Here is a 115,343-nt window from a genome sequence, read left to right as displayed (position 1 = left end):
GAAATGAATGGAAACGGACGTATTCTTGTTCGCCCATCTGGAACAGAGCCTCTGGTTCGTGTGATGGCTGAAGCTCCAACTGAGGAATTATGTGAGCAATACGTAACCGAAATTGCCAATGTAGTAGAAAAAGAAATGGGATTAAATGAATAAGAAGTTCTAAATACATGCATAAGGGGTCCAATCGGACTTCTTATGCATATTTTATTAGAGGATTCTTTATCCAAATAGGTTTCGTTCTCAAGTATGTCGGGAACATAACAAGGAGGTAACAACTTCCTCAATTCGTTAAATTTCTATTGACGAAAGGAAACCTAAAAGTGTATGATGATTTTGTTTTCATTTTTCTAAAAAAATGGAAATACTACGTAATACGCCAGTCAAGAAGGAAAGGTGGATTGTATTATATTATATTTTTTATAAAGCGCCAGGACTAAGCAGCAACACAGCTTAGTTGACGAGGTGGAGGTTCTATCGACCGTTCGGCGGATGCCTCCCGGTTCTCGAAGTCACCGAGCCGAAAGTTTCTTTCTCAAAACATTGAGGTAACTTAATGGACAAAAGGAAGAAAAATGTGACCAAAGTAAATACTAATGACAATAGAGATGAGGGGGCAATCTGTCCCCAGTGAGAGACTTTGCCCCCTTTTCATTCAGGGAGGAAATTTATTTATGTGTGGAATTGTAGGATATATCGGAAACTCAGATACAAAGGAAATTCTTTTAAAAGGTCTTGAAAAGCTTGAATACCGTGGGTATGACTCAGCGGGGATAGCGGTTCAAAACAATGAAGGAATTCATGTATTCAAAGAAAAAGGCCGTATTGCTGACCTTCGTAGTGCTGTTGATGAGAGCGTTTCGAGTAACACTGGAATTGGTCACACTCGTTGGGCAACCCACGGTGTACCTAGCCAACTAAATGCTCACCCTCACCAAAGTACTTCAGGTCGTTTTACAATCGTTCATAACGGAGTAATCGAAAACTATTCTCAGCTTAAGCGTGAATATTTAACGGACGTATCTTTCAAAAGTGAAACCGATACTGAAGTAATCGTTCAACTAATTGAAAAGATTGTAGAAGAAGGAAATACGGTAGAGGAAGCATTCCGTCAAACTCTAATGCTTCTGAAAGGTTCATACGCTATTGCTCTTTTAGATGCTGAAAACGATGAAACCATCTTTGTAGCAAAAAATAAAAGTCCACTACTAGTCGGTCTTGGAGAAGACTTTAATGTTGTAGCAAGTGATGCTATGGCTATGATTCAAGTAACAGACCAATTTGTTGAACTGATGGATAAAGAAATGGTCATCGTGACAAAAGAAAAGGTCGAAATTCAAAACCTGATCGGTGAAGTAATGGAACGTGCTCCTTACACTGCTGAAATCGATGCAAGTGATATCGAAAAAGGAACGTACCCTCACTACATGCTAAAAGAAATCGATGAACAGCCACTTGTCATGCGTAAAATCATTCAAGCGTACCAAAACAATAATGACGAGCTTCACATTGACCAACCAATCGTTGGAGCAATGAACGAAGCGGACCGTATCTACATCATCGCATGTGGAACAAGTTATCACGCTGGTCTGGTTGGAAAGCAATTCATCGAAAAAAGTGTAAAAATCCCTGTTGAAGTGCATGTAGCAAGTGAATTCAGCTACAACATGCCTTTACTTTCTGAGAAGCCATTATTTATCTTTATTTCTCAAAGTGGTGAAACAGCAGACAGCCGTTCCGTACTTGTTCAAATCAAAGAGCTTGGACACAGAGCCTTAACGATTACGAATGTAGCGGGTTCTACCCTTTCTCGTGAAGCGGATTATACTCTCCTTCTTCATGCAGGACCTGAAATTGCCGTTGCTTCTACAAAAGCATACACAGCGCAACTGGCTGTATTAGCTATTCTAGCTCATGTAACAGGTCAAGCATGTGGACACATCGAAGACTTTGATCTCGTTCAAGAGCTTGGAATCGTTGCTACTGCTATGGAAGCACTTTGCGATACAAAAGAAGAATTTGAAGAAATCGCTCGTGAGTACCTGTCAACAACTCGTAACTGTTTCTTTATCGGTCGTTCCCTGGACTATTACGTAGGACTAGAAGGAGCACTAAAACTTAAAGAAATCTCTTACATCCAAGCAGAAGGATTTGCTGGAGGAGAGTTGAAGCACGGTACCATCGCCCTTATCGAAGAAGGGACACCAGTGGTTGCACTTGCAACACAAGAAGCTGTTAACCTAAGCATTAGAGGAAATGTAAAAGAGGTAGTTGCTCGTGGAGCAAACCCTTGCATCATTTCCATGAAAGGCTTAGAAGACGAAGAAGATCGCTTCGTCTTACAAGAGGTACATCCAATGTTAACACCTCTTATCTCTGTCATCCCATTACAATTAATCTCTTACTACGCTGCTCTACACCGCGACTGTGATGTAGATAAGCCGCGTAACTTGGCGAAGTCGGTTACGGTTGAGTAGGAGAATATAAAAAAAGCCTCTACTGCTACATAAGCGGTAGAGGCTTTTTGTAATTAAGTTGATTTTCAAATAATTTCCTAAAATCAAAAAAACCTATTGACATGTTCTTTATACAGAACTAAAATGAGAGAAGAATAGAATTTATGAAAAAAATTAGGTACTTCGTCTTGGGAAAGTAAAATAATTTTGAAACGGATTATTTTTTTTGAGAACATTGTTCGTTATATAGAATTTTAATTAAAAATCAAGCATTTCCTCCAAAAAATCAGTAAAGGTGGTCCCAATGAGCAGATCCAACCAACCCAATTACATTGTCAATAATGTCGCGAGAGAAATTAACTTAAAGGAATACTTTGATGTCATTAAAAAACGAATTTGGTTGATTGTCGTGATAACACTCATTACGACCATTGGAGGAGCTTATTATAGTTCATACACTCATACCAACTTATATGAATCTTCCAGGAGGATCATTGTTGGACCCGAGGCTGGGAACATGAGCACGCTGATGGTTATGGTGAAGGATCCGATCATTATGGAAAAGGTAAGAAGCGAATTGAATCTTTCCAGATCACCTGAAGGGATTGCTAATCAAATCTCTGTTGCTAGGATTGATGAGTCGCAGGTTATCAAAATATCAGCCGTTGATACAGATCCCATCGTAGCAAGAGATATTGTCAATTCAACTTCAAAGCTATTTAAAAGCGAGATTGCAGCAATCTTGGAATTCCAAGACGTACAGCTTTTATCTCCCGCCAAAGAAAATCCTTACCCCATTAATGAAAAAGGGAACCGAATGACGATTATTGCGTTTGTCTTAGGACTGATCACATCAATTGGATTAATCTTTTTATTAGATTCACTAGATCATACGATTAAAACAAACCAAGACATTGAAGATTATTTAGGGCTAACCGTACTAGGAAACATATCAAATATGAATAAGAAAAAATTTGTAAAGAAGAAAAGCGCACAACCTGAAGTAGAGTTAAGGGGTGAAACCGTTGGCCTTAAATAGGAAGAAACAATTAAGCACAATGAAGAAACGGCAGTTGATTACGTATTCTCATCCAGAATCACTCATTTCTGAACAATTTCGAGAAATTAGAACGAATATGAAATTCATAAACGATAGTAAGAACAAGGTTTTCTTGATAACTTCTCCTAAAGATGGAGAAGGTAAATCAACGACCATAGCTAACTTAGCCGTATCCATGACTCAGCAAAAAGAAAAGATACTGATCATTGACGCTAATTTACGGGAACCCGTTATCCATTCTATTTTCAAAATTCCTAATGACGTTGGGTTAACCAATGTATTAACAGGAAAGGCCTCAATAGAAGATGCTATTTATAAAACAGAAATTAGTCGATTAGATGTGTTAACCAGTGGATCCACTTCCTTTAATCCTGCTGAACTATTAGAAACGAAGAGAATGAAAGACCTTTTGAAGTCGATTGCAGAATCCTACGATATTGTTTTGATAGACGCTCCAGCTGTTCTAAAGTCAACTGAAACGAGAGTACTTGCTAACCAATCTGATGGAGTCGTACTAATCATGAATCGAGGAAAGACAGAGATTGAAAAAGCCATTGAAACGAAAAAAGTGTTAGAGCTCGCTCATGCAAAAATTGTAGGTGCGATTTTGAATGAAGGATAAGGTTTTATTTTTTTAATCAATTGTTCGTTATTAAGAATTTAATGTGCGTTTTGGTGATGTCTCCTTACCATTATCCATGGAGGCACTCGGTCATGCTGTGGGTTGAAATAGACCTTAGACGCTCGTCGTCGATAGTGTGGTGTGAGGGTGGGTTAGATGCCCATATTTTTAATGTTTTTATGTAAAGCGTCTTAGTTCATTTAAGACCTTTACATAAACACTTTAAATTCAATAAGGAGATGGAGAAAATTGAGACGATCTGTAAATGAGTACTCCAAAGTGAGATATATGAGGGAAGATGATGTAAACGAATTAGTAGAAGAGCAAGTGAATGTAAAGCGCAGAAAAATACGAGTATTGCAACCGAGAAAAAGAAGAATCATGAAATAAGGAGAGGAGACGTCACATGACCTATCGCCAGAGATTATCTCTATTCATACTAGTGGATTCCATTATTGTCTTAACCGCCATTTTTGCCAGCAAAATGCTAATTAGTGCCACCATCCAAGTCATTACTCTCCCGGTTATTATCAGCTCTATTACAATGCTAGTGAGTCATCAGATTTTTTCTCTTAAGCTAAAGCTTTATAAAAAGGCATGGGAATATGCCAGTATCGGGGAATTATTAATTATTTTCAAGGTAGTTAGTTATTCTGTAATAACAGGTTTGATTATTCAGGAGGTCACCCTTCAGGAAATCCACTTTCGACTGCTTGCTGTGACTTGGCTGCTTCATATGTTATTGATAGGCGGCTCACGATTTGCATGGAGAATCTACCGTGATTCCTTTATGTCAAAGGTAGATAATCGAAAGCGAACATTAGTTGTAGGAGCAGGAGCCGCTGGAACTATGGTAGCCAGGCAGTTGCTGAATAATAATGAAGGCGATTTGGTTCCTGTTGCCTTTATTGATGATAATGTCAGAAAGCAAAAATTAGACATATTAGGAATTCCCGTTATGGGTGGTATTGATCGAATTGAAAAGGTGGTAGCAAAGCTAGATATAGAACAAATCATTATCGCAATTCCTTCTCTCAGTAAGAAGGAATTGAATCCAATTATACAAGAGTGTGTAAAAACCAAAGCCAAAACACAAACACTTCCAATGCTTGAAGATTTAGTAACAGGTAAAGTATCCGTCAACCAAGTCAGAGATGTTCAAGTCGAGGACTTACTCGGAAGAGACACAGTGGAAATTGATATGGGTACGATTTCAGAATACGTTACGAATAAAGTTGTGCTTGTTTCAGGTGCCGGTGGATCTATTGGCTCTGAAATATCAAGACAAATCATACAGTTTAAACCGAAGCAATTAATCTTACTAGGTCATGGAGAAAACAGCATTTATTCCATCGAAATGGAGCTGAAAGAAGCATTTGGTCACCTACCCATTGAGATTACCCCTGAAATAGCCGACTTGCAGGATGAGAAGAAGATGATTCAGGTGATGGATGAATACGCTCCTGATGTGGTTTACCATGCAGCGGCTCATAAACATGTTCCACTGATGGAACGAAATCCAGAAGAAGCCGTCAAAAATAACCTCATAGGAACAAAAAATATAGCTAATGCTGCCAGTTGGAGCAGAGTGAAAACCTTTGTCATGATTTCCTCGGATAAAGCAGTGAATCCAACCAGTGTCATGGGCGCAACGAAGAGACTGTCAGAAATGGTCATTCAAAGCATGGATCAAACCAGTTCAACGAAATTTGTCGCTGTTCGATTTGGAAATGTATTAGGAAGCAGAGGGAGTGTCATTCCTCTATTTAAAAGACAAATTGAAAAAGGTGGACCCGTAACCGTCACTCATCCAGAGATGATTCGGTATTTCATGACAATCCCAGAAGCATCCCGATTAGTCATCCAAGCGGGAGCATTGGCAAAGGGTGGAGAAATATTTGTCTTAGACATGGGAGAGCCTGTGAAAATTGTGGACTTGGCAAAGAATTTAATTAAGCTATCTGGTCATTCCATTGAAGAAATTGGTTTAGAATTTACCGGAATGAGACCAGGAGAGAAGCTATACGAAGAACTGTTAAAGGATGATGAGATTCATGAAGATCAAATCTACCCTAACATCTATATCGGCAAGACGGCGAATCTTTATTTAGATGAAATTGATGAAATCATTGATACCTTTACTTCCTTAGATAGAAGCACCTTAAGGGAAACATTAGTGAATTTAGCCAATACGAAAGAAGTGTTAAAACCAAAACCAGTCATGTCCATATCAAGCTAATAGGAGTGTTAATAGATGAAAGTAAGAAAAGCGATTATTCCTGCTGCTGGACTGGGAACAAGATTTCTTCCAGCGACAAAAGCCATGCCAAAGGAAATGCTGCCGATTGTAGACAAACCGACGATTCAATACATAGTGGAAGAGGCAATTGAGTCAGGCATTGAAGATATCATCATCGTAACAGGAAAAGGAAAGAGAGCAATCGAGGACCACTTCGATCATTCTTTTGAACTTGAACAAAATTTATTAGATAAAGGAAAGTTCGAACTGTTATCGGAAGTTCAAAAGTCTTCTAAACTAGTAGACATTCATTATATTCGTCAAAAGGAACCAAAAGGATTAGGTCATGCCATCTGGTGTGCTCGAAAATTTATTGGAGATGAACCATTTGCTGTTTTACTCGGAGATGATATCGTCAGTGCGGAAACGCCTTGTCTTAAACAAATGATCAACCAATACAATCGATATCAATCTTCTATTCTAGGAGTACAAACGGTGAAGGAAGACGAAGTATCACGCTACGGGATTGTTGATGGTAATCAAATTGGAGATCGCTTATTTGGTGTAAATAGTTTAGTGGAGAAACCGGATAAAGAAGAAGCACCTTCCAATCTAGCGATTATGGGACGGTATATCTTAAATCCAAGGATCTTTGATGTGCTGGAAAATCAATCACCAGGAGCAGGAGGAGAAATTCAGCTCACAGATGCCATAGCAGAATTGAACAAACATGAAGCAGTCTACGCCTATGATTTTGAAGGAACACGCTACGATGTAGGAGAGAAAATGGGCTTTATTCAAACCACCATTGAATTTGCTCTAAAAAGAGATGACCTGAAAGGAAATCTATTAGATTACCTTTCAAATGTAATGGAAAGAGAACTATCGAAGGAAAGAGAATAATCGAAGCAGGTGAAGAAGATGGCCAATTCAATTCTTTTTTGTGCCACCGTAGATTATCACTTCAAGGCATTTCACCTTCCATACATGAAATGGTTTAAGGAACAAGGCTGGGAGGTTCATGTTGCAGCAAGTGGAAACATGGAGCTTCCATTTGTAGATAGAAAATACACGATTCCTATACAGCGATCTCCGCTTTCAATGAAAAACATGGAAGCATACCGAGAATTAAAAGGAATCATTAATGAAAATCAATATAATATCATTCACTGTCACACACCAATGGGCGGAGTACTTGCACGTTTAGCAGCGCGTGAAGCAAGAAAAAAAGGAACAAAAGTGATTTATACTGCACATGGATTTCATTTTTGTAAGGGAGCACCTTTAAAAAATTGGATGCTCTATTATCCGATTGAAAAGAAGCTTGCTCATTATACGGACTGTCTGATTACGATAAATGAAGAAGACTACACTTTAGCTAAACAACGTTTTAACGTCCCTACCCTTGAACACGTTCATGGTGTCGGGGTTGATACAGAAATCTTCCAACCAATCTCAGAAAACGATAAAGCAGTACTCAGGAAGTCATTTGGATACAAACCAGATGACTTTTTATTATTTTATGCTGCTGAATTCAACGAAAACAAAAACCAACAGATGTTGATTAAAGCTTTAGCCCTAATAAAAGAAGAGGTTCCAAATGCAAAGCTATTGCTTGCAGGAGAAGGAGCTTTGCAAGATCAATGTAATGAACTAGCAAAAAGCTTAAACATCCCTCACATGATAGATTTTCTTGGGTTTCGAAAGGATATTCCAGAAATCCTTCCAATGTGTGATGTGGCCGTTGCCTCGAGTCTGCGTGAAGGACTTCCAGTGAATATTTTGGAAGCGATGGCTTGTGGGCTACCGGTAGTGGCGAGTGTGAATCGGGGACATCGGGAGTTGGTGATCGAACATAAAAATGGATGGATTGTTAAACCGACTAACATCGAAGGATTTTCTAACAAGCTTAAACTCCTTGCTGCTTCAGAAGATATAAGACGTCAGCTAGGAATGACTGGAAGAGAAATGATAGTAAATACATTTAGTGTCCAAAGAATATTAAATGAAAAAAGTCGAATTTATCAATCCAATATGAAAGAGAAGGAGGTGGCACAATGGGCAGTCCGTTAAGAGTTCTCCATGTAGTAGTGAATATGAACCGTGGTGGAGCCGAGACCCTCATCATGAACCTGTATCGAAACATTGATCGAACAAAGGTTCAATTTGATTTCTTAACCTGTAAAGAAGGTGTGTTTGACTCGGAAATTCTTGAAATGGGTGGGAAGATTCATTTGATTCCTTATGTTACGGAGGTTGGGCATTTTGGTTATGTGAAGGAGTTGGATAGGTTCTTTGAAGAACACTCTTACAAAATTGTACATTCTCATCTAGATAGGATGAGTGGACTAGTGTTAAGGGCTGCTAAAAAGGCGGGTGTTTCGGTTCGGATTGCGCATAGTCATAATACGCAAAGTGAGGGTGGTATTGGAGCGAAGACATATAAATGGTTAGTAGGACAATATATTAATTGGAATGCTACTCACATGTTTGCCTGCTCAAAGGCTGCCGCCCAATGGCTGTTTGGAAACCAAGCTCATAAAGCCTTCCTATTAAAAAACGGAATAGAATGCGATAAGTTTCAGTTTTCCTTCTACATACGAAATCAAGCTAGAGCTGAATTGCAGCTAAATGATGAAACATTCGTATTGGGGCATGTAGGGAGGTTCTGTCATCAAAAAAATCACATGTTTTTGCTTGAGACATTTGCAGAAATACAGAAAACCATTCCCAATGCTAAATTAATTTTGGTGGGGGACGGACCTTTAAGGAAAGAAATTACTGAAAAAATTAATAATCTAGAATTAGAACAACATGTGATGCTTTTAGGAGTAAGGGAAGACATCCCCTCCCTGTTACAGGCGTTTGATGTATTTGTTTTTCCTTCTTTCCACGAAGGCCTCCCAGTAACCCTAATTGAAGCTCAAGGGGCGGGGTTACCATGTCTAATCTCTGATCGTGTTACGAAGGAAGTAGATATGGAAAGTCAGTTAGCTCACTTTTTACCAATTGAAAACCAAGGAATTTGGGTGAAACAAATTTTGAAAAAAAGAACCGTTCCTTTAAATAGAAAACGATCTGAAGGAACTCTTGCTCTAAAAGGCTATGACATTCGAAAAACAGCAGAGGATACGGAAAAATCATATCTTACGTTAGGGGGGAATGTTCTTTGAAGCAACTAACGGTATTTACACCAACCTATAATCGAGCATATTGCCTCCACCAATGTTATGAAAGCTTAAAGATGCAGACAAATAAGAATTTCATCTGGCTTATCATCGATGATGGGTCGACAGATAATACCAAGGAACTTGTATCCAAATGGATGAAAGAAGAATCTATCCACATCATTTATCATTGGCAAGAAAATCAAGGTATGCATGGAGCTCATAATACAGCCTATCAATTAATAGATACAGAGCTTAATGTTTGTATAGATTCCGATGATTATATGCCTGAAGATGCTATAGAGAAAATTTTAACCTTTTGGGCTGAACACGGAAGTTCTAAAGTGAGTGGAATCATAGGGTTGGACGCCAATACTAAAGGAGATACCATTGGTTCAAGACTACCTGATAATATTGGAGCTTCTACACTATTTGATCTCTACAATAAATATGGAGTAACTGGAGATAAAAAGTTAGTCTACCGTACAGAGCTGACCAAAAAATATCCCTACCCAATATTTAAGGAGGAAAAGTATGTAGGGCTTGCTTATAAGTATTACATGCTGGATAAAGAATACAAAATGCTTCTTATGAATGAAGTCCTTTGCTTCGTAGAGTATTTACCTGATGGATCCTCAAAAAACATGCTAAAGCAATATCGCAAAAATCCGAAAGGGTTTGCTTTCTATCGTAAAGAATTAATGAAACTTCCTTTTGCTAGTAGAAACTTTAAATTTAGACAGGCCATTCACTATGTTTCTAGTAGCTTTATGTGTCGTAATTGGAGTTTTTTAAATGAAACTCCAAATAAAATATTAACCTTCCTAGCGTTGCCTTTTGGTGTAACGTTGTATTTTTATGTTTCAAAAAAAACTAAACCTGCAACAAGCTAGAGTCCCTTTCCAAAAGTTTTTGAAAGGATTTTATTATATGACAATACTTTGGATGAATCTCATTATTGTGTTTTTCTTTTCGTTTTTTGCAAGGTACTCTGCTACAACGGTTTTGGTTCTAAATAAGCCTGTTGCTATTATACCGAACAAGTTATTATTGTTTGGATCCTTTATGTGTCTTGTGCTTATTTCTGGATTACGATCAAATATTGGTGACACCCCTTTTTATATGCATGCTTATAATGTTGGTGAGTTTAGTTGGGAGTTAATAGATGGGAAAAGTGATGTAGGGTTTTGGGTACTTCAATTACTATTAAAATCTTATATTTCACAAGATCCTCAAATACTTATTTTTACAGCTGCGTTAATAACAAATGGTCTTATATTAATAACATTATATAAATATTCAAGAATGATCGAGTTGAGTCTATTTGTGTACATTGCAAGTGGTATGTTTTTAGTTTCAATGAACGGAATCAGACAATTTCTTGCAGCGTCAATCATTTTCATCGCAACGAAATATTTAATAGAAAAGAATTGGATTATTTATTTTCTCATTGTGATTTTCGCATCGTTATTCCACTTAAGTGCTCTTATTTTATTACCTATCTATTTTCTAGTACAAGGAAAGCCTTGGTCAAAGGCAACTCTAATGGTTATTATTGCAGCATTAATTATCGTTGTTGGTTTCGAAAAATTTACAGCTATATTGTTTACAGCGATAGAGGACACACAATATGGACACTATAGGACATTTTCTGAAGGGGGAGCAAGTACCATGAGAGTTGCAGTTACTTTTGCCCCGTTGCTGATTGCTTACCTTGGAAGAGAAAAGTTGAAAGAAATATTCCCTGCTAGTGATGTCATAGTCAACATGGCTCTAATAGGATTTGTTTTCATGTTAATTTCTACACAGAATTGGATATTTGCAAGATTTTCTATTTATTTCGGGTTATATCAGCTTATTCTAATTTCTTGGATAATAAAATTATTTAGAAAAAAGGATGAAAAAATAATATATTTTTGCATACTAGTTTGCTATACATTTTACTTTTATTATGAGCATGTAATTAGTTTGGGAATTGAGTATAGAAGTCAGTTTTTATAAAATATTGGGAGGTGCCATATGGCAGTATTAATAACCGGCGGAGCCGGATACATCGGCAGCCACACTTGTATAGAGCTTTTAAATGTTGGTTATGAAATAATAGTAGTAGACAATTTTTCAAATAGTAAACCAGAAGCACTAAAACGGGTTTCAGAACTCACGAGAAAATATTTTAAAACCTATTGCTTAGACCTACAAAATCGAGAGGGACTAGAAAAAATTTTTACAGATAACAAAATAGAGGCAGTGATTCACTTAGCAGGCTTAAAGGCGGTTGGTGAATCTGTTCATTTTCCACTTAAGTATTATGAGAACAATATAAATAGTACAGTTACTCTGTGTGAGGTTATGAAAAAGTTTGAGGTGAAAAACCTTGTATTCAGTTCGTCTGCAACGGTTTACGGAGCAACAGAAACAGTACCGATCTCTGAAAACACTCCGCTTGGAGCTACGAATCCTTACGGTCGAACGAAGCAGATGATCGAAGGGATTTTAGAAGACCTTTATGAATCTGATCACAACTGGAGTATTGCTTTACTAAGATACTTTAATCCAGTTGGTGCTCATGTGAGTGGAAGAATTGGAGAAGATCCAAGCGGTGTGCCAAATAATCTTATGCCCTATATCTCTCAGGTGGCAGTTGGGAAATTAGAAACCCTTAAGGTGTTTGGGGATAATTATTCTACTGTCGATGGTACTGGTGTAAGAGATTATATTCATGTGGTGGATTTAGCCAAAGGTCACGTTAAGGCACTAGAAAAGATGCTCATTTCTAAAGGTGTTGAATCGTATAACCTAGGAACAGGTCAGGGATATAGTGTACTTGAAGTCATAGCCGCTTTCGAGAAAGCATCAGGTAAAACCATTTCATATTCCATTGTGGAAAGAAGACCAGGGGATGTGGGTATATGCTATGCAGATGCCTCTAAAGCAAAAAAAGAATTGGGATGGGTTACTTGTAAAGGGCTAGATGAAATGTGTCAAGATTCCTGGAGATGGCAACAAAATAATCCCCATGGATACAATGTAGAAACGAAGTTATTAATAAGAAGCTAAGCACAGGTGCATGCAAATGGCAGCTGTTTTTTTTATGTTCAAAACAAGTGAGGAAAGTTGATATGAATATATCGGATAACCTAACACAGGAAGATCTGCAAAATTTATTATTGAATGATTATATAAAAACAAATAGATCAGAAGAATTAAATACACAAGATCTACTCAACGAAATTAAGGACAGCATCCTTACCATTTGTTCTTTAAAGGAAAAAAGAAGAGTAGAGGGTGGTTTATAGTGATAAAGCGAACCATAGACATTACTGTTTCTTCGGTATTACTCGTAGTTCTTATGCCATTTATGGTACCCATTGGTCTAGGAGTAAAAATAACGATGGGTGCTCCCATTCTGTTCAGACAAACGCGTCCTGGATTATACGGGAAACCTTTTAAACTTTATAAATTTCGAACAATGAAAAATGGTGAAAAATGTGATGAACAAAGGTTAACCTCTGTGGGGAGCTTCCTTAGAAAATACAGTCTAGATGAGTTCCCTCAACTATACAATGTATTAAAAGGGGACATGAGTCTAGTTGGTCCTAGACCGTTACTCATGGAATACTTGAATATCTACACCCCTGAACAAAAAATAAGACACAATGTGAAACCTGGAATCACAGGATGGGCTCAAGTAAATGGGAGGAATGCGATCTCATGGGAAGGAAAATTCTTATTGGACGTTTGGTATGTAAAGAATCAGAGTTTCCTACTGGATGTAAGAATCCTAGCCAAGACCTTGATCAAAGTGATCAAAAAAGAAGGGATTCATCAACAAAATCATGCGACAACAGAAAAGTTCAAAGGCTCGAAAGAAGTGGTCTAATATGAAAGTCATCGTAATAGGCAATGGTGGTCACAGCAAGGTCATACAAGAAATGATGACGATCACTGGGGAACATTCAATTTACGCTATTTTAGATGACAAATATAAAATAGAGCAAGAGATTCAAGGGATTATCTATGCTCCTATCGCCTCTATCTCGAACTTATTAGATTTAGACACCCGAGTTGTTGTAGCTATTGGTAACAACTCAATCAGGAAAAAAATCGTTAAAGAGTTAAACCTTCCGAACGAAGCTTTCCTAACCGTAATTGATTCCTCATCCACGATAAGTAGAACGGCATCAATTGGGAATGGGACGGTTGTTATGCCAAAAGCGATTATTAATGCAGATTCCATAATAGGTGACCATTGTATTATCAACACTGGAGCCATAGTGGAACATGAGAACACAGTTGAAAGCTATGCTCATATTTCACCCAATGCAACGTTAACAGGAAATGTAACGATAAGAGAAGGAGTTCATATAGGAGCTTCAGCAACAGTTATTCCAGGACTTGAAATCCAAGAGTGGTCAGTCATTGGAGCTGGATCAACGGTCATCCAACCGATCCCTTCCCATAGTAAGGCAGTAGGAAGTCCAGCCAGAATCATCAAAAAGGTTTTTGAAGTAGTGATGAAAGAGACTATGTAGAAAAGGTGGTTTTTAGATGAAGAACCAAAGAATCTACCTTTCCCTTCCACATATGAGTGGCAGGGAGCAAGAGTATATAAAAGAGGCATTTGATACAAACTGGATTGCACCGTTAGGACCTAACGTGGATGCCTTTGAAGAAGAATTAGCCTCATATGTTGGAGCCAGTGAAGCCGTTGCCCTTAACTCGGGAACGTCAGCGATTCACTTGGCTCTTTCTTTATTAGGAGTGACTAAAGGAGATACAGTATTTTGTTCTACTTTAACCTTTGTTGCAAGTGCTAATCCCATTCTATATCAAGGAGCAGAGCCGATTTTTATTGACTCTGACCGTGAATCCTGGAATATGTCACCACAGGCTCTTCAACGTGCTTTTCAAGATGCAGCATTACAAGGGAAACTTCCCAAAGCAGTCATAATCGTAAACCTTTACGGTCAAAGCGCAAAAATGGAAGAGCTTCTCACGCTATGTAACCAATACAATGTTCCAATCATTGAAGATGCCGCAGAGTCTCTTGGATCAACGTATAAAGGGAAAGCTAGCGGGACTTTTGGTAAATTCGGAATTTTCTCCTTTAATGGAAATAAAATCATTACAACATCAGGTGGGGGCATGCTTATATCAAATGATGTGGAATCACTAAAAAAAGCTCGATTTTTAGCTACTCAAGCAAGAGATCCAGCTCCTTATTATCAGCATAGTCAAGTAGGTCACAATTATCGCTTAAGTAATATATTGGCTGGTATTGGCAGAGCGCAATTAGAAGTAATTGAGGAGAGAGTAACGGCCAGAAGAGCCATTTTCGAACGTTATAAAAAGTCATTATCACATATTCCAGGAATCGAATTCATGCCTGAATTAGAAAATTCGACAAGCAACCGATGGCTGACGGCGTTAACGGTCAATCAGAACGAAACGGGAATTTCCTCTTTTAACTTAATTGAAGCATTAGACAAGGAAAACATTGAAGCACGTCCTGTCTGGAAACCTCTACATATGCAGCCTTTATTTAAGGATGCAGCTTATTACTCCCATGGAGAAAAAGAGGACGTGGCAAAAGAATTATTCCTAACAGGTGTTTGTTTACCGTCTGGATCAAGCCTAACAACAGAAGAACAGACAAGAGTGATTGAGAGCTTAAGAGAATCGTTAGAGGGTGTGTTAGTTACACAAGAAATTATATAAAGTTAAAAAATGGGGTTAATAGAATGATAGGGACTAATATAAGTGAAATTAGAAAAAGAAGAGGCCTGACACTGTCTGAATTAGCGCATCGTTCAAACGTATCGAAGTCCTATCTCAGTAATTTAGAACGGAACTTAAATCAAAATCCCTCAATTCAAGTGATTGGGAAAATCGCCACAGTTTTAGATGTAGACTTAAAAACTATTCTTCAAGCAGAAAATACTGAAGAGAATCATAATCTCCTCGAAGGAGAATGGATTGACTTTATTCATGATTTGAAAGAGTCGGGAATTGAAAAGGAACAATTAAAGGAATATAAGACGGTGATTGAGTTTATTAAGTGGCAGCAAGGTAAGGTGGAGGGAAAATAATGAGAGGAGGTTATATAAATGACCTCGATCCAGCCTAAAAGAATTCTTCATGTTGTTGGGGCAATGAATCGAGCAGGTACAGAAACGATGCTAATGAATTTATATAGAAATATAAACCATAAAGAAATTCAATTTGATTTTATCTCATACAATCAAGAAGAAGCTCACTATGATGAAGAGATTAAGAGCTTAGGTGGAAGAATCATTAAACTGTCTAACACACAATCAGTTAAAGAGCTTTATCTAGCTATTAAAAAATTTGGTCCTTATCAAGCGGTTCATGCTCATACTCTATTTCATTGTGGTATTGCTACCTTTGCTGCATGGTTAGCTGGAGTGAAAATAAGAGTCTCTCATGCCCATACAACATATGATAAAAGTGAAAAATTAATTAGAAAAATATATATAAAGCTCATGAGTTATATTATAAAAAGTTTTTCAACTCATCTGTTGGCTTGTAGTAAAGAAGCCGGTAGGTATTTATATGGGAAAAAAGGTGTTCTTCATTCTCATTATTCATATTTTCCGAATGTAATAGATTATTCGAAGTTCATTGACACACCTAATAGAAAAATTAATGAATTTAAAGTGGAAACAGGTCTAGGTAACTCAGTTGTTATTGGTCATATTGGTAGATTCATTGAAGCGAAAAATCATGACTTCTTAATTAATATCTTGAAGTGTATAGTCAAGAAAGACGCATCCATTAAGCTTTTACTTGTAGGGGACGGAGACTTAAAGGAACACATTGAAAAAAGAGTAGAAATCGAAGGAATAATTAACAACGTTCGACTTGTTGGAATTAGAGAAGATATAGAAACTGTGCTTCACAGTCTGGACGTCTTTGTTTTCCCTTCCATATATGAAGGTCTAGGGCTTGTACTATTAGAAGCACAAGCAACCGGAATTCCATGTGTTGTATCCGAAGCAATCCAGCCAGAAGCAGATTTGCAGCTCAATCTAGTATCCACCTTGTACTTGAAGGAAGGACCTAATAAATGGGCTGAAGAAATCTTAAATAAAGTGGGAAAAAGAGAGAAGAATTCTAAAAAAATAATTGAAAGCTTTGAACAGAGAGGATTTTCTCCTGAAGTAGGAAAAATGAAATTATTGAATATATATCAACTGAAAAGCGGGGAAGAATATGAAAAAAGTATTGATCGCTTCCTTTGATTTAGAAGTGGGAGGAGTAGAGAGAAGTCTTATTAGTATGCTTGAAAATTTTGATTATGTTAGGCATGATGTTGATCTTATGCTGTACAGTCATACGGGTGATTTCATGAATTTACTACCGAATAAACCTAATTTGCTCCCAGAGGTTGCTGAATATAAGACATTTAGGATGCCAATTAGTAAATTGCTCAAAGAAGGTAAACTTCCATTTGGTTTGACTAGATTACTAGCAAAATATAAAGCGAATTTTCAACACTCGTCTGAGAATGGCTACAAACAAATGCAGTATATGTGGAAGTATTCTGTACCCTTACTTCCTAAAATGAAAAAACAATATGATGTTGCTATTAGTTATTTATGGCCACATTACTTTGTAGCGAAAAAAGTAGAGGCTAAAACAAAGATAGCATGGATACATACTGATTTTTCAACAGTAGATACTGATGTAAAAGTAGATGTAGAAATGTGGAATGAATTCAACTACATTATTGCGGTTTCAGAGCAATGTAAAAAAACTTTTTTACTAAAATATCCTTCTTTAAGCGATAAAGTATTGGTGATTGAAAATATAACAGCTCCTGACGTTGTTAAAACCTTATCAGTTGCAGAAATTGATAATCCAATGGATAAAGATAATAGATTTAAGGTTATTTCAGTAGCAAGATTGTCTCATGCTAAAGGGATTGATATGGCCGTAAAAGCAATGAAAATCCTTAAGGATAAAGGATTTAATAACATTGTATGGTATATCGTCGGCTACGGTGGGGAGGAAAGTAATTTAAGAATATTGATAAAAGAGAACAACCTTGAAGATTCTTTTATATTATTAGGAAAAAAAGTAAACCCTTATCCATATATGAAGTCCGCAGACTTATATGTTCAACCCTCTCGATATGAAGGGAAGGCTGTAACAGTTGGAGAGGCACAGATATTAAATAAACCGGTATTAATTACTAATTATCCAACAGCTACAAGTCAAGTCGAAAACGGAATAAATGGAGTTATATGTAAATTAAGTAGTAGTGGTTTAGCTGACGGAATTGAAAATTTGTATAAAAATCATCAACTAAGGGAGGCATTAGAAAAGAATTGCAAACTAATAAACTACAACAATACTTTTGAACTTAACAAACTTTACGAATTAGTGTATGAGAAAAGGTATTAAGAGGTTAAATGGATTAGTAACATAACTAATTCATTAGTGAGTATTACATATTTATACAATGATCAGGAGGTTATTTTTAATGGAAAATGTTTTAGTTTTAGACACCTCAGTGGGATCACTTAACAAAGGTGATGACATAATTATGAAATGTGTAAGATACCATCTTGCAGAAATCACCAAGGATGCATATGTATTAACTTTACCAACGCATATTTCACCATTTCATTGGTATCAAGTAGTAAGAAATTCTCACAGAGTAAAAATATATAGTAATGCAAAGTACAAATTTGTAGGTGGTTCAAATCTACTAACAATGGATATGTTCACTCATTTTCCTCAATGGAATATTAATATATTTAATTATGGTCCATTAAAGGGAAGTATTTTGGTTGGAGTTGGAGCTGGAAAAGGAAATAAAGTAAATGCATATACTAAAATGTTATATAAAAAAGTTTTATCAAATAATATTATCCACAGTGTTAGAGATGAACGAACCAAAAATATTCTCGAGAGTATGGGCTTTAAGGCAATTAACACAGGTTGCGCCAGTTTGTGGAATTTAACACCCGAGTTTTGTGAAGCTATTCCAAAATACAAATCTAATTCAGTTGTTTTTACGCTTACTCATCATTCAAAAAATATTGTAAAAGATCAATTCCTAATTGATACCTTACAGAAGAACTATGAAAATATATATTTTTGGATTCAAGATGCAGATGACTTAAATTACTTGAAAACACTTAATAATACACAAAAAATAAATATTGTACCACCAACTATTGAGGATTATGAACAAGTACTTCAAATGAATATAGACTATGTTGGAACTAGACTTCATGGTGGTATATATGCAATGCGCCATAAAAAAAGATCCATAATTATCTCTATTGATGAAAGAGCATCAGGAATGAGTCTATCGTATAATCTTAACACAATAGAAAGGGAGGATTTGGAGAAGGACCTGGAGAAAATGATAAATTCTAATATTAAAACAGAAGTTAAAATATTGAGTGAAAATATTAAGGATTGGAAAGAGCAGTTTAAATTTAAATAAAAAGTCAAAAATTATTCCAATGAGGGTGAAATTATGAAGTTAATTAATCTTGATAAATTAGTCGTTACCAATAATAGAGTAGACTATTATTTTAGTGTTGAAGGTAAAATAAAAAAATATTTTAAAAAAAGCAAACATCTTTTTTTTGAATTTAATTATGATATATCTAAAACACCAACAAGTATTTTAACTATACCTTTTGTTGCAAATCTCGCTCCTCTTGCTTGGATAACGGATTCCATAATTAAGGTAAATGAAATAGATTATTCCTTTTATAAGTGCTTGGATAAAATAAAATTAGCTTATCAAAATATGTTTCCTGGTGTTAGTTTTAAGGGTTCAGTTAGTACGGACTATACTGAAAAGAATTCATTTGATCCAGAACACGAAGCTGCACAGATGTTTAGTGGAGGGTTAGACGCCCTTTCCACATTTATTAAGATAAAAGATGAAAAACCTTTTTTAATCACAGAATATGGATGGCATGAAGAACGAATACAGAAAAGTGAAGTGTGGGAGTCAGATAAAGATCATGTAATAAAATTTGCTAATATAAATGGCTTGAAAAATATTTTAATTGATTCTAATTATGGCTCCTTTTTAAACGTTCAAAATATTGATCACGATTTTTTAAAAAAGCTGGGTGATTCTTGGTGGCATGGTTTACATCACGGGTTAGCAATAATATCAGCCGCAATTCCTATTGCATATCTATTAAAAATTAAGCGTATTTATATCGCAGCTTCATTTTTTAAAGGTTATAAAACAAAGTGTGCTTCTGATCCTACAATTGACAATGAAATTAAATTTGCATCTGGAGAAGTATTTCATCATGGGTATGATATGAATAGGCAGGAAAAGGTTAAAGTTGTAGTAGACTATTATAGGAAAACAAGAAATCCAATTAGTACTCTAAGAGTATGCTTTAAGAATGAAGAAAACTGCTGTAAATGTGAAAAGTGTGTAAGAACAATTATTGGTATAGTAGCTGAAGGAGAAAACCCACAGGCATTCGGCTTTAATATTCCTCATAATCTATCAAATCACATTTTGAATTTTCTTGAAGTAAACATAAAGTTTTTTACTCCTTCCAAAATAATGCAATGGAACTTAGCAATAAAAAGAATGGAAGAAAATAGGGGGAACATTATTTATAAAGAATTATTAGAATGGATTTTGGACTATGACTTTTCAACTCAAAGAAAAAAGTCATTAATTAAATATAGAGTGACGAAATTTTTTCCAATAATTAAGAGAAGGTTGAGCACAAGATTTAATAGAATATTTGTAGAAAAAAGTTAAAATTAGAGGGTAATAAATAAATGAGAATTCAAAATTCTTTGAAAAATATTTTCTTTGGTTTAGGCGCCCAAATGTTAAGTGTTTCATTGGGGTTTGGTGTAAGAACTGTCTTTATTTATACTCTTGGAGTAGAGTATTTGGGTATAGAAGGTCTATTTACTAGTGTACTAATCATGCTTTCACTAGCAAACCTTGGTTTTGATAGTGCCATGATTTATAGTCTTTATAAGCCATTGGCTGAAAAAGATAATAATAAAATCCAAGCACTTATGGGTCTATATAAAAAAGCATATAGAATTATTGGTTTAATAGTTTTATTAATAGGTTTAACGTTATTACCATTTATAGAATATCTTATCAAAGGTGAAACAACAGTAGATCATATTCAAATAATTTATTTGTTATTTTTAGTCAATGCAGTATCATCTTATTATTTTGTTTATAAACAATCTATTATTATTGCAGACCAACAAAATCATATTATCTCAAGAATTCACAGCATTTTTATTCTTTTATCTAATACCTTACAAATCATACTCCTAATTACTACTTCGAATTATATTTTAGTACTAACTGGCCAAATTTTATTTAGGATATTAGAAAATATATATATTGGCCATAAGGCAAATCAGTTATATCCATTCTTAAAACAGAAAAGTGTTGTCACTTTATCTAATAAAGAAAAGAAAAGTTTTTATGAAAATTTATATTCTCTTATGCTTTATAAAATAAGTGGGGTTGTCATTAATGGTACAGATAATATTATTATTTCTGTATTTGTAGGTTTGTCAATTGTAGGAATATATTCAAACTACTTGCTAATATTATCAACGATTACAACTATTTTAAGTTTAATATTTTATTCAATAACTGCGAGTGTGGGTAATTTAGTTGTACAAGAAGATATTGATAAGAAGTATTTTATTTTTAGAGTAATAAACTTTTCTAATTTTTGGATATATGGTTTTTTTACTATCGTACTTTGGAACTTATTAAACCCATTAATATCAGTATGGATTGGAGACCAATTTGTATTTAACAAGTATATTTTACTAACAATAATATTGAATTTTTTTACAACGGGTATGCAAAATGCATCTACCACATTCCGGGAAACAACTGGTTTGTTTAAAAAAGGAAAATATCGACCAATTATTGCTGCAATAATTAATATTACAGTATCAATAATTCTTGCAAAAGAAATTGGTATTGCTGGAGTACTAATAGGAACAGTTGTAAGTAGACTTTCAACATATTTTTGGTATGACCCCTTCGTTATACATAAAATAGTATTTCGAAGAAAAGTAAAAGTATATTTTGGAAGATATATTTGGTATTCGATTATTGTATTAGGTTCTTGTATATTAACAGAAATTTTGTGTAACCTAATTAGATTTGGTTCTTTAATAGATCTATTTCTTAAAGGATTAATTTGTTTGGTTATACCGAATATAATATTTTTTCTGTTTTTCAGAAAATGCGAAGAATTTCAGTATCTAATGTATGTTATTAGTAAAATTCTTAATACATTAAATATAAAAAAATTTCATGAGAAAACTGTTAATTTATGAAAGAATATAAGTTTTTTTGAAGTTGTATTAAATAAATTTTTTACAGTAAAACATAAATTGTTTTCTAGTGTACAAGAATGAGTGGAAAAGCTATTAAGCGAAAAGAACGATTGTTTATAGAGGGAAGGTATTATGAAAAAAATTAGTGTTATTGTCCCCATATATAATGCAGAAAAAAAACTAAATCTTTGTATTAAATCGATTCTAAACCAATCTTTTAAGGATTTTGAATTAATTTTAGTAAATGATGGTTCTACGGATAATAGTTTAAGGATGTGTAAGAAATTCAAGTATAATGATCCAAGAGTAGTATTAATTGATGGGGTAAATGAAGGAAGCATTGCAGCAAGGAAAAAGGGGGTAGAAAAGGCCACCTCAGATTATGTAATGTTTGTTGACGCTGATGATTGGATAGAGAATGATACGATTGCTACATTATATAAAGAAGTTATTGAAAACTCTCTAGATATTGTAGTTTGTAATACTTACAAAGTTTTAGGGAAGGGAAGAATAATAAAACAAAAAAATTCAAGTGATTTTTTTCGTGAAGATAAAATATTTGAAGAGAGAGAAATAAAAAAAGACTTAGTAACTGCGTATTTCCATGGGCACCCTTTCCCAGCAAGCCTATATGCAAAATTATATAAAAAAGAATTTCTATTAAATAGTGGAAAGTATTTAAATCGTATTGAGTTCCTAGGAGATGATTTGTTTTTTAATTTAGAAATTTTCTTGAAAGCTTCGAGAGTAAAGATAATTAATAAGCCACTTTATTATTATCGTATGGGTGGTTTAACGAGTAAGTATATGTCAAGTTTATTTGAAGATATGGTAAATGGGTATGAGATACAGAAGGAAGTGATTAACAAATTTTACCCATACTCCAAACAAGAACATGAAAATGGAATTAGCATAATGTTGCTAAATACCTTTAAAACATGCTTATACAATTTATTTAATGGAAAACTTAAGAGTTTCGAGAAAAAAAAATTAATATATCACTATTGTTCAAACAAGAATGTTATCGAATGTCTTAATAATGACGGTGCATTGAGATATTTTCCACAAGAATATTTAAATTCAATAAGAAATAAGAACGTGAATGATCTTTATTCCCTAGGTGGAAAAATGTACTTTAAAAGGATACCGAAGAAAATACTTATTAATATCATGTCGAAAGTTGTATAAAATATTAACATAAGCTAAATAATACTTTTTTACCTGAGATAAAATTAATTAATCTATTGCGTTCTGTATAAAATTATAGTATTGTTCTTTATATAGCACAAAATAAGGACTTTAGACATAGGTGTCATTAAAGAGAATGAATCTTTTCATGATCAGGAGCTGATCTTTAGTTGAAGGACTTTCTAACTCGCTGGACCCGACTCACCCTGATTATTCTATACATGATTTTGATTTGGTACCAATCTAGCCATTTTAATCCAGAATCATTGTATGAATCCAGTTATAATCTGAATCCCAACTTTATACTTATAATCGGTATGCTTTTAGAACTATTACATATAGTGGAGTTTGGGATTCTGTATATACTATTAATGATTTTTTTTACCTCATTCGGGCCTATCAGTAGATTAAAAGAAACGATTTCGATCACCATATCTATTTTATATTCAGTTTCTGATGAAATTCACCAGTATTATGTACCCTTTCGATCCTTTGCAATAGGGGACTTAATAAAAAATATTATAGGAATTATCTTTATGTGGTTGTTATTTCGTGTTCTAAATAAGAAGAAATTAATGAAAACAGGTAGGAATTCGATATCAAAATAGACCATTAGAACGTCTTTGTTCTTTATTAAGAATTTAAATGTAGGGGAGGGAATCCTTTTGAGCGCAATTACTGGAATTTATCACCTAAATCAAGAGCCTGTACCATATGATCATATTAAAACAATGTTGAACTCTCTTCATCAGTTCCCGGTAGATGATGTTCAGGTATTACAAAGGGAAAATATTTTTTTGGGGTGTCATGCTCAGTGGATAACCCCTGAATCAATTGGAGAGAAGCTTCCCTATTATCATTACGAGCTTCAATTATCGATTACAGCTGATGCCATTATCGATAATAGGAGTGAATTATTCAACAAATTACAGGTTGAACATAGTAAAAGGAAAATGATTTCCGATAGTGAATTAATTTTACTTTCGTACAATAAATGGAAAGAGGAATGCCCTAAGCATTTAATTGGAGATTTCTCTTTTATAATCTGGGACGAAAGGGAAAGAAAACTTTTTGGAGCAAGAGATTTTTCAGGATCTCGTACTCTCTATTATTATAGCGATTCTACAAGGTTCGCTTTTTGTACATTAATGAAGCCCTTGCTTCAATTACCTTATATAAAAAATGAACTTAGTGAACAGTGGACAGCAGAGTTTTTGGCGATACCTTGGAATTATGAAACGGTGGATGTTGGAAGCACTGTTTATGAAAAACTAAAACAAATTCCCCCGTCCCATTCAATAACAGTAAGCAGAGGGACTGTAAAGCTGACAAGATATTCAACATTGATATCGAAAGGAGTACTGAAACTAGGATCTAATGAAGAGTATGAAGAAGCCTTCAAAGAAGTATTTCAAGAAGCAATCTCTTCAAGGCTACGTTCTAACTACCAAATAGGGGCTCATTTGAGTGGAGGATTAGATTCGGGATCTGTTGCATGCCTGGCTGCGAACTCTCTCAAAGAAGAAAAGAAGAAATTACATACATTCAGCTATGTTCCAGTAAAAGATTTCGTTGATTGGACACCAAAAAGTCGCGTAGCAAATGAGAGACCTCTCATTCAATCCACTGTACAGTTTAACGGTAATATAAAGGATCATTACTTTGATTTTGAAGAAAAAAGTCCTCTTAGCGAAATTGACGTTTGGTTAGATTCATTAGAAATGCCTTATAAATTCTTTGAGAATACCTATTGGCTCAAAGGGATGTTTGAAAAAGCACAAGAACAAGATATTAGAGTACTTTTAAATGGTCAAAGAGGAAATTGGACTGTTTCTTGGGGACCAGTAATTGATTATCAAGCTATGCTCTTAAAAAAAATAAAATGGCTCAGTTTATACAGAGAGATGTCAAAGTATAGTGAGAATCTGGGTGTGACCAAATCAAGAGTATTTTCTGTTGTAACAAAAAAAGCCCTTTCTAATAGCAGAAAGTCAAATAATACTGAACTATTTCCTTCGATGATTAATTCAGATTTCGCTATGAAAACAGGAGTATATGAAAAATTAAAACAGCATAAGGTTGATCTAACAGGTTCAATGACTGATTCGTATGCAATTAAAAAGCATCAATTTGAACAGCTCTTCCATTGGAATATAACAGGTACTTATAGTTCTAAATTATCGATTCAACATTCGGTATGGGATCGGGATCCTACAAACGATTTAAGAGTAATTAAATACTGTTTATCAGTTCCAGAGGAGCAATATGTTCAAAATGGATATGGTAGATCACTCATTAGAAGATCAACAAAAGAGGTTTTACCAGATGACATAAGACTTAATCAGCGTACTAGAGGAGTTCAAGGTGCAGATGGAATTCATAGGATGATTCCAATATGGGAGAGCTTTATTCAAGAGTTGGAGAAAATGAGTAATGACTCTTTAGTGGCTGATCTGTTAAATATACACGAAATAAAGAAATCGATACTAAAATATAAATATCAACCAAAACCTGAGCATGTATATGATTTAGATTTCAGAATATTAATGCGTAGTTTAATTTTTTATCGATTTATGAAAAGAGTTTCTTGAAAGGGGGTGAAAAAATGAGTAAAACTTGGCAGAAACCAGAATTAGAAATTCTTGATATTAATATGACTATGGCAGGAGCAGGAATTAAAACGCCTGATGCGGTACAGCCAGATACAGATGAAATGGTGCACTTAAGTTAATTTTTTTTTAGTTTATTGGTTACTAAGCCTCTATATTTTATTAAAATGTAGAGGCTATTAACTGATAAACGAAAAATTAAACATAACTTATGGCTGGATCTTGATCTTATTCCTTAAAATTAAGAAAAAGAAGGTTGAAACATCCTCAATACCACCCCTTATTACAACCACACGATAAATACATTTTTGAGCTAAAGTTCCATTAATCATCTTTAAAGAAGGGTAGCTTTAATTAGTAGACATGAAGATTCATTCCAAGATTTTTATGTAAAAGCCAAAAAATTAGTAAGCTAAAACGAATAAAATGAAATTTCAAACAATAATTCAATAATTTGATTGACAAGTAAGAGATATGATGATATTTTCAAAGTACATTATTGTTCTTTTTAAAGAACATAACATCTTTTAATAGTTGGATTATCTATTTATATTGCCATTTTTGTTCTATATAATATGTTTTTAAACCTTTTGTAATTTAGGAGGAAGTCCATGAGTGCCATCACCGGTATTTATAATTTAAACCAGGAGCCCATACAACAAAATCAAATTTGTAAGATAAAAAATATCTTTACGGGTTATCCTCGTGATGACTGGGATGTATGGCAAAATCAAAATATATTTCTTGGGTGTCTTTCCCAATGGATCACTCCTGAATCAATAAAAGAAGTTCTTCCCTACAAGGATTATCACAGGCAATTAGTTATCACCGCGGATGCCATTATCGATAACAGAAAAGAGCTTTTTGATAAATTGAATATTGATAACAGCTTAAGAGGAGGTATACCTGATAGTCAGCTTATCCTTCTTGCCTACAGTAAATGGGGAGAAGAAACCCCAAAACATCTCCTAGGTGATTTTGCATTTGCTATTTGGGATATAAAGAAAAAGAAACTTTTTGCTGCTAGAGACTTTTCTGGAGCAAGAACGCTTTATTTTTTTAAAAATGAACAGACCTTTGCTTTTTCAACAACTATTCATCCATTATTCACGTTACCCTTTGTTAAGAAGGAATTAAATGAAGAATGGATGGCACAATTTCTAGCTATTCCAACTGTTGTTGAAGCCGTCGACATGTTTTCAACGGTTTATAAAAACATACAACAAGTCCCTCCTTCACATAGTGTAACTGTGATAAATGGAAATATAAGCTTAAGAAGATACTGTACGATTGAACCAAAAGAAAAGTTGAAATTGAAAACAAATGAGGAATATGAGGAAGCCTTTAGAGATGTATTTCAAAAAGCTGTGAAAGCTAGAACTCAAACATATGGGGAAGTCGGGGCTCAACTAAGTGGAGGCTTGGATTCAGGGACAGTCGTTAGCTTTGCTGCAAAAGAATTACTAATTGAAAATAAGAAATTACATACGTATAGCTATATACCAGAAGAGACTTTTAAGGATTGGACACCTAAATACTATATTCCAGATGAAAGACCTTTTATTAAAGAAACAGTCAACCATGTTGGTAATATTGTAGATCATTATTTGAACTTTGATGGCGGGAGTCCTTTATCAGAGGTAGATGATTTTTTGGAATTAATGGAGATGCCTTATAAATTTTATGAGAATAGCTTTTGGTTAAAAGGGATTACTGAACAGGCCCATAAAAAAGGGATAAAAGTTCTTTTGAATGGCGCCAGGGGAAATCATTCAATTTCATGGGGTTCTTACGGTCTTAATATGGAGTATTATGCTTCTCTTTTAAAAAAGTTAAGGTGGATTCAACTTTATCAAGAGTTAGATTTATTTACAAATAATTTTAGTACGGGAAAATCAAATTTAATTCCTGTAGTTGCTAAAAAAGCCTTTCCGAAAGTCTCTAGATTACTATCAAACAATAAAAAATCTTCAAACAGAAATCACTCTCTTATTAATCCAGACTTCGCTGAAAAGATGGGCGTTTTTACTAAATTAAGTGATCATAAAATAAATATATACGGGCAAAGTACAGAGAATTTAAAAGATTATAGAAAAAGGTATTATCAACAGTTGTTTGTATGGAATAAAAGTGGAGTTGCAAATACAAATCTATCTCTAAGATATTCATTGTGGGATCGGGATCCTACAAACGATTTAAGAGTAATAAATTTCTGTTTAGCTATACCTGAAGAAAAATATGTTCAAGGTGGAATGGAACGATCTTTTATTAGAAATGCCACTAAAAATATTTTACCGGATAAAGTGAGATTAAATCACCACATAAGAGGTATTCAGGCAGCAGATACAATTCACCGTATGAAGTCCACCTGGAAAAATTTTATTGAAGAACTTCATCAACTGATGAAAGACGGTCGGCTGGATGAAATGATTAATATGAAAGTGTTTAAGGGTGCACTTTCAAAATTAGAAAACGACCCCAAGCCAGAGTTTGTTTTTACAGATGAGTTTAAAACACTTACACGAAGTCTGATTGTTTATCGTTTTATGAAAAGCTTCTAGGGGGAAGGAGGTGGAAAAATGAAAAAAGATTGGTCAGCACCTTTATTAGAAATATTAGATGTAAGCATGACGATGAATGGTCCTGGTAATGCAAATCCAGACTGCTTTGATGCATCCGAAGGTAGAGATGAAACTCACGAAGGACAATCAAATGCAAGTTGTTTAGGTAGTTAATTTATAGAAATTATTAAAGCTTAAGGGAAGACTGGATGGAGTTCTACTTAAGAATCGAATGCTTAACTAGAGTACTAGCATTAACAAAGGTACTACATATTTACGATACTAGTAGATGCTCTAAAAGGTTCTTTCCCCTTTTTTAAAAAAGATTCTCAATAGGGAGGGTGTGGAAGTGATTCAAACCCAGGAAATAGCACGATACCAAGCATTTGGATTAAATATTATGAGCGAATATTTTCTTCCTGAATTAAAAAATGTAAAGGGATCCGAAGAAATTATGGATATCACAATAGAAATAGGTGAATTACATTCTTTATGGGAAGAAAAAGCGAAACCTACAAAGTATTTTGTAATAGAAGAAAATCAGTGTTTATTTAAAATCCCCGAAGTAGCTATTTATTTGATTCAAGAAGGTAAGAGAATTATAGTTTCCCCTTATGAAAATGCCAGTGAGGATATCATTCGCTTATATATTCTTGGTACTTGTATGGGAGCCATATTAATGCAACGGAAAATCCTCCCCTTACACGGAAGTGCGGTAGAAATAGATGGAAAAGCGTATGCAATTGTAGGAGACTCCGGAGCAGGAAAATCAACGCTTGCATCTGCCTTTTTAAATAAAGGTTTTAAATTACTTAGTGATGATGTCATTCCAGTCATTCTCACAGAAAATCATCAACCTATTGTTATACCGGCCTACCCACAACAAAAGCTATGGCTGGAAAGTTTAAATGAATTTGGAATGAACTCGGAAAATTATCGACCAATCATTGATAGGGAAACAAAGTTTGCAATTCCTGTCTCTGCTCAATTTTCTTCTGTATCCATGCCTTTAGCAGGCATATTTGAATTAATTAAATCAGATGATGAAGAAATTAGCATACGGTCGATTCAAAAATTAGAAAGTCTGCACACTGTGTTTAACCATACGTATCGCAACTTTATTCTTAAAGGTTCTGGATTAATGGAATGGCATTTTAGAATGACTGCACAAATGATAAATAAGATACGTGTTTATCAAGTATGTAGGCCACAATCAAAGTTTACAGCCAATAGTTTAACAGATTTACTACTTACTACTTTAAAGGTGGGGGAAAAGGTTCATGATTAAAAATCTAGATTTTTCATTAAGCTCAATCATTTATCAAGGCGAGGACAATATAGTAAGCGATATGGATGGAGAAAAAGTAATGTTAAGCATACACAATGGTAAGTACTACAATCTTGGAGAAATGGGTGGGGTTATTTGGGAACAACTAGAGAACCCGATTTCTGTTGAGAGGCTCATAGCTAATTTAATAAATGAATATGAAGTGGAACAAGATGTATGCCAAGAACAAGTATTCTCGTTTTTAAACCTTTTAAAAGAAGAGAATTTAATAAATGTTAGAGAAGAATAGAACGCTTTATTTCTATTAGCTTGGGAAGGGATAAGGGTATGAAATATATAAGAATCTTTTTATCAATGAATTGGACGATGAAAAAATTATTATTTGAGTCTTTTCTCTATTTAGGATGGGCGAGGATCCTGAAAATTTTCCCATTTGCTAAAGTAGCCCCCACATTAGGGGAACGGCTAAAAGAAACTTCTTTTTCCCCTAATATGAAGAACAAAGAAATTTTATCTAATATTTCTCAAGCCCTTCATATTATGAGTCGTTATACTATTTGGGAAAGTCGGTGTCTGGTTAAAGCCATTGCAGGTATGAAAATGCTAGAAAAACGTCAAATTGAAAGCACTCTATATTTAGGCACTGCACGTGATGAACAAGGACAGTTAATTGCCCATGCATGGCTCAGAAGTGGCCCTTTTTATTTAACTGGAGCGGAAGGTATGGAAAAATTCACGGTGGTAGGAAAATTCGCTAATGATATTAAAGGAGAAAGCAATGGATAAAAAAAGTAGCCTCGATTTATCACAAATTCCTAAAGAGTTAAAGTTGATAATCGAGTTGATAAAAAATAATAATTCTGTTGAACTGACAAGGGTTTGCTCAGAGTTAGCTTCTGATATCGACTGGAATTTGTTTGTAGACCAAGCGATTCACCATCGAGTGTTTCCATTGTTACAATCCAAAATAAAAATGATAGAAACGAAGATGATTCCTTCTAATGTAATAAACAGATTAACTCAAACTTATAGAGAAAGTACATTTCGAATGCTACAAATGTGTGCTGAAATGAAAACGGTTAGTACTTCTTTTAACGAGAAATCTATACGATTAATTCAGCTGAAAGGACCGGTACTTGCACAGTTCCTATATAATGATGTCTCCCGTAGAACATCTAGTGATTTAGATGTACTTATTTCTATCGAGGATTTAGGTCAAGCTGAAAAGCTTCTTAAAAGAATGGGATATGTGAAGGAAGAGTATATCAAGTCCATTTTGAATGATTGGCGATGGAGACATCATCATGTCACATACTTTCATCCAGAAAAGGGAATGAAACTTGAGCTCCATTGGAGGTTGAACCCCGGTCCGGGAAAAGAACCTAGTTTTGAAGAATTATGGGAACGAAAGCAAATCAGCTCTCTTTCAACTAGCGAAGTGTATTCACTTGGGAATGAGGATTTATTTTTATTTCTTGTTACACACGGTGCTCGTCATGGGTGGTCTCGTCTTCGTTGGCTTACAGATATTCATCAAATTATTGAAAGAGGTTTATCTTGGAAGAAGGTCTATCAATTATTAAAAAAATATGATTATCTTCATATTGGCGGCCAAGCTGTTGTTTTAACTACTGAGCTATTTAATACGAAGTGTACCAGAGAAATGAAGCCACATCTTTTTAGTAAACGCTCAAGAAAGTTAGCTCAAGAGGCAATTTTCTATTTAGAAAAAATGGTGAATTTACATACGGATCCGGTGCCTCATTACATCTCTTCTTACCATTCACAACACTTGTTTTCGTTAATGTCTAATAAGCAGAGACTCTTTTTTTTAATCAGTCAGTTGCATCCTTATTTTACAGATGCAGAAACGTTGCCATTACCAATTAGACTCCACTTTTTATATTTTCCTTTACGCCCATTCTTGGTGGCCTGGAGAAAGACAAGAAAACATGCAACATCCTAGGAGGAGTTATATTGAAACACCTCATGTACTTTTTAAAACAAATACATTCTTATTCAGGAAGAGCTCTTTATATAAATCTTATTAGTATGATATTAATAGGTTTACTCGAAGGTGTTGGAATTCTTTTGCTTATTCCTATGATTAGTATTACAGGAGTAGTGAATCTTGATATAGGAGACCATAAAATATTAGAAATATTTAATGGAATAAAAGAGATTCCTAGCAGTATAAGCTTGCCTGTCATATTAGGAACGTACGTATTATTAGTAACAGGGCAACATATTGTCCAAAGAAGAATAACCATTCAAAACACCATTATTCAACATGGTTTTTTTAGGCATATGAGAGTAGAAACGTATAGTAAAATCTTAAATTCCAAATGGAGTTTTTTCCTTGAAAATAGGAAATCCGACCTTATCAATTTATTAACAGGGGAAATTGCACGTGCTAGTGCAGGAACTCATTCTTTCTTACAATTTATGTCTTCTCTCATCTTTACATCGATTCAAATCATTGTAGCTCTTTTGCTATCTCCAAACATAACAATATTTGTGATGCTTTGTGGATTAATCCTTATCTTCTTTAATAGAAAATTCTTGAAGACATCTTTAGCTTTAGGAAACAGAAATTTTGAGTTAGGGAAAAATTACTTAGCAGGAATAACAGATCAGATTAATGGAATTAAAGAAATTAAGAGTAATACACTAGAGAACGATAAATTGAATTGGTATCGCTCTATAACAAAAAATATGCAAGACGAACAAATTGAATATACGAAAATGAAAACAAAATCTCAGCTATATTATAAAGTTTCTTCTGCCATACTTATTGCCCTCTTTATTTTTGTAGCTATAAATGTATTCAACTCCCAAACAGGTCAGTTGATGGTCATCATTGTTATTTTTTCAAGACTGTGGCCTCGAGTCGCAGGCATCCAAGCTTCAATGGAACAAATAGCCACAACTATTCCTTCTTTTAAATCTGTTGTCTCTTTGCAGCAAGAGTGTGAGAGTGCTGCTGAATTTGAAAATGTTGATCAATTAAAAATAAATCCGCTTCGTTTAGTAAGTGGAATAGAGTGTAAAGGTGTTCATTTTAAATATAATGAAAATCGAGTTTCTTATACATTGAATGACATTAACATTTTTATAAAAGCCAATGAAATGACTGCATTAGTAGGACATTCAGGTGCAGGGAAGAGCACCCTTATAGACTTAGTAATGGGACTAAATCAACCTCAAAAAGGAGAAATATTCATAGACGGGATCCCATTATCTAGAGAAAAGATTTTGTCATTAAGACGTTCTATTAGCTATATCCCCCAGGATCCATTCCTATTTAATACTAGTATTCGAGAAAACTTATTATTAGTAAAACCACATGCAGATGAAAAAGAATTATGGGAAGCACTTGAGTTTTCATCAGCAGCTGAATTTGTTAAGAAACTACCAAATGGACTTGATACACTTATTGGCGATAGAGGTATAAAACTCTCTGGGGGAGAACGTCAGCGAGTTGTACTTGCTCGAGCTATATTAAGAAAACCTTCGATTTTAGTGTTAGATGAGGCTACAAGTGCACTTGACAGTGAAAACGAATCTAAAATTCAAGAGGCAATCGATCAGCTGAAAGGCAAAATGACTATTATCGTCATAGCTCACCGCCTTTCAACTATAAAAAACGCAGATCAAGTGATTGTCCTGGATAAAGGAAGTGTCATACAAACAGGTGGATTTCATCAACTATCAAAAGAAAAAAGAAGCATGTTTAGTAATTTATTAGAAAAGCAGATGGGACTTTCACTTTAAGGAAAAAAAATGTCGTAATAACATTTTATGATGCTCCCTTTAGGTGGATTGTCAGAACAAAGTAGTGGCTTAAGGCATTTCCAGATAGTTGATTTATTTAATCTACTACTTCATAGATTTAAAATTGGGGGTTGAACGATATGCAAGCTAATTCAGTTTCATCTACGTTGCTAATGGAAGTGATGGATAAGAAAGGGTGGATGGATCTTCCTGCTGAAGGGATGAGTATGTATCCTTTGATTCATGATGGAGACCAGTGTCGGTTTGTTTCATTAAAAGAACAATCTTTGAAAAAAGGGGATATTATTTTGTTTCAAGATGCATCTGGTAAGTTAGTGGCGCATCGATTTCTATATATTAAATTCTTCGGTAATCGAGTGAAGTATTTGTTTAAAGGAGATACAAACACTATCTGTGATGAAGTAATATCTGAAGAGCAGATGATAGGCAAATTAGTCAAGGTTCGTAAAGAGAATGTAACCTTAACTCTAGATCATCCTATTGCTAAAGGTTGGAGTAAACTCATTCTTCTTTTCCCTTTTATTTCGTCTTTTTTACAACTCATTTTAAATAAAAAATGATTGCAAGTGTGCTTACCATATTTTTAAGTGATTTGGTTTCAAATAGTGTTTAGTTAAATGAACTAAAGACAAGCTAGCTTTTTTACACAAAGGTATATTAAAAAGAGTTTGCCATCATAAATAAATATCATCTATTTAAGTACATAAACTGACCTAATCCCCCGCCACCAAGCACATTCCTTTACCCCCATCCTCAAAAACCGTATAATCATACAAACAGACAAATACATTTTCTATTCGTGCACCAACGAATATTGTGTTTTTATGAACACAGAAGTAACCTTACTGCTTCGGCAGATTAGGTTACTTTTTTCTTTTACAGGGTACGATATAAGGGAATAAACATGGCGAGAGTGTAAAGGTATGATAATGATGAAACAGTGGCATAAACAACATATTTGGTGGGGACGGTTTCTGGCTTCTGACCCTGGTAGAAAAAGGTTTCAGCAGGCTGGAAAGGCAACCATTAGTTTAGTATCAGCAGTATTTACCATGATGTTTCTATTAAATTTGTGGAATTACTCCGTGATCACCCCTGCCATTATTTCAGGTATGGTGGGGATGCTTGGGATTTTTATTGCCATGGATGATACAACGGCTAAGAAGAAAGTGACGACGGTTTTGATTGGTGTTTCAGTGGCCGTTGGAATTACCATGGGCTCTGCTTTCGCCCATTTCAGCCTTTTGGTAAACCTCTTGATGCTAGGGGCTATTTTTAGTGCCTTCTATTTCTCGCGATTTGCGATACGCTATTTTTCAATGGGGATGGCAGGCTTTTTGTCCATCTACATTTCTTCGATTTTGCAGCTGGAAGTTGCCCATCTTACTTGGTTCTACATAGGAATTGTGTTTGGTGTTCTGTACGCCTATCTTTATAATTTTCTTCTATTTAAAGGCTCTGTTCATATGTTGAGGAGGAGTATGCGTTCGTTCCATATTCAATCCAATTTGACCTTTACCATTTTGATGAAAATGATTGAGGATCCAGACAGTAGTGTTAAAAGAAGAAAGGTGTTAGATAAAAACGTTCGAAGGCTAAATGAATATGCGAGAATTGTGGCTTCAGATATTAATGAGCATGATTTGAACAAGCTGTGGCCGGGTATTGAGCCATCTCAATTACGACTATATGTGTTTGATACGGAAATGCTGATTCAGACGTTGACGGATTCTATAAAACGTCTGAAGGATTTAGATGCATTGGAATATGCGGAGATTAGGCGGCTACTCGTTTGGGTGATTCGATCCTTGCGAGATGCGGAAGTGTTAGCTCAACAGTATGAACCCCGTTTTCTTGAGGAAGCGGAAAAAGCCATTCAAGCTCTACGACTTCTAATCACTGAAACCCTTAATGGAGAGGAAAAGCCAAAGGGATGGGTTTATCTTATTAGAAGAATTGAGTCAATTGCTAACCACGTGTTAGAAGCAGCCGTTACGATTCAAGATTCATTAAGAATCTCCAGGCCTTCACTTAAAGAAGTAGAAGAGGTTGCAGAGTCGCCTGGTGAAAATGAAGAAGAAGGAACGAAAGAGGATGTTAAGAAGTTAAGGCCATCTACACGAAAGGCAATTCAAGCTCTGGTGGCAGGTTCACTAGCGATAATGGTGGGCGAAATCATCGCCCCTGCACAGCCTTATTGGGTATTGCTGACGACTTTTATCATTCAAATTGGCACAGAGTCGGTAGGAAGAACCTATGTAAAAGCTTTTCAACGTTCGGTTGGAACCGTGATTGGAGCACTGCTGGGATTTGGAGCAGCGAAGCTTGTGTCAGGGAATTCTGAGTTAGAGGTCTTCCTATTATTCGTTGTTCTGTTTTTAGCTTTTTATTTCTTTGCGGTCTCATATACGATGATGAGCTTGTTCATTACTATGCTTATTGCCTTTATGTATGACCTCCTTTTAGGTGGAATTAGTATTCAGCTTATGGAGGCAAGAGTCATTGATACGATTGCAGGAGCGATAATAGCACTGACTGTTTCTGCATTTGTCTTTCCCAAGAAAACAAAGGATAAGGTGGCTGATAGCTTTGATGATTTTTTTGCAGAGCTGGAGAGCTACGTATCTGATTATGTAAGATCATTTACTAACAAAGAAGGAAAGCCGTTAACGGACCAAGCCTTTGATCTCGATCAGAAACTTCAGGTGGTAAAGGATGAGGCCCAGTCCCTTCTGCAACGCAGTGACACGACTCGTTCAGGAATTGGGCGTTGGATTACAGTTACGACAGCTATCAACTACTATGCAAAACATTTGCTGGCATCCTCTAGCAGGAAGGTGCCTGTTAGGGTTACGGATGAATTACAGGATGTATTTCAGCAAACCGAAGAGAAAATCACCCATAATATACATTCTCTGCGTGAACTTTTAAAAGAAAACGAAAGTAAGTCTATGTTATGGAGCTTAAATGACGAACGTGAACAGATTGAAACCCTTGCCCCGAGTAGACTGAAGTCTAAAATCGATGTGATTCATCATATGTATTATGTATGGCGAATTAATCAGTCGATTGTGGCTCTTGGTCAGGAATTGGGTGCAGAGGTGGATCGAACGCAAAAGGTGAAACGCTGATGTTTCACCTTTTTTGTGTTCCCGGTTTCGTCCTACTTCATCAAGGGTACAACATACCATGAATAAATTAGTGAGGTGGCCGTTGTGTCAGACAAGAGAAGTTACCTGTTCACAAAAGAAGAGATGATGAATCCAGATCTAGTGCCCGAATGGGTGATAGAGGAATATGAGAATTTTCATGAAGTCGTAACGGACCGTACGTTTCCTTGTTATTTTGGTATGACAGGTGAGAAAAAGGGTGAGCTTAGGTATTCGTATATTAGTCACGACAATTGGCAGCACTTGCCTGAGACGATCAAGGAGTTTAATCGATTATTTGACGTATCTGAAGGGGAACGCTTGATTCGTCATGGGTTCTTTTTGTTTGTAGAACCGGAAAAAGAGGAGAAGACGATTCCATATTATCGTGAATACTTCTGGAATATCCTTCAATATTTACATGACCAGGATGAAAAGGCTTGGCCAGAGGATTATCCCCAGGACCCTGACCATCATTTATGGGCCTTCTCCTTTGCTGATGAGCCGTTTTTTGTGTTCGGCAATGCGCCAGCTTATAAACAGCGAAAAACCAGAGACCTTGGAAATAGCTTGGTTCTAGGTTTTCAACCAAGAAGGATTTTTGAAGGACTGGAAGGAACTTCTAAAGGGGGCATTATGTCTCGCGAAAAAGTGAGGGAGAGAGTGGAGAAGTGGGATGGGTTGCCGAAGCATCCCAATATCAGTCACTATGGAGATCCTGAACACAGAGAATGGAAGCAGTATTTTATTGGGGACGACGTGGAGCCCATAGAAGGCAAATGTCCGTTTCATCATAAATAAAAAAAGTGACAGTCTCTTTAAACGAGGCTGTCACTTTTAGGTTAATAAATACGGACACTTCCGCTAGACACGGATACATCTATATTGTACTTGCCTGAACCATGTACTCCAGAAAGATCACCGGAATCCATTTTTTGATTTTTAAGAGAGAAATCACTTGATACACTGCCACTACTTGTTTCCCCGTTGAGTGTAAAGTCAGCATCATCAGGAAGATCAAGCTCTACTTTTCCTGAGCTTAAGTCAAGGACAATATCTCCATTTAAAGTATCTATCCCCACTTCTAAACGTCCCGAAGATAATTCTCCATTTAAAGGTCCTTCATAATGAGAAAGCTTCACATTCCCTGAACTGATGTCTATCTTTCCATCCCTTGTTGAAAGTGTATCAATCATCAATCTTCCAGAAGAACCGTCGTGGCGAAATACGTTTGCGTCTATATTTTGCAGTTCCACATTTCCAGAACTCATATCAATGACGAGTTCATCAAGCTTGATTTTGATGGACTTTGATTCTCCTGAAAAATCCAGGTTTCCAGCCCCCATATCAATGCACATGTTGTTGTGATAGTCCTTAGGAATATAAACTGTTACGTTTGATTTATGAGTGAATGATATCCACTCGTACCATTTACGACTAACGGTCACTTCAATGGTATCTCCCTTTTTAAGTAGTCGTAGTGTTCCTTTTCCGTCTAATTCTGCCTTGACCTCATTTTGTTCAGTAGGCATAATCGTAGTGCTACTGCTGTCAATTTGTAAATCAATGGAGTTAATGTGGTCAGTCACTTTCATACGATCCCCAGATTGACTTTCTGTTGCAAACAAAGATGTATTGTCATTGAATATGACATAAATCGTTCCTAATGCCAGTAAAGTAATTACCACTGCAAACATATTCTTCATTTAAATCCCTCACTTTGGTTTTTTTCCAGTTTATAGTTATATTTTAAGTGGTCCTATCTCTTTCAACCATGTGCTGGAGTATTAATTTCCCATCAGACCTTAGACGGAGTAGAATCTGGTTGGTGCAGAAAGAAATGATACCTTATAATGGAAAATAGATGAATCGGGGAGAGTGTAGAGCGATGCAAGATAAAATCGGTGTAGCCACGGAGGACGAGATTGCTGAAATTTTTGAGTTAGCGGGAATCAATCGGGAAGAAGCTACAGGAATACCTTATGAACATCATAAGGAAGAAATGCATAAAGCCTATGAACATTCCATTAAACATGGGGCTTATTTTCTCGCAGCAAGAGAAGAGGATGAGCTGGTTGGATGGGTGCAGGTAGACAAAAGTGTAGACTGGGTAACAGGTAAGGAAATTGGATGGATCAATGATGTGTATGTGAAGAAGCCCTACCGAGGAAAAGGATACGCGACCGAGCTTTTAGAAGAAGCTCTGAAAGAATTAAAAGCGAAGGAGTATGACGAGGTTAGGTTAAACGTTTATACGTTTAATGAGAATGCGATAAAGCTTTATGAAAAATTAGGCTTTAGCGATTTAAATAAGTTTATGAAGATTGAGTTGTAGGAGAGATCACTAGTTGAGTGGTCTTTTTTTTGTGTCTATGAGGCGAAATTTGTCACTATTTGTAGAATGGTCGATATATTGAATTTTGGCATGTAAATTGTAAAAAAGGCATGTAAAAAATCTTTTTGGAATGAAAACCGAAAAAAAATGGCATGCAATTCTCAAAAATGGCACGTAATTCTCCATAGTAACCCCAACCCAAGCCCATTTTCAAAAACTTCCCAAAAAACAGTTGCAAATCAATTTAAAACTCATTAAAATAAATTACAACGATAAAATAAATTACAACGAAACAAAAAAATCCCAAACCCAATTGGAGGAATTAACATGAGTTTAGTAAAAGCAAATGTGATGCAAGACGTCATGGAGGGTGGAAATGAGTCTGTTTTTCGAAATAGGCAGTTCCTATTCATTTGGTTAGCATCCACGTTTACAGGGTTAGCGTTTTCGATTTATTTACTGACCGAATCCTGGTATGTGGTGCAAGGGTTGAATATGGAATCTTGGCTTGGAATTGTCATGATGATGACTACGATTCCCAGGGTATTATTGATGACGGTAGGAGGAGTGGTGGCTGATCGCTTTAAGAGATCTCATATCTTGTTTATAGTAAATGCCATTAGAGGTGTCTTCATTCTTTGGTTATTTTTTATCATGATGTCTGGAAATCTTTCTATCTGGTTTCTGATCGTCTTCGCCCTTGGATTTGGAATCTTAGACGCATTTTTCTGGCCATCAAGTAACGCTATTGTTCCTCAGCTTGTGAAGAAAAATCAACTTACCAGAGCGAACTCCATCATGCAAACTTCTAATCATTTCTCCTTTATACTCGGACCTGCAATTGCAGGGGTACTGCTGAAATTCTCATCCTTCCAAGGTGCATTTCTTACTTCATCGATTCTGTTATTAATCAGTGCTGTTCTCGTTATAAATATGAAAGTCAATGCAGTAAATCCAGTGAAGGAAGATAATGATTCTTCCTCTTTCATAAATGAGTTTAAAGAAGGCTTCAACTATGTAAAGGGATTTCCTTTTTTACTTGCGATTATGGCGACTAGTGTAGTCGTTAATTTTTTCCTGGTAGGCCCTGTTACCATGGGACTTCCGATTATTGTGAAGAATAGTCTTTCAGGGAGCGCTTTAGACTTGAGTTTCCTAGAGAGCTCACTTGCTCTTGGGATGGTTGTAGGTGCGATTTTAACAGGGATCGTCAACTTTAAGCGAAAGCGTCCTGTTATTAGCCTCGGTGTCATTGGGTTTTTGGGTGGATTGATGGCACTTCTTAGCCAAATCACCTCCGTCTGGCAAGGGGTGGTTATTATTTCCCTTGCTGGTCTTTGCTTAGCAGTCAGTAACATTCTGATGCCAACCCTTATTCAAGAGTTCGTGGACGAAAAAATGATGGGGCGTGTTCAAAGCATTATGGCAACGGCATCAATGGGGTTTACGCCTTTATCCTACGCGTTTGTATCCATCCTATTATCGGTAGGAGTCAATATTACCTTTATTATGTTGATCTCCTGTACCGTGTTAACGCTCTTTGTTGGCGTCGTTCTATGGAAAGTAAAGATTATCTGGAGTATCGATCGCTAACTGGTATAGTAGAAGGAGAAATATTGGAATTTGAGGTGATAGAAATGAAGTATAAATCCCAATCCATGGAGTTAATGAAAATCTTATCGGATCCAAGGAGAAATCAAATTCTGCACCTTGCTTCTGATGAGCCCATTACAGTCAAAGCAATGGCCGAGAAAATTGGGGAAGAGCCGTTACGATTGTATTATCATGTGAAGAAGCTGGTAAAAGCAGAACTTTTAGAGGTTGTAAATACTCGTCAGCATGGAAATTTGACGGAAAAATATTATCAGGCTGTCAATTTTCGTGATGTGATTTATAAAGGGGATATGGCTGAACAGGCGGAATATATTGAACAAACTCTTTCGCTTATTCATCAGATAGTAGACCCTGGTCTTCACCTTTATCAAAATAAGCTGGAAATGATTCGAAGCGGAAAGGAAGCTCATTCTGTTCCTATCCATGTCACGATCGATTCAGCCACTGAAAGAAAGACAGGGAGAGAGTGGAGACAATCTCTTGAACACGTTATGAAAGCTATGGCACCGAAATCCTTTGATCAGTCTTCATGGCCCGATCTGCCTGATGATGACAGGGATGGAGAAGAGGGGACGTACCAATATGTTCTGGTCAGTTATCGAATAGAAGATCAGGATGAACTGTATAAAGAAAAGAAGGAGGACTGACCCTTACAGGATCAGTCCTTTTCTTTATTTTGCAATAAACATTTGTGTCCAATAAATTCCTTGTCCAGAATCCTTCGCTATTCCAACCCCAATATGAGTGACCTGTTTATTTAAAATATTCTTTCGATGACCGGGACTGTTCATCCAAGCATTGACGACGGATTTAGGAGTTTCTTGTCCAACTGCAATGTTCTCAGCAGCTGAGGAGTAATCAATTCCAAAGTTCTCCATCATTTCAAATGGAGATCCATAAGTAGGAGAGGTGTGCGAGAAATAATTCTTCTCTTTCATATCCTCTGATTTCATTTCGGCTACATTCGATAATTCTCCATCGGATTTTAAAGCACCCAGTCCATTTTTTGAGCGTTCTTTATTGGTTAAATCAATTACCTGTTGAACAAATCCATCCGATTTTGCGGCTTGGGAATCCTGATTTGTCTTAGGTTCCTGAGTAGGTGGTTCAGGTTGACCAGTGTTTGGTTCTTGTGCTGGTTGGTTCGGTTGACGGGCTTCCTCGTTTCCTCCATTTGGAATGAATTCTTCACCAGGATCTAAATGGGTAAATTCACGCAAATTGCCATTAGGATCAATAGGTGCCATAAAGCGATGAATAATTCGACGATCAGGAGTAGCTATATTCTGACCTGTGTTATCCCTACCATAGTTAACAGGATCATATCCCACATTTTGTGTGTCCGTTAGATTTTCATTGGTATCGTTATTGTTACAGGCTGTCATCAGCATTAATGGAATAACAGCACAAAGTGTTAAAGAATAAAATTTCTTTTTCATGGTGATTTCCTCCATATTCTAAGTTAGCCTTATGAGGTTTTTCTTCTCATAACAGTCCTTAATATGTACTTTTAATATGGAGATTATCCTGTCAATAATAGGGGTGAATCTTGTTTTTCAAAGACTGAAAAGGGTTTGTGGAATGAAAATCGAATAAATATAAATAATGAAGTGAACAGAAGGGAGCAATGTAAATCGATGGGGCGAAAGCGACTACGAGATTTAGGAGTTGAAATTGGCTCTTATTCAACTGGAGAACATAACAGCATTACGGATATAGATGGTATCAAAGTGGGTCATAAAACTCTTCACTATGACCAAGGAGGAACGATCGTTCGAACTGGTGTAACCGCTATTTGTCCTCATGAAGGGAATGTTTTTAAGGAAAAAGTAATCGCCAGTAGTTATGTCATTAATGGGTTCGGGAAAACCGTCGGATCGATTCAACTAAATGAATTAGGTATTCTTGAAAGTCCGATTATGCTGACAAATACACTCTCTGTTGGTGATGTATTAAAAGGTACTCTATATCATATGATGGAGGAGAATCCAGAGATTGGAGATACAACGGGAACGATTAATATCGTTGTAGGTGAATGCAATGATGGATATCTTAATGACATTCGAGGCTTACATATCACCCCTCAAGACGCTGAAGATGCAATTGGAAATGCTCACTCAGGACCTGTTGAAGAGGGTTGTGTTGGTGCAGGAACCGGTATGATTTGTTTAGGCTATAAAGGTGGAATAGGAACAAGTTCACGCCAGTATGGATTTGGAGAAGATACGTATAAAATAGGGGCATTGGTTCTAACGAATTTTGGGCAGCGTCGTGATTTACGCTTCCCTTTTGATTTGGATCATCAACCAAGTGATGCTCCAGATGGATCGATTATGATTGTATTAGCAACAGATGCACCATTAAGCGACAGACAGCTGAAAAGACTGGCTAAGCGTGCCTCATTTGGTCTTTCTCGTACAGGTTCTTACGCAGCACATGGAAGTGGTGATATTGTTCTTGCGTTTTCAACCGCACACCGAATTTCTCATAGCCCTTTGAGAGAAGAAAACACCCTGCCTTTTTCATTTATCAAAGAAGATGGGTTTATTATTTCAACACTTTTTGAAATGACCGTAGATGCTGTGGAGGAAGCCATTTGGAATTCAATGGGTCAAGCAGGGACAACAACAGGAAGAAAGGGACGAAAGGTGGAAGGGATTCCACTTGAGCTATTATCTCAATTGAAAAAGGGAGAAATGTAAGTGAAAAAGCAGTTGTTTGGTATCATGATGTGCCTTTTTTTATCCGCCTGTTCATTAGAAAGTAAACCCGTTATTCAATCATACGAACTCTCTGAAGGTGAACAAGAAGTACTGGTTGCAGCGGATATGATGAATGACTATGCTTTTGATTTAACGTTAAATAAAGACGTGCCTCATTATACCCTAACGTATTGGATTGAGAGGTACGAGCAAGGAAAAAAAGTAGAGTCTGTTCAAAAACAAATTAATTTGGATGGACATGATGGAAGGGTACGATTACATTTTTTAGAAAAAGAATCCGAGGATCGTATCCTTTATCATGTGTCAAATGCTATGGAAGGTCAGCAAGGATTGATGAAAGAGGAAATTTCACATCCAAATCCAGATTTAGGAGGAAGTAGTCTTTCTGTTGAAAAAATAAGTCTAAAGGAAAATAAACCCCAGGTGATTGCCCTGCGAACGTTTCATAAAGGGACACCTCCAGCCCCTTTGACACAAACGATGTATGAAAGTAAACAAGAGCTTGCGAAAGTATTACAGCATGATCATGTGATTATATTTAAGGTTGAGCTGGAAAAATAAAATTGGGGTGTAGTCATTAAGATGGTTATTTTTAAAAAGGGCCGAGGAGGCATACCCTCTGACAGTGAGCATCCTCTCGCTGCAATCAACTACTATTTCTTCTCAAAAAAAGCAACATGATACAAAAAATATACAATGAAGGAACGATACCATTGCTACAGCTAGTAAAAAATTACAAACAGAATTCTGATATAAGGAAGGCGTTTTTTGAATTTACACCCAAAGCACTGTGGGGAATTAATTTTAAGCCTTGGGCGGAAAAAGGCTATTGGGATTCTCTTTCTTATGATGGATATGCACTTATGAAAGACGATAAGATGATGGCGAATGTCTCCTTTACGAAGATGAAGATTCTAATTGACGATCAAGAAAGAACGCTTTTGCAGCTTGGAACTGTCGGAACCTTAGAAGAGGAAAGAGGGAAAGGGTATTCGAGGCTGCTCCTTGAAGAGGTTTTAAAGGATTGGGAGAAAAGGGTGGATTGGATTTTCCTATTTGCGAATGAAAATGTTCTTTCCTTCTATCCTAAATTTGGATTTGAACAATTCAATGAAGGTATCTATACATTTCCTTTACCCAAGCCGGATTCCATTACAAGTTTTTCCTTTAAAAAGGTGTGTTTTCCTGAACAAGAACAGTGGTTTTGGGACAAGGTTCAAAATAGACAGCCCGTTAGTTCCAGGTTCGCTCCAAGAGATGGACATGAAATTATGATGTTATATATATATCTTGGATATGGTGAACATGTTTGGTACGAAGAAAAGAAGGATAGTGTAGTTATGATGGAAGAGAAAGAGGGTACACTTCACCTATATGATTGGATATTTAGTGGGCAGCATAATAATCTCTATAGCCTATTGAAGGACATACCATTTGAAGCAAAGGACTGCATAGTTTATTTTATGGATGATAACGTAAAAAAGATAGGCTCATACAAAAACCAATCACATATGTTCTTTATACGTTCAGGTAAAGAAGAAAAGGAAAGTTTTCCTCGTGAGATTGTCTTTCCCATCTTATATAAAACCTAGAATAACTTTAAAAGGAAGTGGGAAAATGGACTATACACCTATGCCTCAATCCTTTTACGAGCAGCCTACTTTAGAGCTGGCTAAATCTCTTTTAGGGTGTTTATTGGTAAAAGAAACAGAGGACGGAGTAGCATCTGGTTATATTGTGGAAACAGAGGCTTATTTAGGACCGGAAGACAGAGCAGCACATAGTTATGGGAATAGAAGAACGAAGCGAACGGAAATTATGTTTCAGGAACCGGGACGAGTGTATACATATGTCATGCATACCCATTGCCTTGTCAACGTTGTAAGTGGAGATGTGGGTAAACCTGAAGCTATACTAATTAGAGCAGTAGAGCCGTATATGGGTCTTGAGATTATGGAGAAAAGAAGAGCGGGGCATATTCAAAAGAATTGGACAAACGGCCCTGGCAAATTAACCAAAGCTTTAGGAATCAGCATGAATGATTATGGAAGAACATACCTTGAACCACCTCTTATCATAGCGAAAGGTTACAAGCCAGATAATGTGGTGGAGGGGAAACGGGTAGGGATCGATAATTCAGGAGAAGCAAGAGATTATCCGTGGAGATTTTGGATTGAGGGAAATACCTATGTTTCTAGATGATAAATCGGGCTAGTTAAAAGAATTTTCAAAAAAAATTAGAAATAATCCCAATAATAACTATTTTTATGGTATATTTTTCTTATAGAAGCAAGTTACATATGAATGGGAGCTTTGAACCTAAATGATAGATGGGCGCTTAAATTTAGGGGAGCTAGTAGCGCAACCGACCATATAAAGGCGTAATCATACGTTTTTGTGTGGTTTTTTTATATGCTTAATCCAAAAAATAAAAAAAAGAGTATAGGAGTCTTATGAATATTTTTAGTATTTTTCAAAACGACTTTATCTATCATGATTTTCAGCCTTTATATTTTTTAGGTGAACAGGAATCTCTTTATGCTTACGAAGGGCTTTTGCGAAACACACAAAATGAGAATGCAGAAAGTGTATTTCAATCTGCCATAAAGGCAAATATTTTGTATAAGTTAGATACGTTATCAATTTCTAAAGCTCTTGAAAGTTTCGCTCAATATGATATTAAAGACAGTAAAATATTTCTTAATATTTATATTACAACCATTCTACATCCTAGTTTTCATTCGTTTTTTTATCAACTTATGACGAAATATCCAGAAATAAAGGGACGTCTTGTATTAGAGATTAATGAGTCAAGTGCAGAAGAGCTTTGGCAGAACCCTTTGTTAAAGCAGTCCCTTAAAGAACTCAAACAGTATGGGGTTTGGTATGCCATCGATGACTTTGGTCAAGGAACCTCTTCTATTAAAAAGTCCATTGAATTTGAACCGGAAGTGATTAAGCTCGATCGCTATTTTGCCATTGATTTAGCACAAGATGAAAAGAAACAGCGCTTTTTAACCTTTTTTAGTCGTTTTTATGGAAACGACACTCTGATTGTATTAGAGGGTATCGAAACAAAAGAAGATATGCAGGTAGCGAAAGAGATTGGAATTACGATTGGCCAAGGCTTTTATCTTGGTAAACCAAGTCGGTTACTAGCATAAATAATCGAAAAAAAGAGAGACGCACGAAATCGTGCGTCTCTTTTTTAGGTGAAGGTCCTTAACATGTAATAGTATTGACAGATTTGAGATAAAATTGAAAAAATTTAACAATTAAAGTAAACTGAGGGAAAAGAAAAAGGGGTAAATTAGAGATGAGGATTGTAACCTTCCCGCTTAAATTAATGTTCTATTATATTCTTGGTCTAATTGGTATTCTGGCTGTAAGTATCGCTCCTCAGGTATTTAAAGAAAGGGGTTTGTATAACTTTGTAGGTTTTTTTGAAGAGTTTATAAAATTTATCTTTGTCTTTTTACATAGTGAAAATTGGAGCTATTCGTATAAAGGAGTTACTGTAGAATTTCTAGATATGCTTTGGGATCCTTACCTTTATTCTCTTCAAATAATTGGCGGAGCATTAGCCCTAGGAGTGCTATCTGCTTTCTTATTGACAGTCATTACTGTTTTCTTACCTCGTTGGTTAACATCCTTTCTAAAGAAAATCGTTAACCTATTAGAAACAGTACCTGATTTGATGGTTGCCTTTATGCTTCAGCTATCGATTGTGTTTATTTTTAAACATTTCGGTTTGGAAATCATGAATTTCACTGAGTTTGGTGAAGAAAGGGTATTTCTAGCACCGGTTATTACACTATCTATTATTCCGATGATTTCTTTCTTTCGAATTCTTCTTTTTATTACAGAAGAGGAATTAATCAAGCCACATATAGAATTTGCTCAAAGTAAAGGAATGTCAAAAGGGAGAATTCTCTTTTCGCATGTCCTTAGAAATATTTCACCGAGCTTTTTTTATCATGCCAAATTAATTATTTGGGGAATGCTTTCAAGTTTGTTCATTATTGAAACCATCTTCAATATGAAAGGTATTACATATTATATAGTAGAAGATTTTAGGCCGATGGTCATTGCGATTTCATTAATTATGATCTACACACCATTTTTTCTATTGTATCAAGGAGTTTATTTGTGGCTTCATAAAGGGACGAACGAAGACTTCACTAAATACAAAAGGGATAAAGTGAAATGGAGTGAATGGAAGATTTGGGGATGGCTGTCCATTATAAGAAAAGTACTGTGGCAGCATTTACATAATCCCAAATTTGCCGTTGGGTTTAGTGTACTGTTCCTTATGATTGTATCTAGCTTCCTCTATCCTTTGTTTAAAGAAACGCCTATTAAGCAAATTAACTTTATGAAAAATGAGGAGGGGCGGATTATCAGTGCTCCGCCTCATAAACCGTTTGGTGAAATGCTACTAGGCTCTGATTTCTTTGGATACAGCATATTGGATCAGCTGATTGTTGGGGCGAAATATACGTTGGTATTTGCGTTAGTGGTTGCGTCACTCCGTGTAATAGGGGGCTTTTATCTAGGTGTCTTTTATCATTTTCATTTAAAGGAGCACCGGAAAAATTGGCTCGATCGAATGGTCGATTCGATTCATTTTCTCCCACTAAGCCTCATTGCCTATCTCTTATTAAGGCCTGTTTTATGGGGATTTCCAGTTCTGGGTTGGGATCATTCCATGTTTGAAAGGCTTGTGTTTGAAGCAGTGGTACTCACCATTCTCGTCTTACCATTAACAACTGTATTAATTGGTAATGAATTAAAGATATTAGGGAGACAAGATTTTGTGTTGTCTGCGAAGCTATTAGGAGGAAGCAATAAACATTTACTTTGGAAACACTTATTTCCTCATTTAGCACCTCGGTTATTTATTATTTTTGGTCAACAATACATACAAACCCTTCTGATTCTTGTCCATTTAGGACTGTTTCACTTGTTCTTGGGAGGGACCATTATCAAGGGAGGGCTCGTCCCAGATCCTCCGAAATCCGGAACCTTTGAATGGTCAGGACTTATTAGCTCAACCAAGAATTCATTAATGACCGGTAAGTATTGGGTAGTCATTGCACCGTTGGTTGCTTTTATTATTGCCATCATTGCCATGCAGTTAATAGTACAAGGTGTGAAGGAAATTCAACAAACCAAAGTGGGTGTCCTAGTTAAAAATACTCCAATCAAGAGCAAATATAAGGTGGACAAAAAGAAAGCTTATAAGCCCGTTATGGAGGATTTCCAGCTCACGAGACAGCAAACCTTTAAAGGATAAAGGAGGAAATGAGATTGGCTACAAATAGCCCAAAGCTTCCCTTAAAGGAAGAAGAAAGAAAAAAACTGCGTAAAGAAAAAATAAAACTTTCAGATCTTCATAGCTTATCACCTGAGACATTAAGTGAAAGAATAAACATATCAGTAGAAAGAGCTAGAACATTAGTGGCATTATGCGTTTTTCAACGAATTCCTTCTATTGGACCAAATCTTGCTCATAACGTAGTAAATGACCTTTCATTCTACACCTTCGAAGAAATCAAGAATGCTAAAGGAGAAGACCTTATCATCGAACTCGAAAAGAAATATGGCGTATGGATGGACCCTTGTGTAGAAGACTCTTTGAGATGTGTGGTCCATCACGCCAATCACCCAAATAGCCAAAAGAATTGGTGGGATTTCACCGCACAAAGAAAAACATTCCGAGAAACACATGGCTACCCACAAGACCGACCAACAAAAAGCTGGCATGAGGGACGGACCTCTTAGGTAATTATTTCTCCTTCTGGACATGATAAACGAAAAGGAGTGTTCACCTGTGAGAACCTTACTTATCTGTTTATTACTAACGTTAGCATTCCATGCACAAGTATCAGGGAGAAATATTTTGCCTCTTTCGGCTCATCACAATGAGCTTGCTATCGTCATTGACGACTTAGGTAACGATATGAAAGGAACGGAAGAGATTCTACAATTGCCCGTCATTCTAACTTTAGCGATCATGCCGTTCCTACCCACTACAAAAGTAGATGCAGAAAAAGCACATAGGCTGGGACATGAAGTGATTGTTCATCTTCCTATGGAGCCAATGAAAGGCAAGGCAAGTTGGCTAGGACCAGGGGCCATCACCACTTCATTATCAAATGCAGAAATTCGCAACCGAGTGGAAGCAGCAATTGAAGATGTACCTCATGCCGTTGGAGTCAATCATCATATGGGATCAAAGGCGACAGCGGATGAACGAGTGATGAAAATAGTATTACTAGTATGTAAGGAGCGAGGGTTGTTTTATTTAGATAGTAAAACAACTGGAAAAAGTGTTATACCAAAAATTGCAAAAGAGGAAAATGTTCCTTATCTTGAGAATGAAATGTTCTTTGACGATGTGTATACCCTTCAACACATTGGCAAGCAAGCCAAACGGCTCTCTAAAGAACTTGATCATGACAACAGTACTATCGCCATCGGACATGTAGGAGTCACTGGTTTGAAAATGGCGACCATGTTAAAGGAATTCATTCCACTCTATCAACAAAAAGCGGCCATTGTCCCACTATCGGACTTAATCCCTGAATATCACTTTATTGATGAAAGCATGCCTTGAGGGTGTGCTTTTTTGAAGAGGTGAGTAGAGCAACTTAGCATGATTTTTTTATAGAAATAATAACAACTTCGTTAAAGAGAGCCCTGATGGTTCTCTGTCGTGGACCACAAATGTTAATTTCCATTAGATAATTTTCTCTATCAAGCTCTGTAACGAAATTACCTTTTAGATGGTGAGGGGATATGCGTAGACTCCTGCGGAAATACGGACGTGGCGAGACCCCGGAAGTGGAGCTGAGGAGGCTCGGCCGAATGTCCGTGGAAAGCGAATCCTATTTGAAAGATCCAATTGCAAAACTCATGGATAAAAAATATTCATTAAAGGATTTCACCCTCTTTTCTTGAATCGTTAAAAGAAGAAAGGATGATGAATTGTGAATAATCCCATTAACCAAGCAATCGGAGCCATATTTGTACCTGTAAGTAATCTGGAACATTCTCGTGATTGGTATTGTGAACTATTGGGAGTACCTGCTGACGGTGAAATAATTAGTGGTCATCTTTATGTCATTCCACTACAAAATGAAGTGAGCATTGTGCTGGATAGCAAAATTTTTTCTCAGCATGTCGTGAGTAACGCTCCACTTTTTCATTTTAATACGAATGATCCTCAAGCTGCTTATCAATATGTCAATGAACGAAACATAGCGATCGAATCGGATATTCAATTTGATCAATTTTTTAATGTGAAGGATCCAGACGGAAATGTAATCATGATTTGTAAATGTTAAGTAAATAGAAGGCGGATTTTTTTGTAATAGGGAAAGTCTGCTTTATAATTAAAAATGTAAGAAAGGAGATGTTCAATATGGATTACGCAATTGTCACTGGTGCAACAAGAGGATTAGGTGAATCCATCTCAAAACTCTTTATCGAAAAAGGCATTGGACTCATCAACGTATCCCGTTCAGAAAATACATCATTAAGGACGCTTGCGGAAGATAATGATGTATCATACGAATTTTTTGAATGTGATTTATCCAATTCAGCAGAAACAGAAAAGATCTTTCAAGTAGTAGCCTCGAAGGTGTTTCAGACAGATGTAGAAAAAGTCTTTTTTGTTCAAAATGCTGGTGTTGTCACACCGGTTAATCCTTCCGGTGAACTCAGTACGGAGGATTTAGAGAACAGTGTACACGTAAATCTCCTCTCTCCCATGATTGCTACAAACACCATGCTGAAATTAGCTAACAACGATAGCCAGCTCATTATGGTGAATGTTAGTTCAGGTGCTGGAAGTCGTCCTGTCTATGGCTGGAGTACCTATTGTTCTACTAAAGCTGGTGTTAATATGTTGACGGAAACCGTAAGCCTGGAGTTATCTAAAAAGCACAGCCGACACAAAGCAATCGCCTTTAGTCCAGGAGTAATGGATACAGATATGCAAGAAACAATCCGATCAACTTCAAAGGAATCATTCGCTGATGTAGATGCCTTCAAGCGCTATAAGGAGGAAGGAATGCTTAGAAGCACTGATACAGTGGCTAATGTATTACTCAAACTAGTGACAGAGAATGAAATAGAAAGTGGTAAACTTTATCATGTGAATGATTTATTATAAAAACAAAAGAAAGCAGATTCTATATAGAATCTGCTTTCTTTTTTAATGTAATTGTCTCAAACACCAAACTATTTGAACAAAGCCTTCTGCAGACTAATCCATCTCTTAGGATTTCACAAGATCCGGCTTTGTTGAATTGATACGTGTGAATTTAGGCAATGCGAATTGTATCGCAATCAATCCACAAACAGCAATCAGAAGTGGGTAAAACGCATATGGAATAATGCTTAAAGGTGATATACCTGCAACTTCTGCAACTAATAATGCCTGTGCTCCGTATGGAATCAACCCTTGAATTGAACAGGAGAAGATATCTAGAATACTTGCTGCTTTACGAGCATCCACACCATATTTCTCACTAATTGATTTCGCCAGTGGTCCGGTAATGATAATCGAAATGGTATTGTTTGCTGTACACAGGTTGGTAGAGCTTACTAATCCTGCAGTAGCCAGCTGAGCTCCTCGTGGAGAACGAATCTTTCGTGTAGCAAGGTGAAGAATTGCTTGAATCCCACCATTGTGACGAATCAATTCCACGACACCGCCAATCAGAACCGTTAGGATCACAATTTCAGCCATACCAATCATTCCATCAGTTATGCTGCCGAAATAGGTTGAAGCGGTAAAGCTCCCATCCATAAATCCAATAATACCTGATAATAAAATTCCTCCGAGTAGCACAACGAACACATTTAATCCTGCAAGAGCCCCAATAATGACACCAAGATAAGGTAAGATTTTAATCCAATTAAAGCTGTTTACATCGACTGCAGATTGGTTTCCCCATGTCATAAACAAAAGAATAACCATTGTTATAATCGCCGCAGGAAGAACGATGAAAAAGTTCACTTTAAACTTATCTTTCATTTCCGTTTTTTGTGTGCGGACTGCTGCAATCGTTGTATCTGAAATGAAGGATAAATTATCTCCAAACATTGCTCCACCAATTACAGTTGCCATCGCTAGAGGCATTGAAATGTCCGTACCCGAACTGATTCCAACACCAATTGGTGCAAGTGCTGCAATGGTACCCATTGAGGTTCCCATGGATAAAGAAACAAATGCCCCAATTAAAAATAAGCCAACAATTAGGAAATTCTCCGGTAGTACAGAAAGAGCCAGGTTAACAGTAGAATCAACGGCTCCCATTTTTTCAGCTACTCCAGAAAAAGCCCCTGCTAAAAGGAAGATAAACACCATAATCATAATATCCGGATGACCGGCTCCTTTAGCAAAACGCTCAATTTTCCCGTTTAGAGATTCTTTACGATTCATTAGTAACGCAACGACAGAGGCAATTAAAATAGAAACTAGAACAGGAAACTGATAAAAATCTCCTGAAATAATTCCAGCTCCTAGAAACAGCGAAACAAATATGAATAATGGCAATAACGCCAATAGACTTCCTTTTTCTTGAAACAATACGAACACTCCTTTGTAAGGCTTTAAATTAAATGGTGGAAGAAAACAAAAAAACCTCTTCCAATAAGAAGAGGTTTCAATAATATGAAACACTCTTCTTATCTTCCAAGCATGACGCTTGCTGGATGTGGCACAGCACTCAAAATGAGTCCGCTGCCGAGGCATCGTAGGGCCAGTCCCTCCGCCTCTCTGGATAAGAAGAATACTTACTATATGATTAACTGAATTTACTTCCCATACTTTAATGCGTTTAAGGGAAAAAGTCAAACGGAAAAGTTTTCTTAAGATGCATTGTTCTTTCGTTAAATGTTTTTGGGTATCGTTGTATAAGGAGGCTGCATCCTATTCTCATAGGGCCTAATGACCTAATCAGATAAATATCCTTCCCCTGAAGAAAGATTCACTTTATCCAAAAAAAGGTACAAATTTATTTACAATCGAGCTACCAAGGTCTACTATAAGGTAGACAAAAACATCTGGGGGATACACTCGTGGAACGAACCATTCGTAATCAAATTTTTACCTTACAAGGATTTTATTTATTAACTTTTTTTGGTGTTGGAAGTCTGTATCCGCTATTGAGCGTTTACTTGAGTCAAAGTGTTGGATTGAACGGATATCAGATTGGAACCATTATGTCTGTAGGACCGATTATGATGATTTTCTTTCAGCCAATTTGGGGAATGGTCAGTGATACTACCAACCGCCCAACTATAGTATTGGGATTCACTTCATTTATAGCTGGTTTATTTGCTCTCGGGTATCTGATTATGGATTTTTATTATGGACTACTCATTACAGCCGTATTGGTGGCCATTTTTCAAAGCGCGATTATTCCAGTATCGGATAGTATCAGCTTAAAATATACGAGTAAAGTTCGCTATAACTATGGAAATATACGATTGTTTGGCTCACTGGGCTTCGGATTAGCCGTATTTTTGATGGGAAGATTATCAGAAGGGTTTATAGGTCCTACCATCATATTTTATTCCTTCTTTATCTGTTTAATACTCTCGGGCATTCTGTCCTTCCGTTTTCCGAAAGAGCGAGCTTCAACTAAGCTTGATCTAAAAGCAGGGATGAAAGAATTGTTTGGTATGAAGAGGTTTCTTATCTTTTTAGTTGTGACATTCTTAGTGTTTGGTCCAAACTTGGCAAATAACGTATATTTTGGTTTGTTCGTAGAGGATTCAGGTGGAACGTACACAGGTATTGGGCTTGCCTTCCTCATTGCTGTCTTATCTGAAATTCCATTTATGCGAATTGCAGGAGCTTGGATTGATAAGTTTGGTTTGCTATCTGTAGCAGCGTTAGCAGGTGTAGCGTCTATGCTCCGTTGGCTCTTTTATTTTACCGAACCGAGCCTTTGGTTAGTGTACTCTTCTGCTGTGATGCAAGGTTTAGCCATTGGTTTGTTTATACCAGCAGGATTACGTTATATCAGAGAAATTACACCTGCTCATATTACTGCGACGGCTGTTACAATGTATTCCGCCATTGGAAATGGACTGGGCAACTGGTTTAGCACGTTCGTAGGAGGATTCATTTTAGAGACATACTCCATCTATACGGTTTATTTATTCTTTGCTGTTCTATCTCTTTTAGGGGTCTTCCTATGCTTCGTATTAATGAAAGAAGAGAAAAAGAACGCCCTTGCATATTGAATGTTTCAGAAGACGTTTTGACGGGTGAGATCCCATCGAAACGTCTTTTTTTACTCTTTTTGCAAGGTTGTATTCGTAATCTTCTTTGCTAATGAGGTTAATAAAACATTAAAAAGGTGTGATGAATACCCGGTTTTTGTCAAATGGCTTATAAAGAGTGGAAGTAAGATTGAAAATCGAAGTTAAAAAGTTCACACGAACTGAAAGACGGAAGGGATAGACCCCAAAGTGAATGCATTAGACATTCAATTCCTAAGTAGCTAATACCATACTAATTAAACAAAGCACTTCCATTGATAGAATAAATGATCATAAAAAAATCCACTTTTCATAAAGCAAAATAGTATAATAAAGGAAGGATTTTCCTAATACAATAGCCAATGTATAAGAAAAGGATTATGATTAGAGGAGGATGAGGGGTTGAGCAAGAGAAGATGGTTCTTTTTGTTACTATCCATCATTTTAATAACAGGATGCACATCCAAAACATCTGAAGAACTATTTGAGCCTCAAAAAGCTACAACACTGACAATCAAGCCACATAAGTTAAATAAACAAGAAATAGATTTAGTGAATCACACTGGAATCGACTATATTGATTTTTATGAATTGGATGGGACACTAAAAGGGAACGATGATATTCATCTAGTAGTGGACGTATATGAAAAAGGGAAGCTAGTAGAAGAACAGCCATTTACATCAAATGTCGTTCAGTATTCCTACGATCATTCGATTTGGTCCATTGGATTAAATAAGCAGGATAATTTTCTCGAGATTATTCATGGGGTGGAGGATGGCTATATGTCTTCAAGCCATGAAGTCCAGGTACAAGGCTATACAATGGATTCACTTCTGACGGAAAAAGTAAAGTTGAAAAAGAATAAGCCTGTTCCTCTATTTGCTTGGGCAGGAACAAATGGGAATGGAATATCTTCTATCAATTTAGATGAGAATGGGAATCCGGCTGGAGGAATAGGGGATTCGGATCTAGCTTATGTCTACAAAATCATCTTAACGGAACGAGTATCAAAAAAGGAGACTGAATAATGAAAATACTTATAATAGGTGGAACGAATTTTGTTGGCCGACATTTTGCTGAAGAGGTCCTTAAGAGAGGGCATGAATTAACTCTCTTTAATCGAGGACAAACAAACCCTGAGCTGTTCCCGGAGGCCATAAAGCTTCAGGGAGATCGCGACGGGAATTTAGGGGCGTTAAAAGGGAGAGAGTGGGACGTTGTCATTGATACTTGTGGGTATGTCCCAAGGGTTGTTGAACAATCTCTTCAATACTTAAAAGACCAGGCAAAGCAGTATGTGTTTATTTCCACCATCTCGGTTTATAGAGACTTTAAGAATGGAAGAAACCAAGAGGCCTATCCTGTAGGAGTAGTCGAGGACCCGACAATAGAAAAAATGACAGGGGAAACATACGGTCCATTAAAGGCAGCTTGTGAACAATTAGTAAGACAGGAGTTTCCTGAAAATCACCTCATTATACGTCCCGGATTAATTGTTGGCCCATTTGATCCAACCGATCGCTTTACCTATTGGCTAGATCGTTTTTCTAAAGGTGGAGACATGGTGATACCAGGAGCTAAAACGAGGGAAATTCAATGGGTGGATGTACGTGACTTGGTACAATGGACGTTAACGAAAGCGGAAGAATCAGTCGGTAGAACGTTCAATGTAACAGGTCCGTCTGATTTTTACACGATGGAAGATTTCATTGATGATTTGTCTAAAGAATTTATGGACCAGCCTCCTAAACAGAACTGGATCGAGGATTCGTTTTTAATAAAAAATGATATCCAGCCCTTTACGGAGTTACCGCTTTGGGTTCCTGTGAATGATGAAACTCCTGATGGATATATATTAGCGGACATTACAAAAGCAAAGAAGCAAGGCTTATCCCACCGTTCACCCCGAGCTACCATTCAAGATACATGGGAGTGGCATAAAAATAGAAATAAGACTGAATTAAAAGCAGGGTTGAAAGAAGAGAAGGAAAGCCATTTACTAACTCAATGGAAGCAACCAGCTAAAGGAGAAAAAAGTACGACTTAATTTCACAGAATGAAAAAGGTTTCGACCTGATTGAAAAGTGGTATATGAACTATTAAATAAGATAAAGAGAATTGTATAAGCGAATAATCATTTACTATATTGCAAAGGAGATTTTATAATGGATAATACCTTCTTATACTCAAAAGATTATGCAAATCTTGGAGATACAATTGAATTCAAACGAAAGAAACATGTGGTAAGTGGTGTAGTAACCTCCCTTAGAGAAAACACTGTTATTGTTAAGGTAAAGCAGGATATTGTGACTTTACTCGATTTACCAGACGACCAAACAGTAGTAGCCCACAAAAACTATGTAGTCATTGAACGCGCTGAAAATGATTCGCAACCTGTCTTCGTCTATGATGGCTGGAATAGCGCACTGAAAGCATAAACATTTTAGTTGTATTGTCGTGTTCTCAATCAACTCTGGCCCATACATACAAAAAAGACGTCCCCAATATCTTTCAATTTTTTGATGAAAGGTATCGGGGACGTCTTTTTGAGCTGTTTCTTTACATTCTCAAACGATCTATAAAATGTTTGCACTTTCAACTTTTTGTTTGTGCATGTAGGAAAATTCTTCTCTTAAAATGGAGTACATTTTTAAATCTCGATGTTTCCCCTTTATGAATGCAGTTTTTCTTAATATTCCTTCATAGGACATCCCTATTTTCTCCATTACCCTTGAAGAACCAATGTTTTCTACGAAACACCTTGCTTGAACTCGAACTAAATCCATATGATGAAATCCAAATTTAATTACTTCATGTGCGGCTTCTGTTGTGATGCCCTTACCCCAATAATCCTGAGAAATGACATATCCAATTTCAGCTGAATTGTCCTTCACTTGCCACGAAATAAAATCAATTGTACCGATAAGTTTTCCGTTTTCTTTGTACACTATCCCCCAAGGAGCAACTTGATTGTTCTCGTATCGGGTTAGTACAAAATCAACAAACTCTTTCGTATCAGATATTGTTTTGTGAGTGTCCCAGGTAACATACTTAGATACTTCTTCATTAGAACCATATGAAAACATATCTTCAACGTCTTCTACCGTTATCTTTCTTAATATTAGCCGTTCTGTTTCTAACGTGGGTAAATTGCCAAATATAGTTTCTATGTCCATAAAGCCACCTCTGTTATTGTTAGTTATTACCATTATATAGAAAGTTTACAAATAATAAAGAAAAAGTAGCATTCGTGAATAATTGAATGCTACTTTTTCTTTATTATTTTAGTGTTTCCGCATATTCTTTTACCATATCTGTTGTAACGAGCTTTCTTAGAGGAACAACACCTTGTCGGGCAAGGGCATTGATTTCCTGTGTGACCGAATTAATACGATCTGTTGTAAAAGACTCCCCATTCAAGCACAGCTGAACGGCTTCACTGATTGCTCTTTCTCTAAGCTCGTCTAATATCATAAATTCTTGTACAAGTTGGTTTTGTTTGGTTGAATGCTTTGTAATCTCTTTATGTACACTCATGATTTCATTCCTCTCTGATTGAAGTGTTCTATCTTCTATTATGCCTTCTTCTTCGTAGAAATCGCAATATTCATTATAAAATTGGCGAAATCAGCCTCGAAACCGATTCCTTAAAGCGTATGATCATTGGTCTCTCGTTATAAATTGCAAGTGTCATTTCTTTACTTTTATTAATATCGGACATGAAAATCGTACTTAATCTTTCTGATAAAGATTTATCATAGATGAAAGCATTCACCTCAAAGTTTAATCTGAAGCTTCTTACGTCAATATTGGCAGTTCCAACGGAAGAAATGAGCTCATCAACGACAATGGTTTTTGCGTGAATAAACCCATTCTCATAGATGTATATTTTCGCACCAGCCTTTAATAATTCACCTATATAAGAATAGGTAGCCCAATACACAAATAAATGATCTGGTTTATTTGGAATCATTATGCGCACATCTACTCCCGTGAGTGCAGCAATTCTCAATGAATCTAACAAACTTGCATCCGGTATGAAGTAGGGCGTTTGTATGAAGATCGATTTTTTAGCAGATGAAATCATTTTGATGTAGCCATTTTTTATTTGCTCCCACTCTGAATCTGGTCCACATGTGACCATTTGAATGCCAGCCTGACCCTTAAATTGAGATTGAGGAAAGTAGCGCATATTATAAGCGATCTTCTTTGACTTACTTGCTTGATTCCAATCCAGGATAAACCGTGTTTGCATAGCTAAGGAAGCACTCCCGACTATTCGAAGATGAGTATCTCTCCAATAGCCGAACTTTGGGTTTAATCCTAGGTATTCGTTACCCACATTAAATCCCCCAACATAACCAACCTTTCCATCAATCACAACAATCTTTCTATGATTCCGATAGTTCAGGCGCAAATTGATAAAAGGGATTTTTGAAGGGAAAAACACTTCAACTTCTCCGCCGGCAGTGAGAAGGTCTTTGAAAAATCGTCTCCTTGTTCGACGAGAACCCATTTCATCATATAATAACCGAACCTTTACCCCTTGCTTCGCTTTGTACGTTAGTCTGTCTACTATTTTTCTTCCAAGGGTGTCATTTTTGAAAATATAGTATTGTATGTGAATATGATCCTTAGCTGAATCTATGTCTTTTAGTAATGAATTAAATTTATCCTCTCCATGTGTGTACACGGTCACTTCGTTGTCTTGGGTAAGGAGAGCTTCATTATTGATTAAGTGCATATAAATGAGGTCTTGATAGATATAAGTTGTGTCGCTGCTGAAAGAGAAGCGGTGCTCTTTGAGAGCGGTGATTTGACGCTGTATCAGGTCTTCAATACCAATTCTCTTCATTTCCTCCCAATCGAACAAGCGCTTACGACTTAAGTTCTGACCAAAAATTAGGTAAAGTATGAATCCAAGTAAAGGAATGAAAAAAAGAACCATAAGCCAAGCCCACGTAGCACCTGCATCTTTTCTTTCTAAAAAAATGACAACAGCTGCTGAGGCAAGATTAAGTACGAAAAGAACCCCTAATAGGATCGAAAGAATGTCCATTGTCATTACTCCTTTGTTATTTGTCTTTATCTAGTATACCTAAAATCATAGAAAGCTCTTTTCATAAGGATGTTTTCGTTTAAACTTTTTTGCTCTTGAAAAAACGAGTAGTGATTGATTTCCGCGCCAATCAACTTTAAAGCATGATTTTCTTAATATAGACTAAATAAATACCTTACACGTTTCGAGAACAGCCTATTTTCAAAGTGTACAGTGGTCGATTTTAGTTCGGATAGTAGAAATACTTTTTTAGATTGTTTTTATCACTATTTAGCTCTGTCATGTATTTTCTTGAAGATGGTGAGGGGAACAGCGTAGACTCCTGCGGGAGTATGGGCGTGCCGAGACCTCGGAAGCGAAGTAGTTTCCCTCACCACCTAGCATCTACTGGTTGACAGAGCCATTAGAAACTCATGTTATAAAACAACAATCTTTTAAAAGGGCCTTCCATAAAGATTGTTGTTTTTATTATAGTTTATTCTGAAGTATGTTGACTGAAATGGATTAATTTAGTAATTTCAAAGTAAGATAGTAGAAAGGATGTAGTGTGTGAAAAATTCTTTCATTCGAACCATCATACTTAGTATTATATGGGGACTTTATATAATAGAATCCTCCTTGCAGAATAATTCTTTAATTTTACTGATTATTATTTATTCTACCTCAATTTCTTTATTCTTTTTTGTTCCAGTCGCAAAGAAGTCATATTTATTATACTGGGCTCAGCTTTTAATCATTATTGGTGCTACTCTCGTAGGCTCTCTATCTATTTATATATGGGCCCTTCTTTGTTTTTTTCATCTCGAAGGGAGTATGTACCTTCACCCTTCTAAATATCGCTCGTTTCTTTCTCTAACCATTATTCTGATAGGAGTAGAAATGGCAATCTTCTTGTCAAGCTTTACCTATGTGGACCTCATCATAGTCGGACTATTTCTATATTCAACCTACCAATTAAACACTCTATTTCATAATCGAAAAGAACAACGAGACTTGTACGAGAAACTTTTAGGGGAGTACCGCAAGCTTAAAAGACTGCTTTATGTTACAGAACAGCATTCAAAAGCAGAAGAGAGGACAAGGATTGCACGGGATATTCATGATTCTGTTGGACATAAGCTAACAGCTCTTTTAATGAAAATAGAAATGCTGTCGATTCAACATGGAAAGGCGGCATATGAGGACCTAAAGCAGTTGGCAAAGGATAGTTTAGAAGAAACCAGAGAAGCTGTTAGTACCTTGAAAGAAGGAGAGGTCACAGGGATTCAATCGGTTCTCCAATTAATTCGCAAGCTGGAATCTGAGAGTCATATTATGATTCAGCTAACCACTCAACAAGGTGTGTTATCTACTCCCTTAACAAATAAACAAAATATCGTTCTGTTTAGAAGTATTCAAGAAGGTATAACGAATGCAATGAGGCATGCTCATGTAAGAGAAGTAAAAGTAACTTTAGGAAAAACAGCTCAAGGGCATTTAAGTCTGAAAATCACGAACCATATTCAACCTAGTAAACCGTTTCAACCAGGTTTTGGTTTGAAAAATATGAAAGAACGAGTTGAAGAACTCGGTGGGAAGATTGACATTCATCAAACAAGCGATGAATTCAGTATTAATAGTTCCTTTCCACTAAAGGAGGCAGAATAACGTGAAGAGTATATTACTAGTTGAAGATCAAGGAATTGTTCGACAGGGGCTCAAAATGATGATCGAGCAGGACTCATCATTAAAGGTAGTGGCAGAAGCGGGAAATGGAAACGAAGCCATAGGAAAGATGGAGTCGTACGCCATCGATCTTATTGTCATGGATATTCGAATGCCGGAAATGAACGGTATTGAATCAACTAGAATAATAAAGAAGAAATGGCCAAACGTAAAAATCTTAATCCTGACAACCTTCAATGACGATGAATATGCTCTACAAGCTCTAAAGGAAGGAGCCAATGGCTTTCTTTTGAAAACAGCGGAAGGAGAGGAATTAATTCAGTCCATACATAGTTGTCTTAGCGGCGGGATGACCATCCATCATGAAGTGGCGGCAAAGGTTGTACCTAAACTCCTTTCCCATCAAAAAGAGCCACAAACTCCTCATCCTCTAACACCACGAGAGGTTACAATTACTGGATTAATTGGACAAGGATGTACCAACAAAGAAATTGCGGAAAAACTGTTTTTATCAGTAGGAACCGTGAAAAATCACATCTCTCAAATCCTTCAAAAACTGGAACTGAGAGATCGCACACAGCTAGCCATCTATGCTGTGAAAAATGATATTGCCTAAACCGGCGCAGTCGTTGTGCTGGTTTTTTCATTGCTGAAAGTACATACATTAAGGCTTTTAATAAAACGGATCTTTTTTTCAAACAGTTGTTTTTTTACGTGTTGGAAGGTGAGGGGAATTCTTAACAGATTTTTATAGTGTAGAAATATTTTAATAGAAAATAAATTTGTAACCACAACTTGAAATTACCACAGCACTCATTAATTAAATTATTTCATTTTAGAAATTCATGCTGTGAAAGTTGATTGGAGCGGAAGGTGCTCGACTCCTGTGGGAAAAGCGGGATAGGTGAGACCCCACAGGCGTAGCCGAGGATGCTCACCGCCCGCCCCGCGGAGAGCGAGCATCCTGAAGCGGAAATCAACTATTACTTTCTACTCTGAAATAGCAACAATTCTTTAGAAAGGGAATAATAAAATCATGTGACGGAAGTCATGGGTAGAAATGAAAACTGGTGACAAAGGTAAGTGGGAGATAAGCAAGCAGATGAGTACAATAAGATTAACGACAAGGAGGCGGTTCATGTGTTGGAAGTGGTAGAACTATCTAAACACTACAAGAAGAATAAGGCAGTTGAAGGCGTCAACATGTTTTTAGAACAGGGTGAAACAGTTGGCCTGCTTGGTCCAAATGGTGCTGGAAAATCAACGACAATTTCCATGATTTCATCTCTGGTTGCACCTACTCAAGGAGATGTGAGATTAAGAACAGAGAGCATCCTTAAGCAGCCACAGGCACTTAGAGATGTCCTTGGAGTCGTACCTCAAGAAATCGCACTTTATACTGATTTAACTGCAAAAGAAAATCTTGAATTCTTTGGTAGAATCCATCATTTAAAAGGAAACAATCTACGAAACAAAATTGAAGAGGTATTAGAACAAATAGGCCTTTCAGAAAGACGGAACGACATCGTTAAAACCTTTTCAGGAGGTATGAAGCGCCGTCTCAATATAGGCGTTGCTCTCCTTCATGACCCCCAAATTTTAATAATGGATGAACCGACTGTTGGAATTGATCCACAATCGCGAAACTATATTTTAGAACAAGTGAAACGCCTCAACAAAGAAAAGAATATGACCATCCTCTACACAAGTCACTATATGGAAGAAGTAGAGTTCTTATGTGACCGCATTTATATCATGGATAAAGGTCATATCATTGCTTCAGGGACGAAAGATGAAATCAAAAGTATTCTATCTTCAGAATCTACTATTCTTATTAAATTAGAGAAGAGTTCATCGTCTTTTGTAGAGCAGCTGCACCAGCTTCCGTTAGCAAAATCCGTCACTGCTCAAGAAAAGAGTGTAACCGTTGTTGTTCCGAAAGAAGTGAATGCATTTAACCAAATTTTTCAGATAGCAGAAGAAACAGAAGCTCGAATTGTCTCCATAGATCGAAAAACTCCTTCCATCGAGGATGTGTTTTTACATTTAACAGGGCGAGCATTAAGAGACTAGGAGGGAAGGGAAATGATTAGTCAATTCATTAAAAAGCAGCTTCTCCTTATGATTCGAAACCCACAAATCCTACTTACTCTCATAGGCATGCCCCTCATCCTCATCACCATCCTGGGATTTGCCCTCGGAGGCGTCATGAGTGGAGAACAACCCTCCATCGAAGCGAAAGTGGCCATAGTCGAACAGAGGGACGGACCTCAAGAATTAGAACGATTTTTAAAGGACCTCGAACAAACGAATATTCCTAATGAAGGAAAGGAAGCCATTGCTGAATCAGCTTCTCAGCTTTTGCCTATGAAAATATTAAAGGAGGAGGTACTCGGAAATCCAGAGCTGAAGAAGTATATTATGGTGGAAGAGAAAAAGCCTGAGGAACTAGATGACGTAAGAGAAGATGATTCCTATTCAGCCATTATCGAAGTTCCAAAGGACTTTACTTACAATATCCTTCACTCCCTCTTTTTAGAGGGGAATAAAAGACCGACACTAAAGGTGTACCAAAATGAAGGAAAAGAACTCACATCAAATATAATGAAAGACCTACTAACAGGGTTCCAAGAACAATATTCACTCTCCTCAACCATTGGGAAGTCCAGCGGATTTATAGTAGACGCAAGTTCCATGGGGAGCGGAGTGAAGGGGGAAATTGCCTACGTAGAAGATAAAGTAGCTCTTACCTCAACGGCATTCTACGCTGTGGGGATGAGTGTTATGTTTGTACTCTATATAGCTTCTAATATGGGTTCTTTTGCTTTTCGAGAAAAAGAGGATCATGTTTTCGATCGAATTATTTTAGCGAATGTTTCGATATGGAAGTATTTTAGTAGTATTTTAGCTACAACCGTTATACTCGCTTTTTTACAGCTTGGAATCCTTTTTGGTGTTTGTGCTCTTTTATATGGAGTGACATGGCCGAATATGATTTCATTTATGATTGTCACTGTCTTCATTAGCTTAGCCGTCGGAAGTATTGGAACCCTCTTAACTTCTTTAAACTATCGTGCGAATTCCGAGACCTTTTCTAGTTTTTTCTCAACCGTAGTGGTAACGGTATTTGCCTTTATTGGGGGTAGTTTTGGTCAGCTTTTTTCTTCAGATTTCATCCAAACACTTGGAAGCTTAACTCCTAATGGAGCAGGGATGACAGCTTATTTCAAAATATTCCAAGGTTATAATCTAATGGATGTCTACCCTGAGATAGCTTCACTTTTAATCTTTACGTTTGTCATTTTAGTACTATCCATCATTCTTTTTCCACGGGAAGGAGGGAAAACTGTATGAAGGGAATTCTTTTTGCTAAATTTCGCTTATTCCATCGAAAGCCTTGGCTGTTTGTCATTATGTCAGGAGTCTGTATCATGTTTGCCTACTTTACAAGTCAAGGTGGGATTGATAAAATCGCCATCCCCATAAGCGTAGTGGGAGACTCAGATAAAACAGGAGTGATACTCAACGAGTTAAATAAGGCTGAGGCATTTCAATTTACTGAAGTTCCTCAGGAAGAGCTAAAGGAACTCGTTGGAGAAGGGAAAAGAGAAGGAGGGCTCATCCTTAAAGAGTCTGATTTTATTGTGATCATTTCATCTAAAGCAGCTAACGTTTCACTGCTGCAACAGGTGGTAAGTAAAGTGTATAGTGATATACATCAAAAGAACGCCTTAGAGGTGGGAGCAGAAGAAAGTGGCGTCTCTTCTAGTGAAGTTACAACGTGGTATGAAGAAGCGAAGGAGTCACCTGTTTTTACAATTGAACAGTCGACTTTTAGAGGAAACGAAACCTTTGTATACGATCCAAAACTCCAATCTCTATTTGGGTTTTCTTTATTCTTTGTGATTTACACCATCGCTTTTAATGTAGCCTCTATTTTAATGGAGAAGAATGCAGGAGTATGGGATCGGATGATTCTCTCGCCAATTCGAAAGTGGGAAATGTATGTAGGGAATCTTCTTTATAGTTTTATACTGGGGTATATTCAATTGGTGACGATTTTCCTTGTTTTTCGTTATATTACCGATGTGAATTTCTATGGTCGTTTTGGATCTGTATTGCTTCTATTGCTACCTTATACCTTCGCGATTGTAGCCTTATCCATGCTCATCACAGGGGTAGTCAAGAAGGTGCAACATTTTAACGCAGTAGTTCCAGTTGTAGCCGTAAGCATGGCTATGATTGGGGGTGCCTATTGGCCACTGGAAATTGTTGATTCACCTATCTTATTAGCATTATCAAAGGTAGTACCTATCACTTATGGAATGGAGCTCTTAAAAGGTGCAACTATAAACCAATTGGCTCTTGGAGAACTCATGTTTCCCATTTCCATACTCGTATTAATGGGAGTATTAATGATGGGGATCGGAATTAATTTTATGGAAAAGCGTCATATTTAGTGAGGCATGTTTTAAAATCAACAATCTTTGAGAATAAAGCCTTAAGAAAAAAGCGGATAAATACAGTCACAATGACCGCATCTATCCGCTAATTTAAGTGGATTCTGAAATTAATTATTCATTCGCTGCTTTTTTACGTACTTCAGACTCTCTGAGAGGCCAGCTTTCTACCCCTTTTAATCCCGGGATGTCATCTGCATAGAAGACCGGATCCAATCCGTTTCTACGTTGCTCCATATAATTATTTAAAGCTTTAAAGGCAATAGGAGCTAATATACCAATCGCAATTAAATTTGTCAGGGCCATGAGAGCCATGGATAAATCGGCTAAGTTCCAAACAATATCAAGGCTTGCAACAGAACCAAAGATCACCATTCCTAAAGCGACTATTCGATAAACGAGAAGTCCTGTCTTACTTTTATTAATGAACGGCAGGTTTGCTTCTCCGTAATAGTAACTACCAATAATCGAGCTAAAGGCAAATGTGAAGATGGCAATGGCTAGGAATATCCCTGCCCAAGAGTTGAAATGCTCAGACATAGCTGCTTGAGATAGCTCAATTCCGGTTAATCCAGAACCGTATGCATCAGAAGTTAAGATGATAAACGCTGTTGCTGAACAAACAAGTAACGTATCAAAGAATACTCCCAGTGCCTGAATAAAACCTTGTTTAACAGGGTGAGTAACAGATGCTGTTGCAGCTGCGTTTGGTGCACTACCCATACCTGCTTCGTTAGAGAATAGTCCGCGTTTTACTCCATTCATAATCGCAGCACCGATTCCTCCACCTAGAACCTGTTCAAATCCAAATGCACTTTTAAAAATAAGCGCGATTACTCCAGGCATTTCTGTAATGTTTGTAATGACAACAAACAAAGCTAAAATAATATAAAACGTCGCCATAATTGGGACAATGATAGAAGAAAAGCTTGCAATACGCTTCACTCCACCAAAGATGATAAGAGCTGTTAAACCAGCTAAAACAATTCCAATTCCTAATCTACTAATATCAAATGAATTATTAAATGCCGTTGCAATCGTATTACTTTGAACCGCATTAAAGGTAGTACCAAAGGATAGGAGAATAGTTACCGCAAAAATGGAACTCATCCAACGCTTTCCTAATTGCTTCTCCATGTAGTAGCCAGGTCCACCTTTGAATCCTACTTTATCTTTCACCTTGTAAATTTGAGCAAGTGTACTTTCTACAAACGCACTAGCTCCTCCTAGAATGGCCACAAGCCACATCCAGAATACTGCTCCAGGTCCCCCAATTGCTAAGGCAATGGCTACTCCTGCTAAATTACCTGTACCAATTCGAGTACCTGCTCCAATAAAGAATGCCTGCAAAGATGAAATTTGTTTCTCCCCATCAGCTTTGGTAACATCTTTATCGCCTAATAATCGTAACATTTCACCGATATGGCGAATTTGGACAAATTTTGATCCAATCGTGAAATATAATCCTAATATAATTAGTAATCCGATTAAAATATATCCCCATAATATTGAATTTGCACCTGTGACTAAGCTGTTTAAAAAGTCCATAAGAACCCCCTCGAAAATTTGTGTCGGTCGTGGGTACTATTATCTGAAAAATATAAATAAAAGTCAAGTTATTATCTGAAAATTTAAATTTTACCAAAAAATCATTTAGAGGTTCGAACTATTTTGTCATAGTAATATAAAGTTTTTTTAAAGAGTTAGGTCATAAGCGAATAAAGGAATCATTATTTTAGAATAATGAATACACGTTAAACAGAATAATATTTCAGTAAAATATATTGCAGAGTGCAAGAATCATGGGGCTTACTCGAACGAAGTACATAAATAAATTGCCATAGAAACCCATGGCAACATATTGAATATCATTATGAGTGCGTTAGAATCAAATGATCATATGTGGAATAATAGTTAATATGGTATGAAAGAAGAATAAAAAGATGTTAAAAGTTTCTGGAACTAATGAGAAGACTTTCTGAAAGAAGATTAATAATAATTCCAATAGCCTAAAACGAATAGTAAAATACCAGTAATCATGGATATTCCAAATAACATGAACAAGAAGTCTATAATGCTATCAACAAATATCCTTTTTCGTGATTCACGTTTGAAGTTTCGAACTTCCCTGCGATAAGATCGTGCTGTACGGCTCACTTTAAAATCCCTCCTCTAATATGTATTAGCATGTATAAAAGAAATTCGATAAAAAACAAGAAAATCCTTCCTCTATGTGAAAAAAATGACGAATTTGAGGGACGGACCTTTATTTCATGAAAGGGAACGGATTAACCATAAGAAAGCCTACCAAAAAGAAAAAATCCTTTTCGGTAGGCTTACCTTATGTTAAGACTTCCCAGTAGGCTTTACTCTATGCTCTGATTGCTAGAGGCTTATGGTCACAGTTGAATTGACATAAAACCCGTCTTCTCATCCTCCACTAATTACCTTAAATGGTTTTCAGAGATTTGACTCAGAGCTGTACCGGCACTTTGGTCTGATTTTTGTTGTACTGCCAAGTCTCCTAACGCCAACATCCCAACGAGCTGCCCGTTTTCTACTACAGGTAAGCGACGTACTTGGTGTTGAGACATTAACGCTGCTGCATCTTCAACAGATGAGTCAGGAGAGATCGTCACAACATTTTGTGACATTACCTGAGAGACATTTCCCTGTGCTCCTTGAGAAAGTCCGCGGGTAGCAATGTCACGGTCAGTAATCATACCGACAACTTGTCCGTTTTCAACAACGGGTACAGAACCTACGTTTCTGGAACTCATTTTTGAAGCAACGTTCTCAAGTGAGTCCATATTAGAAGCTGCTTCAACATTTGTCGACATAATATCACGTACTTGCATTTAAATTCCCCCTTAATGATTTTGGCAGTACAAGTATATTATTTGATTTATCCTCACAACTATTCTTTATATGTACAGGGATTTTTTGCAAACAAAAAAGCTAACCTGTATCATCAAGTTAGCCTTGTGCTTCTTCACTTATAAGAGGTTGACTCGGAAGAAGATCGATGGAAAATCATCGATAGGATAGGTACAATCACGATAAATGTAAATATCATTACCATAATAAGGAGAAGGGAAGGAATCGTAATAGAACCTCTCATATCATCCTTATGACTTTGGGAAAACTCGTTTAAATCATCATTTAGAACAACTGAGCTTGATGATAACAGTTTGCTGTTTGTAAGATCATAATAATAAATTTCATTTTTTGAGAAATGGAAAAAATCGTCTCTCTTTTCTTTATAAGTTACAAATAGTACCTTCATCTTTACCACTTCAGTCTCATCACTTATCGTGACTTCTCCTTGAGTATCAATGAAATCTCTAACTGTTACTGATCCTGCTTCAAAGTATGCTTCTTCTGTACTTAAAAATGCTTCAATTGAGTCAATAATCGGGTCACTTGCCGAAGTACCTTGGCCAAAGAAACCCCACAATAAAAGTGCAAAAAAAGAAAAGAGCCAAAATTTTTTAAGTCTCATATAAATCCCCCTTTTAAGGCTAGATGCTCTATATCTCCTTGAAACAACTCGTCTATCCTTAAAATGTATGCTCTTTGTGAGGGATTTATGGCAATAAATTAAAGTCATATGTTTCTGTCATAGGGTCTGTGCTAGATGGTAAGGGGAACTGCTACACTTACAGCTAGCGTTCGTCTTCGCTTCCAGAGTCTCGGCTCAGCCGAAGAGACTCACCGCCCGCACCGGGGAAAGTGAGCATCCTAAGTGGGAATCAACTACTACATTCTTCTCTAAAATAGCAACAATCTTTGCGAAAAGGACCATACAAAAAGACCAATCCTAGGTAGTCTAGGATAGGTCTTGATGTTGTAAGTAAACAATATAGATAGAGTTTCTGCCTAATTATTTTGAAATGAACATTTGAGTCCAATAGGTACCGTATGATCCTCCTTTAGCGTAACCTACTCCAATGCGAGTATAGTTTCCAGAAAGGATATTTTTACGGTGTCCCGGACTGTTCATCCATTCGCGAACTACTTGCTCTGGACTCGTTTGACCAGCTGCGATATTTTCTCCTGCTGAACTGTATTGAATGTTAAATCTTTTCATCATGTCAAAAGGTGAACCGTACGTAGGGCTTGTGTGTGAGAAATATCCAACGTCTCTCATATCTCTTGATTTATACCGGGCGACCCTGGATAACTGCCAATCAAGGGATAATGCGGATAAACCAGCTTTTTGTCTTTCTTGATTTGTAAGATCAATTACCTGCCTCTCTACTGATTTTACTCCTTTAATTTGAGGGATATTAATTTTTTGACTTGGATAAATTAAATCAGGGTTTGGTATTTGAGGGTTTGCCTCAATGACTTCTGATAATCCAACACGGAATTTCTTAGAAATTTTCCAAAGAGTATCTCCTTTTTTAACATAATAGGCTTCTGCTGCAAATGTGTTAGTTAGGTTAGTGATTCCAAAGACTAGTGACAAGACGACAATAATTAGGGGAATTTTTGTTTTCATGAGTTTAAATTGTGTAATAATCCTTAAAATATTCTTAGAAAAAAATAAAAAATAGGATTATTGTTTCATTTTTAGGGAATAGGAAAACCATCTGAAGGAAAGTGAAACTTTTTTTAATTTCAAACGTACAAATAGGTAACCAAAATAGAATGACGAGGTGAATAACGTGGTAAAGGAGAACGATCGTTTTAAAAAGGTGATAACGAAACTGTCAAACGTTGGGGTTAACATTTCAAAAACAAAGTCAAGACGAGAAATTCTTCATTCACTAAAGCAATACCAACCCTTACCTAAAACTTTAACACAAGACTCCTAAACATATTAAATCTAAAGGTTGAACAGACATATTCCCTTTACTCTTTTGATATATTAAGTAGTAGTGAAGAGGAGGGAAAGGTATGGAGAGAATGATGTTTGATTTACAAGCACTGCAGGAAATTCGTAAAAAAGCAGATGAAATCTCATACAGATGCATGAGCAGGAATCAACCTTCTGATTCTAAAAGCTTAAGTGTTGCTTTGGATCAAGTTTGTCGTGCTCTGGCTATGTTTACAGAGGTAGAAATTCAGCGGATGCAGCATAACTCTATTCCATATGACCCCCAAAGCTATATAAAAGGGAGACTTGGAGTTGCTCATCGTTCAGTCCTTCATCATTCTCCAAAAGAAGACTCAAACACAGCCTAAAAAAGAGGTTGACCCAAAGTTGATTGGGAAGAGGTTATCGCTATTTGTCACTTGTGAACCCATAGAAATGTCAATCTGGCAGTAATCTCATTTAAGACAAAATTAATTAAGGTTGATCACTTCACTATTTTGGATCAGCCTCTTTTTATGTAGAGAAAAAAGCTATTTATCCATGTAAATATATAATGTTAGGTGACGATGATCTATGACCAAATTCTCGGAGATCTTATTAGTGTGCAACGGAAAGGCAGGTCAAGGGACTCTTGAGGTTCAGTTAAAGGATGCAGTGCCGCCTTTATTAGAAGTTTGCCACACACTAACCATTCATGAAACGAAAGAAAAAGGTGACGCAGAAAAAATATGCAGGGAAAAGGGTAATCAATATGAGCTTGTGATTATCATGGGGGGAGATGGCACTGTCCATGAAGGGATCAATGGCTTATCTTCTTTAGAAAGCAGTCCATTAGTAGCTATTTTACCAGGGGGAACCTGCAATGATTTCGCTCGATCATTACATATTCCTATGAATATAAGACAAGCTGTACGTCTAATTACGGAACTTCCTCTTGAGAAAAATATTGATATCGTTAAGGCTGGAGATCGTTATTTTAGTAATTTTTGGGGGACGGGCCTGATTTCCAAAACCGCCGATAATATAGATGTCGGGTCGAAAAGTGTTTTAGGTAAACTCAGCTATTATATTAGTGCCTTTCAATCGATTCAAGAATCTCCTTTTATTGATGTAACGATTACAACAAAAGATAAAGTACTTAAAGAAGAAGTTGTAATGGTATTAGTTGCAAATGGCTGTTCGATTGCAACCAATCCTTTACCTGACTGTATTAATATGGAGGATGGACTATTGGATATCTACTTAGTAAAGAAAAGTGGTTTTCCATTACTAAAAGAATTCTTTTTTATTAAAAGTACAGGGGATGTTCGAGATGAATTCGACGACATCATTCATATTCAGGCATCAGAAGTAGATATTGAATTAAGTGAGAATGAGAAGATAGATATGGATGGAGAGCTATACGAGGGGAATAAACAATCCCTTAAAGTATTACACCATCATCTTAGATTTATCGTTGGAATAGAAGGATAAAAAAGGTAGTGGATTTTTAAAATCCACTACCTTTTTTTATACTGTTTGTTTTTTCTTTTTTATTATTAAATAAATAATATAAATCAAGATCAAAACTCCGCCTGCTGCAAGAGTAAGCATTGTGAAGTTCTCTTCAATAAACGGCTTTGCCTTTGCACCTAAAGCTAAAATAAGCGCTCCTTCTAGGAAGAAACGAATTCCTCTCCCAATAATTGACCAGATGACGAGGACTCTTATTTTCACTCCCGAAACACCTGCGAAAATAGTGAAGATTTTATATGGGACTGGAGTAAGACCAGCGACTAACAGGGCCATGGCTCCATATTTCGTAAAGTATTCTTCTACTTTTTGAATTCTCTTCTCAGAGAAGAGGTATACAAGAATCGGGCGACCGAGTTTCTTTCCAATGAACCAACCTAATAATGCTCCAATAACGGAAGCGATTGTTGTATAAAGAGCATAATATAATGCATTCTCAGGATTCGCAATAGAAAGGGGAATCAGTAAAACATCCGGTGGGATAGGGAAAAATGATGAATCTGCGAAAGAAACGATGATTAGACCCAAAACACCATAATCCAGTAACCACGCTTCGAAAGTATGTAGTAGTTCAGACATAATTATAGTAATCTCCTTTATAAGTAAAGCGTCATTTTCAAATTTTATAGAACATAAAAAAGTATATCACTTTTCACTTCTAGCGTCATGAAATATCCTTAAAGTAAGTCATTCTTACAAAGAACAATAACGAATCCCGACGTGTCGGGATTCGTTAGGTTAGATATCATAAAACACAATAATCTATTTCTCGGGAAATAGTGACAGCATTCTACATTTCTGATGGAGTGTTCATTCCTAGTAAACCTAAGCCTTCTGAAAGAACACTGGCCACTGCATGAACGAGGGCTAGTCGAGAAGGAAGACTGGCATCTTGGGAGATGATCTTTGTCTTACCATAGTAGCTGTTAAAGCTTTGTGCAGTATCTACTAAGTATTTCGCTATAATAGAAGGAGCGTAATTCTTCCATGCCTTCTCTACGATTTCCGGAAATAATCGTAGTTGCTTTATTACTTCCCAACTAGCAGCATCGTCTAAACCGTCGAAGGTAAAAGGTGTTGAAACGCCTGCTTTTCTTAATAGGGATTGAGTTCTAGCATAGGTGTACTGGACATAGGGACCAGTTTCTCCTTCAAAAGTAAGCATATTTTCTAATGAAAACTCGATATCATTCAATCGGTCACTTTTTAAATCATGAAAGATAATGGCCCCAACCCCAACATCTTTGGCTACTTTTTTAGCATCTTTAAGGTTAGGGTTCTTTAATTTGATGTTTTCTTCTGCCATGTCAATAGCTTCTTTAAGAACGTCTTGGAGTAATATTACCCGTCCTTTTCGCGTGGACATTTTCTTGCCTTCTTTTAAGTAGAGACCAAATGGAATGTGCTTCATATGCTCAGCCCAGTTATATCCGAGTTTTTCTAACACCTTTTTTACTTGTTTAAAATGAATGGTTTGCTCGTGTCCTACTACGTAAAGAGCTTCATCAAAGGAGTATTCACGTTGGCGATAGAGTGCTGCTGCCAAGTCTCTAGTTGCATATAGAGTGGCTCCGTCCGATTTTTTTATCAGACAAGGAGGAATGTTTTCATCTTCTATTCTCACAACCTTTGCTCCTTGAGAAGTTTCAAGAAGTTGTTGTGCTTGGAGTAACTCGACGATTTCCTCCATCTTGTCATTAAAGAAAGCCTCACCGTTATAGGAATCAAATTCAATGCCTAATAAAGCATAGATGTCTTTGAAAGCCTTAAGAGATTCATCTTTAAACCACTTCCAAAGGGCAGTTATTTCTTCATCACCATCTTCAAGAAGCTTAAAGGATTTTCTGCCTTCTTCTTCAAGTGAAGGATCTTCCTCAGCCTCATGATGAAATTTCTTATAAAGAGTAAATAGTTCTCCGATTGGATTTTCCTTGACCTTTTGAGGATCCCCCCATTTTTTATAAGCGACGATCAATTTTCCAAACTGTGTGCCCCAGTCACCAATGTAATTGATCTTTACAGAAGTGAAACCACATTTTTCTGCAATAGTAGCAAGGGAATTACCAATTACTGTGGAGCGTAGATGCCCCATAGAAAAAGGCTTTGCAATATTAGGGGAGGACATATCTAATACAATCGTTTTGTCTCGTCCAAACGTATGAGTACCGAATTGCTTCCCATTGCTTAAGAGCTCTGAAATGATTTCTTTTCCTGTTGTTTCGGAATTAAACTTAATATTTACATACGGTCCAACGGCTTCAACTTTAGAAAAATAAGAGGAATGCAAGGTTTCGGCAACCTCCTTAGCGATGAGTGGAGGAGCTTTTTTCATATGTTTTGCAAGCTGAAAGCAAGGGAACGCTAAATCTCCAAGATGAGAAAATTTTGGGGTTTCAATCATTGCATATATTTCTTCACTCGACATAGAATGCAACACCTGTGACTTTAATACATCCGTTAAAATTAATTTCAAATCCACATTAACACCTCCGGAAAATTAGAAGAACTATACTCTAAGACAAATAAAAAAACTCGTCTCTATTTAAATAGAGACGAGTTTAGCTCGCGGTACCACTCTTATTCCCCTAGGGGCGCTCATTGTATAACGGAATATCCGGTCCTTCTCTACTGAATTCAAGAAAGACTTCTCAGAAGTGCGCTTCATTCCGAGTTTCACACCAGGCTTCCACCATCCCCGGCTCGCTTATGTTTGTGTCCCGTCAGAATTACTCTCTTCATCATTGAATGTGTATATTAGATTAGATAATATTTTACACATTTTGGAGATAAATACAACACTTTTTATGAATCTTCTGAAGAAAACATATACGTTTTATGGTAAAAACGCATACTGAAAACAATTCCAAGGGCAAGCATATTCCCCATGAGGGAGCTTCCTCCGTAACTAATAAAAGGAAGGGGAATTCCTGTGATTGGTAATAACTGAATTGTCATGCCGATATTTTGGAACACATGGAAAGTAATCATGCTAATGATTCCTGCACAAACATAGGCATTGAACGGTTCTTTCGTGTCTAATGCCGTTTTGGTTAAGTGGTAGATTAACAGGAAGAACAGACTGATTACAACACTAGCTCCGATAAATCCATATTCTTCACCAATCACACTAAAGATAAAGTCAGTGTGGTTTTCGGGGATATAAACTTCTGCGTCACTATACCCTTTTCCGAAAATCTGTCCAGAGCCAATGGCATTTAAGGAATTAATTAAGTGAAAGCCTTCTAACTTAGAATAGTTATAAGGGTCTAACCATGCATAAATACGACCGAATTGATAAGGCTGAACCTTTAAATACTTCTCTAATAGTTCCGGTGCCCAAATCACTAAAGAGAAGATGATCCCTCCAATGACGGTGATTGAAGCGTAAATAGGAACAATTAATTTCCAAGTGATTCCAGAGACTAGAATGATCCCTGTCATAATCGCTAAAATAACTAGAGAAGTTCCTAAGTCAGGCTGCTGCATAATAAAAGCTAAAGGCACGAAGGTAGCTGCGCCAATTTTCAATAAAAGCTGAAAATCTGTTTGCAGGGTTTTCTTTGGGTTAAGCTCATGATGATTCGTAATAATCCTTGCAAGAGCCAAAATTAAAAATGTTTTCATAAATTCTGAAGGTTGGAGGGCACCTAATGGTCCTAAAACGAACCAACTGTGAGCTCCGTTTCGTTCGGGAACTATACTTTCGGGCGCTACTAAGAGAGCAAGAAGCAGGAATATCCCAAAGCCGTATACATACCACGCAAGTCGTTTATATTGATCCGGATCAAAGAATAGAGATCCACCAATAATGATGCCGCCTACTACATACCAAAAGGCTTGGCGAATAACGAAATTGGTTCCATAAACACTAGACGTTTGAGCACTGCTTATTCCAAGGGCACTTACAATAAAAAACAGCATTAATAAAAATGCTAGTCCCCAATCAATCCTATCAGCAAATCGCTGGCGAGTTTCCATAATTTATTCACCTGAATTTCTAAAGATTTCACATTCCTAGTCTAATAGAAAAGGCTGAAAATTTCTACTGTGTGACAAAGACTTCCTGTCATTTGTCGATTATGTATTCATAGAAAAAGCTGACAGCAGAAGGGATTCTAGCAGTCAGCTTTTAAAAAAATCCATTTATTACATTATTGTGAAAGTGCTTTGTCCGTTTGAATGATTGGGAGTTTCTCAATGACTTCTGCTTTCATAGGTTGCTTTTTGGTGACTTCAATTGTTTTTATATGGTGGTCTTCCATACGCTTTATATAAAAGGAGTAATCTGCAAACGTAATGAGATCTCCTTGTTTAGCTTCGTAGTTTTGGGTTAAGATCCATCCTCCAAGGGTGTCGACCTCTTCTTCATTCATTTCAATCCCAAGAAGGGTATTTAATTCACTGACTAAAACCTTTCCATCCAGAATGAAATGATCTTCTTTTAGTTTGTGTATTTGAGGTGTTTCATCTATATCAAATTCATCTCGAATTTCACCGACAATTTCTTCTACTATATCTTCAATTGTTACAAGGCCGGAGGTTCCACCATATTCATCTAATAAAATCGCGATATACGTTCGTTCTCTCTGCATTTTAAGAAGTAATATGTGGATGGGGATCGTCTCAATAACCTGTATAACCGGGCGCACATAAGCAGAAAGAGATTTAGTCGATGTTTCTTTATGAAGGAGGTCAGTAAATACTTCCTTCACATTGATAAACCCAATAATATGGTCTTTGTCCCCATCAATGATGGGATAACGGGTGAATTTCTCCTCTTGAACAGTATCCAAAAGAGTATTCATCTGATCATCTGCGGATAAAGAGACGATTTCCGTTCGGGGCACCATAATCTCTTTTGCCATTCGTTCGTTAAATTCAAAGATCTTATTTACGTATTTGAATTCAGATTGATTGATTTCACCGCTTTTATAGCTTTCTGAAACAATCATTCTCAGCTCTTCTTCTGAATGAGCTCCTTCATGCTCAGAGGCTGATCTTCCACCTAAAAGCCTTGAGACAATCTGTGCTGAACCGTTTAATGTCCAAATAAAAGGGTACATGACACGATAGAAGAGTATTAATGGTCGTGAAAATAATAGTGTAATCGTCTCAGCTTTTTGAATCGCCAGTGTTTTTGGTGCTAGTTCTCCTATGACCACATGTAAAAAAGTTATAACGGTAAAGGCTACACCAACCGAAATTCCATGAGTAACTGAATCAGAGATTTGAACGTTACCTAAAAGATTCTGTATCACCTTTGCGATAGCGGGTTCTCCTACCCATCCAAGACCTAACGCCGTTACAGTAATTCCAAGCTGGCATGCTGAAAGGTACTCATCTAAGCTCGTAATGACCTTCTTGGCAGCTAATGCATTTCCATTCCCTTCCTCAACTAGTTGCTCAATGCGTGATTTTCTCACTTTCACTATGGCAAACTCAGAAGCAACGAAAAAAGCTGTTAAACCAATCAGAACTGCGACAAGCACCAAACTAAATATGTCCAAATAGTTTCCTTATCCCGCGAAAAACGGGTAAGGAGTCACCTCCTACGGTTGTAAAAAATTAGATTTAATCTAATCTAAAATAGAAAAATTCGATTCTACTAAAGTTAAAATCATTATATGAATAAAGGGTGAAGTCGTCAAACCTATAAAAGTAGCCTATTTTATAATAAAGTATGTGAAAAACAGTCCAATATGTCTGTTATTTAAGGTTTTTCGTAATAAGGTAATGATTTGATTGACATTCGCATACTATATTACTATTTTCGACAATTCCCTGCGACTTTTGTCATCATTTTGAAATGAAATAGAAAAGAACGATTTCACCATTTCAATGATAAAATAGAAATACTAATCAGGCATCGTGATAATCAGATGGAGGGAATGTTTTGAAGGCAATCAATCAAGTTAAAGATTTAATCTATGTTCACAAAAATAAAGATCGTCAGTACGTTGTATCTTATGGTATAAGCTTTAATGAGTTTGCTGAACATTCACCTGACCCATTGAAGAACTTACTTTTGATTAAGCATCAGTATGAACATGGAGCATTTAATATACATACGCATCTGGAATATGTTGAGCAAGAAGAAATGAAGAACATCATGAATGATGGAGTACAGAACTATGGTGATTTCTGTTGGATTGACTTTGAAGAAGAAGTTGGAGTCAACGAACTAAATGGACAAGAGATCGCTGAGCTTCTTTATATGGGCCATGTAAAGGAACCTTTAACCCCTCCGTTTTATTCGAAGTTAAATAATCGCTATGCGTACCTTTCCCATGATGATGGGTGGTTTAACAAAATTTATTATAGGGATTTCGAAGACTTCTATTATATGCTAGGTTCAACGGTTTCTTCTAAAATCGGCTCTCTTAAAAGTGGAAAGAGCCTGTTCGGATTAAAAAAAGAAAAATCGTTCCCTAGTATCGGCAAGGATGTCATCTATTCCTTTAAGGAAAAAATAAAAGAAGGCATGGTCATTTCATTAGAAAAAGCCATACTTAGTAGAGGGAAACTAGAAATCCCTATTTGGGTCATAGGAGATTATTTTAATATGGATGAGATGGTGGAGGATTACAAGCAAATACGAAAATCACCAGCAAATGGACTATTGTCCTACGACCGTAAAACAAAATCTTGGTCTGCCTTCCTACGATAATAACCAGCAGGAGCGTGATAAAAGGTGGAGATATATTTTCAAGAGCCCCTTGTAGAGGGAATCTTCATAGAACGGTTAAATCGATTTGTCTTAATCTGCGAGCTTCCTTCAGGTGAAAGAGAAAAGGTGCATTTACCTGATCCAGGGAGACTAAAGGATTTATTGATATCTGGCTGCCGTATATGGCTTCAAGAATCAAAGGACCCAAAACGTGCAACCAAGTGGTCAGCTGTGATGGTTCATGCCTCTGAACTCAAATTGTATGTTTCCTTAAACACTCAGTTACCGAACCGGCTAATACTAAACGCTTTACAAAATGATGAGTTAGAGGAATTCAAGGACTGGCAATTAGTAAAGCCAGAATACAAAGTGGGACATTCCCGTTTTGACTTCCTGCTTCAACACAAACAAAATGAACAGAAATTATTATTAGAAGTAAAAAGTGTGACCATGGTTAAAAACGATATAGGTAAATTTCCTGATGCTGTGACGGCAAGAGGTGTAAGGCATGTGGAAGAACTGACAAATCTTCAAGCAGACGGAAGCTATCAAACTGCCGTGTTGTTTGTCGCTCAACGAGGGGATATAAAAGCCATTGCTTCAGCTCCTGAAATTGACCCTGAATTTGCAAACGCTATGGATAAAGCGGCTAAGAAAGGTGTTCAATTTTTCGGAAGGACGTGTATGGTTACCCCTGAACGCATTACCTTAACTGGACGGGTGCCTGTTCATGCAGAGAATAAAAAGAAGGATTAATCCAAAATAATAAAGTGGATTAATCCTTTTCTTTATTCGACGATGATATCCATCGAAACTCTGTAGTGCTTGTCCCCTTGTGGAGTGAACCATACGCTCAAAGTGTATGAACCACTTTCAAGTTCAGGTAGTACAATTTTCTGGGAAAACTCTTCTCCTTGTTTTAACGTCATTTCCTCTATTGCCTGGGTGTACATCTTATGCTCTGAATCTTTGTAAACCACTTCACCTTTTTCATTTTTAAGTTCAAAATCAATCTTTTTTCCTGAAGAAAAGGTAAAGGATTGCTCTTCTTCTGTTTGGTTTTTTACACTGTATTTATAAACATTACGTCCATCTTTAGAATCTTGCTTTATTATAGAAGGCTGCATATCACCCGCTACAATTCCTGTCTGAACAGGCTTTGCATTCTCACCGTTATTCTCCTGAGGCGTTTGATTACTGTGATCCATAGAATTCCCACATCCTAATAATAGTCCTATCATAAATGCTCCAACCATCACGAAAAGGCTTCGTTTCAATATAAGCACCTCCATATAAATAGACTCCAGGCACACACAAAAGGTTACAAACTTTCTCTAACCGTTCATAATAAGAGTATCATAAAGATTGTTTTCTTCCTTATGTAAGGCAAATTACTTTTTTATAGAAGGTAGATTAGTACAATGGGATTATAGAAGGCTGTTTTCGTAAACTTTGTTGCTTCACATACTAGTTGACAGAGCCATTGGCAGAACTCATGTTATAAAACAACAATCCTTGTAAAAAGAACCTTATAGAAAAAGCGAAGGAGAATAGGTCAATGAAAAAATGGATGGCTATATTAAGTATCTTTTTTTTAATAATATTATCTGCTTGTGGTCGGACGGAGGAAGAAGAAGGGAGTGTTATTCCTGAATCTTCATGGGAGGAAATCGCATCTGAAGCGGAAGGCACTCAGGTGAATATGTTCATGTGGGGAGGAGATGATGGGATTAACCGTTATATCGATGAAGTGGTAGCTCCTGTCTTAAAAGAACAATATGAAGTGGACTTAAGTCGGGTACCACTAGATACAAGCGAAATTCTTCAAAAACTTCAAACAGAAAAAAAAGCAGGGAAAGAAAAGGGAACCATCGATATCGTATGGATCAATGGAGAAAACTTTAAAAACGCGAAAGAAAATGGTCTGCTTGCAGGTCCATTTACAGAAAAGCTTCCTAACTTTACTGAATTTTACGATACAGAAAGTACAGCGTTTCAATATGATTTTGGAACAAAGACAGAAGGCTTTGAAGCACCTTGGGGCAAAGTGCAATTTGTCTACTTTTACAATCAAGATAAAGTGAAGAGCCCCCCTAAAACCTTTGAAGAGCTAAAAGCATTCATAAAAGAGAATCCAGGGAAATTTACGTATCCAGACCCATCAGATTTTACAGGAAACGCCTTTTTACGCCACCTTCTTTATGCATCTTCTGATAATCCCCAAAGCTTGGTAAAGGAAGAGTTTAATGAAGAGACGGCAAATTCTTTGGGTGAAGATGTGTGGAAGGAATTAAATGAACTAAAACCGGATTTGTGGAGAAGTGGAGAAACTTATCCTTCTACATTAACGGACTTAGATAAGTTGTACAGTCAAGAAGAAATATGGATGACGATGGGATACAACGAAGCGAGAGCGGAACACATGATAAAGGACGGAGTGTTTCCAGAAAATACGAAGTCCTTCATCTTAGAGGATGTGGGCTCTATTGGGAATACTCATTTCTTAGCGATTCCTTTTAATAGTCCAAATAAACAGGGCGCACTGGTTGCCATTAATCATCTCCTATCTCCAGAAGCACAGTATGAAAAGTTAAAGCCAACTTATTGGGGGGAAAGTTCACCGATTTCCCTTAACCAATTAAATGATGAGTGGAGATCAAAGTTCAAAAGCATTGATCGTGGTGAGAGTGTATTAGAACCAACAATATTGGAAAAGAACTTTCAGAGTGAATTAGATGCAGGTTATGTAGAGTGGTTGAAGGAGAGTTGGATTCGTGAAGTGGCAGAGAGTCAATAACGCACTATTACTCTTACCGGCTCTGCTCTTTCTACTCCTTATTCCTGGCCTGGGACTTGGGTTGGCGATCCTTGAAAGTATTAGAAGCGACGAGGCTTTTACACTTCAACACTATCAGGAACTTTTCGGGCACAAGCGATTCTTATCATCCGTTCTTTATAGCTTTACTGTGACAATGATTTCAACAGTCCTTTCTCTCGTCATTGGTCTAGGCATCGTTAAGGGATTCGCTCCTTTATTAAAGAATAATAAGTATAAGCTTCTTGTTTGGATTCCTATGCTTTTTCCACACTTTGTATGGGGGTACCTGGTGTATTTGCTTCTCAGTCAAAGCGGATTGTTTTCGAACCTTCTTTCCCTGGCAGGTTTGTTGGGAGAACGCAGTCAATTTCCCATTCTTGTGCAGGATACGGGAGGCATAGGCATTATTTTGACGTATGTTTGGAAAGAAGTCCCGTTCGTTACCTTAATGCTCCTACCTGTCTATGCTACCTTTTCAAAGGAGTATAACGAGGTGGCTTCTGTCCTTGGGGCAACACGCTTCAAAGCTTTTTGGGCAGCGGAGTGGCCGTTTATTTTCCCGGTATTAATTGAAACGGGTGCCATTCTATTTGCCTTTATCTTTACAGCCTTTGAAGTTCCACAGTTGCTGGGAGTCACATCTCCTCAAATGCTTGCGATTGTGGCATATGACTGGTTTTATAGTGGAAACTGGAGCGACCGTCCGTTAGCCTTTGCATCTCTTGTGTTTGTCGGGATTATTATCGGTCTTTTCATGTGGTTCCTTCTTTACTTTATGAATAAAAAACGGATGAATATTACCAAGGGGATTGGACATTAGAGGTGAACATATGAAAAAAATAATGCTTTATGTGGTATCATTCATTTTATTTGTTTTTCCAATCGTCTTTTTACTCTATAAAAGCATTTTTGGTATTTGGAGGTGGGGAAGCCCACTTCCAACAGAACCAACGATGAGGGCTTGGGAACTCCTATTTAGGGAAGACAAAATTACAGAATCAATAGGTGTGTCAGTAGGAATTGCTTTAGTTGTGTTGTTCCTTAATCTAGTCATTGGCATATTATCAGGGAAAGTCCTTGCTCACTCTTCGTTTAAAGGAAAGACAGTAATAGAAGGTTTATTACTGCTACCCCTTTTTATGCCGGTATTAATCGTTGCTATTGGACTTCACATCACTTTTATTCGATACGGTCTGGCAGATCATTGGATGGGTGTGGCACTTGTCCACTTAGTACCGACCGTGCCATACAGCATCAAAATGTTTAAAACAGGGTATGAAAGAATAGGTGTGAAGCTACTGGAGCAGTCAACCCTACTAGGTGGAAGGGTGCTGCAAAAGTTTTATCATATTGAATTACCGCTCCTTTTGCCTAGTATACGAAGCGTTCTTTTTCTAACGATTGTGATTAGTCTTAGTCAATATGTGCTGACAGCTATTATTGGTGGAGGGAATGTTGTGACATTAGCCATGGTTTATTTTCCATTTACCAATACGGCCGATGAGTCCGTCATGGCCGCCTTCTCCATCCTATTTGCATTAATCCCAATCGCCATGTATTTACTTCTTGAAGGGTGTTTGAAAATTTTACTCCCTTATGGACAATGGAAGGGGAGGAAGTAATTTGTCTGCATTTATTCACATCAGTCAAATATCCAAAACATTTAACAAATCAACGATTTTAAAAGAATTAACGCTCTCAGTTAAAAAAGGTGAAATCCTATCGTTAGTCGGAACTTCAGGGTCAGGAAAATCAACCTTCCTCCGAATAGTAGCTGGGTTAGAATCACCGTCATCAGGATCCATTACCATTGATGGGAAGGATGTGACGTCTTTAAAAGCGCACAATCGTCCGATCGGTATGGTTTTTCAACAGCCTTTATTGTTTCCACACATGAATGTGTTAGAAAATGTGATGTACGGATTAAAAATGAAACAAAAAAACAAGGGAAATGTTCAACAAGCAAAAGAGTATATTGAAAAAGTAGGGCTTGGCAATGTTAAATATCATTATCCTGCTGAACTTTCTGGAGGGCAGCAACAAAGAGTTTCTTTAATACGAACCTTAATCTTAAAACCTAAGCTTCTTCTATTAGACGAACCATTTAGCAACCTCGATTTACAATTGAGAAAAGAGCTGAGGGAATGGGTATTGAAAATGTTTAAAGAGGAAGAAACGACGGTTATTTTTGTTACTCATGACCGAGATGAAGCCTATGAAATGGGAGATCGTGTAGCCGTTTTACATGATGGGAGCTTCTCTCAAATCGGAACACCCGAGGAAGTGTATTATCACCCAAACAATTCGTTTGTAGCTTCTTTTTTAAGTGATGGACTAATCCTGCATCCAAACCAGTTTGTTCACAGTAAACATATTAAAGTGAACATGAAGGCTAATACAAACCCCTCTTTCTTGAAATGGAAAGGAAAGCTTGTTAAAAAGCTCTTTATGGCAGGGGAAGATGTATATCAAGTGAATGTAGACGAACTGGACCAAAAAATGAATGTACCTCTTAAAATAGAACCCTCAAGTAAAGAGATTTGGCTTTATGCAGACAGGGAGAGTATCCAAACGTTTAGGGAATGGTAGAAGGGGGGGAAATGTATGAAGAAGAAAGAAATCATTAAGTTAATTGCCTTTATTGCCATTTTAATTTTTCTAATATGGTTAAGTCGTAACTTTTTAAACGTTAGACCAGGGGAGATTAGAGATTGGATTATTTCGTTTGGTATATGGGCTCCGATTGTATTTATCGTCGTTTACACCTTTCGTCCTTTAATCCTTTTTCCAGCATCTATTTTGTCTTTGGCAGCCGGACTGGCATTTGGGGCCATGGAAGGCTTTATTTATATCCTGTTTGGAGCCCTTGGAGGAGCGACGGTGGCTTATATTGCTTCAAGCTTTCTTGGGTCAAAGCTATTAAAGAACCCCTCACCGCGCATGTTGAAGATTCAACGTAAAATGGAAGAGAACGGCTTTCTCTATGTTTTACTATTACGTTTGGTTCCATTTTTAAACTTTGATTTAATCAGTTATTTGGCAGGAATGGGTAAAGTAAGGTATATCCCATTTATTTTAGCTACTGCCATAGGAATCCTTCCTGGGGCGTTTGGTTATGTATTCCTTGGGTCAAGCTTAATAGGGGAAGATAAAACTAATTTATATATTGCCATAGGAATTTTCCTTATCATCATTGTGGTTCCCTTAATAATGAAAGACAAAATGAAATCCCTGTTAGGGTTATCAAATAAAGACAATAAATAAAGGATGTGACAACAGATGTTAGACACCCATGCCCGGAAATTGGTTCAACCAAGTATAGAAGGAACAGGTCGCTATTTATTAAGAAAAGGCTTAACGGCCAATGGTGTAACCTTTATTGCCTTTATTATTGGTACATCCACCGGGCTGGTCTACTATCTCGGACATCCTGTACTCGCGGTTATCTTACTATGGCTCTCAGGTTTCTTAGATGCAGTAGATGGAACGATGGCGCGCTTAACGAAGCCCTCTCCATTTGGAACTGTGATGGACGTAACCTTTGATCGAATCGTCGAAATAAGCGTGATTCTAGGCGTGGCATTCCTACACCCTGATATCATGTGGGCTCTACTTTTATTAAGTGTTTCCGTTATTGTTTCCATGACCATCTTCTTAACCGTTGGGGCGGTTACGGAGAAACAAGGAATGAAATCCTTTTATTATCAGGCAGGCTTAGCGGAAAGAACAGAAGGCTTTATTTTATTCAGTGTCATGATGCTATTCCCATCCATTCTATTGTGGTCAACTTTATTGTTTTTCATAGTAGAAGTGTTTACAGGCTTACAACGATTCCTAGAAGCAAAACGAATACTGTCATAAGGAGAGATACTCATGAATCAATATGATTTAATTGTCATTGGAGGCGGAGCAGGAGGATTAACCGTAGCGTCAGGTGCCGCTTCCTTAGGTGCAAAAGTCGCCCTTGTCGAAAAAAGTGGACTACTAGGGGGAGACTGTCTGCACTTTGGATGTGTTCCCTCTAAAGCATTCATCGAAGCAGCAAGAGAAGTATTAGCTATGAGAAAAAGCTCAGATTTCGGATTTAAAACAAGTGGTACACTGGATATGAAAAAAGTGAAAGAGCGTGTCCAAGGAGCCATCGCTCATATTCAGCGGCACGATGACCCTCACCGCTTCACACAATTAGGTATTGATATTTATTTTGGCGGGGCAGAGTTTCTGGATCCACACACCATTCTTGTTGAAAAAGAAGACCGTTTACAAGGAAAGAGAATTGTCGTGGCTACGGGTTCCAGTCCACTAATCCCTAACATAGACGGACTTTCTGATGTGGAATATCACACCAACGAATCTGTCTTTGACATAGATACCTTACCTAAACGTGTCATATTTATAGGTGGAGGCCCTATTGGGTTAGAATTAGCACAAGCCTTTTCTCACCTAGGATCAGAAGCGGTTGTTCTGGAAAAACATAATGAAATCTTAGTCAAAGAAGATAAAGAGATCCGTGACCTGGCGACAAATGTTTTAGAAAAAGAAATGGAGTTTATTTATGGAGTAGAAATCGACAGTGTGTCCGAAGGCAATGGAGGAAAGACTGTTCGTTACATAAAGGATGGAGTCCTTCACTCTGTTACAGGCGACCTGTTATTTCTTGCTACAGGAAGAAAACCTAGTACAGAATCGTTAAACCTATCAGCAGCAGGTGTAGAAGTAGATGAAAAAGGATTCATCACAGTAAATGATCAATTACGATCCAGTCAGCCTCATATTTTTGCCATCGGGGATGTAAATGGCCAATACCCATTCACCCATGCAGCAGGAATGGAAGGGAAACTCGTCGTCCAAAATGCCGTATTTGGCCTGAAGCGGAAGGTATCCTATAACAAACTACCTTGGGCAACCTACACCACCCCAGAAATATTTCACGTGGGCTTAACCGAAGAACAAGCAACAGAACTAGGCATTGACTATAAAGTATACAAAAAGAGTCTGGACGAAGTCGATCGCTTTGTTGCCGACCATAAAACAGATGGAATGGTGAAAATCCTCACTGATTCAAAAGGCAAAATCATAGGAGCCCACGCACTAGGTGCAGGTGCAGCAGACTGGATGCAGCCCGTATTATTCGCCATGGAAAAAGGCAGTAAAATTGGAGCCTTATCCAATATGGTCTACCCGTATCCTAACCATGCCGCCGCTGTCCAGCAGGTAGCCGACTTGTATTGGAGAGAAAAGTTATTTGACGGGCCGGTGCCGGCTATTAGTAAGAAGTTTATAGAAGTGTTTAGATAATGGAGGCGCGACTGCTGGGAGGTGGTCGTGTTTTTTTGTGGTGTGGGGGCGATGTGTGTACGTTCACAATTTTGCACATTTATGAGCTGATTTCGCACATTTCTCTTGGAATTTCGCACATTTCCCCTCAAAAATCGCACATTCTTCAAAACACAGTACCAACTCAATCGAATATTTTTGTCTAAAATAGCAGGAATTTATATATAAAATAGAGAAAGAAGTAAAAAAATTCAAAGGAGTGGTCATTTGTTAATAAAAGAAAGAGGAATTCCCCCTAGAATTCTCATGAATGAAGCGTTGTTAAATAGACTGTCTAATAATCATCCCATGAGATATAAAATTGAAGAGGATTTACGTAAGCGGTTTGCTGGATATAAAGGAGAACAGCAACTTGATTATCATTTAGAAAGTTTGACACACAATAAAAATGTAAGAGTGTTCCATGATCTTCGATTACCTTTAAGAGATTATTATTTTCAAATAGACACTTTATTATTAACACCTTTTTGTATATTGATTATTGAAGTTAAAAGTATTGCTGGAACAGTGACTTTTTTTAATGAGTTTAACCAGTACACACGAAAAATCAACAACCAGGAAGAGGGTTTTTCAAATCCTTTATCTCAAGCTAAAAGACACCAGCGACAACTAAGAGATTGGTTAACGATGTATAACATTCCTTCTCTCCCCATAGATTACCTCGTAGTGATAAGTAACCCCTCTACCATCATTAGAACAACAAACCCTAATAAAAGGGAACTTTCTAAAGTTATTCATTTAGAAGATGTAATGTCTAAAATCATTGAAGTTACATCGAATAAAAAAGAGTTAGTATCCCAAAAGATTATGAATAAAATGACAAAGCAATTGTTGAAAAGTAATGTCCAATACAAGCCTTCACCCGAAAAAACTTACAATATTTCAACTCATGATATTGTCACAGGTGTACAATGCCCAGAATGTTTATTGATTCCGATGATTAGAATGCGTGGGAAGTGGAAATGCAGTACTTGTAGTACTTATTCCAAAGATGCCCACATTAGAGCGTTAGAAGACTATTATTATTTAGTTTCTCCTGAAATAACAAAAAAAAAATTACGTTCTTATCTCCATCTTCATTCGAGAAGAACGGCGGTTGATATCTTAAGCTCTCTCAAAATAGAATCTGAAGGAGATAATAGAGGAAGGATATATTATCTCGCTCCTAAACTGATACAATAAACACCTCACCCACCATACCTCCATATAAACCTCACATCAATCCAATTCTTCAACCTCCAAGCCCAATTACTCACTAAAGAAAAAGAACCATACGTTAAAAACCCTGTCTTATTGCCAACGGACATTATGGCTAGATGTCTTTTTTGAGGCTCAAAGGGTAGCAGTTTTCCTTTGTTTTTGGCAGCGAGCAGGTTATTCCATAAAATCGGTCCTTGTTTGACGGCAGTGACTCCGTTTTTGGGTGTATGGGGGAAGTCAATTAATGTTCCGCAGTCACCGGCACCAAAGACATTTGGAAAATCAACAGATTGGAGGTAGGAGTTTAGTAAAAGAAACCCTTGTTCATCTGTTGCTAACTTGCTGCTTCCAAATAGAGGAGGTGCTTTGGGTCCTCCTAAAAAAATGACTTCATCGAATGGAATGGAGGAATCATCATTCGTCCATACATATTCATCGGATATTCTCTCAACTCGTGATGGGTATAGTTCTATTCCTTTAGCTTCCGCCAATTTCGTTATTTTCTTAGAGGTACTTGAACCTGCTTTCTCTAAAAGGGGAGAGGAGTGGATGACTGAAATCGTATGGTGGTGATGTGCGTTTGATTCTTTCCAGGCTTTCAATGAAAGGGCCATCTCAATGCTTGCAGATCCTCCACCGATAAAAGCGGTTCGTGGACTTCTATGTAGTTTTTTAATTTGTTCTGGAAATCGATAGTTTGGTTTAATCGGGAGGTTTTGCTTTTGCAACCCTTTTATTTCAAGAGAATCATTTTTTGAACCGATATCAAAGGAGACAATATCATAGTTTAAAACCTCCCCTTTATCTGTTAGTAAATGCTGCGCATGTGGATCGATAGATAGAACAGTACTCTCGACGAGATCACATCCTGATGAATCGCATAAGGCTTTCAAATCAATTCGAGTCTCTTCAAGAGAATAAATTCCTTCTGTGTATCCGGAAAACATGCCGGAATAGTATTGGTATTGAGATGGAGAAATAAGAATCCATTTTTCGTTTGCCTGTTTTTGTTGAATCAATTTTTTTAAGCAAAATAGGTGACTATGTCCGCCACCTATTAAAATGATTGTTTTCATAAAAAAGCTCCTCTATTGGGAACGTTTCTCTTCCCATTCTTCTCGTATGATGCCCATTCGAATAGAATCATAGTAGACACCATTATAGTAGCGACACTTTCGCATACGTCCTTCAAGCTGCATACCGATTTTTTCCGCAGCCCTCATCATTCGTTCGTTGCCTGACCAAGTAGTGATGCCTACTCGGCCAATTTCTTTTGTTTCAAAAAGATGATCCACCCACATCTCCAAAGCTTCAGTGCCATAACCACCATTCCAATAGGCAGGGTTATAAATGACGATGCCTGCTTCCAGCCATCTAGTGGGCTCATATTCCCAATAGTAGCTGACTGTTCCGATTACTTTGCTATCCACCTCGATGATTCGCTGGAATTCATGGTTGCGGTCTTGGTTTTTTAAAGAGGACTCTATAAAGTCTTCAAGAGACAGTCGTTTATGTTCAAAATAAGGTGCATCCCATTTCTTCCATTCTGGGGAAGGGTCTTTATGAACGTATTCCCATATTGTTTCTACATCTTTTTCTTCAGCTTTTCTTAGTGTTACACGCTTACCTGTTAATTTCAATTTAAAGCCCTCCTTCAAAAGATATCCCCTTTTATTATACAGAAATTTCCTTGTAGCGAAGACTCATTGCTTACATCAGCTGTAGGGAATGTGTCATGATGGGAAAAAGATATTTTTAAACAAGAAAGGGTGAGAATTTGTGGCCAAGATTACAGTGATCGGAAGCAGTTCCATGGATTTAGTAGTCACATCGTCTAAACGACCCAAAGCAGGTGAAACCGTATTAGGGGAATCCTTCAAAACAGTACCAGGGGGAAAAGGGGCGAACCAAGCTGTGGCTGCAGCTAGATTAGGTGCAGAAGTCCATATGATTGGTTGTATTGGAGATGATCATTATGGAAAAGAGATTCTTGCTAATTTGCAGAGTAATGGAGTAAACACTAGTTATATGAAAGTGGTAAAGGGAGAAAGCGGTACAGCTCATATTGTCTTAGCTGAGGAGGACAATAGTATCATTGTCGTCCAGGGTGCGAATGCCCGATTAACCCCCTCCGTGATTGAGAAGGCAGAAGAAGTGATCTCTCAATCTCAAATGGTATTAATTCAACAGGAAATCCCGAAAGAGACCGTTGGTTTTGTCGGAAGTGTATGTAAAAAGCATAGCGTGCCGCTGATGCTTAACCCTGCCCCGGCACGGAAAGTCAAGGATGAGCTTATGGAAGCGGCCTCTTACATTACGCCAAATGAGCACGAAGCTTCTATACTATTCGATGGAGCAGAGATCGAAGAATCACTCAGGAATCTCCCAAATAAGCTCTTTCTCACGGAAGGAAAAAAAGGAGTGCGCTATTTTGACGGAAATAAAATGGTCGTTGTTCCTGCTTATCCAGTTGACATAGTTGATACAACAGGAGCAGGAGATACATTTAACGCCGCTTTTGCAGTAGGGGTATCAGAGGGCATGGACCTTTTGAACAGTCTTCGTTTTGCTAACCGTGCTGCATCTATATCCGTTACTGCCTTTGGTGCCCAAGGTGGAATGCCAACGCGTAGGGAAGTGGATACTTTGATGAAAAGGTATTCATTGTAGGGGGAGAAAAACGTTGTTACAATGAGGGAAAAGTAGGTGAAAGCATGAAGAAATTTTTATTAGCAACAGATGGGTCCGAGGGTTCTCAAAAAGCAGCCCACCAAGTAGTAGAAATGATGAAGAATATCTCAGAATATCAATTAACACTAATCAATGTTGTAGATTACGAGACTTCCAAACATGATGTGTTAACAGGTACCGACACGTTCTCCATTCAGGTTGAAAGAGAAAAGAAACTGCTTCCTGTAACAGATATATTTATAAAGGAAGGCATTCACTATGAACTGCGCATGGAAAAAGGAGATCCAAGTGAGTCCGTGTTGAAAGCTGCCAAAGAATTAGATGTGGATCTGATTGTTGTAGGAAGCCGAGACCTTAACGCACTTCAAGAGCTCGTACTTGGAAGCGTCAGCCACAAAATACTTCAAAAATCTGATCGTCCTGTACTTGTTATTAAATAAAAAGAAGGTCCGTCCCTCATTTGAGGGACGGACCTTCTTTTATTATTAATCCAGTCAACCCGCTTTTACGGTTGAGACGGGTTTGGGTTTCTTTTGAGTTAGTTTGTCCACGATGGAGGTGATGGCTCCGTCACCTGTTACGTTGCAGGCTGTACCGAAGCTGTCTTGAGCCAGGTAAAGGGCAATCATCAGGGACGTCATGGTTGGGCCAAAGCCCAGCATGGATTCAAGGAGTCCCAGTGCAGCCATAACAGCACCACCTGGAACACCAGGGGCAGCAATCATCGTAATTCCTAACATCAATATGAATGGGAAAAGCTGAGTGAATGTCAGCGCTTCCCCTTGAATAAACATTACGGCCATGGCACAGCTAACAAGAGTAATCGTACTTCCAGATAAATGAATCGTTGCCAGTAACGGTACGGAGAAGTCGGCAATTCGTTCCCTAGCTCCAATTTTCTTCGAACGTTCAAGCGTTACGGGAATGGTTGAAGCGGAAGATTGAGTCCCCAGTGCTGTAAAATAAGCTGGAAGCATGCCTTTCATCATAGAAAATGGATTTTGCTTTCGTAATGAACCGGCAGTTGTATATTGTATAATTAGAAAGAATACATGCAAAACAATAATCATCACAAATACTTTTGCGAAAACAGACATAATCGAACTAACTTGACCACCTTGAGTCATATTAGCGAAAATACCAAGAATATGAACCGGCAGTAAAGGAATAATGATTTTTTCTATAACAAGTTCGATGATGTTTCTAAATTCATTCATTCCTTTTTGTAAAGTATCGCCTTTGATAGCGGCCATTCCTAACCCAAGTGTAAAAGCAATTAGCAAGGCTGTCATTACACCCATAATCGGAGGCATATCTACTGTGAAGAATCCCTTAAGAAGAGCTTCCTCAGGGTTTTCAAATGATTGAGAAGTTTGATTTGCTAATAAAGATGGGTAAATAGTCTTTGCAACGGAAAAAGCAAGAATACCTGCTAATACTGTTGAACCGTAAGCCAGGCCTGTTGTAAGTCCCAGTAGCTTTCCAGCTCCCTTTCCCATCGAGCCAATTCCGGGAGCGATGAAGCCAATGATAATTAAGGGAATAGCAAATCCTAAAAAATTACCGAAAAGTCCATTAAACGTAGCGAATAGTTTTACAAACCATTCTGGTGCAAATGCACCGATGACAATACCTAAAGCAATACCTAAAAGAATCTTAGGAAGTAAACCAAGCTTTCTCATCTAGATGTCCTCCTTAAAAATACAAATGTTTGCGTTAGGAGGATTATACAACGGTTAGATCTAAATGATAATAGTTTCAGTAATAGGCGGAATTTTAAGTGTATTCAAATAAATAATCGCTTGTGGCAAGACGAGGTTACCCTTACATACATATATATGGAACTTTTAAGGGAAACAATGTCTTTTGAATCAAGGACAAATGTGGGAAATATTATTTTCCATGTGAATCATTCTTTCCCTTTGGAATGAAAGTGATAAAATAGAAACATCTATTGCTAATTGGAGGTTACTCATACATGAAAACGAAACTTTGTTTATTATACGGCGGAAAATCCGCTGAACATAATGTATCTTTACAAACAGCCAAGGCTGTAATTGGAGCCTTGGACTTAAATAAATTTGATATCCACCCTATTTTCATTTCCACAGAAGGAGAATGGATGAAGGGACCGCAATTAAACGCACCTGTAAAAGATGTGAAAGAGCTACAGTTTAACAACGGTGAAGAAATTTCACCTAACGCATTAAGTACATCCATTTCTTCATCAGAAAAAGGAGAAGGATATGATATGATTTTCCCCCTTCTTCACGGACCTAACGGTGAAGATGGTACTGTACAAGGAATGCTGGAACTATTAAATCTTCCTTATGTAGGAAATGGCGTGTTGGCTTCCTCAGCAGGAATGGATAAAGTCATCATGAAGAATTTATTTGCCCAAGCCGGTATACCACAAGTAAATTACACATGGTTTATTCGCAGTACGTGGAAAGCGAATGAGGAGCAAGCTTATGAAAGTGTGGAAAAAGAAATTGGTTACCCTTGCTTTGTAAAACCTGCCAACCTGGGCTCATCTGTTGGAATAAGTAAATGTTCCTCTCGAGATGAACTGGCAAAAGCATTCCAGGAAGCATTCCAATTCGATCGCAAAATCATCATCGAAGAAGGCGTAAAAGCCCGTGAGATTGAAATCGGTGTTCTTGGCAATGATCAACCACAATGCTCTGTTCCAGGTGAAATTGTTCCGAAGACAGACTTCTATGACTATAAATCAAAATATGAAGATGGAGATACTGCTCTTATCATCCCTGCTGAAGTCGAGGAAGACGTGGCTGACAAGATGAAAGAAATCGCCATCCAATCCTTTAAAGCACTTGACTGTTCCGGATTAGTTCGAGCAGATTTCTTCCTGACAGAAGATGGCAGAATATACATGAATGAAGTAAACACCATGCCAGGCTTTACACCATACAGTATGTTCCCGCTTTTATGGAAACACACTGGTGTAGACTATCCAACACTTATTGGGAAATTGGTAGACCTCGGATTAGAACGTTATCAAGAAAAGCAAACCATTAAACACACAATGTAATACTTGATAAGGGACTGTCCAGCGGATGCATTTCTCGAGGCAGTCCCTCATCTGTTTTCATTTCGAAATACTAAAAAATACTGAAGGAATAAAAGGAGAACGCAAATGTTTGAGAAGAGTGTTAAAGAAATATGCGAAATGCTGGATGTGAAAAATGATCTTTCTAAATTTGAAGACATTGTGATTCAAGGAGTGTCTATTGATACGAGAAAAATCGAAAAAGGAAATTTGTTTGTCCCATTTAAAGGGGAAAATGTGGATGGGCATCAGTTTGTCCGAAATGCGATTGAAAAAGGTGCATCTGCAGCTCTCTGGGATGTCAATGTTCCGAATCCTCCCGAAGATATCCCCGTATTCGTTGTGGAGGATCCATTATTAGCTCTTCAATCCTTAGCGAACCAGTATCGTCATCAACTTGATCTAAAAGTAGTTGGTATCACGGGAAGCAACGGAAAAACGACAACAAAGGATATTGTTGCAAATATCCTTGCAGTGAAATACAAGGTCCATAAAACCCAAGGCAATTACAACAACCATATAGGTCTCCCATTAACGATTCTTTCACTTCCACATGACGCTGAAGTTGCCGTTTTGGAGATGGGAATGAGTGGATTCGGAGAAATTGAACTACTATCTACTATTTCACAGCCTGATGCAGCGATTGTAACAAATATTGGAGAGTCTCACCTTCAAGACCTTGGTTCCCGTGAAGGAATTACAAAAGCCAAGCTTGAGATTGTGGAAGGATTGAAGAAAGATGGGCTATTCGCCTATTATGGAGACGAACCGCTTTTACAAGAACAGGTAAAGGAACTGAAGGTTAAACATGTCAAAACCTTTGGACGAAGTGAATTCAACTCAATCTACCCGACGAAAATTGAAATGAATCAAAACGGCAGTTACTTCGAAACGTCCTTGGCAAAAGGAGAAATGTTTTTCCTTCCAGTACTGGGACAGCATAATATCCACAATGCATTAGCAGCCATTTTGATTGCAAAAGAATTTAATGTAACGGTGGAAGAGATGAAAGAAGGATTGAAGTCCTTGAAGCTAACTCAAATGAGAATGGAAATGGTGGAAGGTAAGAAGGGTGAGAAAATCATCAATGACGCCTATAATGCCAGTCCAACCTCAATGAAAGCTGCCATTCAACTTGTTTCAGAGCTAGAAGGCTATCACACCAAAATGTTAATTTTAGGGGATATGTTAGAGCTTGGCGACAAAGAAGAAGAATTTCATTATGAAATCGGCACTCTGATTGACCCTGAAAAAGTACAGCACGTATTTACCTACGGAAATCTTGGTAGCGTGATTGCAAAAGGTGCATTAGAACACTTCTCATCCGAAAGAGTGCATTCTTTTACAGATAAAAAAGCTCTTGAGGATGAATTATCAACCTTGATAAAAGGGGAAGAGTTATTATTGTTCAAAGCGTCTAGAGGAATGAAGCTTGAAGAAATTATTGAAGGAATTAAAAAATCATAAGTTTAAACAAGGTTACAAATGAACAAAATGTTGTAGGAGAGGATGGTTTCATACCCGTCTCTCTCCTCTATTCTTTAAAATGTAAGTAGGGATGACGAATGATTGGTTGTTTACTCATTCATGGATTCACTGGAGGACCATACGAGGTGGAGCCATTAGCCGACTATTTAGAGGAGAGAACAGATTGGGATATCGTTGTGCCCACCTTACCTGGCCACGGTAAAAACCTAGAATTAAAAGGAATTAAACACATCGAGTGGTTAGAACATGCTGAAAATGAACTCAAAACCCTTCTGGATCGATGTGACCAGGTCTATGTAATTGGTTTTTCAATGGGGGGATTAATCGCTTCGTATCTATCAGTGAAATATAATGTCGAGAAATTAGTACTATTAAGTGCAGCGGCCTATTATGTGAATTTCAAACAGCTCGTAAAAGATATTGGTAATTTAATCAAAGAAGGGTTAGAAGGCAACATTCTTGAAAACGAGCTTTATAATCGTTATAAATATAAAGTAACGAAAACCCCGATCCTTTCCACCTATGAGTTTCGAAAGGTAGTACGTATCGTTCGTCCGCTGCTCACAAAGATTGACATCCCAACCTTTATCGCCCAAGGAGAAAATGATGGGATAGTCCCACCTAAAAGTGCAAAATATATATACGAAACCATATCTTCTGAAGAAAAGAACCTATTTTATTCCTCAAAAGCGAAGCACTTAATCTGCCATAGTGAAGATAAGCACGAACTTTTTGGAGAGATCTACCATTTCTTGCAAAATGAATAGATTGACTATTTTACATTTGATTGAAATTCATTTCTAGAAGTGGTAACATTACTACAACATAGTTCTATTATGTTGGACGTGCTGCTCTTCGTATTTTGAAGAGTGTATTTTTTTGTATGAAACATAAACATAAACTAAAACATCACATCTCATATAGACGATTTTAGATTAGATACCGAAGTCTTTCGGTGGGTAAGATTTCGTTCCGACCTAAAAATATAATCAGATATTGATTAGTTATAAAAGATGTAAATTAAAGGAGAATGTAACATTGACTAAGTTTGCAGATTTAAACTTAAGCGCATCTACGTTGAAATCAATCAAACGTATGGGCTTTGAAGAAGCAACACCAATTCAGGCAAGTACGATTCCAGTCGGTTTAGAAGGTAAAGATATTATCGGTCAAGCACAAACTGGAACAGGTAAAACAACAGCATTTGGTATTCCAATGATCGAGAAAATCGACGTTAAGAACGGAAATGTTCAAGCGCTTGTTATTGCACCAACTCGTGAGCTTGCAATTCAAGTATCAGAAGAATTATATCGCATTGGATCAGATAAGCGTGCACGCGTGCTATCTGTATACGGCGGACAGGACATTCAACGCCAAATCCGTGCTATGAAAAAGAACCCTCATATCATCGTTGGTACACCAGGTCGTTTACTAGACCATATCAAACGTAAAACACTGAACCTTGAAAACGTTCAAACACTTGTACTTGACGAAGCAGATGAAATGCTAAACATGGGCTTCATCGAAGACATCGAAAGCATTCTTGAGACTGTTCCAAGCACAAGACAAACACTTCTATTCTCTGCAACAATGCCTGACCCGATTCGTCGCATTGCGAACCGTTTCATGACAGAGCCAGAAGTAATCAAAGTAAAATCAAAAGAAGTAACGGTTTCAAACATTGAACAATACTTCACTAAAGTAAGCGAAAAAGAAAAATTCGATGTTCTTTCACGTTTAATCGACGTACAATCACCTGAACTAGCGATTGTATTCGGTCGTACAAAGCGTAGAGTAGACGAACTAGCTAGAGCACTTAGTATCCGCGGCTACCTGGCAGAAGGAATTCACGGAGATCTTTCTCAAGCTCGTCGTATGACAGTTCTGAAAAAGTTCAAAGAAGGCCGTATCGATATTCTTATCGCAACAGACGTTGCTGCTCGTGGTTTAGATATCTCAGGCGTAACGCATGTATACAACTTTGACATTCCTCAAGACCCAGAAAGCTACGTTCACCGTATCGGACGTACAGGTCGTGCAGGTAAGAAGGGTATGTCCATCACTTTTGTAACACCAAGAGAAATGGGTTACCTGAAAATCGTTGAACAAACAACGAAGAAGAAAATGACGGCTCTTAAGCCACCTAGCTTAAACGAAGCCCTTGAAGGTCAACAACGCTTAGCTCTTGAAAAATTAGCTGAAGCGGCTAAAGAAAGTGATCTTAAAGATTACTATCAATTAGCAGAAGAATTCCTAGGAGATCATGATCCGGTTCAAGCAGTAGCAGCAGCTATTCGCGTATTAACAAAAGAGCCAGATACAACTCCAGTTGAAATCACAGAAGAACGTCCTCTACCATCAAGAGGTGGAAATCGTGGCGGCGGAAATCGCGGCGGTGGATACAAAGGTGGAGCACGCAGTGGTAAAGGCGGAAGTCGCGGTGGAAGCAGCCGCGGCGGCGGAAATCGCGGAGGCGGCGCAAGCCGTGGCGGAGACCGTAACCGTAGCGGCGGCGGAGGCAGACCTCAATCGTCTAACCGACGCAAGTCTTACAACTCTTCTTCACAATCTTAATAATAATGAAAACACGATGACTTAGGTTGTCGTGTTTTTTTGTGTTTGGTTTTGTTTTTCTAATAATGTAAATTGGCGTATAAAAGTAGGTAATTGGCTTATAAAATTTTAAAATGGCTCATTAATATTTAAAACGGCCTATAAATTCTCATAATGGCTTGTAAACTTCAAAAATGGCCTATATATTATAAAAATCACTCCGGCAAAAAAATATTGGAATTCTACATAATCAAACAGGAAATGTACTTTTATTGTCGAAATTAATATATACCAATTTACATAGGAGTGATAAATTGATATACAAAAAAAGAGAAGTACCTTTAAGAATTATGCAGAACGAAGCCGCTCTAAGAAGATTACCTCCTAATTATGAGAAAGTACCTTTAATCGAAGCTGATTTAAAGAAAAGAAAAGCAGGTTATTATGGTGAAAAAAGGGTAGATTATCATTTGAGTTTTTTGAATGATAAGAAATACATGATTTTCCACGATATTAGACTTCCGTTAAATCCTCATTACTTTCAAATAGACACTCTCGTTGTGACTCCCCATTATGCACTTATCATCGAGGTTAAGAATCTTACTGGGATAATGAGAATTGATCCCCAAATCAGGCAATGTACAAGAATCTATAATGATAAGACAGAGGGCTTTATAGACCCTGTTTCTCAAGTTACAAGACAAAAGCTTCTTCTCCAAAAATGGTTTCTTGTGAATAAATTAAAGGCCCCTCCGATTGACTTTCTAGTAGTTATTAGTAACCCTGCAACTATTCTTGAATATACAACCCTTCCTAAGCCCCTTTCATCTTATTTAAAAATAATACATTCCCAAAATTTGATTGATCGAATAATGGATTTGAATAGTCAATTTTCAAGTAAAATGGTTTCTGATATAGATATAGCCAAAATAAAACGTGCTATTCTAAAAAATCATTCTTCACAAGAATATAATTTTCTAGAAAAGTTAAATATCCCAAAGGAGGCTATTCTTAGAGGTGTTCAGTGCAAAAAATGCAACTTTATACCACTCCAAAGAGTGAGCTCCTCTTGGTTTTGTAGTAAATGCTCATCTTTTTCAGATCAGGATGCGATTGAAGACTATTTACTGCTAATCGATAATAAACACACTAATCGTGATCTGCGGTGGTTTCTTAATTTGGAATCTCAAAAAATAGCAACTAAAATACTTAAATCATCTAATTTACTTTCAAGTGGTACGTTAAAAGGTACTACGTATAGTAGAGGGCGTGTTACATAAGTATTTCTGTAAAATAATTCTCCTCACGACGCACATACTAACCAAAAAAGGAGTCACCCAACCATGACACTCATAAAGCTTGGCTATGTGGCCATGAGTATGAACCTTCAAAATGCTTCTCCTTCGCAAACGATGACGTATAAACAATTTTCGGGGATAAAGGATCGAGAGGCGGCGATTGGAAGGCTTGAGCGGATTGCCCGGTCAAATCTTGAAAATTGCCTTCGTTTGTTAAAGCATAATGTATTTAATGACATCCAGTTTTTTCGATTTAGCTCAAAGTTAATTCCACTGGCTAATCATCCGGAATTGAAAGGGTGGGATTTTATTACACCTTTGAAACCGGCTCTTGATGATATAAAAGCCTATTTGAATGAGCATCCCATGCGGGTGGATTTTCATCCTGATCACTTTGTGCTTTTAAATACGAAAGATGTGGATGTGTTGAAAAATACGTTCAAAACGTTAAAAATGCATGAGGCTTTATTAAAGGGGATGGGCATTGATCCCACTCACCGGTGTGTGCTTCATGTTGGAGGAGCTTATGATGACAAGGAGAAGGCATTGGAGCAATTTATACATAATTGGGCTTTGACCCCTGTTTCACTTCAACGAATGATTATGTTAGAGAATGACGATACGGTGTTTAGTGCAGCGGATGCTTTATATCTTTGTGAGAAGCTGGGGATTCCTCTTGTATTCGATTATCATCACCACCTTGCATACAACGAAAGGGATTGGAAGTTGGATTGGGATCGAATTGTTCAGACGTGGAGTCAATCTCCGTTATCTGTTAAAATGCACATTTCGAGTCCCCGCTCACCTGAAGAGTTTAAAGCACATGGAGATACAATTGATTCAAAGATGTTTTTAGATTTTTTACATGGGATAAAAGAAACCGTTGATCAAGTTGATTGTATGATTGAAGCCAAGTGGAAGGACGATGCCCTATTTCAATTAGTTGAGGACTTGAAAGAAGTTACAGAGGTTAAGTGGATAGACAAAGCTTCGTTTACCATTGAATGAAATTATGAAACCCATCCTGTTCCGAAACGTAAATATAATGTAAGATTTATACATAGAGTAAGGGGGGATTGGTGTGAGCGTTGAGTCACTAAAGAGGATATCGCCAAAAGCGTTGAAGGTCTGGAAGCTTTATGGGTTGTTTCAAACTCTTGGGTTTGTGGCAGTAGCCATAGCAGTCATTGTATTGTCATACTTATTTAATTGGCCAACATGGATGATCGCAATCGCTATAATCGTTATCATCCTATTTACATATTTATTGGTGTTTTTAATACCGACCATGCGGTGGAAAAGGTGGAGGTATGAAGTAAGAGAGCAAGAAATTGAGCTTCAAAGAGGAATCTTCATTGTAAAAAGAACGTTGATACCAATGGTAAGGGTACAGCATGTAGACACGGTGCAGGGTCCTATTTTGAAAAAGTACCATTTATCAACGATCACAATCTCAACTGCAGCGACTGTTCATGAAATTCCTGCATTAGATACAGGGGAAGCGGATGAATTGAGAAACTCGATTTCATTACTTGCAAGGGTGGCAGAAGAAGATGTCTGAGCATAAGCGTTTACATCCTATTTCGGCTGTTGCAAGCTTTGTGAAACAATTAAAAGAATTGATAATACCCTTTGTCTTAATATTTGTGCTGAATAATAATGGGGAAAAAAGCGGTTTTTGGGATTACATTCCTATATTATCCATAGTGGCAGTACTTGTGTTTGTATTAGTTGCAGGAATAGTGAAATGGCTTCGATTTACTTACCGATTGGAAGATAGGGAACTCAGAATTGAATACGGTCTTTTCGTTAAAAAGAAACGGTATATTCCTTTTGACCGTATCCAAAGCCTGAACTTTTCAGAAGGTATTCTTCATAGACCTTTTGGATTAGTGAAGGTGAAGGTTGAAACAGCAGGCTCTTCAAATCCGAGAGAATCTGAAGCTGAATTGACGGCTATTGTAAAAGAAGAGGCTCTAGAGCTTGAAAAGATTATTTATAGTGAAAAGAAGGGACGTGAAATACCTGAAACAGAGACTCAGGATACTGCCGAGAAAGGTAAAATCTTATTTAATATGAGTCCTAAGGATATCTGGGTTCTGGCCACGACTTCTGGTGGGATTGGTGTTATTTTATCAGGTGTTTTCGTGTTCTTTTCGCAATTCAATGAGCTGATACCGTATGAAGCGGTATATGAAGAGGTAGCGGTATTTATTAAAAGTGGTATTTTCATCGTCTCGATTCTTTCATTTGTTTTATTAATCGTTGCTTGGCTTCTTTCAATTGCATGGACCTTTATTATTTATGGAGAGTTCAAGGTGAAGATCGTCGATGAAAACATTGTGATCACTCGAGGGTTACTGGAGAAAAAGCAGGTAACCGTCCCGCTAAATCGCGTGCAGGGAATACGTGTTGTAGAGAATCCGATCAGACAGCTGTTAGGCTATTGTACGGTTCAAATTGAAAATGCTGGAGGCTCCGTTTTAGATAAGGAGAGCACAACGATTAAGCTCTTTCCTCTTGTGAAAAAGAAGAGAATTGCTGACCTGTTGGATGGGATATTCCATGATTATAGAATTGTTAGTGACTTTAAGAGACTTCCAAAGCGCTCATTAAAAAGGTACGTTTTTAGAAGAACGATTTGGATTCTCATTCCGGGAACCATTGTGACCATTTTGTATTTCCCGCTTGGTGCCCTCAGTTTCCTAAGTGTCATTCCCCTTAGTGTCCTTGGGTATTATCAATATCGGGCAGGTGGATGGAAGGTTGACGGTACTCAATTGTCCTTGCAGTATAGAGGGTTCTTGAAAAACACCATGTATATGAAGAAAAATAGGATTCAATCCCTCGATACGAAAGAAAGTTGGTTTCAATCGAGAAAAAATTTAGGGAGTCTGGTCACCACGGTGAAGTCAGGTGGAACTGGGTATTCAAGCGCTATTCACGATTTAGAAAGAGACGATATAAAAACCGTTGCATCATGGTTTTCGTATAATCAATCCATATAAAAAGGGTGGCCCACTATTAGAATGGGCCACCTTTTATCTTTCAGTATCTTTTGCCAGAAATCCATCCAATAATAAATCCACCAAGTAACCCAAAGATATGGGCGGTAATGTTGATACCGGACTGCATGAATGTCATCACGACACCAATGACTACAATAGGAAGGATGATTTGGCGACTTTCTCTCGTGATAAAGTGATTTTTTAGCATAATCATGGCAATATAAAACCCGAACAAACCGAAAATAGCTCCTGATGCTCCCACATGACTGTAAGTAAGGGGCTTTAAAAGATACGTAATGATATTAGCGAAGATACCACTTGCAAAATAAAGACCAATAAATTTTAATTTGCCTAAGTATTTTTCTAAAGGCGGACCGAATAAGACAAGGGAAAATGAGTTGAAGAGTAGGTGAGCAAACCCGATGTGAACAAATATGGGAGTGATCAACCGCCACCATTCTCCTTCTTTAATAAATAAATTTACACCAGCCAGCTGTTCATACACCCACATTTGGGGGAAAATAGGAAGAGAACTAACAAGGAAGAGCAATATATGAATGAAAATAATGATAGATATAATGGGGTATTGTCGCAAAAACTGTGAAAAACTTTCTGTACGGACAAACATGTTGTACCCTCCAGCAAACAATTTTATAAGATAGTTATATAGTATATGAAAAGGCGAAAAATAACGAATCATTCGTATTATTTATATGCTTAAATGGACAAGAATAGAAGGAGATTTACATATGATTAAAGGAATTGGATTAGATATTATTGAAATCACCCGCATTCAAAAAATAGTGGAGCGTCAGCCTAAGTTCATAAATAGGATTCTAACCTTAAAGGAACAAGAAGCATTGTCCAGACTAACACAACAACGGAGAGTGGAGTATATTGCCGGGCGATTTGCTGCAAAAGAAGCTTTCTCCAAAGCAAATGGTACGGGTATCGGAGAAGAGCTTTCATTTCTGGATATTGAAATCAGTAAGGATCAGAATGGAAAGCCTTATTTTTCAAAGCCAACCGGCCTAAAGGCTCATTTATCTATCACCCATAGTAAAGAATTTGCAGCTGCACAAGTCATAATAGAAGAATAAAAATATTCTCTGCTTGTCATCTTCACTAGCATAATCCCTAAGGTTGTCTCATATATTCAGTAGTGCAATAGGAGAGACAAGGCTAGTTATTTAACAATCGCGGTTCTTTGATCAATTTCCATTGAACACGAGTGTGAGGAACGGGGCATTCTATAAGAATCGTCCATTCTTAAACGGCTAGCTTTCCCCTCTCTCATTTACGTTTATCCTGAGACAAAAGGGGTTGAAAAAATGAAGAAAAAGCTAGTTGTACTAGTGATGGCCATGTTAGCAGTGCTTATGCTGGCTGCTTGTGGTGAAAAATCGAAAGAAGATGTAACGAAAGATTTAAAGGCAAAAGTAGAGGATATGAAAGGGTATAAGGCAGACGCAAAAATGACGCTTCAAGTGGGAGAAGAACCCCAAACCTATGATGTTGAAGTGTGGCATAATGACCCTAATTATTATCGAGTAGCACTGAAAAACGCAGCGAAGGATCAAAGTCAAATGATTCTGCGTAACGATGACGGGGTATTTGTCTTAACTCCAGCCCTCAACAAAAGCTTCCGTTTCCAAAGCGACTGGCCAGAAAACAGTAGTCAAGCGTACCTCTATGAATCTCTTGTTCAAGATGTATTGAAAGACAAAGAGGCTACATTTAAAGAGACGAAAGACCATTATATCTTCAATACAAAAACACGCTATCAAAATAGTCAAATGCTTCCAACTCAAGAGATTGCCTTCAATAAAAAGGATCTTTCTCCTGCGTCGGTTAATGTAATGGATGCTGACCAAAACTCTCTTGTGAAGGTTGAGTTTTCCAAAATGGATATGAAAGCGGCATTTGACAAAAAAGACTTCGACATGAAGAAAAATATGACGGGTGCTCAACTTGAAGTTCCTGTGACGGCAAGTGTAGAAGATAAAGAGTTTACGGTTCTGTACCCTATGTCAGAAATTACGGGTACGCAGTTAGTGGAAGAGAAGGAAGTAGCCACTGATACCGGTAAACGAGTAATCCTAACGTATGACGGTGAAAAATCCTTTACGATTGTTCAAGAGAAAACAACATTCGTTCCAACTATGACTGTTTCAACATCCTTAAAAGGTGAACTGGTTGATCTAGGGTTCACAGTGGCAGCCATGACTGACCGCTCCATCACCTGGACGAATAATGGTGTAGACTACATGCTGGCTTCTAATGATTTAACACCATCTGAGATGGTGATGTTAGCTCAATCAGTACAAGGTTCCATGGTAAAATAATTCTCACAAAACGGGGCGAGCCTAATAGGTTCGTCTCTTTTCTTGCTTGAACGGTGTGATGCTCATTTTTTTGCAAAATTCATTTCTTAAAGATTGTTGCTGTTGTTTGAAAAGAGTGGAGTAGTTTTTACAGCAAGGTGCTCACTTTCATAGGGGAATGAGTTGAGTCTCCTTCTTAATATAGACTAATATAAAGGCCTTACTCGTTTAAAGAAGAACATTTTTTTCAAAGTGCAGCAATCATTTTTTGCCAACATAAACCTTTATCCAGACAAAAGATAACATTCTACATATAAATAATTGTACGAGCGTATCAACAGTCTTTCCTACTGATTCTTCAACAATGAATGATTGCTTGAAATTGAATCAGCCATTTGCCCCTATCGTTTTTCTTGATAGAAATAATTGTATTTGACACAATAGAGGCATAGAGGAATAATCAATGGTATTCTTGAATAGAATGACAATGTTTTGTGCATAGATATGAGGAAGTGAAAAGTGTGGAAACGCAGACGCAATTTTTTCGAGATACTTGGGCGGAAATAAATTTAGACAATTTATATGAGAACGTAACAAACATTCGAAAACACATTCCCCAAGATGTGAGAATGTTTGCAGTGGTAAAGGCGAATGCTTACGGTCATGGAGATGTTCAAACGGCCTTAACCGCTTTGGAAGCAGGAGCACATGGAGTGGCGGTGGCTTTCTTAGACGAAGCCCTCTCCTTAAGGAAAGCTGGAATTCAATCCCCTATTCTTGTACTGGGAGCTACACGTCCAAAAGACGTAAAGATGGCTGCTGAACAACAAATCTCGCTAACTACTTTTAGTCAAGAATGGCTGGTAGAAGCAGAAAAGCAATTGACAAAGGAAGACTCACTACACCTACACATTAAATGTGACACTGGGATGGGTAGGATAGGTGTGAGAACCATAAAAGAATTAAAAGAGATAGAGAAATGTATCGCAACCCATTCAAGTTTTGAATTAGAAGGAATCTTTACTCATTATGCAACAGCTGATGAGCTAAATGATGCTTACCTTGAGCAACAGCTAAAAGTATTTGAAGAAATGCTTCAATCATTAGATGAGCTGCCACCATATATCCACTCGTCTAATAGCGCTGCAACGTTAAGGAAGCCGAATACGTATTTTAATGCTGTTAGGGTTGGGATTTCCATGTATGGACTTTCTCCATCTGCAGAGGTGAAGCCTGAATTACCCTTTCCTCTAAGGCCGGTATTCTCTCTTCATTCCAGACTCATTTCCACGAAGGAGCTTTCAGCTGGAGAGAAAATAAGCTATGGAGCTACTTATGAAACAGGTGAGAAGGAATGGATTGGAACGATTCCAATCGGATATGCTGACGGATGGCTGCGTAGACTTCAGGGTCAACATGTCATTGTAAACAGCAAACGTGCTCCGATAGTTGGTAGAATATGTATGGACCAATGTATGATAAGTTTACCGGATCCATTAACACCTGGATCGAAAGTAACTTTAATTGGAAAACAGGGTCAAGAGGAAATTACAATGGATGAAATCGCTCAAAAGCTCGACACGATTAATTATGAGATTCCATGTATTATCTCAACCAGGGTACCTCGAATCTATTTAAGAAACGGAGAACCAACGGAAGTTTCCAATAAACTCTTATCTTCCAATATAGATGCGGAAAATAGAAATCCTCAAATCCCATGAATAAATAATATTTTAAATGGTGGATAATAGAAGAGATTGATAAATTGTCTTTTCATTCCCACTATTTGATGGTATGATAAATATGTTAATGAACGAAACGGTATGTAGTGATTGGTGGAGGTGTAGTTTGTGTCTGAATCCAGCGCAACAACAGAAATCTTAATTCGTCTACCGCAACAGCTCGTTACAGAATTAGACGGCTTTGCAGATCAAGAAAATGTGAATCGCAATGAGTTTATTTATCGTGCAACAAAAATGTATTTACGAGAGCGTAAAAAGAGACAATTACGTGAATCTATGAGACGCGGCTATATGGAAATGGCTAAAATTAATCTCGCGATCGCTTCTGAAGCGATTCAAGCAGAATATGAGGCAGAACATACAGTCGAACGCTTAGTAAGCGGAGGTTAATCCTTTGATTGTTAAGCGTGGTGACGTATATTTTGCAGACCTTTCACCTGTTGTCGGATCAGAACAAGGCGGAGTTCGGCCGGTACTGGTTATTCAAAACGATATAGGAAATAGGTTCAGTCCCACAGTTATTGTTGCGGCTATTACTGCACAAATTCAAAAAGCTAAACTGCCTACTCATGTTGAGATTGATGCGAAACGTTATGGTTTTGAACGTGATTCTGTTATCTTGCTTGAACAAATTAGAACGATTGATAAACAACGTCTTACCGATAAGATTACACACTTAGATGACGAGATGATGGAAAAAGTGGATGACGCCTTACAAATAAGTGTCGGTTTAATCCAATTTTAGCTTGATCTCTTCAATGTGTGAAACGATTATCACGTTACAAAATGGGACGAAAATAACTGCAAACCAGAAGGCTTACTGATCGACAAAATAAAGATCAATAAGCCTTTTTGTTTTGTGTTTTTTAAGGAATATAAGGACAAATGACCCCCTTGATACAAGCTATATAATGTAAATATAATCAATTTTATGACAAATCCCTTTCAACAATTTATAATGGATAAAGTAATTGTGAAAACATCATAAGCGATAGGCTTTTTCAAATAGGTATTTATTTGTTACAATTATAATGGGATATAATTATTTTGTAATGAAAGAATCAAATTACTTTAAAGTTTGATTACAGCTTTATGAGTTAAGTATGATTATAAATTTCATATGATAGAATGGGGAGAATTAAATGTTTACTGAAGTCACGGATTATATTCAGGATAATAAGTCAGATATAACCGGCATCTGGATGGAGCGAATGAAAGAAGAAGCAGATGAGAAGTTTCTTCAGGTCGTTTCTAATCAGGTTTTTACTAAGACAAGCCATGAGTTTGTTGAAATGATTGCGGCTAGCTTAAGAGATTCTAATGAGTTCACAACTAGATTAGAGGACTTTGCTGAAAAAGTCGTCCGACTGGGATGGCCTCTGACGTTTGTGACTACTGCTTTAAGTGCTTTCGGAAAAGTAGTTTATGAAGGAATGACGAAAGACGGGATCATTACTCAAGAAAACCAATCTTCAAAGATAGAAGAATTCGATAAATGGCTAACGCCTATGTATAACAAGGTGATAAGCGCTTATACAGAGTCATGGGAAAGAACGGTTTCCTTGCAAAAGATTGCGTTGCAAGAGTTATCGGCACCTTTGATTCCTGTTTTTGGAAAAATTTCTGTTATGCCTTTAGTTGGAACCATTGATACAGAAAGAGCCCGTTTAATAATGGAGAACCTGCTAAATGGCGTAGTGAAACATAGAGCAGAAGTAGTGTTAATTGATATAACGGGTGTTCCGGTAGTCGATACAATGGTAGCACACCATATTATTCAGGCGGCAGAAGCTGTCAGACTGGTAGGAGCTAAATGTATGCTGGTGGGTATTAGACCGGAAATCGCCCAGACGATCGTTAACCTTGGAATTAATTTAAATCAATTTAGTACAAATAGTACATTAAGAAAAGGAATCGAAAAAGCTCTTGAAATGACGAATAGACAAATTGTTTCAACGGAGGGATTAGAGTGAGAATACCAATTTTAAAGCTGCATGACTGTCTGTTGATTTCCATTCAATGGGAGTTGGATGATCAAACAGCCCTTCAATTTCAAGAAGATCTTTTGCAAAAAATACATGAAACGAGTGCGAGAGGCGTAGTAATTGATATCACGTCTATCGACTTTATTGATTCATTTATCGCAAAAGTTCTTGGAGACGTTATAAATATGTCAAGGTTAATGGGAGCAAAGGTAGTTATTACTGGTATTCAGCCTGCAGTAGCCATTACGTTAATTGAGCTTGGTATCAGGTTAGAGGATGTCCTAACCGCTTTAGACTTAGAAAAAGGTCTAGAGAAATTACAATTGGAACTGGGGGACTAGGAATGGATAGCCAATCCTGCGTGAAGATCACGAATGAATGGGACATCGTTGCTGCCCGCCAGTTAGGTAGAAATGTTGCGAAAGAGCTTGGCTTTGGAACCGTGGACCAAGCCCGTATCACTACTGCTATTAGCGAATTAGCACGTAATATTTATCTTTATGCTGGTCATGGTCAAATTTGTATTGAAAAGCTATTTGACGCCGGTAAAAAAGGTGTGCGAATCATTGCTATTGATGATGGACCCGGAATTAATGATATAAGAAAAGTAATGGAAGATGGATATTCCACATCAGGTGGATTAGGAGCAGGTTTGCCTGGTGTTAAACGATTGATGGATGAGTTTAACGTCGAGTCTGTTCCAGGAGAAGGAACAGATATCAGGGCGACTAAGTGGCTCCGTTAGGGGGAGTTATATGAATTTCAGAGATTTAATGGATTCAAAATATAGAGAGATAATAGAGAATTACCTGAATGAACAAGACGAAAAAGCCCTTTATTTAGGGCAGAAATTTAGTCGTAAATCAATAGAACACCATATCTCACCTGAAGAAATTATCAGTCTTCATAAAAGTGTCATATTAGAAATGGAACCAGATTTACCGCATCATGTTCTGCATTCCTTTGACATTTTATTAGAAGTGATGATCGGGTATGGCTTTGCCTATAGAGAACATCAAAGCTTAAGAAGTAAACAGCAGGAACTAAATAATGAAATAGATGTCGCCTCGAATATGCAGCAGACTCTTCTTGGGACAAGCATACCAACTGTTAAAGAACTTGCTATTGGTGCTGTCAGTGTTCCTGCTAAAAAAATGAATGGTGATTACTATCACTTTGTGCAAGATGAAAATGATAGTGTCAGTGTGGCCATTGCTGATGTTATAGGGAAAGGTATACCTGCAGCTCTTTGCATGTCCATGATTAAGTATGCCATGGACAGTTTACCTGAGTACCGACACGAACCATCGGCAGTATTAGAAAGCTTAAATAGAGTTGTGGAACAAAATGTTGATGCCAGCATGTTTATTACAATGTTCTATGGTGACTACAATCCGAAAACTCATTTGTTCTCATATTCGTCTGCAGGACACGAACCAGGGTTTTATTTCAATGCAACTTCAAATGAATTCGAAGATCTTGATGCAAAAGGCCTCCTGCTAGGTGTAGATAAAAAGGCGAAGTATAGACAGTATGAGAGAAGGGTTGAAGTTGGAGATCTGATCATTTTACTTTCCGATGGTGTAACAGAATGCCGAACGGAAGAAGGGTTCTTAGAACGAGAAGACTTAGTACAATTGATCAGTAAATATCATCACCTGCCTCCTCAGGAAATTGTTAATAATGTATATAAGCAACTTGAAAAACTTCAGCATTTTGAGCTTCGTGACGACTTTACTTTAATTATTATAAAAAGAATTTCCTAAAAGTTGTTTACACTTCAATCATATAGGGTAAAAGAATATAGACTTAATATAATGTAAATTAAAAGGTGGTCTTTTTATGAACTTATCCATAGATTTGAAAGAAAAAGAGAACGAGCTTCTTGTTAAAGTAGCAGGAGAAATTGATGCATATACAGCTCCAAAACTTAAAGAAACTCTTCAACCCTCTGCTGAAGTAGATAATCAAAATATCACGATAGACCTTTCCGATGTATCCTATATGGACAGCACTGGATTAGGAGTATTCGTAGGTATATTCAAAACCGTAAGTGCTCGTGGAGGTCAACTGAATTTAGTTGGACTATCCGATCGTTTACAAAGGTTGTTTGATATTACAGGTTTAGGGGATATTATGAACATTAATTCCAAAGTAGAAGGTGGAGTGGAATGATGCAAGCATTTGATTACATCGAGATGAAAATCCCTGCTAAACCAGAATATGTAGGGGTTATTCGTTTGACACTTTCAGGAATAGCCAGCCGTATGGGCTTTGATTATGATGCAATTGAAGATTTAAAGATTGCTTCAAGTGAAGCGATTACCAACGCCGTTCAACATGCGTATAAAGATAATGACGGTGAAGTAGTGGTAGGCTTTGCTCTTTACGAAGATCGCCTAGAAGTAATGGTAGCGGACCATGGAGAAAGCTTTGATTTTAAAACGATTCGAAGTGCTGTCGGACCATATCACGCGGATCATTCTGTAGAATTTCTAAGAGAAGGTGGGTTGGGTCTTTACCTTATAGAGAGTCTTATGGATGACGTAAAGGTGCATCATCAAGAGGGAGTGACGGTCTTTATGACGAAGTTCCTTTCGGGAGAGCAGGTGGAGAAGGATGAAAAAACTATCTCAACCTAATCAACAAGCACAAAAAGAAAAGGTACTTCAATGGATTAAAGATTACCAAGAAAATCAGGATGATGATGCCCAAGGCCAGTTGGTCTTGCATTATCAGAACCTTGTCGAGTCCATAGCAAGAAAATATTCAAAAGGAAGATCTTTTCACGAGGATATTATTCAAGTCGGAATGATTGGTCTGCTAGGAGCAATAAGAAGATACGATGAATCCTTTGGAAGGTCGTTTGAAGCTTTTGCCATTCCAACGATTATTGGAGAAATCAAACGATTTCTTCGTGATAAAACGTGGAGTGTGCACGTACCTAGAAGAATTAAAGAGCTAGGACCTAAAATTAAAGCAACCGTTGAGGAGTTGACGAATCAATTAGAACGTTCTCCTCAGGTTAATGAAATAGCCGAATATCTAGAAGTCAGTGAAGAAGAAGTATTAGAAGCGATGGAAATGGGTAGAAGTTATCAAGCGTTATCAGTGGATCACTCCATTGAAGCTGATTCTGAAGGAAGCACAGTCACCATATTAGATATAGTAGGTGATCAAGACGAAGGATATGAAAAAGTAAACCAGCGTCTTGTTCTTGAAAAAGTCCTTCATGTTCTATCTGACAGAGAGAAATCTATCATTCAGCATACTTATCTTGAAAACCTGAGCCAAAAAGAAGCTGGAGAAAAACTCGGAATTTCCCAAATGCATGTTTCGCGATTGCAAAGAAGAGCTATTAAAAAGCTGCGTGAAGCTATCCAGGAAGAAATGTTCGATTCGGAGAGTCATTATTAATGCCTTATCTCCAACAAAATGAAATAGAACTGTACGCAGAACAAGTATCGAAAAATGATAATCCATATTGTGGTGATAGCTACTACTATATGTCTACAAATGATTACTTTATCTGTGTTTTGGCTGATGGTTTAGGTAGTGGTAAGTTTGCGTATGAATCCTCTCATGTTGTCGTAGAAATTGTTGAAAAACATCATCACGAAGATGTAGATACGATTATGCAACTGTGTAATGATGCCCTTCAGAAGAAGCGTGGTGCAGCAGTTGCCATTATTAAAGCGTATTTTCATTCAAAGGAATTTGTTTATAGTTGCGTTGGAAATATTCGCTTCTATATGTATTCCCCAGAAGGCAAAATGACTTATCCCTTACCAGTAACAGGGTATCTGTCAGGAAGGCCTCAGGTATATAAAACTCAGAGGTTCAGCTACGATACGAATTCTCGATTCCTTATTCACTCAGATGGATTAAATATTTCAGGAGTAAAGAATATTCTACAGAGGTATCCGACATTACGTGGAGCTCTAAGTGATATTCAATCCTTAGTCGATGGTACTGCAGACGATACAACGTATATTATAGGAAGCTTACTCTAAGATTTGGGGTAAGCTTTTATTTTTTGTCTATCTTCTTCAGAATTTGCCTTTTCTTCGTTGAATTAAGACTGTGGTAAGATGAAGTGAGAATCATTTTAGATGGAGGTTATATTTGTGGGAGCAACTTTAACAAGTCAAGAACATTTAATGCAGAGAGTTTCTAAAGAACTAAACTTATCCAATAAAAACGTAAAAAATGTTATTTCATTGCTTGAAGAAGGAAATACAGTACCATTTATCGCTCGTTACCGGAAAGAGCAAACGGGTGCATTGGATGAAGTTCAAATTCGTAATATCATGGATAAATGGGGTTACCTTCAAAATTTGGAACAAAGGAAAGAAGAGGTTCTTCGTCTTATTGAAGAACAAGGGAAGTTAACTGATGAACTATCGGTAGCAATAAAAAAAGCAGAAAAACTGCAAATGGTGGAAGATTTGTATCGTCCATATAAACAAAAAAGACGCACAAAGGCGACAGTGGCGAAAGAAAAAGGACTGGAGCCCCTTGCAGAATGGCTTTTAACCTTCCCAACTTCTGGAGACGTAAAGGAAGAAGCATCTAAATATTTATCAGAAGAAGTGCACTCCATTGAAGAAGCTTTAGATGGAGCGAAGGATATTATAGCAGAACTGATTTCTGACGAAGCATCTTATCGAGAATACATACGAAACAACACCTTCAGAAAAGGGTTAATTGAATCCAAGGTAAAAAAAGAAGAATTAGATGAAAAGAAAGTTTTTGAAATGTATTATTCCTACCAAGAGCCTGTCCATAAGGTTGTCCCTCACCGAGTCCTTGCTATGAATCGTGGGGAAAAGGAGGACGTACTAAAAGTAAATATTCAACCTGATGCAGAGGGGATACTAGACTTTTTAATAAAGCAAGTAATCAAAAACCCTCGCTCCATTTCAGTGCAATTCGTCAAAGAAGCGATCGAGGATAGCTATAAAAGATTAATTCAGCCATCCGTTGAAAGAGAAATACGAAATGAATTAACAGATAAGGCAGAAGATCAAGCAATCCATATCTTTTCAGAGAATTTAAGAAAGCTATTACTGCAACCACCTATGAAAGGCAAGATGGTATTAGGTGTGGATCCGGCTTACAGAACAGGGTGCAAACTATCTGTCATCGATGAAACAGGTAAAGCTCTTGATATAAATGTGATTTACCCTCATCCACCAAAGTCTCAGCGGTCAAAAGCTGAAGAAATAATGAAAAAGATTATAAGTAAATATGACATAGAGGTAGTGGCTATAGGGAATGGTACGGCTTCTAGAGAAACAGAGCAATTTGTCGTTGACGTATTAAAGGAAGTCGAGAAAGACATTTTTTATTTGATTGTGAACGAAGCGGGAGCGAGTGTTTATTCAGCATCGGAAGTCGCTAGAGAAGAATTCCCTGACCTGCAGGTAGAGGAAAGAAGTGCCGTGTCCATAGCTAGAAGACTACAGGACCCTTTAGCGGAACTGGTGAAAATCGACCCCAAATCTGTTGGGGTGGGTCAATATCAACATGATGTCTCTCAAAAGAAACTAAACGAGTCGTTAACATTTGTTGTTGAAACAGCAGTTAACCAAGTAGGAGTAAATGTAAACACTGCCTCTTCTTCATTATTGCAGTACGTAGCGGGGCTATCCAAGACGGTTGCCAATAATATTGTGAAGAAAAGAGAAGAAGAAGGAAAGTTTCAATCCAGAAATCAGCTGAAAAAAATCCCAAGACTCGGAGCGAAAACCTACGAGCAATGTATTGGATTCTTAAGAATTATGGACGGCAAAGAAATTCTCGATCGCACCCCTATTCACCCAGACAATTACAGCGAGGTTAAGAAGCTTCTGGAAAAAGTTGGCTTTGATACAAATGGAATCGGAACAGAAGAACTAAAACAGGCATTTTCTCAAATCAATTTAGAAGAAGCATCAGAAGAACTCGGCATTGGTAAATTAACGTTGAAAGATATTATTGATGCATTAATTCGACCAGGAAGAGATCCTCGAGATGAGTTCCCAAAACCCTTACTGAAAAAAGATGTCTTGAAATTGGAAGACTTAACAGAAGGGATGGAGCTGCAAGGGACTGTTCGAAACGTGGTGGACTTTGGTGCTTTTATTGATGTAGGTGTAAAACAAGATGGTCTTGTTCACATCTCTAAATTAAAGAATGGGTTTGTAAAACACCCTTTAGATGTAGTTTCAGTAGGAGACGTTGTCACCGTTTGGGTTGATAGTGTAGATGTTCAAAAAGGTAGAGTCGCCCTAACGATGATTCAATAATAGGAAGAAGGAAAAGCTGACTAGTTAGAATTAGTCAGCTTTTTCATGTATAAATTAGGAACAGTTTTTCTTACGATAAAAATACCAGCACTGATTAAGGAGTTTAATCTGATATCTGTTTTTCTCAAAATAAGCTTTCCTCATTTGATTAACGAGCCAATTTGGCATAAGGATACCTCCTTATCCTCGACGAAGTGAAATCCGAGTTACTTAAACGTGTCTAAACGGTAAGGGTGATATATAGTGTATGCTATAATAGGTTGTCATGTTCAATGAAGAAAGAAGGATTTCAAATGACAAATGAAGAGCTGCAGCTACTTGTAGAAAAAATATCAAACGATTTCTTTTATAAGCCCTTCCTTCACAAAGCATTCTTTAATCCAAGGCTGAGAACGACGGGTGGAAGGTATATGTTGAAAAGCCATAATATAGACATCAATCGTAAATATCTGGATGAGCATGGTGTATCTGAATTAATCGGTATCATCAAACATGAGCTATGCCATTATCACCTTCATATAGAAGGAAGAGGATTTAAACATAAAGATCAAGACTTTAAGAAGCTTCTTCATAAGGTAGGAGGTTCAAGGTATTGCACGACCTTACCTAATCAAAAACAGAAGCAAACCTATTTAATCTATAACTGCTCAAAGTGTAGTTTGGAATTTAGACGAAAAAGAAAAATCAACACGAAAAAATATGTTTGTGGACGATGTAAAGGAAGTCTGGTTTTTAAGGAGAAAATCGTCTTTGTTACAGATTGAAAAAGTTCAATAATGAGGTATTCCATTTGTGAAAAAGTCTCTTAAAATGGTTGACAAGTAATACCTGAGTAATTATAATCTAAAGAGTCGATAAGACAAACCAAATAGCGTTAGATTACTTCACGTTCCGCAGTAGCTCAGTGGTAGAG

At 37.3% G+C, this 115,343-nt stretch carries 117 protein-coding genes, 2 riboswitches and 1 other annotated feature (1 of these 120 running past the window's edge); of the genes, 96 read left to right on the top strand and 21 right to left on the bottom strand.

Annotated elements, in window-relative coordinates; translation table 11 throughout:
- The 36 genes from glmM to IQI_RS05525 all read left to right on the top strand — a co-directional run.
- Positions 1-153, top strand: partial view of a phosphoglucosamine mutase gene (glmM, locus tag IQI_RS05680; protein ID WP_064091700.1) — the end only. Its footprint begins 1,197 nt before the window's first position; 153 of the gene's 1,350 nt are visible here — the last part of the coding sequence; the start codon falls outside the window, past its left edge; the stop codon is at positions 151-153.
- 518 nt (positions 154-671) lie between these two features.
- Positions 672-2,474 carry a glutamine--fructose-6-phosphate transaminase (isomerizing) gene (gene glmS / locus IQI_RS05675; RefSeq protein WP_064091699.1) on the top strand — a complete coding sequence of 601 codons (1,803 nt, stop codon included), beginning with the start codon at positions 672-674 and terminating at the stop codon, positions 2,472-2,474.
- 283 nt (positions 2,475-2,757) lie between these two features.
- The gene (locus IQI_RS05670; RefSeq protein ID WP_064091698.1) at positions 2,758-3,492 is read left to right on the top strand and encodes a YveK family protein; all 735 of its coding nucleotides are present in this window, start codon (positions 2,758-2,760) and stop codon (positions 3,490-3,492) included.
- A complete protein-coding gene (locus IQI_RS05665) occupies positions 3,479-4,135 on the top strand; it encodes a CpsD/CapB family tyrosine-protein kinase (RefSeq protein ID WP_064091697.1) in 657 nt (218 codons plus the stop codon). Before IQI_RS05670 ends, IQI_RS05665 begins: the two co-directional genes overlap by 14 nt.
- A 249-nt stretch (positions 4,136-4,384) precedes the next feature.
- Positions 4,385-4,525 carry a hypothetical protein gene (locus IQI_RS20555; protein WP_156509847.1) on the top strand — a complete coding sequence of 47 codons (141 nt, stop codon included), beginning with the start codon at positions 4,385-4,387 and terminating at the stop codon, positions 4,523-4,525.
- Between the two features lie 16 nt (positions 4,526-4,541).
- Positions 4,542-6,374 carry a polysaccharide biosynthesis protein gene (locus IQI_RS05660; RefSeq protein ID WP_064091696.1) on the top strand — a complete coding sequence of 611 codons (1,833 nt, stop codon included), beginning with the start codon at positions 4,542-4,544 and terminating at the stop codon, positions 6,372-6,374.
- 15 nt (positions 6,375-6,389) lie between these two features.
- A complete protein-coding gene (galU, locus tag IQI_RS05655; RefSeq protein WP_064091695.1) occupies positions 6,390-7,277 on the top strand; it encodes a UTP--glucose-1-phosphate uridylyltransferase GalU in 888 nt (295 codons plus the stop codon).
- Positions 7,278-7,295: 18 nt separating this feature from the next.
- The gene (locus IQI_RS05650; protein WP_064091694.1) at positions 7,296-8,447 is read left to right on the top strand and encodes a glycosyltransferase family 4 protein; all 1,152 of its coding nucleotides are present in this window, start codon (positions 7,296-7,298) and stop codon (positions 8,445-8,447) included.
- On the top strand, positions 8,432-9,547 hold the full coding sequence (locus IQI_RS05645; RefSeq protein ID WP_064091693.1) for a glycosyltransferase family 1 protein: 1,116 nt from the start codon (positions 8,432-8,434) through the stop codon (positions 9,545-9,547). The genes IQI_RS05650 and IQI_RS05645 overlap by 16 nt, the downstream gene beginning before the upstream one ends.
- Positions 9,544-10,434, top strand: coding sequence for a glycosyltransferase family 2 protein (locus IQI_RS05640; RefSeq protein ID WP_064091692.1), 891 nt, complete (start codon positions 9,544-9,546; stop codon positions 10,432-10,434). Before IQI_RS05645 ends, IQI_RS05640 begins: the two co-directional genes overlap by 4 nt.
- Positions 10,435-10,471: 37 nt before the next feature.
- Positions 10,472-11,542: an EpsG family protein gene (locus tag IQI_RS05635; protein WP_064091725.1), complete on the top strand. Its 1,071-nt coding sequence runs from the start codon at positions 10,472-10,474 to the stop codon at positions 11,540-11,542.
- 18 nt (positions 11,543-11,560) lie between these two features.
- The gene (gene galE / locus IQI_RS05630) at positions 11,561-12,598 is read left to right on the top strand and encodes a UDP-glucose 4-epimerase GalE (protein ID WP_064091691.1); all 1,038 of its coding nucleotides are present in this window, start codon (positions 11,561-11,563) and stop codon (positions 12,596-12,598) included.
- A 62-nt stretch (positions 12,599-12,660) separates the two neighbouring features.
- Positions 12,661-12,837, top strand: a complete 177-nt coding sequence (locus tag IQI_RS20810; RefSeq protein ID WP_197489713.1) for a hypothetical protein — start codon at positions 12,661-12,663, stop codon at positions 12,835-12,837.
- Positions 12,838-12,839: 2 nt separating this feature from the next.
- Positions 12,840-13,421, top strand: coding sequence for a sugar transferase (locus tag IQI_RS05625; RefSeq protein ID WP_082892602.1), 582 nt, complete (start codon positions 12,840-12,842; stop codon positions 13,419-13,421).
- Between the two features lies 1 nt (position 13,422).
- Positions 13,423-14,073: an acetyltransferase gene (locus IQI_RS05620; protein ID WP_064091690.1), complete on the top strand. Its 651-nt coding sequence runs from the start codon at positions 13,423-13,425 to the stop codon at positions 14,071-14,073.
- Positions 14,074-14,089: 16 nt separating this feature from the next.
- Positions 14,090-15,259 carry an aminotransferase class I/II-fold pyridoxal phosphate-dependent enzyme gene (locus IQI_RS05615; RefSeq protein ID WP_064091689.1) on the top strand — a complete coding sequence of 390 codons (1,170 nt, stop codon included), beginning with the start codon at positions 14,090-14,092 and terminating at the stop codon, positions 15,257-15,259.
- 23 nt (positions 15,260-15,282) lie between these two features.
- Entirely contained in the window at positions 15,283-15,630 is a 348-nt protein-coding gene (locus IQI_RS05610) for a helix-turn-helix domain-containing protein (RefSeq protein ID WP_064091688.1), read from the top strand.
- Positions 15,631-15,648: 18 nt separating this feature from the next.
- Positions 15,649-16,803 (top strand): glycosyltransferase family 1 protein, encoded by a 1,155-nt coding sequence (locus IQI_RS05605; RefSeq protein ID WP_064091687.1) that lies wholly within the window; start codon positions 15,649-15,651, stop codon positions 16,801-16,803.
- Positions 16,775-17,968, top strand: coding sequence for a glycosyltransferase (locus IQI_RS05600; RefSeq protein WP_064091686.1), 1,194 nt, complete (start codon positions 16,775-16,777; stop codon positions 17,966-17,968). The genes IQI_RS05605 and IQI_RS05600 overlap by 29 nt, the downstream gene beginning before the upstream one ends.
- Before the next feature lie 79 nt (positions 17,969-18,047).
- The gene (locus IQI_RS05595; protein WP_064091685.1) at positions 18,048-19,022 is read left to right on the top strand and encodes a polysaccharide pyruvyl transferase family protein; all 975 of its coding nucleotides are present in this window, start codon (positions 18,048-18,050) and stop codon (positions 19,020-19,022) included.
- 33 nt (positions 19,023-19,055) lie between these two features.
- The gene (locus IQI_RS05590; RefSeq protein WP_064091684.1) at positions 19,056-20,324 is read left to right on the top strand and encodes a hypothetical protein; all 1,269 of its coding nucleotides are present in this window, start codon (positions 19,056-19,058) and stop codon (positions 20,322-20,324) included.
- Between the two features lie 20 nt (positions 20,325-20,344).
- A complete protein-coding gene (locus IQI_RS05585; protein WP_064091683.1) occupies positions 20,345-21,895 on the top strand; it encodes a lipopolysaccharide biosynthesis protein in 1,551 nt (516 codons plus the stop codon).
- 132 nt (positions 21,896-22,027) lie between these two features.
- Positions 22,028-23,083, top strand: coding sequence for a glycosyltransferase family 2 protein (locus IQI_RS05580; protein WP_064091682.1), 1,056 nt, complete (start codon positions 22,028-22,030; stop codon positions 23,081-23,083).
- A 170-nt stretch (positions 23,084-23,253) separates the two neighbouring features.
- A complete protein-coding gene (locus IQI_RS21305; protein ID WP_064091681.1) occupies positions 23,254-23,691 on the top strand; it encodes a VanZ family protein in 438 nt (145 codons plus the stop codon).
- A gap of 57 nt (positions 23,692-23,748) precedes the next feature.
- On the top strand, positions 23,749-25,674 hold the full coding sequence (locus IQI_RS05570) for an asparagine synthase-related protein (RefSeq protein ID WP_064091680.1): 1,926 nt from the start codon (positions 23,749-23,751) through the stop codon (positions 25,672-25,674).
- A gap of 14 nt (positions 25,675-25,688) precedes the next feature.
- Positions 25,689-25,814, top strand: a complete 126-nt coding sequence (locus tag IQI_RS20550) for a paeninodin family lasso peptide (protein WP_156509846.1) — start codon at positions 25,689-25,691, stop codon at positions 25,812-25,814.
- 489 nt (positions 25,815-26,303) lie between these two features.
- Positions 26,304-28,253, top strand: coding sequence for an asparagine synthase-related protein (locus IQI_RS05565; protein WP_064091679.1), 1,950 nt, complete (start codon positions 26,304-26,306; stop codon positions 28,251-28,253).
- Positions 28,254-28,271: 18 nt separating this feature from the next.
- Positions 28,272-28,427: a paeninodin family lasso peptide gene (locus tag IQI_RS20545; RefSeq protein ID WP_156509845.1), complete on the top strand. Its 156-nt coding sequence runs from the start codon at positions 28,272-28,274 to the stop codon at positions 28,425-28,427.
- A 175-nt stretch (positions 28,428-28,602) separates the two neighbouring features.
- Positions 28,603-29,541 (top strand): phosphoenolpyruvate carboxykinase (ATP), encoded by a 939-nt coding sequence (locus IQI_RS05560; protein WP_064091678.1) that lies wholly within the window; start codon positions 28,603-28,605, stop codon positions 29,539-29,541.
- Positions 29,534-29,830 (top strand): lasso peptide biosynthesis PqqD family chaperone, encoded by a 297-nt coding sequence (locus IQI_RS05555; RefSeq protein ID WP_064091677.1) that lies wholly within the window; start codon positions 29,534-29,536, stop codon positions 29,828-29,830. Before IQI_RS05560 ends, IQI_RS05555 begins: the two co-directional genes overlap by 8 nt.
- A gap of 38 nt (positions 29,831-29,868) precedes the next feature.
- Positions 29,869-30,327 carry a lasso peptide biosynthesis B2 protein gene (locus tag IQI_RS05550; RefSeq protein WP_064091676.1) on the top strand — a complete coding sequence of 153 codons (459 nt, stop codon included), beginning with the start codon at positions 29,869-29,871 and terminating at the stop codon, positions 30,325-30,327.
- On the top strand, positions 30,320-31,507 hold the full coding sequence (locus IQI_RS05545) for a nucleotidyltransferase domain-containing protein (protein ID WP_064091675.1): 1,188 nt from the start codon (positions 30,320-30,322) through the stop codon (positions 31,505-31,507). The genes IQI_RS05550 and IQI_RS05545 overlap by 8 nt, the downstream gene beginning before the upstream one ends.
- An 11-nt stretch (positions 31,508-31,518) precedes the next feature.
- A complete protein-coding gene (locus IQI_RS05540) occupies positions 31,519-33,315 on the top strand; it encodes an ABC transporter ATP-binding protein (protein ID WP_064091674.1) in 1,797 nt (598 codons plus the stop codon).
- A 140-nt stretch (positions 33,316-33,455) separates the two neighbouring features.
- Positions 33,456-33,896, top strand: coding sequence for a signal peptidase I (locus tag IQI_RS05535; RefSeq protein WP_064091673.1), 441 nt, complete (start codon positions 33,456-33,458; stop codon positions 33,894-33,896).
- Between the two features lie 363 nt (positions 33,897-34,259).
- A complete protein-coding gene (locus tag IQI_RS05530) occupies positions 34,260-36,467 on the top strand; it encodes an FUSC family protein (protein WP_231893388.1) in 2,208 nt (735 codons plus the stop codon).
- Between the two features lie 84 nt (positions 36,468-36,551).
- Positions 36,552-37,286, top strand: coding sequence for a YqcI/YcgG family protein (locus IQI_RS05525; protein ID WP_408007022.1), 735 nt, complete (start codon positions 36,552-36,554; stop codon positions 37,284-37,286).
- A 41-nt stretch (positions 37,287-37,327) separates the two neighbouring features.
- Here IQI_RS05525 and liaG read toward each other — a convergent pair whose 3' ends face one another.
- Positions 37,328-38,191, bottom strand: a complete 864-nt coding sequence (gene liaG / locus IQI_RS05520; protein ID WP_064091672.1) for a LiaG family protein — start codon at positions 38,189-38,191, stop codon at positions 37,328-37,330.
- A gap of 182 nt (positions 38,192-38,373) precedes the next feature.
- Here liaG and IQI_RS05515 point away from each other — a divergent pair, with 182 nt between their 5' ends.
- The 3 genes from IQI_RS05515 to IQI_RS05505 all read left to right on the top strand — a co-directional run bounded on the left by IQI_RS05515 (position 38,374) and on the right by IQI_RS05505 (position 41,081).
- Positions 38,374-38,820 carry a GNAT family N-acetyltransferase gene (locus tag IQI_RS05515; RefSeq protein WP_064091671.1) on the top strand — a complete coding sequence of 149 codons (447 nt, stop codon included), beginning with the start codon at positions 38,374-38,376 and terminating at the stop codon, positions 38,818-38,820.
- A gap of 327 nt (positions 38,821-39,147) precedes the next feature.
- Positions 39,148-40,413 (top strand): MFS transporter, encoded by a 1,266-nt coding sequence (locus IQI_RS05510; protein WP_082892596.1) that lies wholly within the window; start codon positions 39,148-39,150, stop codon positions 40,411-40,413.
- A 44-nt stretch (positions 40,414-40,457) separates the two neighbouring features.
- Positions 40,458-41,081, top strand: coding sequence for a winged helix-turn-helix domain-containing protein (locus IQI_RS05505; RefSeq protein WP_156509844.1), 624 nt, complete (start codon positions 40,458-40,460; stop codon positions 41,079-41,081).
- 24 nt (positions 41,082-41,105) lie between these two features.
- On the opposite strand, the gene IQI_RS05500 is transcribed toward IQI_RS05505, so the two are convergent.
- Complete coding sequence (locus tag IQI_RS05500; protein ID WP_064091669.1) at positions 41,106-41,873, bottom strand: CAP domain-containing protein; 768 nt, start codon at positions 41,871-41,873, stop codon at positions 41,106-41,108.
- A 198-nt stretch (positions 41,874-42,071) separates the two neighbouring features.
- Here IQI_RS05500 and IQI_RS05495 point away from each other — a divergent pair, with 198 nt between their 5' ends.
- The 10 genes from IQI_RS05495 (at position 42,072) to IQI_RS05450 (ending at position 51,336) form a co-directional block, all read left to right on the top strand.
- A complete protein-coding gene (locus tag IQI_RS05495; RefSeq protein ID WP_064091668.1) occupies positions 42,072-43,136 on the top strand; it encodes a DmpA family aminopeptidase in 1,065 nt (354 codons plus the stop codon).
- Complete coding sequence (locus IQI_RS05490) at positions 43,137-43,718, top strand: hypothetical protein (RefSeq protein ID WP_064091667.1); 582 nt, start codon at positions 43,137-43,139, stop codon at positions 43,716-43,718.
- Positions 43,719-43,870: 152 nt separating this feature from the next.
- Entirely contained in the window at positions 43,871-44,749 is an 879-nt protein-coding gene (locus IQI_RS05485) for a GNAT family N-acetyltransferase (RefSeq protein ID WP_064091666.1), read from the top strand.
- A 25-nt stretch (positions 44,750-44,774) separates the two neighbouring features.
- Positions 44,775-45,359 (top strand): DNA-3-methyladenine glycosylase, encoded by a 585-nt coding sequence (locus IQI_RS05480; protein ID WP_064091665.1) that lies wholly within the window; start codon positions 44,775-44,777, stop codon positions 45,357-45,359.
- Between the two features lie 95 nt (positions 45,360-45,454).
- A riboswitch (cyclic di-GMP riboswitch) is annotated at positions 45,455-45,537 on the top strand.
- Positions 45,538-45,610: 73 nt separating this feature from the next.
- The gene (locus IQI_RS05475; protein WP_064091664.1) at positions 45,611-46,321 is read left to right on the top strand and encodes an EAL domain-containing protein; all 711 of its coding nucleotides are present in this window, start codon (positions 45,611-45,613) and stop codon (positions 46,319-46,321) included.
- 152 nt (positions 46,322-46,473) lie between these two features.
- The gene (locus IQI_RS05470; protein WP_064091663.1) at positions 46,474-48,453 is read left to right on the top strand and encodes an ABC transporter permease subunit; all 1,980 of its coding nucleotides are present in this window, start codon (positions 46,474-46,476) and stop codon (positions 48,451-48,453) included.
- A 14-nt stretch (positions 48,454-48,467) separates the two neighbouring features.
- Positions 48,468-48,941 (top strand): helix-hairpin-helix domain-containing protein, encoded by a 474-nt coding sequence (locus IQI_RS05465; protein WP_231893387.1) that lies wholly within the window; start codon positions 48,468-48,470, stop codon positions 48,939-48,941.
- A gap of 49 nt (positions 48,942-48,990) precedes the next feature.
- Positions 48,991-49,776 carry a divergent polysaccharide deacetylase family protein gene (locus IQI_RS05460; protein ID WP_231893386.1) on the top strand — a complete coding sequence of 262 codons (786 nt, stop codon included), beginning with the start codon at positions 48,991-48,993 and terminating at the stop codon, positions 49,774-49,776.
- Between the two features lie 373 nt (positions 49,777-50,149).
- Entirely contained in the window at positions 50,150-50,506 is a 357-nt protein-coding gene (locus tag IQI_RS05455) for a VOC family protein (protein WP_064091661.1), read from the top strand.
- Positions 50,507-50,583: 77 nt separating this feature from the next.
- A complete protein-coding gene (locus IQI_RS05450) occupies positions 50,584-51,336 on the top strand; it encodes a (S)-benzoin forming benzil reductase (RefSeq protein ID WP_064091660.1) in 753 nt (250 codons plus the stop codon).
- A 105-nt stretch (positions 51,337-51,441) separates the two neighbouring features.
- Here IQI_RS05450 and IQI_RS05445 read toward each other — a convergent pair whose 3' ends face one another.
- Positions 51,442-52,758: a Na+/H+ antiporter NhaC family protein gene (locus tag IQI_RS05445; protein ID WP_064091659.1), complete on the bottom strand. Its 1,317-nt coding sequence runs from the start codon at positions 52,756-52,758 to the stop codon at positions 51,442-51,444.
- A gap of 95 nt (positions 52,759-52,853) precedes the next feature.
- A riboswitch (SAM riboswitch) is annotated at positions 52,854-52,958 on the bottom strand.
- Between the two features lie 291 nt (positions 52,959-53,249).
- Between IQI_RS05445 and IQI_RS05440 the strand changes: the two genes are divergently transcribed.
- The 4 genes from IQI_RS05440 to IQI_RS05425 all read left to right on the top strand — a co-directional run bounded on the left by IQI_RS05440 (position 53,250) and on the right by IQI_RS05425 (position 56,879).
- A complete protein-coding gene (locus IQI_RS05440; RefSeq protein ID WP_064091658.1) occupies positions 53,250-54,422 on the top strand; it encodes an MFS transporter in 1,173 nt (390 codons plus the stop codon).
- A gap of 420 nt (positions 54,423-54,842) precedes the next feature.
- Positions 54,843-55,469: a hypothetical protein gene (locus tag IQI_RS05435; RefSeq protein ID WP_064091657.1), complete on the top strand. Its 627-nt coding sequence runs from the start codon at positions 54,843-54,845 to the stop codon at positions 55,467-55,469.
- Positions 55,469-56,488 carry an NAD-dependent epimerase/dehydratase family protein gene (locus IQI_RS05430; RefSeq protein ID WP_064091656.1) on the top strand — a complete coding sequence of 340 codons (1,020 nt, stop codon included), beginning with the start codon at positions 55,469-55,471 and terminating at the stop codon, positions 56,486-56,488. Before IQI_RS05435 ends, IQI_RS05430 begins: the two co-directional genes overlap by 1 nt.
- 118 nt (positions 56,489-56,606) lie before the next feature.
- Positions 56,607-56,879, top strand: coding sequence for a DUF2187 family protein (locus tag IQI_RS05425; protein ID WP_064091655.1), 273 nt, complete (start codon positions 56,607-56,609; stop codon positions 56,877-56,879).
- 138 nt (positions 56,880-57,017) lie between these two features.
- Here the strand turns inward: IQI_RS05425 and IQI_RS05420 are convergent, their stop codons facing one another.
- The 3 genes from IQI_RS05420 to cls form a co-directional block, all read right to left on the bottom strand.
- Complete coding sequence (locus IQI_RS05420; protein WP_064091654.1) at positions 57,018-57,617, bottom strand: GNAT family N-acetyltransferase; 600 nt, start codon at positions 57,615-57,617, stop codon at positions 57,018-57,020.
- 103 nt (positions 57,618-57,720) lie between these two features.
- Entirely contained in the window at positions 57,721-57,978 is a 258-nt protein-coding gene (locus IQI_RS05415) for a YpbS family protein (RefSeq protein ID WP_408007012.1), read from the bottom strand.
- A 73-nt stretch (positions 57,979-58,051) separates the two neighbouring features.
- The gene (gene cls, locus IQI_RS05410; protein ID WP_064091652.1) at positions 58,052-59,500 is read right to left on the bottom strand and encodes a cardiolipin synthase; all 1,449 of its coding nucleotides are present in this window, start codon (positions 59,498-59,500) and stop codon (positions 58,052-58,054) included.
- Between the two features lie 549 nt (positions 59,501-60,049).
- Here cls and IQI_RS05405 point away from each other — a divergent pair.
- From IQI_RS05405 to IQI_RS05385, 5 genes are all read left to right on the top strand, one after another.
- Positions 60,050-61,147, top strand: a complete 1,098-nt coding sequence (locus IQI_RS05405) for a sensor histidine kinase (protein WP_064091651.1) — start codon at positions 60,050-60,052, stop codon at positions 61,145-61,147.
- Position 61,148: 1 nt separating this feature from the next.
- Positions 61,149-61,781, top strand: coding sequence for a response regulator (locus IQI_RS05400; protein ID WP_064091650.1), 633 nt, complete (start codon positions 61,149-61,151; stop codon positions 61,779-61,781).
- 524 nt (positions 61,782-62,305) lie between these two features.
- Entirely contained in the window at positions 62,306-63,238 is a 933-nt protein-coding gene (locus tag IQI_RS05395) for an ABC transporter ATP-binding protein (protein WP_064091649.1), read from the top strand.
- Positions 63,239-63,250: 12 nt separating this feature from the next.
- Positions 63,251-64,519 carry an ABC transporter permease gene (locus IQI_RS05390; RefSeq protein WP_064091648.1) on the top strand — a complete coding sequence of 423 codons (1,269 nt, stop codon included), beginning with the start codon at positions 63,251-63,253 and terminating at the stop codon, positions 64,517-64,519.
- On the top strand, positions 64,516-65,625 hold the full coding sequence (locus tag IQI_RS05385) for an ABC transporter permease (RefSeq protein ID WP_064091647.1): 1,110 nt from the start codon (positions 64,516-64,518) through the stop codon (positions 65,623-65,625). The genes IQI_RS05390 and IQI_RS05385 overlap by 4 nt, the downstream gene beginning before the upstream one ends.
- 114 nt (positions 65,626-65,739) lie before the next feature.
- Here the strand turns inward: IQI_RS05385 and IQI_RS05380 are convergent, their stop codons facing one another.
- From IQI_RS05380 to safA, 5 genes are all read right to left on the bottom strand, one after another.
- A complete protein-coding gene (locus IQI_RS05380; RefSeq protein ID WP_064091646.1) occupies positions 65,740-67,173 on the bottom strand; it encodes an alanine/glycine:cation symporter family protein in 1,434 nt (477 codons plus the stop codon).
- A 441-nt stretch (positions 67,174-67,614) separates the two neighbouring features.
- Positions 67,615-67,782: a hypothetical protein gene (locus tag IQI_RS20540; RefSeq protein WP_156509843.1), complete on the bottom strand. Its 168-nt coding sequence runs from the start codon at positions 67,780-67,782 to the stop codon at positions 67,615-67,617.
- A 287-nt stretch (positions 67,783-68,069) separates the two neighbouring features.
- A complete protein-coding gene (locus IQI_RS05375; RefSeq protein ID WP_064091645.1) occupies positions 68,070-68,483 on the bottom strand; it encodes a CBS domain-containing protein in 414 nt (137 codons plus the stop codon).
- 134 nt (positions 68,484-68,617) lie between these two features.
- Entirely contained in the window at positions 68,618-69,127 is a 510-nt protein-coding gene (locus IQI_RS05370) for a hypothetical protein (RefSeq protein WP_064091644.1), read from the bottom strand.
- Positions 69,128-69,508: 381 nt separating this feature from the next.
- Positions 69,509-70,129, bottom strand: a complete 621-nt coding sequence (gene safA / locus IQI_RS05365; RefSeq protein ID WP_064091643.1) for a SafA/ExsA family spore coat assembly protein — start codon at positions 70,127-70,129, stop codon at positions 69,509-69,511.
- A 157-nt stretch (positions 70,130-70,286) separates the two neighbouring features.
- Here safA and IQI_RS21140 point away from each other — a divergent pair, with 157 nt between their 5' ends.
- The 3 genes from IQI_RS21140 (at position 70,287) to IQI_RS05355 (ending at position 71,920) form a co-directional block, all read left to right on the top strand.
- Positions 70,287-70,445, top strand: coding sequence for an Lmo0850 family protein (locus IQI_RS21140; protein WP_306471845.1), 159 nt, complete (start codon positions 70,287-70,289; stop codon positions 70,443-70,445).
- A gap of 82 nt (positions 70,446-70,527) precedes the next feature.
- Entirely contained in the window at positions 70,528-70,815 is a 288-nt protein-coding gene (locus tag IQI_RS05360; RefSeq protein WP_231893385.1) for a hypothetical protein, read from the top strand.
- 205 nt (positions 70,816-71,020) lie between these two features.
- On the top strand, positions 71,021-71,920 hold the full coding sequence (locus IQI_RS05355; protein ID WP_064091642.1) for a diacylglycerol/lipid kinase family protein: 900 nt from the start codon (positions 71,021-71,023) through the stop codon (positions 71,918-71,920).
- A 36-nt stretch (positions 71,921-71,956) separates the two neighbouring features.
- Here IQI_RS05355 and IQI_RS05350 read toward each other — a convergent pair whose 3' ends face one another.
- From IQI_RS05350 to IQI_RS05335, 4 genes are all read right to left on the bottom strand, one after another.
- Entirely contained in the window at positions 71,957-72,538 is a 582-nt protein-coding gene (locus tag IQI_RS05350; RefSeq protein ID WP_064091641.1) for a YqaA family protein, read from the bottom strand.
- A 211-nt stretch (positions 72,539-72,749) separates the two neighbouring features.
- Positions 72,750-74,438, bottom strand: a complete 1,689-nt coding sequence (argS, locus tag IQI_RS05345; protein ID WP_064091640.1) for an arginine--tRNA ligase — start codon at positions 74,436-74,438, stop codon at positions 72,750-72,752.
- 66 nt (positions 74,439-74,504) lie between these two features.
- Positions 74,505-74,710, bottom strand: a binding site (T-box leader).
- Between the two features lie 51 nt (positions 74,711-74,761).
- On the bottom strand, positions 74,762-75,937 hold the full coding sequence (locus IQI_RS05340) for an FtsW/RodA/SpoVE family cell cycle protein (protein ID WP_064091639.1): 1,176 nt from the start codon (positions 75,935-75,937) through the stop codon (positions 74,762-74,764).
- A 173-nt stretch (positions 75,938-76,110) separates the two neighbouring features.
- Positions 76,111-77,466, bottom strand: a complete 1,356-nt coding sequence (locus tag IQI_RS05335; RefSeq protein ID WP_064091638.1) for a hemolysin family protein — start codon at positions 77,464-77,466, stop codon at positions 76,111-76,113.
- A 386-nt stretch (positions 77,467-77,852) separates the two neighbouring features.
- On the opposite strand from IQI_RS05335, the gene IQI_RS05330 reads away from it, so the two are divergent.
- Both IQI_RS05330 and sfsA read left to right on the top strand, forming a co-directional pair.
- Entirely contained in the window at positions 77,853-78,626 is a 774-nt protein-coding gene (locus IQI_RS05330; RefSeq protein ID WP_064091637.1) for a hypothetical protein, read from the top strand.
- Positions 78,627-78,650: 24 nt separating this feature from the next.
- The gene (gene sfsA, locus IQI_RS05325; protein ID WP_064091636.1) at positions 78,651-79,382 is read left to right on the top strand and encodes a DNA/RNA nuclease SfsA; all 732 of its coding nucleotides are present in this window, start codon (positions 78,651-78,653) and stop codon (positions 79,380-79,382) included.
- A gap of 32 nt (positions 79,383-79,414) precedes the next feature.
- Here sfsA and IQI_RS05320 read toward each other — a convergent pair whose 3' ends face one another.
- On the bottom strand, positions 79,415-79,903 hold the full coding sequence (locus IQI_RS05320; RefSeq protein WP_197489711.1) for a BsuPI-related putative proteinase inhibitor: 489 nt from the start codon (positions 79,901-79,903) through the stop codon (positions 79,415-79,417).
- Between the two features lie 281 nt (positions 79,904-80,184).
- Here IQI_RS05320 and IQI_RS05315 point away from each other — a divergent pair, with 281 nt between their 5' ends.
- The 8 genes from IQI_RS05315 to IQI_RS05280 all read left to right on the top strand — a co-directional run bounded on the left by IQI_RS05315 (position 80,185) and on the right by IQI_RS05280 (position 87,963).
- Positions 80,185-81,423, top strand: a complete 1,239-nt coding sequence (locus IQI_RS05315; protein WP_064091634.1) for an ABC transporter substrate-binding protein — start codon at positions 80,185-80,187, stop codon at positions 81,421-81,423.
- Positions 81,401-82,264, top strand: coding sequence for an ABC transporter permease (locus IQI_RS05310; protein ID WP_064091633.1), 864 nt, complete (start codon positions 81,401-81,403; stop codon positions 82,262-82,264). The genes IQI_RS05315 and IQI_RS05310 overlap by 23 nt, the downstream gene beginning before the upstream one ends.
- A 10-nt stretch (positions 82,265-82,274) precedes the next feature.
- Entirely contained in the window at positions 82,275-83,066 is a 792-nt protein-coding gene (locus tag IQI_RS05305; RefSeq protein WP_064091718.1) for an ABC transporter permease, read from the top strand.
- A 1-nt stretch (position 83,067) separates the two neighbouring features.
- A complete protein-coding gene (locus IQI_RS05300) occupies positions 83,068-84,033 on the top strand; it encodes an ABC transporter ATP-binding protein (protein ID WP_064091632.1) in 966 nt (321 codons plus the stop codon).
- 15 nt (positions 84,034-84,048) lie between these two features.
- Positions 84,049-84,708, top strand: a complete 660-nt coding sequence (locus IQI_RS05295) for a TVP38/TMEM64 family protein (RefSeq protein WP_064091631.1) — start codon at positions 84,049-84,051, stop codon at positions 84,706-84,708.
- A gap of 15 nt (positions 84,709-84,723) precedes the next feature.
- Complete coding sequence (locus IQI_RS05290) at positions 84,724-85,305, top strand: CDP-alcohol phosphatidyltransferase family protein (protein ID WP_064091630.1); 582 nt, start codon at positions 84,724-84,726, stop codon at positions 85,303-85,305.
- A gap of 12 nt (positions 85,306-85,317) precedes the next feature.
- Complete coding sequence (locus IQI_RS05285) at positions 85,318-86,742, top strand: dihydrolipoyl dehydrogenase family protein (protein WP_064091629.1); 1,425 nt, start codon at positions 85,318-85,320, stop codon at positions 86,740-86,742.
- 246 nt (positions 86,743-86,988) lie between these two features.
- Positions 86,989-87,963: a nuclease-related domain-containing protein gene (locus IQI_RS05280; RefSeq protein WP_064091628.1), complete on the top strand. Its 975-nt coding sequence runs from the start codon at positions 86,989-86,991 to the stop codon at positions 87,961-87,963.
- A 5-nt stretch (positions 87,964-87,968) separates the two neighbouring features.
- On the opposite strand, the gene IQI_RS05275 is transcribed toward IQI_RS05280, so the two are convergent.
- Together IQI_RS05275 and IQI_RS05270 are read right to left on the bottom strand one after the other, a co-directional pair.
- The gene (locus IQI_RS05275; RefSeq protein ID WP_064091627.1) at positions 87,969-89,057 is read right to left on the bottom strand and encodes an FAD-dependent oxidoreductase; all 1,089 of its coding nucleotides are present in this window, start codon (positions 89,055-89,057) and stop codon (positions 87,969-87,971) included.
- A gap of 12 nt (positions 89,058-89,069) precedes the next feature.
- The gene (locus IQI_RS05270; RefSeq protein WP_064091626.1) at positions 89,070-89,621 is read right to left on the bottom strand and encodes a GNAT family N-acetyltransferase; all 552 of its coding nucleotides are present in this window, start codon (positions 89,619-89,621) and stop codon (positions 89,070-89,072) included.
- Positions 89,622-89,760: 139 nt separating this feature from the next.
- Between IQI_RS05270 and rbsK the strand changes: the two genes are divergently transcribed.
- The gene (gene rbsK, locus IQI_RS05265; protein ID WP_064091625.1) at positions 89,761-90,651 is read left to right on the top strand and encodes a ribokinase; all 891 of its coding nucleotides are present in this window, start codon (positions 89,761-89,763) and stop codon (positions 90,649-90,651) included.
- A gap of 44 nt (positions 90,652-90,695) precedes the next feature.
- Positions 90,696-91,112 carry a universal stress protein gene (locus IQI_RS05260; protein ID WP_064091624.1) on the top strand — a complete coding sequence of 139 codons (417 nt, stop codon included), beginning with the start codon at positions 90,696-90,698 and terminating at the stop codon, positions 91,110-91,112.
- Between the two features lie 54 nt (positions 91,113-91,166).
- On the opposite strand, the gene IQI_RS05255 is transcribed toward IQI_RS05260, so the two are convergent.
- Positions 91,167-92,354, bottom strand: a complete 1,188-nt coding sequence (locus IQI_RS05255) for a dicarboxylate/amino acid:cation symporter (protein WP_064091623.1) — start codon at positions 92,352-92,354, stop codon at positions 91,167-91,169.
- Positions 92,355-92,650: 296 nt separating this feature from the next.
- Between IQI_RS05255 and IQI_RS05250 the strand changes: the two genes are divergently transcribed.
- The 8 genes from IQI_RS05250 to IQI_RS05215 all read left to right on the top strand — a co-directional run bounded on the left by IQI_RS05250 (position 92,651) and on the right by IQI_RS05215 (position 102,089).
- Entirely contained in the window at positions 92,651-93,724 is a 1,074-nt protein-coding gene (locus tag IQI_RS05250) for a D-alanine--D-alanine ligase (RefSeq protein ID WP_064091622.1), read from the top strand.
- 105 nt (positions 93,725-93,829) lie between these two features.
- On the top strand, positions 93,830-95,209 hold the full coding sequence (locus IQI_RS05245) for a UDP-N-acetylmuramoyl-tripeptide--D-alanyl-D-alanine ligase (protein ID WP_064091621.1): 1,380 nt from the start codon (positions 93,830-93,832) through the stop codon (positions 95,207-95,209).
- A gap of 98 nt (positions 95,210-95,307) precedes the next feature.
- Positions 95,308-95,997, top strand: coding sequence for an alpha/beta hydrolase (locus IQI_RS05240; protein ID WP_064091620.1), 690 nt, complete (start codon positions 95,308-95,310; stop codon positions 95,995-95,997).
- Positions 95,998-96,268: 271 nt separating this feature from the next.
- On the top strand, positions 96,269-97,804 hold the full coding sequence (locus tag IQI_RS05235) for a DEAD/DEAH box helicase (RefSeq protein WP_064091619.1): 1,536 nt from the start codon (positions 96,269-96,271) through the stop codon (positions 97,802-97,804).
- A gap of 293 nt (positions 97,805-98,097) precedes the next feature.
- Entirely contained in the window at positions 98,098-99,063 is a 966-nt protein-coding gene (locus IQI_RS05230) for a nuclease-related domain-containing protein (RefSeq protein ID WP_064091618.1), read from the top strand.
- 63 nt (positions 99,064-99,126) lie between these two features.
- On the top strand, positions 99,127-100,089 hold the full coding sequence (gene uvsE, locus IQI_RS05225) for a UV DNA damage repair endonuclease UvsE (RefSeq protein ID WP_064091617.1): 963 nt from the start codon (positions 99,127-99,129) through the stop codon (positions 100,087-100,089).
- A 73-nt stretch (positions 100,090-100,162) separates the two neighbouring features.
- Complete coding sequence (locus IQI_RS05220; protein WP_064091065.1) at positions 100,163-100,642, top strand: PH domain-containing protein; 480 nt, start codon at positions 100,163-100,165, stop codon at positions 100,640-100,642.
- Positions 100,635-102,089 (top strand): PH domain-containing protein, encoded by a 1,455-nt coding sequence (locus IQI_RS05215; RefSeq protein ID WP_064091066.1) that lies wholly within the window; start codon positions 100,635-100,637, stop codon positions 102,087-102,089. The genes IQI_RS05220 and IQI_RS05215 overlap by 8 nt, the downstream gene beginning before the upstream one ends.
- Positions 102,090-102,129: 40 nt before the next feature.
- On the opposite strand, the gene IQI_RS05210 is transcribed toward IQI_RS05215, so the two are convergent.
- Positions 102,130-102,717, bottom strand: a complete 588-nt coding sequence (locus IQI_RS05210) for a rhomboid family intramembrane serine protease (RefSeq protein WP_064091067.1) — start codon at positions 102,715-102,717, stop codon at positions 102,130-102,132.
- 121 nt (positions 102,718-102,838) lie between these two features.
- On the opposite strand from IQI_RS05210, the gene acpS reads away from it, so the two are divergent.
- The 14 genes from acpS to IQI_RS05140 all read left to right on the top strand — a co-directional run bounded on the left by acpS (position 102,839) and on the right by IQI_RS05140 (position 114,430).
- Positions 102,839-103,189 carry a holo-ACP synthase gene (gene acpS, locus IQI_RS05205; RefSeq protein WP_064091068.1) on the top strand — a complete coding sequence of 117 codons (351 nt, stop codon included), beginning with the start codon at positions 102,839-102,841 and terminating at the stop codon, positions 103,187-103,189.
- A 231-nt stretch (positions 103,190-103,420) separates the two neighbouring features.
- Positions 103,421-104,434 (top strand): LolA family protein, encoded by a 1,014-nt coding sequence (locus IQI_RS05200; RefSeq protein ID WP_064091069.1) that lies wholly within the window; start codon positions 103,421-103,423, stop codon positions 104,432-104,434.
- Between the two features lie 500 nt (positions 104,435-104,934).
- On the top strand, positions 104,935-106,134 hold the full coding sequence (gene alr, locus IQI_RS05195; RefSeq protein ID WP_064091070.1) for an alanine racemase: 1,200 nt from the start codon (positions 104,935-104,937) through the stop codon (positions 106,132-106,134).
- Between the two features lie 129 nt (positions 106,135-106,263).
- On the top strand, positions 106,264-106,545 hold the full coding sequence (locus IQI_RS05190) for a CopG family ribbon-helix-helix protein (RefSeq protein ID WP_032085355.1): 282 nt from the start codon (positions 106,264-106,266) through the stop codon (positions 106,543-106,545).
- Between the two features lie 4 nt (positions 106,546-106,549).
- Positions 106,550-106,900, top strand: coding sequence for a type II toxin-antitoxin system endoribonuclease NdoA (ndoA, locus tag IQI_RS05185; protein WP_006838214.1), 351 nt, complete (start codon positions 106,550-106,552; stop codon positions 106,898-106,900).
- A gap of 397 nt (positions 106,901-107,297) precedes the next feature.
- Positions 107,298-108,128, top strand: a complete 831-nt coding sequence (locus IQI_RS05180) for an RsbT co-antagonist protein RsbRA (protein ID WP_064091071.1) — start codon at positions 107,298-107,300, stop codon at positions 108,126-108,128.
- On the top strand, positions 108,125-108,481 hold the full coding sequence (locus tag IQI_RS05175) for an STAS domain-containing protein (RefSeq protein ID WP_034763058.1): 357 nt from the start codon (positions 108,125-108,127) through the stop codon (positions 108,479-108,481). The genes IQI_RS05180 and IQI_RS05175 overlap by 4 nt, the downstream gene beginning before the upstream one ends.
- 2 nt (positions 108,482-108,483) lie before the next feature.
- A complete protein-coding gene (locus tag IQI_RS05170; protein WP_064091072.1) occupies positions 108,484-108,885 on the top strand; it encodes an anti-sigma regulatory factor in 402 nt (133 codons plus the stop codon).
- A gap of 10 nt (positions 108,886-108,895) precedes the next feature.
- Positions 108,896-109,906, top strand: a complete 1,011-nt coding sequence (locus IQI_RS05165; protein ID WP_064091073.1) for a PP2C family protein-serine/threonine phosphatase — start codon at positions 108,896-108,898, stop codon at positions 109,904-109,906.
- 76 nt (positions 109,907-109,982) lie between these two features.
- Positions 109,983-110,315, top strand: coding sequence for an anti-sigma factor antagonist (locus IQI_RS05160; RefSeq protein ID WP_064091074.1), 333 nt, complete (start codon positions 109,983-109,985; stop codon positions 110,313-110,315).
- Entirely contained in the window at positions 110,315-110,782 is a 468-nt protein-coding gene (gene rsbW, locus IQI_RS05155) for an anti-sigma B factor RsbW (protein WP_064091078.1), read from the top strand. Before IQI_RS05160 ends, rsbW begins: the two co-directional genes overlap by 1 nt.
- Positions 110,760-111,557, top strand: a complete 798-nt coding sequence (gene sigB, locus IQI_RS05150) for an RNA polymerase sigma factor SigB (protein ID WP_064091075.1) — start codon at positions 110,760-110,762, stop codon at positions 111,555-111,557. Before rsbW ends, sigB begins: the two co-directional genes overlap by 23 nt.
- The gene (locus IQI_RS05145; protein ID WP_064091076.1) at positions 111,557-112,153 is read left to right on the top strand and encodes a PP2C family serine/threonine-protein phosphatase; all 597 of its coding nucleotides are present in this window, start codon (positions 111,557-111,559) and stop codon (positions 112,151-112,153) included. The genes sigB and IQI_RS05145 overlap by 1 nt, the downstream gene beginning before the upstream one ends.
- Positions 112,154-112,267: 114 nt before the next feature.
- Entirely contained in the window at positions 112,268-114,430 is a 2,163-nt protein-coding gene (locus IQI_RS05140) for a Tex family protein (RefSeq protein WP_408006810.1), read from the top strand.
- A gap of 54 nt (positions 114,431-114,484) precedes the next feature.
- Here the strand turns inward: IQI_RS05140 and cmpA are convergent, their stop codons facing one another.
- A complete protein-coding gene (gene cmpA, locus IQI_RS20535) occupies positions 114,485-114,598 on the bottom strand; it encodes a cortex morphogenetic protein CmpA (protein WP_156509811.1) in 114 nt (37 codons plus the stop codon).
- A 104-nt stretch (positions 114,599-114,702) separates the two neighbouring features.
- On the opposite strand from cmpA, the gene IQI_RS05135 reads away from it, so the two are divergent.
- Entirely contained in the window at positions 114,703-115,194 is a 492-nt protein-coding gene (locus IQI_RS05135; RefSeq protein ID WP_408006812.1) for a SprT family protein, read from the top strand.
- The last annotated feature ends 149 nt before the right edge of the window (positions 115,195-115,343 follow it).

Source organism: Rossellomorea aquimaris TF-12, from assembly GCF_001648555.1.
GTDB lineage: Bacteria > Bacillota > Bacilli > Bacillales > Bacillaceae_B > Rossellomorea > Rossellomorea aquimaris.
This window is presented reverse-complemented; position numbering and strand designations above follow the sequence as displayed.

Coding starts and splice junctions, on each gene's coding strand:
- glmS (WP_064091699.1), top strand. CDS start 672: ATGTGTGGAATTGTAGGATATATCGGAAACTCAGATACAAAGGAAATT.
- IQI_RS05670 (WP_064091698.1), top strand. CDS start 2,758: ATGAGCAGATCCAACCAACCCAATTACATTGTCAATAATGTCGCGAGA.
- IQI_RS05660 (WP_064091696.1), top strand. CDS start 4,542: ATGACCTATCGCCAGAGATTATCTCTATTCATACTAGTGGATTCCATT.
- galU (WP_064091695.1), top strand. CDS start 6,390: ATGAAAGTAAGAAAAGCGATTATTCCTGCTGCTGGACTGGGAACAAGA.
- IQI_RS05650 (WP_064091694.1), top strand. CDS start 7,296: ATGGCCAATTCAATTCTTTTTTGTGCCACCGTAGATTATCACTTCAAG.
- IQI_RS05645 (WP_064091693.1), top strand. CDS start 8,432: ATGGGCAGTCCGTTAAGAGTTCTCCATGTAGTAGTGAATATGAACCGT.
- IQI_RS05635 (WP_064091725.1), top strand. CDS start 10,472: ATGACAATACTTTGGATGAATCTCATTATTGTGTTTTTCTTTTCGTTT.
- galE (WP_064091691.1), top strand. CDS start 11,561: ATGGCAGTATTAATAACCGGCGGAGCCGGATACATCGGCAGCCACACT.
- IQI_RS20810 (WP_197489713.1), top strand. CDS start 12,661: ATGAATATATCGGATAACCTAACACAGGAAGATCTGCAAAATTTATTA.
- IQI_RS05620 (WP_064091690.1), top strand. CDS start 13,423: ATGAAAGTCATCGTAATAGGCAATGGTGGTCACAGCAAGGTCATACAA.
- IQI_RS05615 (WP_064091689.1), top strand. CDS start 14,090: ATGAAGAACCAAAGAATCTACCTTTCCCTTCCACATATGAGTGGCAGG.
- IQI_RS05610 (WP_064091688.1), top strand. CDS start 15,283: ATGATAGGGACTAATATAAGTGAAATTAGAAAAAGAAGAGGCCTGACA.
- IQI_RS05605 (WP_064091687.1), top strand. CDS start 15,649: ATGACCTCGATCCAGCCTAAAAGAATTCTTCATGTTGTTGGGGCAATG.
- IQI_RS05600 (WP_064091686.1), top strand. CDS start 16,775: ATGAAAAAAGTATTGATCGCTTCCTTTGATTTAGAAGTGGGAGGAGTA.
- IQI_RS05595 (WP_064091685.1), top strand. CDS start 18,048: ATGGAAAATGTTTTAGTTTTAGACACCTCAGTGGGATCACTTAACAAA.
- IQI_RS05590 (WP_064091684.1), top strand. CDS start 19,056: ATGAAGTTAATTAATCTTGATAAATTAGTCGTTACCAATAATAGAGTA.
- IQI_RS05585 (WP_064091683.1), top strand. CDS start 20,345: ATGAGAATTCAAAATTCTTTGAAAAATATTTTCTTTGGTTTAGGCGCC.
- IQI_RS05580 (WP_064091682.1), top strand. CDS start 22,028: ATGAAAAAAATTAGTGTTATTGTCCCCATATATAATGCAGAAAAAAAA.
- IQI_RS20550 (WP_156509846.1), top strand. CDS start 25,689: ATGAGTAAAACTTGGCAGAAACCAGAATTAGAAATTCTTGATATTAAT.
- IQI_RS05565 (WP_064091679.1), top strand. CDS start 26,304: ATGAGTGCCATCACCGGTATTTATAATTTAAACCAGGAGCCCATACAA.
- IQI_RS20545 (WP_156509845.1), top strand. CDS start 28,272: ATGAAAAAAGATTGGTCAGCACCTTTATTAGAAATATTAGATGTAAGC.
- IQI_RS05555 (WP_064091677.1), top strand. CDS start 29,534: ATGATTAAAAATCTAGATTTTTCATTAAGCTCAATCATTTATCAAGGC.
- IQI_RS05550 (WP_064091676.1), top strand. CDS start 29,869: ATGAAATATATAAGAATCTTTTTATCAATGAATTGGACGATGAAAAAA.
- IQI_RS05545 (WP_064091675.1), top strand. CDS start 30,320: ATGGATAAAAAAAGTAGCCTCGATTTATCACAAATTCCTAAAGAGTTA.
- IQI_RS05535 (WP_064091673.1), top strand. CDS start 33,456: ATGCAAGCTAATTCAGTTTCATCTACGTTGCTAATGGAAGTGATGGAT.
- IQI_RS05530 (WP_231893388.1), top strand. CDS start 34,260: ATGATAATGATGAAACAGTGGCATAAACAACATATTTGGTGGGGACGG.
- liaG (WP_064091672.1), bottom strand. CDS start 38,191: ATGAAGAATATGTTTGCAGTGGTAATTACTTTACTGGCATTAGGAACG.
- IQI_RS05515 (WP_064091671.1), top strand. CDS start 38,374: ATGCAAGATAAAATCGGTGTAGCCACGGAGGACGAGATTGCTGAAATT.
- IQI_RS05510 (WP_082892596.1), top strand. CDS start 39,148: ATGAGTTTAGTAAAAGCAAATGTGATGCAAGACGTCATGGAGGGTGGA.
- IQI_RS05505 (WP_156509844.1), top strand. CDS start 40,458: ATGAAGTATAAATCCCAATCCATGGAGTTAATGAAAATCTTATCGGAT.
- IQI_RS05500 (WP_064091669.1), bottom strand. CDS start 41,873: ATGAAAAAGAAATTTTATTCTTTAACACTTTGTGCTGTTATTCCATTA.
- IQI_RS05495 (WP_064091668.1), top strand. CDS start 42,072: ATGGGGCGAAAGCGACTACGAGATTTAGGAGTTGAAATTGGCTCTTAT.
- IQI_RS05480 (WP_064091665.1), top strand. CDS start 44,775: ATGGACTATACACCTATGCCTCAATCCTTTTACGAGCAGCCTACTTTA.
- IQI_RS05475 (WP_064091664.1), top strand. CDS start 45,611: ATGAATATTTTTAGTATTTTTCAAAACGACTTTATCTATCATGATTTT.
- IQI_RS05470 (WP_064091663.1), top strand. CDS start 46,474: ATGAGGATTGTAACCTTCCCGCTTAAATTAATGTTCTATTATATTCTT.
- IQI_RS05450 (WP_064091660.1), top strand. CDS start 50,584: ATGGATTACGCAATTGTCACTGGTGCAACAAGAGGATTAGGTGAATCC.
- IQI_RS05430 (WP_064091656.1), top strand. CDS start 55,469: ATGAAAATACTTATAATAGGTGGAACGAATTTTGTTGGCCGACATTTT.
- IQI_RS05425 (WP_064091655.1), top strand. CDS start 56,607: ATGGATAATACCTTCTTATACTCAAAAGATTATGCAAATCTTGGAGAT.
- IQI_RS05420 (WP_064091654.1), bottom strand. CDS start 57,617: ATGGACATAGAAACTATATTTGGCAATTTACCCACGTTAGAAACAGAA.
- IQI_RS05415 (WP_408007012.1), bottom strand. CDS start 57,978: ATGAGTGTACATAAAGAGATTACAAAGCATTCAACCAAACAAAACCAA.
- cls (WP_064091652.1), bottom strand. CDS start 59,500: ATGGACATTCTTTCGATCCTATTAGGGGTTCTTTTCGTACTTAATCTT.
- IQI_RS05390 (WP_064091648.1), top strand. CDS start 63,251: ATGATTAGTCAATTCATTAAAAAGCAGCTTCTCCTTATGATTCGAAAC.
- IQI_RS05385 (WP_064091647.1), top strand. CDS start 64,516: ATGAAGGGAATTCTTTTTGCTAAATTTCGCTTATTCCATCGAAAGCCT.
- IQI_RS05380 (WP_064091646.1), bottom strand. CDS start 67,173: ATGGACTTTTTAAACAGCTTAGTCACAGGTGCAAATTCAATATTATGG.
- IQI_RS05375 (WP_064091645.1), bottom strand. CDS start 68,483: ATGCAAGTACGTGATATTATGTCGACAAATGTTGAAGCAGCTTCTAAT.
- IQI_RS05370 (WP_064091644.1), bottom strand. CDS start 69,127: ATGAGACTTAAAAAATTTTGGCTCTTTTCTTTTTTTGCACTTTTATTG.
- safA (WP_064091643.1), bottom strand. CDS start 70,129: ATGAAAACAAAAATTCCCCTAATTATTGTCGTCTTGTCACTAGTCTTT.
- IQI_RS05360 (WP_231893385.1), top strand. CDS start 70,528: ATGGAGAGAATGATGTTTGATTTACAAGCACTGCAGGAAATTCGTAAA.
- IQI_RS05355 (WP_064091642.1), top strand. CDS start 71,021: ATGACCAAATTCTCGGAGATCTTATTAGTGTGCAACGGAAAGGCAGGT.
- IQI_RS05350 (WP_064091641.1), bottom strand. CDS start 72,538: ATGTCTGAACTACTACATACTTTCGAAGCGTGGTTACTGGATTATGGT.
- IQI_RS05340 (WP_064091639.1), bottom strand. CDS start 75,937: ATGGAAACTCGCCAGCGATTTGCTGATAGGATTGATTGGGGACTAGCA.
- IQI_RS05315 (WP_064091634.1), top strand. CDS start 80,185: ATGAAAAAATGGATGGCTATATTAAGTATCTTTTTTTTAATAATATTA.
- IQI_RS05305 (WP_064091718.1), top strand. CDS start 82,275: ATGAAAAAAATAATGCTTTATGTGGTATCATTCATTTTATTTGTTTTT.
- IQI_RS05295 (WP_064091631.1), top strand. CDS start 84,049: ATGAAGAAGAAAGAAATCATTAAGTTAATTGCCTTTATTGCCATTTTA.
- IQI_RS05290 (WP_064091630.1), top strand. CDS start 84,724: ATGTTAGACACCCATGCCCGGAAATTGGTTCAACCAAGTATAGAAGGA.
- IQI_RS05285 (WP_064091629.1), top strand. CDS start 85,318: ATGAATCAATATGATTTAATTGTCATTGGAGGCGGAGCAGGAGGATTA.
- IQI_RS05275 (WP_064091627.1), bottom strand. CDS start 89,057: ATGAAAACAATCATTTTAATAGGTGGCGGACATAGTCACCTATTTTGC.
- IQI_RS05260 (WP_064091624.1), top strand. CDS start 90,696: ATGAAGAAATTTTTATTAGCAACAGATGGGTCCGAGGGTTCTCAAAAA.
- IQI_RS05255 (WP_064091623.1), bottom strand. CDS start 92,354: ATGAGAAAGCTTGGTTTACTTCCTAAGATTCTTTTAGGTATTGCTTTA.
- IQI_RS05250 (WP_064091622.1), top strand. CDS start 92,651: ATGAAAACGAAACTTTGTTTATTATACGGCGGAAAATCCGCTGAACAT.
- IQI_RS05245 (WP_064091621.1), top strand. CDS start 93,830: ATGTTTGAGAAGAGTGTTAAAGAAATATGCGAAATGCTGGATGTGAAA.
- IQI_RS05240 (WP_064091620.1), top strand. CDS start 95,308: ATGATTGGTTGTTTACTCATTCATGGATTCACTGGAGGACCATACGAG.
- uvsE (WP_064091617.1), top strand. CDS start 99,127: ATGACACTCATAAAGCTTGGCTATGTGGCCATGAGTATGAACCTTCAA.
- IQI_RS05215 (WP_064091066.1), top strand. CDS start 100,635: ATGTCTGAGCATAAGCGTTTACATCCTATTTCGGCTGTTGCAAGCTTT.
- IQI_RS05210 (WP_064091067.1), bottom strand. CDS start 102,717: ATGTTTGTCCGTACAGAAAGTTTTTCACAGTTTTTGCGACAATACCCC.
- acpS (WP_064091068.1), top strand. CDS start 102,839: ATGATTAAAGGAATTGGATTAGATATTATTGAAATCACCCGCATTCAA.
- IQI_RS05200 (WP_064091069.1), top strand. CDS start 103,421: ATGAAGAAAAAGCTAGTTGTACTAGTGATGGCCATGTTAGCAGTGCTT.
- IQI_RS05180 (WP_064091071.1), top strand. CDS start 107,298: ATGTTTACTGAAGTCACGGATTATATTCAGGATAATAAGTCAGATATA.
- IQI_RS05170 (WP_064091072.1), top strand. CDS start 108,484: ATGGATAGCCAATCCTGCGTGAAGATCACGAATGAATGGGACATCGTT.
- IQI_RS05165 (WP_064091073.1), top strand. CDS start 108,896: ATGAATTTCAGAGATTTAATGGATTCAAAATATAGAGAGATAATAGAG.
- IQI_RS05160 (WP_064091074.1), top strand. CDS start 109,983: ATGAACTTATCCATAGATTTGAAAGAAAAAGAGAACGAGCTTCTTGTT.
- rsbW (WP_064091078.1), top strand. CDS start 110,315: ATGCAAGCATTTGATTACATCGAGATGAAAATCCCTGCTAAACCAGAA.
- sigB (WP_064091075.1), top strand. CDS start 110,760: ATGAAAAAACTATCTCAACCTAATCAACAAGCACAAAAAGAAAAGGTA.
- IQI_RS05145 (WP_064091076.1), top strand. CDS start 111,557: ATGCCTTATCTCCAACAAAATGAAATAGAACTGTACGCAGAACAAGTA.
- cmpA (WP_156509811.1), bottom strand. CDS start 114,598: ATGCCAAATTGGCTCGTTAATCAAATGAGGAAAGCTTATTTTGAGAAA.
- IQI_RS05135 (WP_408006812.1), top strand. CDS start 114,703: ATGAAGAAAGAAGGATTTCAAATGACAAATGAAGAGCTGCAGCTACTT.